Genomic DNA, 113768 nt, shown 5'->3' on the forward strand with positions numbered 1-113768 from the left:
CGTGGCCGACGCGGTCCAGCTCGTCGGTGGTCACACCGGGGACCACGTGCTCGCCGACCTCGCGCAGCGCCCGGGCCGCGATGCGCCCGGCCTCGCGCATGGCCTCGATCGTCTCGGGCGTCTGCACGTCGCCGAGCACGCCCTCCTCGGGGCGCTTCTTGCCGACGTACTCCGGACGCGCGATGGCGGAGGGGACCGAACGGGGCGGCGAGATACGCCCGGGAACCAGCGGAGTAGTCATGTCAGCGCATTCTAGTTCTTAGGGGACCCGCGGCGATCCGCGTCGGGACACCGACACGCGGGTAAGAGCCGGGGAACAGGCAACGAGAAGCCGGACGAATCAGCAGGAGCCGACCATGAGCGACCGGGACCACACCACCCCGGATGAGGACCGGCAGTGGTGGTATTGCCTCAGGCACAGCAAGCCCGAGCAGGGGCCCGGGTGCCCGGGCAAGTACCGCCTCGGCCCCTACCCCGACGAGGCCACCGCCGCGGCCGCGCTGAACATCGTCGCCGAGCGCAACGAGTCCTGGGACGAACAGGACCGCGACTGATCCGGGTCCCTCCCCCGACCGGGCCGGCCTCTCCGGCGCCGTGGCGGCCGGCACCGGGCCGTGCGCCCGCCCGTGCCCGCGCGCAGAGCGGCGGCGGGCGGGTCAGTCGAGGATACGCGGACCGCTGACCACGTCGAGGAACCGCGACAGCCGTTCGCGCAGCCCCGGTTTGCGGTCGGCGCCGGGCTGCCCGGCAGCAGTGCTGACCAGGTGCTGCAGCCCTTCGAACGTCAGCGGCTCGCGCTCGGGGCGCAGGCTGATGGACTCGTGGGCCAGCGATGCGAGCTCGCGGTCGCCCTGGTCCAGCGAGAGGACGGTCGCCCCGGTGCGGCGGGCGTCGTCGACGCGCTCCAGCAGCGGGACGGGCGCCTCCTCCTCGGAGTTCACCACGAACAGGGTCTCGCCTCGCCGGGCGTCGGCCAGCCGCTCCAGCCCGATCCGCAGGTGCGGCGGGGCGTCCGGCGGCGGCTGCCAGCGCACCAGGCTGGGCGCGAGCTGGGGCAGGCCGCTGTAGCGGGCCTCGTCGTCCAGATGGGCGGCCAGGTGCCAGGGCTCGTCCTCGGCGGTGCCGACGAGCATGAGGCCGCCGGGGTTGCGGGTGCGGCGGAGCGCTTTGGCGAAGTCCTCGGTCCGCTCCAGCCACGGTGTCGGGGCCAGGAGCTCGCGCAGGAGCGCTACGTGTTGGGCGTCCACGCACCCATGGTGCCTCATCCCGCGCCCGCGCGCCGGTGTTTCCGCCGACGGCGGCCGAACGCGGCGCCGCGCGCCGCCCCATTCGGCCGGGCGCGCGTCGATCGCCCGCTTCGGGGTAGTCGCGGCGGCGGACCCCGAGCGGGGCGGCGAGAGCGCTCGCCGCTCGGCGGGCGGCACGCGTGCCGGGCGGACCCGGTGGCCCGGGCCCACCGCGGCGGAGGGAGGAGCATGGCTGCCGGCGCAGAGAGGGCGGTGTGGGACCGGACCCCGGCCCTGCTGCTCGACCCCTACCGGTTCATCTCGCGCCGCTGCCGGCGGCGGGGCACCGACGCGTTCACGACCCGGCTCATGCTGGAGCCGGCCGTGTGCGTCACCGGCCCGGAGGCGGCGGCGGTCTTCACCGACACGGGCCACTTCACCCGCAGCGGTGCAGTGCCCCCGCGCATCACCAAGACGATCTTCGGCCGCGGCGGCGTCCAGGGCCTGGACGGCGAAGCCCACCGCCACCGCAAGCGCCTGTTCGTCTCGCTCATGTCGCCGCAGCGGGTCGCCGAACTGGCGGCGCTGGTCGAGCGGGGGTTCGACCGCGCGGCGGCCGACTGGCCGGGGCGCGGCCGCGTCGTCCTCTACGACGAGTTCCGCGCGGTGCTCACGCGCGCGGTGTGCACCTGGGCGGGGGTGCCGCTGGAGCCGGCCGACGCGCCGAAGCGCACCGCCCAGCTCACCGCCCTCTACGACGGCGCGGGCCGGATCGGGCCGCGCCATTTGCGCTCCCGGCGAGCGCGGCGCGCGGCCGACCGGTGGGCCGGCGACGTCGTCCGCCGCATCCGCGCGGGCCGCATCGCGCCGCCGGAGGACACCGCGGCCCATGCCGCGGCCTGGCACCGCGATCCCGACGGCGCCCTGCTGGACGAGCACACCGCGGCGGTCGAGCTGCTCAATGTGCTGCGGCCGGTCGTGGCGGTGGCGGTCTACCTCGCCTTCGCCGCGCACGCGCTGCACCGCGACCCCCGCTGCGCCGAGGAGATCGCCGCGGAGGACGACGGCGGCGGCGCGGGCGGCTCCGGCGATCCGGCGCCCTCGCGGCTGTTCGCCCAGGAGGTGCGGCGCTACTACCCGTTCTTCCCGTTCGTGGCGGCCCGCGCCCGCCACGACATGGTGCTGCGGGGCCGGCGCATCCCGCGCGGCCGGCGCGTGCTGCTCGACCTCTACGGCACGGACCACGACCCCCGGGTGTGGCGCGAGCCCGAAGCGTTCTGGCCCGAGCGCTTCCGCGACCGGATGCCGACGCCCTACGACCTCGTACCCCAGGGCGCCGGCGACCCGAACACCCACCACCGCTGCCCCGGCGAGCCGGTGACGGTGGCGCTCATCGCCGCGGTCGCCCGCCGCCTGGCCCGCCTGGACTACGAGGTTCCCGAACAGGACGCCGAGGTGGACATGCGGCGGCTGCCGGCCCTGCCCAGGAGCGGGTTCGTCGTCCGGGTGCCCGGCTTCTGACCCGGCCCACTCCCGCGGCGGACTCAGCCGGCCGGCTCGGCCTCGTGCGCGTGCGCCCAGTGGCAGGCGACCTGCGCGGCGGCGCCGGAGCCGCCCAGCATGCCGGGGTCCTCGCTGCGGCAGCGCTCGGCGACTCCCGCCGCCTGCGCGGCGCCCGAGGCCAGGACCGGGCAGCGCACGTGGAAGCGGCAGCCGCCGGGGATGCGGGTCGGGTCGGGCGGCTCGCCCGCGAGGATCTGCGGCTCTGCGGCGCCCGACTCGGGCAGCACCGACAGCAGCGCCTGCGTGTAGGGGTGGCGCGGCGCGGCGAGCACCTCCTCGACGGTGCCGGTCTCGACCACCCGCCCCAGGTACATCACGGCGGCGCGGTCGGCGATGTTCCAGGCCAGTCCCAGGTCGTGGGTGACGACCAGCGCCGCCAGGCCGTGGTCGTCGCGCAGGCGCAGCAGCAGCTGCAGGATCTCGCCGCGCACCGACGCGTCCAGCGAGGCCACGGGCTCGTCGGCGACGATGACCTCGGGCTGCAGGACCAGCGCGCCGGCGATGGCGACACGCTGGCGCTGCCCGCCGGACAGCTCGTGCGGGTAGCGCAGGAAGAAGCGCTCCGGCGGACGCAGCCCGGCGCGCGCGAGCGCCTTCGCGACGTGCTCCTCCTCGTCGGCGGTGCTGCCGCTGTGGATGCGCCGGCCTTCGGCGACCGCCTCGTAGACGGTGTGCCGCGGGTTCAGCGCGCCGGTGGGGTCCTGCAGCACGAGCTGCACGCGCCTGCGGACCTCCTTCAGCTCGCGCGGCCGGTACCCCAGCCCCAGGCCGTGGAAGGCCACGCGGCCGGCCGAGGGCCGCACCAGCCCGAGCAGGGCGCGGGCCAGCGTGGACTTGCCGCACCCGGACTCGCCCACCAGAGCGACGATCTCGCCGGCGCCGATCTCCAGGTCGACACCGTCGACGGCGCGCGCCGTGCTGCGGCCCGTGCGCCCGGTGAAGGCGACCTCCAGCCCTTCGGCCGCCAGCACCGGGACGGCGGCCTCGGTGCCGCCGGGGGCGTCGGCTTCAGAACTCATCCCGTCTCCTCACTCACCCGTCGTCTCCGAGGCGCGGTCGCGGCCGGGCGGCGGCCGAGTGTCCTGCTCGGGTGGGAGCACCTGCACGCAGGCGGCGGTGCGGCCCGGGCCGGCCGGCCAGAGCACGGGGTCGACCTCGGAGCAGCGCTCCTGGACCTCGGGGCAGCGGGGGCGGAACGAGCAGCCCGAGGGCAGCTCCGCGGGGTCGGGCGGGTCGCCGGGCAGCCCCCGCGGTGCGCGGCGCGACGCCGGGTCGCCCACGCGGGGGAAGGCGGCGCTCAGCGCGGCGCCGTAGGGGTGGCGCGCCGCGGCGAAGACCGCGTCCGCGGGCCCCTCCTCGACGATGCGCCCGGCGTACATGACGGCGAGCCGGTCGCAGGTCTCGGCGAGCACCGAGAGGTCGTGGCTGATCATCAGCATGCTGATGTCCCGGCCGGTGACCAGCTCGTCGATGAGCCGCAGGATCTGCGCCTGGATCATGACGTCCAGGGCGGTGGTGGGCTCGTCGGCGATGATCAGCCGCGGCCGGCAGGCCAGCGCCATCGCGATCATGGCGCGCTGGCGCTGGCCGCCGGAGAGCTCGTGCGGATACGAGCGCTCGCGCCAGGCGGGCAGGCCGACCTGCTCCAGCAGCTCGACGACCTGCGAGCGCGCCTGGGCGGGTGCGGCGCCGCCGTGCACCAGCAGCGGTTCGGCGATCTGGTCGCCGACGCGCTGGACGGGGTTGAGCGAGTGCATCGCGCCCTGGAACACGATCGAGGCTCCGGCCCAGCGCACGGCGCGCAGCCGGCCCCAGCGCATGTCCAGCACGTCCTCGCCGTCCAGCAGCACCCGCCCGCTGATGCGCGCCGAGCGGGGCAGCAGCCGCAGCAGCGCCAGCGCCACAGTGGACTTGCCGCAGCCCGACTCCCCGGCGACGCCGAGCTTGCTGCCCGGTTCCAGGTCGAAGGAGACGCCGCGCACGGCGGGGATCTCGCCGCCGCCGGCGCGGTAGGACACGGAGAGGCCGTCGACCTCCAGGCAGCGGTCGGGGCCGGGGCGGGCCGCCGCGTCCGCGGGTTCGGGCGCCGGGGTGTCCGGGGGATGCTCGGTCGGGTTCATCGGCGCTCCCGCAGCCGGGGGTTGAGCACGCCCTCCAGGGCGCGCCCGCACATGGTGAACGACAGTGCGACGGCGGCGATGGCCACTCCCGGCGGGATCATGTACCACCAGATGCCCGAGCTGATGGCGCCGGCGGTGCGCGCCTCCTGGATGATGCCGCCCCAGGAGACGGTGCCCGGGTCGCCCAGCCCGAGGAAGGCCAGCGTCGCCTCCATCAGGATCGCCTCGGCCACCAGCAGCGTGGTCTGGGCCAGCACGACCGGAAGGACGTTGGGCAGCACGTGGCGCAGCATGACATGGGCGTGGCCGCCGCCCAGGGCGCGCGCCCGCTCGATGAAGGGCCGCGCCTCGACGGCGAGGGTCTGGGCCCGCACGACGCGAGCGGTGGTGGGCCAGGCGGTGACCCCGATGGCGATGATGATGGTCAGCGTGCTGCGGGTCATCACGGCCGCCAGCGCCACCGCCATGACGAGAGCGGGCAGCACGGCGAACCAGTCGGTGACGCGCATCAGCACGTTGCCCGGCCATCCGCCGAAGTGGCCGGCGACGACCCCGATGAGGGTGCCCAGGGCCACCGACACGAACGCGGCCAGAAACCCCACGGTCAGCGAGATCCGCGCGCCCCACACCACCAGGTCCAGCACGGAGCGGCCGAACGCGTCGGTGCCAAGCGGATACCCGGGGCCGGGCGGCTGGAACCGGCCGCCCTCGGCCTCGGTGAGGCTGAGCGCGTCCGCGTCGATGAACAGCGGGGCGGCGAGCGCGGCCAGCCCGATCAGCGCCAGCACGGCGAGGCCGGCCATGCCGCCGCGGTTTCCGGCGAAGGCGCGGGCGTAGCCGGCCAGGGCACGGCGCCGGCGGGTCCAGGCCAGCGCGGCGCGGCTCATGTCCGCACCCGGGGGTCCAGCAGCGGGTAGACCAGGTCGGCCAGCAGGTTCATCACGATCACCGAGCCCGCGAAGACGACGAACAGCGCTTGGACGATGGGCAGGTCGGGCACCCGGAGTCCGGAGTAGAACAGCGAGCCCAGACCCGGCCAGGCGAACACGGTCTCGATCAGGATCACGCCGGAGACCACGCGGCCCAGGTTCAGGAAGATGAGGGTGACCGTGGGCAGCAGCGCGTTGGGCACGGCGTGGCGCCGCAGCACCACGGAGTCGCGCAGCCCCTTGGCGCGGGCGGTCGTCAGGTAGTCCGATCCCATCTCGTCCAGGACCGACGAGCGCATGATCATCATGTACTGGGCGTAGACGACGGCGACCATGGTGGCCACGGGCAGCACCATGTGGTGGCCCACGTCCAGCGCGACGGCGAACGCGCCCTCGACACCGGGGCTGGACATCCCGCTGGTGGGGAACAGGCCGGCGCCCGAGGCCAGCAGCACGATCAGCAGCAGTCCCAGCCAGAAGGAGGGCACCGACCACAGGGTCAGCGCGACGCCGGTGTCGACGCGGTCCATCAGCGAGCCGCGCCGCCACCCCGCTCGGGTGCCCAGCACGAGCCCCAGGATCGCGGCGATGACGGTGCCGGTGCCCGCCAGCAGCAGGGTGGGACCGATCCGTTCGGCGATCAGGTCGGCGACGGGCACGCGGTACTGGTAGGACATGCCGAAGTCCAGGGTGAGCATGCCCAGGCAGTAGTCGGCGAACTGCTGCGGCAGCGGCTGGTCGAGGCCGAAGTCGCGGCGCATCGCCTCCAGCTGATCGACGCTGACCGAGCGCCCCTGGGTCAGGGCGGCCACGGGGTCGCCGGGCAGCACCCGGAACAGGAAGAAGCTGGTGACCATGACCGCCAGCAGCGAGACCAGTGCGGTCAGCACGCGCCCGCCCAGGTAGCGCACCGCCGGGTGCAGGCCCGGGCGGCCGCGGCGGGGCCGGGTACCCGCCGCGGGCCGTCCGGTTCCGGCCTTCTCGGTGGCTGCCACGGCTACTCGCGGTCCCCGGCGGTGGCGGCGCGGCGGCGGAGGAGGTAGACGCCCCCGCCCAGGGCCACCAGGACCACGGCGCCCAGGCCCGCCAGCGCCCAGGGGGAGACGGCGGCGCCGGCCCGGGAGTCGGCTGCGGGCACCGCCGAGCTCCACGACCAGTGGCCGTCCTGGCCCCAGATGTTGCCGCCGGGGTCGGGCTGGACCTGGATGGAGGCGATCTGGTCGGACCGGTAGGCCTCCAGGGTGTCGGCGTAGGTCAGCACGTTGACCACGGCCTCCTCGTACAGGATCTCCTGCATCTTCTTGACCGTGGCGGCGCGGCCCTCGGGGTCGTCGTAGGCGGCCAACTGCTGCTCGTAGAGGCGGTCGTAGTCCTTGTCGCAGAAGTAGGCGTCGCTGCGCATGGTCCCGGGCTCGGTCGGCAGCGCCCCGCAGGTGTGGATGCCCAGCACGTAGTCGGGGTCGGGGTTGACCGTCCACCCGGTGAAGATCAGGTCGTACTCGCCGCTGTAGAGGGCGTCGCTGAGCACGCCGGGGTCGACGGTGCGGTTGTCGACCTCGATGCCGATGTCGGCCAGCCGCTCCACCAGCAGCTTGCCCATGGCGACGTAGTCGGGCCGGTCGTTGTGGACGTGCATGCGCAGCTTGAGCGGGTCGCCGCCGGGCGAGACGCGCACGCCGTTGCCGCCCCGCTCGTAGCCGGCCTCGTCCAGCATCTCGTTGGCCGCGTCGGGGTCGAAGTCCAGGCGCTGGGAGGCGTCGGGCGTCCAGTGGTAGGTGTCGTAGCGGGCCGGGACGTAGCCGCCGGCGGCCTCGGCGTAGCCGCCGTAGACGGACTCGACGATCTCGTCCTTGTCGATCGCGCGCATGATGGCGCGGCGCAGCACCCGGTCCTCAAGGGCGGGGTGGCCGTCGCCGAACTCCTCGCCGTCCTGGGTGCGCGCGCCCGGGTTGATGGTGAAGCCCTGGAACCGCTTGCCGCTGGCGGTGTTGACCGTGATGTTCTCGGTGCCCTTGAGCGCGTCGGCCTGGGCGGGGGTGAGCCCGCTGACGAAGGACACCTCGCCCGCACGCAGCGCCTCGACCTGGGCGTCGCGCTCGGGCATGTAGCGGAAGACCAGCCGGTCGAACTTCGGCGGGTCGCGCCAGTAGTCCTCGTTGGCCTCCAGGGTGATCGACTGGTTGGGCTTGTGGCCGGTGATGACGAAGGGGCCGCTGCCGACGACCGGGAACTCGTCGTTGTCGAACGAGGAGTAGTCGCCGACGTCCTTCCAGATGTGCTTGGGCACGATCGGGACGTCCAGGGCCAGCATGGTGGCCTGGGGCTCCTTCAGCGTGATCTTCAGGGTGGTGGCGTCGACGGCCTCCACGCTTTCGAAGTTGGCCACGAAGTTGCCGTTGGCGGTGGCGGCGCCCTCGTCCTCCATCATCGTGGTGAAGGTCCAGGCGGCGTCCTCGGCGGTCAGCGGCTCGCCGTCGCTCCAGGTGGCGCCGTCGCGGATGGTGTAGGTCCAGGTCAGGCCGTCGTCGGAGGTCGTCCAGGACTCGGCCAGCCCGGGGATGGGCTCGTTGGTCCGGGGGTCGTAGTTGGTGAGGTAATCGTAGGCGAGCCGGTGGATGCTGGTGCTGATGAGCCGCTGGGCCAGGAAGGGGCTGAACGAGTCGACCGGCTGGGACGCCGCGATGGTGAGGGTGTCGGCGCCCTCCGCCTCGGCGGCGGCGGGCGGGGCCGCGGTCAGGGCGGGAGCGGTGGCGACGAGCGCCGCGGTCAGGACTGCGGCGGTGCGCCGCGCCGCGCGGCTCTTCGGCGCCCGGGCCGGCGGCCGGGCGGGTTCCTGCTGTCGGGCCATGTGCTGCTCAACCCCTCGGGTTCGCGGTGCGGGGGAAAAGACGGGGTGTACAGGGATCGTGACGCAGGGATCAGTTGGTTGTTTACCAGCATGTACAGAATTGCGTCAACGATTTACCTCGCGAGTGTCACGCGCCGTTCACAATCGTCGGCCCGCGGATCGGCCCCGGTCGCGCACGGTCGCCCGAAGCGGACTCCGGACCCAGGGGCACCCGTTCCGCGCACTCCCCCGGGCCCGTTCCCCCGCCCCGAAACCACCCTCGGATTCGCCTGGAATTCCGGCAACCGCTACGGTTTTCGCCCATGATGGGGCACTCGCACGCGCTGAGCGGCATAGTCGGCTGGATGGCGGTCGTTCCTTTTCTGGACGGCCGGGAGGTGCTCGGGGTCAGCTTCGACCTGGGCCCCGGTGAGATCGTCGCCGGCTCGCTGGTCTGCGCGGGTGCCGCGCTGATCCCCGACCTGGACGCCAAGAGCTCCACGATCACCAACACCTACGGCGCCTTCACCCGGGCGCTCAGCGGCATCTTCAACTGGATGTTCGGCGGGCACCGCAACGGCACCCACTCCCTGCTGTTCGCGGTGCTGATGGGCTCGGTGACCCAGGGCCTGGCACTGTGGTCGGAGTTCGCCGTGCAGATCTTCGTGTTCCTGCTGCTGGGCATCGCCTTCAACGGACTGGGCCTGGGCAGCGAGAAGAACAGCATCGCCTCAGCGGTCATCAACGCGATGGCCACGGGCGCCGTCACGCTCGCCCTCTTCACCTCGGGCGTGGACTACTCCTGGATCGGCCTGGCGGTGGCGTTCGGCTGCTTCCTGCACTTCCTCGGCGACATGGCCACCGAGCTCGGCGTGCCGCTGCTGTGGCCTGCCACCAAGTACCGCTTCGGCGAGAAGATCGGCTTCACGACCGACAGCAAGGTCGAGCGCAACCTCGTCACCCCGTCGCTGACCATCGCCATAGTGCTGCTGACGTTCTACCTCTTCCCGTGGCCGGAACTGCTGCCCGAGGTGTGACGGCCGCGGCGGCGGGACAGCCGGGGGCGGCGCGGCTAGAGTGGCGCGCGTGACACGCGCTTCGGAATCCCTGCCCCCTGAACTGCACGCCTACCTGGTGGACCACAGCGCGCCGGTCGACCCCGTGCTCGCCGACCTCGCCGAAGAGACCGCCCGGCTCTACCCCGACCTGACGACCATGCAGATCGGCGCCGAACAGGGCACGTTCATGACACTGCTCGCCCGGATCAGCGGCGCCCGCGACGTGGTGGAGGTCGGCACGTTCACCGGCTACTCCTCCATCTGCATGGCGCGCGGCATCCCCGACGACGGCACGCTGCTCGCACTGGACGTCAGCGAGGAGTGGACCGCGATCGCGCGCCGCTACTGGGCGCGCGACGGCGTCGCGCACAAGGTGGACCTGCGCATCGGGCCGGCGCTGGAGAGCCTGCGCGCGCTGCCCGAGCAGCGGCGCTTCGACCTGGCCTTCATCGACGCCGACAAGGACGGCTACATCGGCTACTGGGAGGAGCTGGTGCCGCGGATGCGCCCGGGCGGCGTGCTCCTGGTCGACAACACCCTCTCCCACGGGCGGGTCATCGACCCGGCCGAGGACTCCGCGCAGGTGCAGGGCATCCGCGACTTCAACGACCGCGCCCTGGCCGACGACCGCGTCGAGCTGGTGCTGCTGCCGATCGGCGACGGCCTGACCCTGGCGCGCAAGCGCGCCTGAGCGGTCCCGAAGAGCCGCGGGACGGGCGGTGCGCCGCCCGTCCACAGGTCATCGCGATCCACTGCGGAAACACGCCCGCCTCCAGTACTCTGCCGGAACATGCGCCTCTTGCACACCTCCGACTGGCATCTGGGACGCTCCTTCCACCGCGAGAACCTCCTCGACTCCCAGGCGGCGTTCGTCGACCACCTCATCGACACCGTCCGCCGGGAGCGCATCGACGTCGTCGCGGTCGCGGGCGACCTCTACGACCGCGCCCTGCCCCCGGTCGAGGCCGTGCGCCTGCTCGACGAGGCGCTGGGACGCATCCGCGACACCGGCGCGCGGGCCGTGCTCATCAGCGGCAACCACGACTCCATGGTCCGGCTGAGCTACGCGACCGGCCTCATCGACGCTGCGGGCATCCACCTGCGCGCCTCGCTGGAGGACGTCGGCTCGCCGGTGCTGATCGACGACGAGCACGGTCCGGTCGCCTTCTACGGCATCCCCTACCTGGAGCCCGAGATCGCCCGGCCGCACTGGGGCCTGCAGCGGCGCGGCCACCCCGCGGTGCTCGGCCACGCCATGGACCTGGTGCGCGCCGACCTCGCGTCGCGGCCCGCCGGCACCCGCTCGGTGGTGCTCTCCCACGCCTTCGTCAGCGGCGGCGCGCCCTCCGACAGCGAGCGCGACATCTCCGTCGGCGGCGCCTCCCACGTGCCGCTGACGGTGTTCGACGGCGTCGACTACACCGCGCTGGGCCACCTGCACGGCCGCCAGACCATGGCCGGGTCGGTGCGCTACTCCGGTTCGCCGCTGGCCTACTCGTTCTCCGAGGAGCACCAGGTCAAAGGGTGCTGGATCCTCGACATCGGGCCCTCGGGCGCCGTCGCCGCGGAGTTCGCCCCCGCACCGGTGCCGCGCCCGGTCGCCCGCATCAGCGGCCGCATCGACGACCTGCTCACCGCCGACCGCTGGGAGCACTACACCGGCCACTGGCTGCAGGTCACCCTCACCGACCCGCTGCGCCCGGCCTTTCCCATGGACCGGCTGCGCGAGCGGTTCCCGCACGCCCTGGTGCTGGACTTCGCCCCCGACGACCGGCCGCCTGCGGACGACCGCAGCTGGTCGCGGCGGACCGCCGACCGCTCCGACTCCGAGCTGGTGCTGGACTTCGTCGACTGGGCGCGGGGCGCGCCCGCCACCGGCGAGGAGCACGACCTCGTCGCCGCCGCGCTGGAGGACGTCCGCATCGGGGAGGCCGCCCGCTGATGCGCCTGCACAAGCTCACCGTCTGCGCCTTCGGCCCTTTCGCCGGGACCGAGACCGTCGAATTCGACCGCCTCGGCGATGGCGGCCTCTTCCTCATCCACGGGCCCACCGGCGCCGGCAAGACCTCGGTGCTGGACGCCGTGTGCTTCGCGCTCTACGGCCGCGTGCCGGGGGTGCGCGAGGCCGCGCGCTCGCCCCGCAGCAACCACGCCTCCCCCGGCGCGGCGCCCGAGGTCACCTTGGAGCTCACCGTGCGCGGGCGCCGCCTGCACTTCCTGCGCCGGCCCGCCTGGCAGCGGCCGAAGAAGCGCGGCAGCGGCACCACCGAGGAGAAGGCCAAGGCCGTCGTCACCGAACTGGACGAGGGCACCTGGCGCGGGCTGACCAACCGGCCCGACGAGGCCGGCCAGATCGCCCGCGACGTGCTGGGGTTGTCGCTCGACCAGTTCTGCCAGATCGCGCTGCTGCCCCAGGGCGACTTCGCGCGGTTCCTGCGCGCCAAGGCGCACGAACGGCAGGCGAGCCTCGAACGCATCTTCGCCACCGACGTGTTCACCAAGGTCGAGAAATGGCTGAGCGAGCACGCGCGCGGCCTGGGCCAGGAGGCCGGGCGCGCCGAGGCCGCCGTCGGGCAGGCCGCCGACCTGGTCGCCGAGGTCGGCCGCTCCGCCCGTCCCGAGGGCGACCTGGAGGCGCTGGCGCCGTGGGCGGCCGAGCTGGCGGCCGTGGCCGCGGGCACGGCAGACGACACCGCCCGGGCGGCAGCGGCCGCCCTGCACGACCGCGACGCCGCGCGCCGCCGCCTGGAGGAGGCCCGCGAGCTGGAGCTCCGGCAGGGGCGCCGCGCCGACGCGCTGCGCCGCCGCGAGGAGCTGGCCGGGCGCGAACCCGAGCGCGAGGAGTGGGCCGCCGAACTGGACGCCGCCGAGCGCGCGGCCGGGGTGATGCCCCTGCTGCGCACCGAGGACCACCGGCGCAGCCAGGTGGAGAAGGCCGAACTGGCCGCGGCCGAGCGGCTCGGCCTCGTTCGTGAGCTGGCGCCCGGAACCGCCGGCGGTGGGGACCGGTCCGGCGCCGACGCCTCGGGCCCCTCCGCCGCCATCGCCGCCGACTCCTCCGACGCCTCCGACTCCGCGGACCCTGCGGGCTCCGCTCGGCGCGAGCCGCTGTCGGCGGCCGAGCGCGCGCGCCGCGACGAGGTCGCCAAGCTGGAGCACCTCCGCGGCGACGCGGAGCGGCTGCGGACCGTGCGCTCGGAGATCGCGGCCGCCGATACCGAGACCGCCGAGGCGCGGCGCCGCCTTGGGGAGTGCCGCGAGCGGGCCGCCGAACTGCCCGAACGGCGCACCCGGGCGGCCGCCGAGCTGGACGCGGCCCGGGGGCGGACCGGATCGCGCGAAAGCGCCGAGGAGGCGCTCGAGCTCGCCCGCACCCGGCAGGACTCGGCCCAGGCTGCGCAGCGGCTCACCGACGAACTGGCACAAGCCGAGGAGCGGCGCCGTTCCCGGGTCGACGCCGCGCAGGCGGCCCGCGACCGGCTGCAGGAGATCCGCCGGTCGCGCATCGAGGGCATGGCCGCCGAACTCGCCGAGGGGCTGGAGGCGGACCAGGCGTGCCCGGTGTGCGGCTCGGCCGAGCACCCGGCCCCCGCCGCGGGGGCCGCCGACCGGCCCTCGCCGGCGGACGAGGAGGCGGCCACCGCGGCCGCCGATGCGGCCGCCGCGGAGCGCAGCACCGCCGAGAACACGGTCGCCGAGCTGACCGCGAAGCTGGACGCCGCCCGGGACACCGCCGGCGGCATGGAGGCCGACGCGGCCGCCGAGCTGCTGGAGCGGCGCCGCGCCGATCTGGAGCGCATCGGCGCAGCGGAGGCCGAGGCCGAGCGGCTCGCCGCGGAGCTGCAGCGGATCGACACCGAGGTCGAGAAGGCGCGCACCGACGAGGCCGAGCTGGTCCGCGGCATCGCCGAGCTGGAGAAGGTCCGCGAAACCAAGGCCGCGGAGGCCGACCGGCTCACCCGCACGCTCGACGACGCCCGGGGCGAGGACGCCGACCTCGCCGCGCGGATCAGCCGGCTGGCCGATGAGGCCGACCTGCTCAAGGAGGCGGTGCAGGCTCTGGACGACCGGTCGGCCGCCGCCGGGGAGCTTCGCGCCGCCGAACGCGAGGCGCGCGCCGCCACAGCCGAGGCCGGGTTCACCGGTGCCCACCGGGTGCGGGCCGCCGAGCGCGGCGACGATGAGCGCCGCCGGCTGCGCGAGCGCATTCGGGCCCACGACGACGAGGCGGCCGCGGTGCGCGCGGTTCTGGACGACGCCGACCTCGCGGCGGCCGGCGCTCTTCCCGCACCGGACGTCGCGGGGCTGTCGGCGGCGGCCGAGAGCGCCGAGGGCGCCGCCGACCACGCGGTGCGCTGGCGCGACCGCTTCGCCGAGCGGGCGGAGCGGCTCACCGAGCTGCGCGCCCGGCTGGAGCACCGGTTGGCGGAGTCCCGCCCCGCCCGCCGCCGGCACAGCGTCGCCGACGGCCTGGCGCGCCTGGCCGCCGGTACCTCCGCCGACAACCGCGAGAGCGTCCGGCTGTCGGCCTACGTGCTCGCCGCCCGGCTGGAGCAGGTGGTGGCCGCGGCCAACGACCGGCTGACGACCATGGCCGGCGCCCGCTACGAGCTGCGCCACACCGTCGACAAGTCCGCGGGCGACCGCTCCCACTCGGGCGGCGGGCTGGGCCTGCGCGTGCTGGACGCCTGGACCGGCCAGGAGCGCGACCCCGCCACCCTCTCGGGCGGCGAGACCTTCGTGGCGTCGCTCGCCCTGGCCCTGGGCCTGGGCGACGTCGCCGCCCAGGAGGCGGGCGGCCACGACATGCACACCCTCTTCATCGACGAGGGCTTCGGCACCTTGGACGAGGAGACCCTGGAGGAGGTGCTCGAGGTCCTCGACTCGCTGCGGGACGGCGGCCGGGCCGTGGGCGTGGTCAGCCACGTGGCCGACCTCCGCACCCGGATCACCACCCGCCTCACGGTGGTCAAGACCCCCACCGGCTCCCGCCTGCAGCAGACGGCCTGACCCCCACCGGTCGGGCAACCGCCGTACCCCGCCCCACCACCGATGCACCGGGGAACCATCGGACCCTCCGCATGCCCCCGCCACCCCGGCCCTCGACTGGAGCGAACACCGCACACTGTTGCGTTTGCTTCACTTGTTTCGGATGATGCGGATACAGGCCAGCTCTACCTCACCCCGAGGCGAGGAGGAACCGTGGCAGTCCTGTCTTCGCACCCTGATTCCACACAGATCGAGGCGGCCGCAGACGCACTCCCCCGGATTCGCCGATACCTGGACGAGCATCCCGAGACCCTGACGACTGTCCCTGTACTCGTCGAGGACAACCAGCAGGAACTTCTCCTACCCCGCTCAGCTGTCGAGCTCCTGGCGGCCGTACTGCACCACATGGCTGCAGGGCGCGGGGTTTCGATCGTGCCGGAACACGCAGAACTGACGACCCAGCAGGCCGCGGACATGCTCAACGTCTCACGACCGCATTTGATCGGGCTTCTCCAGGCTGGAGAGATTGCTTACCGCAAGGTGGGCTCACATCGCAGGGTGCGCGCGGACTCCCTGGTGGAGTACATGCGGAGGGACGACCAGCGCCGCCGCGAAGCCGCCGACGAACTGTCGGCGATGGCTCGGGAGCTGGGCCTGGATTGAAATGCCCTTTGTTGTCTTGTATGACGCCAATGTCCTGTATCCGAGCACTCTGAGGGACTTGCTCCTCAGATTGGCTCAGGCAGGTCTCGTCCAGGCCAAGTGGACCCATCGCATCCTGGACGAGACCTTCAGCAACCTCAAATCGAACCGACCCGAGTTGTCCGAGGAGGCACTCGACCGCACTCGGAAACTGATGATCTGCGCCGTCCGGGACTGCCTCGTCACGGGGTATGAACCCGTGATCGAATCGCTGGATCTTCCAGACCCGGATGATCGGCATGTCCCGGCAGCGGCGATCCGCGCACGTGCTCAGGTCATCGTCACGGAGAACCTGCCGGACTTCCCCGCCTCGGCCCTGTCGCAATGGGACATCGAGGCCAAGAGCGCGGACGACTTCGTCCTCGATCAGATTCATCCGGATCGGAAAGTGGTCTGGGCGTGCGCCCAGCAGATCGCCGACTCATGGCGCAGACCACCGGGAACCGTGGCTGACGTGCTCTCGAGCCTTCAGCGAAACGGGCTGCACGGCTCGGTGGCGGAGTTGCAGTCCGATTGACCTTGCGCGGGTTCAGGGCCGGGCCGGCGGCTTGGGGCTCACAGGATCTCCAGCGGGGTGCGGCGGGTCGGCGGCGGGAAGGCCTTGTCGAGGGCGGCGAGCTCGTCGGAGGTGAGCCGGATGTCCAGCGCCTCGGCGTTCTGGCGGGCGTGTGCGGGATCGGCGGCCTTGGGGATCGCCACGACGTCCCCCTCGCGCACCGTCCAGGCCAGGGCGATCTGGGCGGGCTGCACGCCGCGCCCGGCGGCGATCTCGCCCAGCACCGGATCCTGCAGAATCCTGCGGCGCGCGGCGCCGCCCTGGGCCAGCGGCGAGTAGGCCATCACCGGCAGCCCGGGGGCGGTCCCGCGGCACCACGGGAGCAGGTCGTACTCGATGCCGCGCGAGGCCAGGTGGTACAGGACCTGGTCGGTGACGCAGGCCTGGCCCGCGGGGACGCGCCACAGGCGCTCCATCGCCTCGGTGTCGAAGTTGGACACGCCCCAGTGGCGGATCTTGCCCTCGTCGCGGAGCTCCTCCATCACCGCGGCGGTCTCCGACAGGGGTACGGGCCCCTGCCAGTGCAGCAGGTAGACGTCGATGATGTCGGTACCCAGCCGGCTGAGGCTCCGCTCACACGCGGTCTTGGCCCTGCGTCGACCGGCGTTGCTCGGGTAGACCTTGGAGACGAGGACGACCTCCTCGCGACGGCCGGCGACCGCTTCGCCGACCACGCGTTCGGCTCCGCCCTCGCCGTACATTTCCGCAGTGTCGACCAGGGTCATCCCCGCATCGATGCCCGCACGCAGTGCCCGGACCTCGTCGGCGCGCCGGTCCGCCCTTTCACCCATGTGCCAGGTGCCCTGCCCGATCGGCGGCACCCGCTGCGAGGGCCCCAGCGCGATTCCGCGGTCGCCACGTCCCATTTCCGCACTCCCCGCACTCATTCCGCCATCCACCACCGACCGGCCCGCCGCACCGACCGCTCACCGCGCCGACCGCGGCGCCTCCGACCGCTCCGACCGAAGTTCCGGCCGCCTCTTAACGATGGCTTATCCGAAAGGCGCATAACCACCGACATGTTCCCTTCGACGGGCCCTGCCCCTGTCCCCTCCCCCGCTCGCGCACTGCGCGCGGAAGAGGCACCGCGGGTACTGCGATATCCGACCGACTCGCTGCTGCTGGTGGGCGGCATTCCCGGCGCCGGCAAGAGCACGCTGCTCAACCGGCTGTTCGCGCTGGAAGGCACCGAGACCGTGCCGGTTGCGACCCCCGACGGCGCGCGGGTGATCGACTCCCAGCAGGCGCGCAACCGGCTCGCCCGCCGACTGCGCGCACTTCCCTACCCCGTTTGGCGCTGGGCGACGCACCTCCTGCACTACCTGCGCGTGCTGCGGGTCCTGCGCAAGGGCGGCGGGCCGGTCGCGGTGCACGTGACCGCCACGCACCGCGCGGTGCTGCGCCTGCTCGGCCGCTACTGCCGCCACCGCGGGCGGGAGGTCCACCTGCTGCTCATCGACGTCGACCCGGGGGCCGCGCTGGAGGCCCAGATCCGGCGCGGGAGGGCGGTCACCCCGCGCGCCCACCGGCGGCACGTGCGGCGGTGGCACCGCGTGCTCGTCGACTGCGCGGCGGGCGCGGAGGCGGTCGTGCCGGGTGCGCGCTCGCTGCTCCTGCTCGACCGTTCGGCGGCCGCCGAGCTGGCCGAGATCCGCTTCACACCGGGCGCCGCCGGGCCGGGGGACGGCGGGGCGGCACCGCGCACGGTGCCATAATGTGCGGGTGAGCTCCCTGGTCGACATCGCTGTGTTCGGGATCGCGGGTGCCGTCATGCTGGCGGCCCTCGTCGGGCTGCTGCTGGTCGCGGGGCGGTCCGCCGCCGCTCCCGCCAAGGGCGCGCTCGGCGCCGTCTGCGCCGCGCTGCTCCTCGCGGTCCCCGCGCTCGCGGCGGCCCGGACGCTGGGCGGCGATCCTGCGGCGGGCGCGGGACAGGCGTTCCTGGTCGCCTCGGCGGCGGTGGTCGTGGTCTACGCAGCCGGGATGGCGCTGCTGCCCCTGGTGGCGCGGCAGGCCGCGGCCGGACTGGGCGTCGCCGAACCGCGCGGGCTGCGGCTCACGCCGGCCGTGGCGGGCGGCGGCCTGCTGGTGTGCGCCGCGCTGGGCGCCGCCGGCACCGGGATCGCCCTGCTGCTGGCCTGATACGGCTTCGGTCGGAACCGGTCCGACCGGAATCCGCTCCTTCGGGACGGGTGGGGTCGGGCCGGACCCGCGGGCATCGGGTCCCGGGCGCGCGTCCGTGCCGGGACCGCGCCCGGCGCCGACCGGCCGGCGCGCTCAGCCCGTCGGCCCGGCCTGCTGCTCGCCGACGTTCTCGCGCACCACCGGGATTACCCTGCCGAGCGCCTCGCGGAACGGCCCGTGCGTGGTGATGTAGGAGAACCCCAGCTCCTCGCGGTTGCCGACGAGCTTGGCCGCGATCTCCTCGGCGGTGCCCACGAGCACGTACGGGCAGTCCAGCACCTTGCGGACGGTGTCGAGGCCGGTCTCGGAGTACCCCTCGACGAGCTCGGCCGCGCTCTTCTCGGCGTCGTCGGTCACCACGACCGCCTGCGCCAGCATGTTGAACTCCAGGGCGTCCGCCCGCTGGCCCGCCTTGGCGCGGACGAAGTCCACCCGGCGCCGCGCCTCGTCCAGGTCGTCCACGCGGAAGGTGCCCATGCGGCGGCCCTTGATCTGGGTGAGGCCGGCGAAGCCCACGATGTCGGCGTGGCGGGCGGCCAGTGCGAGTCCGGCGTCGCCGTTGGCGCCGATCAGCAGCGGAGGACGCGGCACCTGGTGCGGCAGCGGCTCCTGTCCGTCCTCGGCGAACAGCCGGTCCAGCTCGCCGATGCTGCGCTCCAGACGCTCCAGCCGCTCGGCATGGGAGCGCCAGGGGATCCCGGCCGCCTCGAACTCCGATTTCATGTGCCCGGCGCCCAGGCCGAGCTCCAACCGCCCCCCGGAGATCCGGTCCACCGTCGCGGCCTCGCGCGCCAGCAGGGCGGGGTTCCAGAACTCGTTGTTGAGTACGAGGGTGCCGAGCCGGACCCGCGAGGTCGCGGCGGCCGCGGCGGCCAGCAGTGCGAAGGGCGAGGCGGCTCCCAGGTGGTCGGGGACCTGGACGGCGTCGTAGCCCGCCTCCTCGGCGGACCGGCACACCTGCATCCAGCGGTCGATCTCCTGTTGGCGGCTGTTGAAACCGAACCGGAATTTCCTCATGGCTCCGACCCAACCGGAATCGGGCGCTCGGCGCCACCCCGTTGCAGAGGAGGGCGCCGTTTTCCGCTCTGGGCGGAGGAGGCGGCGTCAGGCCCCGCCCTTCGAGCGCCGGTCGAGTTCGGCCAGGTAGGCGTTGTAGGCGTCCATGTCGGCGTCGTCGGAGCCGCCGCGCTTGCTGTGGCGCTCCCGGCGCCGCTCGGCGCGCTCGTCGTCGACCCACCACTGGCGGACCATGGCGAGCATCACCAGGCCCGTGGGGACCTCGCCGACCGCCCAGGCGATGCCGCCGCCCGCGTACTGGTCGGCGCCCTGGGCGTCCAGCCAGGGCACGTCGAACTGGCCGTAGTACTCCATCGCGAGCGGGGCCGACTGCATCATGATCGTGATGCCGAAGAACGCGTGCACACCCATGGCCACCAGCAGGAGCACCAGCCGCAGCAGGTAGGGCAGGTTGCGCGGCCCCGGGTCCACACCCACGATGATCCAGTAGTAGAGGAACCCCGTGAGCAGGAAGTGCACGTTCATCAGCAGGTGCCCGGTGTGGTCGTTCATCAGCGCCGGGAACAGCGGTGTGAAGTACAGCACGTAGGGGCTGAGGACGAACACCGGGGCCGCCACCGCCGGATGGGTGACGGTCGTGGAGAACCCGCTGTTGATGAACGCGGCGAGCCACTCGCGCGGCCCGCGGTCGCCGCGGATGCGGGCCGGGTGCAGCGCCCGCAGCGCCAGGGTGACCGGGGCGCCGAGCACCAGCAGGATCGGCACGAGCATGGACAGCACCATGTGCTGCACCATGTGCATGCTGAACGTCACCATCGAGTAGGTCGCCACGCCGCTGAGCAGCATGGCCACCAGCACCGCCAGGCCCGCCGCCCAGGAGAGGGTGCGGCCCCAGGGCCAGCTGTCGCCGCGGCGCAGCAGGCGCACCACGCCCGCCGCGTAGGCGCCGCCCAGCACCACGACCACCAGGGCGAAGAACAGGTCGGGCCGCCACAGGGTGAGCAGGGTCTGCACACTGACCGGCGGCGGGACGGCAAAGCCCAGGACCGCCTCGGCCTCGGTCACCGTGCCCGGCTGCTCCGGGGGCGCGGTGCGGCTCAGCGCGGCCGCGATGCCCATCGTGGCCGACATCACCGCGATCTCGACCCCGGCCAGGCGCGCGAACAGCCGGCGGCCGCCTGCCTCGGTGATGCGCGGGATCGTCCGGCGGCGGTGCGCCCAGCCGAGCGCGCCGAGCGCGCAGAACAGCACGGCCTTGACCAGGATGAGCAGGCCGTAGGAGGTGGTGACCAGGTCGGACACCGCGTAGAGGCGGCTGGCGGCGCTGGCGACGCCGCCCACGCCCACGCCGATGTAAGCCCACAGGGCCATCCGGCTGAAGCGCTCGGCGGCCACGGCGGGGGCCGCGGGCTTGGCGCGCAGTCCGTGGAAGGTCACCGCGGCCAGCCCGCCCACCCACAGCGAGATCGCGAGGACGTGCAGCGCCAGGCCGGTGACGGCGAGTTCGTGGCTGCCCGCGGAGGCGGAGTGGCCGGTCAGCGCGGGCGGCATCAGGCCGGCGACGGCCAGGGCGAGCGGGGCCAGGGTGCCTGCGGCGGTCTCCGCGGTGCGGCTCAGCAGCGCGGTGCCGCAGGCGAGCAGGATCACCGCCAGCAGGCCGATCCCCTGGGCGACCGAGACGGCGTAGCTGGTCAGCTGGTCGCCGACGACCTGGCCGGGCGGGAGCCCGGAGACGTCGGAGAGCTGGAAGACCAGGACGGCCCCGGCGGCCGCCGCCCAGACCAGCGCCGGCCAGGCCGCGACGCGCACGTAGCCCAGTGCCTGCGCTCCCGGCGCGCCCTTGCGCAGCGGCAGCAGGAAGGCCCCCAGCACGAGCAGGCCCACGGTCAGCGCGGCGGCGACGTCGCGCACCGCGGTGGCGGTGGGAAGCCCCCAGCGGGTGAGGGGCCCGGCGTCGGGCAGGCCGGGGATCACGCGGACGGTGACCGCGCCGCCCGCGACGAGGGCGACGATGAGGGCGATCAGGCCCGACGCGACGGCGGCCACGGCGATGATCCCGGCGGTGTCGGCGCCGGGGGCGCGGACGGCCGCTCCCGGGGCTCGGCTCTCGGCGGGCTCCTCGCGCGGGAGGTCGCCCTCGCGGACTCCGGGGGAACTCACGCGGGTCGCTCCGTGGGTCAGGGGTCGCTACTGGCGGTCGCGGTGGCGGATCACCGCTGCGGCGGCGGCCGCGCCGACCAGCATCCCGGCCGCGCCCCACATCCAGGGGCCGATCCAGCCGGTCATATCGGAGACGAGCAGGACAGGAACGTCCACGCGAACACCACCACGGACCACGATAAATCTACTACATCTACTACAACGTGTCGGAGACGCCGGCCGGGGCAGGCGGCCCGCTCCGAGGGCCGCTCCCGCGGAGGCGGGACTCCGGGGTGGCCGGACTCCAGGGCCGGACACAGGGACGGGCGGATCCATAGGCCGCTCCCGCAGCGGCGTGGCGGGGACGCCTTTCGCCCCCCGACCCCGAGTCTCCTCCCGCGCGGCGACCCGCGCCACCCCTGTCATGCCCCCAACGGGCAGGGATCCGCGGCGAGGCCCGCGGCCATCGGTTCGGGTACCCGCCGGTTGCGGTCGCGACGTGGACGGCGACGGCGGCGTGCGGTCGGGCGCGCAGGTATCGGACCCGGTACCCGCCAGTGGCCCGTGAAAAAGGGGCAGCTAGGGCGGCGGGTGGTCGGGCCCACGACCACCGCACCCGGTACCCGCCGGTTGCGCAGGCAACGGAGCGACGACGGCAGCGGACGGCCGGGCCCGCGGCCATCGGTTCGGGTGCCCGCCGGTTGCGGTCGCGACGTGGGCGGCGACGAGGGCGGACGGCCCAGCCCGCAGGCATCGGACCCGGTACCCGCCGGTTGCGGTGACGACGTGGGCCCCGACGACGGCAGCGGACGGCCGGACCCGCGACCATCGGTTCGGGTGCCCGCCGGTTGCGGTCGCGACGTGGGCGGCGACGGCGGCGTGCGGTCGGGTGGGAGCGGAGGTCATCGCTGGGCCGGTGGCGGTTCCGGCGGGCCCCGGGGGCGGGAGGTTTTCCCTGCCGTGCTGAGCAGGGCCGGACCGCGCCCGATAGCACGAAAAACCGCGGAGCAGCCCCAGCACCCCACCATCATTCCGCGATACGGAATAAACCCGGCTGACTTATCCTGATTCGACCGCTTTCCCGCGGGGCACGGAAGCCCGCGCTTCGACGATCCCACCGAAAACGTCGCCCGAAGGCCCCTCTGGGCTGCTTAGCGCTCGCTGGAGCCCCCGCGCCTCCTTGCCCGGGCGCACGAACCGGTCATAGCGGGACGGATTTCCTCGCGGATCGGGGATGCGCGGCCACCGGCGACCGATTCCGCGGATTTCGCGCGACAGGCCTTCCTTTTTACTCCAGTTTGCCCGTTTCCTTCGTCGCGGGAGTCCCGCCAGGGCCCGTACGGACGTAAACCAAGTCGGACACCCGCCTTCCGGTCGGCCGACCGAAGCGAAAGGACACGCCGAAACCCGCCCCGCGCCCCAGCCGTCGTCACCGCCCCCGTTACACGGGCCACCGGCGGGCACCGCACCGATCACCGCAGGCCCAGCCATCGAGGGGCGTTATCGCGCGGCCGTGCTCACGTCCGAGGCGACGAGGTGAGAAGGAACCGTCCGAGGACCGTCCACGGCGGGCCGCCACCGGAGCTACGGCACTGGGGCGCACTACACCCCGCGCGTGAGCCGCGCTTGCCGCCGGACGCACGCCGCACACACCGGACAGGGCCCTACCACCAAGGCCCCCGGACCTCCGAACACGTACAACGTGCGCTCGGCGGCAAGCTGCTCCCGCTCGCAGAGCGAGCTGCGACCCATTGCCGCATCCCCCGCAGCGACGGCCGGCGGGGGGCCTCCCGGAGGGTTCCTTGCGCCCCCAGCACACGCGCATCCGGCGGGCATCCGGACCGACTCACTCACCACCCGGCGCCCGGCCGCGGGCCCCGCCCCGGCCACGACCGCGGCACCACACCCACCGCTCCATCTCCGCCCCCGCCCGAAACAGGCGTGGTCTCCGATACGGGCCGTTCGCGGCGGAACCGCCGGAGAACGGTCGGCGGCCGCGGGGAAGCGGAGCGATCCGCCGGTCTCCACGCGCGAGCGAGGCGCGAGGCGTTCCCTCCCCCGGCGCGTTCTCGCAGTTCGCCACCTGCGCGGCGCCGATCGCGATACGGTCGGGCGACCACTCCGAAGGGCGCCTGGGCCGCCGTTCCCGTTGTGCGCGCGAGTACCGCCGTCGAGCCATGAAGGGGATTTCCGAGATGCCCCAGATCGACACCGTCATCCGCTCGCGGCGGGTCGCCACCCCCGACGGCGTCGCGCCGGCGTCGGTCGGGGTGGGCGCCGGAAGGATCGTCGCCGTCGACCGGTACAGGGCGCCCGGTACCGCGCCGGAGGACGTCGACCTGGGCGAGACCGCGCTGCTGCCGGGCGGTGTCGACGTCGACGCGGCCGTGCAGGCGCCGGGCCGGGGGCTGCGCGAAGCGTACGCGGAGACCACCGCCGCCGCGGTCCGCGGCGGCGTCACGACCCTGGTCGCCTCGGGGCCGGCCGACCCGCCGATCACCGGCGAGCGGGGCCTGCTCGCCCACCTGGCCGCGGCCGCCGGGACCGCGCCCGGAGTCGCGTTCCTGGGCGCGATCACCGCCTCCAGCACGCCCGCCGACCTCGCCGAACTGCGCGCGGCCGGTGCGGTGGGGTTCCACTGCTCGCTCTCCGACGGCACCGGCTCCGCCGACCACCGGATCGGCGACACCCCGCTGCGCAAGGCGATGGCCGAACTGGCCGCCATGGACGCGCCGCTGGTGGTGCACGCCGAGGACGCCGGCGAGCTGTCGGCGCCGCAGGGGCCCGGTCTTTCGGCGCTGCTGGACGCGCGCCCGGCGCGCGCGGAGCGGCGCGGGGTGGAGCGCCTGGTCGCGGCAGCCCGCATAGCCGGCACCCGCGTGCTGGTGTCGCCCTTCAGCGCGGCCGAGTGCGCGGCGGTGCTGGCCGCGGCCCGCGCCATGGGCGCCGGGATCAGCGCCCAGACCTGCCCGCACTACCTGTGCCTGCCGGTCGAGCAGGTTCCCGAGGACTCCGCCGCGCACTTCTGCCGGCCCCCGCTGCGCAGCGGACCCAACCGCGACGCGCTGTGGAGCGCGCTGCTGGACCGCGGCGACCCGGTGATCACCCAGGTGGGCTCGGGCCACCGCCCCGGGACCGGCGTCGCCGGGATCGGCTGGACGCTGCCGGCGCTGTGGACGGCCGCCCGCCGGCGCGGATGCGGCGTGGCCGACCTCGCGCGCTGGACGGCCCAGGCGCCGGCCGAGTTCGTCGGGCTGCACCGCAAGGGGCGCATCGAGCCGGGGTACGACGCCGACCTGGTCGCCTTCGACACCGCGGCCGAGCAGACCGTGCCCGAGTCCGATCCCGGTCCCTACTGCGGTCGCAGACTCGTCGGGCGGGTAGCGGGCACCTGGGTCGAGGGCCGCGGCGCTTACGGGTGCGCGCTTGCGGCCGCGCCGCGCCGGTTCACCGAGCCGGACGGTCACGCGCCGCACACGGTGCCGGACGAGCCCGCGTCCCGACCGCGCTGACCTGGCCGCCGAGCCGTTACACCATGTAAACATGCTGCGAAAACGGCAGCCATTGTGGAGATGGCGGCTCGCGCCCGGGCACGCGAGAGTGAAGACGTATCAAAGACGATGCGAGGAGGAGCCCCGTGCGCGTCGGCGTGCCCAGCGAAGTGAAGAACCACGAGTACCGGGTGGCCATCACCCCCGCAGGCGTCCACGAACTGGTCACCCGCGGCCATTCGGTCGCCGTCCAGAGCGGCGCAGGGCGGGGGTCCTCCATCTCCGACGAGGAGTTCGCCGCGGCGGGCGCTCGCGTCCTCGACTCCGCCGACGACGTGTGGGCCGAGGGCGATCTCGTGCTGAAGGTCAAGGAACCGGTGGCCGAGGAGTACCACCGCATGCGGCCCGGCCAGACCCTGTTCACCTACCTGCACCTGGCGGCCTCGCGCGAGTGCACCGACGCCCTGCTGGAGCGCGGCGTCACCGGCATCGCCTACGAGACGGTGCAGCTGGCAGACGGCTCGCTGCCGCTGCTGGCCCCGATGTCGGAGGTCGCCGGCCGGCTCGCACCCCAGGTGGGCGCGTACACCCTGCAGCGGCCCAGCGGCGGCCGCGGCCGGCTGATGGGCGGGGTGCCCGGAGTGAGTCCGGCGCGCGTCACCGTCGTCGGCGCGGGGGTCGCCGGTCTGAACGCCACCCGCATCGCCGCGGGCATGGGCGCCGACGTCACGCTGCTCGACCTCAACGTGGCCAAACTGCGCCACGCCGACGACATCTACCAGGGGCGGGTGCGCACCGTGGTCTCCAACGCCTTCGAGCTGGAGAGCGCCGTGCTGGAGTCGGACATGGTCGTCGGTGCGGTACTGATCCCCGGCGCCAAGGCCCCCAAGCTGGTCTCCAACGACCTGGTCGCCCGGATGCGCCCGGGCGCGGTGCTCGTCGACATCGCCATCGACCAGGGCGGCTGCTTCGCCGACTCCCGCCCCACCACCCACGACGAGCCCACCTTCGCGGTGCACGACACGGTGTTCTACTGCGTGGCCAACATGCCCGGCGCGGTCCCCAACACCTCCACCCACGCGCTGACCAAGGACACGCTGCGCTACGTGGTTGAGCTGGCCGGCAAGGGCTGGCGGCGTGCGCTGTCGGAGGACCCGGCGCTGGCCCAGGGGCTGAACACGCACGACGGCGTCGTCACCAACGAGGGCGTGGCCGAGGCGCACGGCGTCAAGTCGCGCACCGTGACCGAGGTCCTGGCCGAATAGGACGCCGGCCCGGCCTCCGGCGGAGGCCGGGCTGAGCGCCTTCCCGCCGGGCGGCCGCAGACGCCGATGCGGAAGCCGGGCGGATGCGAGCGGGCGCCGGCTGCCGGCGGGGCGCCGAGGCGATGCCCGACACCCGGATACCGTGACCGGCCGTCCGGATACCCTGACCGGCCGTGTTGCGTTCCGCTCCCCGCTGGGCACGATCCGGTTAGCCCCGCCCGCGGCGGGGCCGGCGCGGAGGCGGAGCCGAAGGGGGCGGCGATGGGCCGGCGGCGGTTGTGGAACGGCGAACCCGTGGGCGCCAACCCCTTCGCGCTGCCGCGCGGGCCGCTGGGTGTCGCGGCGGGCTGGATGCTCGCCGTCACCAACCGGCGCCAGCAGGCCGACGTCCTCGCGGCGCTGGCGCCCGGCGCGTACCGGAGCGTCCTGGAGGTCGGCTGCGGACCGGGGGTGCTGCTGGGCCTGCTCGCGTCGGCGCCCGGTGTGGAGGAGGTGGCCGGCATCGACCCCTCCCAGCGGATGGTGTCCATGTCCCGGCGCCGCAACGCCGCCGCACTGCGCGCGGGCCGCCTGCGGGTCCACCCGGGCAGCGCCGGCGCCACCGGCGAGCCCGACGCCGCCTTCGACCTGGTGGTCACGGTGAACACGGTGGCGATGTGGCCGTCGCTCGACGAGGGCGCGGCCGAGTTGCACCGCGTACTGCGCCCCGGCGGGCGCGCCGCCGTCAGCTGGCACGGCGCCTCCTCGCGCTTCGCGCTGACCGGCGAGGAGGACGCCACCGTGCTCGCGGCCCTGCGGCGGCGCTTCGGCGCGGCCGAGCGCCGGGACCTCGGATCGGCGGTGCTGTTCGAGGCGCGCCGGTAGCGCGCGGCGCCGCAGGCCCGTATTCCCGGCCGCGGTGCCTGCGACGATCCGCACAGCGCCGGGCGGGCCCGCACGGCGCGGGCGGCGGCCGCATCGAGGCGGGCCGCGCCTGATCCGCCCCCTACGCTGCACCAGCGCAGCGGCCCCGAGTGCCGCGCCCGCAGGGACCCGCATCCTCCCCCGCCGGCCGCCCGCGGGGGGGCGGACACGCCCCCGCCGCTGGCAGCGTCCTCGGTGAGCGGATACGTTCGGTTGTGGGCGGTGATCGAGCCCGGACCGGGCTCCGCCCTTCCCATATCCCGGCCGCATCGAGACGGAGCCCGCGTGTCACCCACCGAACCGGCGACCCTCGCCCGCGTCACCGGCGTCGACGCCACCCTGGCCCGCCTGCCGCTGGTCCACCCCCGCTCCCGCGGGTCCGCCGAGGCCCGCCCGCAGTTCGCCCGCCACGCGCTGGTACGGGTGCGCGACGAACGCGGCAACACCGGGTGGGGCGAGGTTCCCGGGGCCGACGACGAACGCTGGCGGCTGCTCGTCGACGACTTCGCGCCAGCCCTGCTGCGGCACAGCTGGCACCGGCCCACCGAGGCCGGCGACGCGTGGGCCGACCTGCCCCGGGCACCGCAGGTGGCGGCCGGGCTGGACGCCGCCTGCTGGGACCTGTGGAGCCGGCAGCGCGGCACGCCGCTCTCGCACGCCCTGGGCGGCGACCGCACCGCCTTCACCGCCGGCGCCACGGTCGGCCGGCAGCCCTCCGACGAGTCGCTGGTCCGCGAGGTCAACCGGCAGGTCGGCAGCGGTTTCCGCCGGGTGCGGCTGGAGGTCGGACCCGGATGGGACGCCGACGTGGTGCACACCGTCCAGGAGAGCTTCCCCTTCCTGGTGCTCCAGGTCGACGCGGGCGGGCGCTACAGCGAGGACCCCGCCGACCTGCGGGCGCTGCGTGCGCTGGACGAGTACGGCCTGGTCGCGATCGAGGAGCCGTTCCCCCGCGGCGATCTGGAGGCCTGCGCGCGGCTCCAGCGCGAGCTGCGCACCCCCGTCGCCCTGAGCACCTCGATCGACTCCCCCGAGACCCTCGGCCGCGCCATCGCCGCCGAGGCCGCCCGCGCGCTGAGCCTGCGGACGAGCCTGCTGGGCGGGCTGACCCCGGCGCGGCGCGCGCACGACCGCGCGGTCGACGCCGGATGGGACGTCTGGTGCGGATGGGACGCCGAGTCCGGCGTGGGCCGTGCGGCCATCGCCGCCCTGGCGTCGCTGCCCGGTGTCTCCCTGCCCAGCGAGATGCCCGGTGCAGGCGGCCACCTCACCCGCGACACGGTGCGGCCACCGGTTCGCGCGCACGAGGGCATCACCCCCATCCCGCTGACCGAGCCGGGCCTGGGCTATGAGGTCGACACCCGCGAGCTGCGCAGCCTGGCCGTCGACTCGGTGGTCCTGGGCGACGAGGGCTGACGCCCCACCCCCGGCCTCCCCGACCGGGGCCGGCCCCTGCACGCCGCCCTTCGCGGGGCCGGGCAGCGGCGCTTCGCGCATGCGGTCCTCGCGGCCCCGGCCGCCGAGCACGCCCGGCGCTCCCCACCCGCTGCGGCGTGCGCCGGTGACCACGCGCACGTGCGGGTGTGCGCTCGGCGGCCGCCGAGAATGTCGGCGAGGCCCCGCGGCCGGCGGGTGAGGGGCCCGCGGGCGGGCCGGCTCGCGGAGCGGACCGCGCCTGCGCAGGGGACGGCTATCGCCCGGCGCGCTGCGCCGGTGGTTGGCGAACACCCCGAGCAGCGACATCATTACGCCGGGAAACCGCTCCGTCCGCCTTGCGGCCGCTCACCTGCCCGGAGGTCCCCGCCGTGTTCCACCGCGCCGCAGCAGCGGCCCTGGTTCTGGCCCTCCTGCTGTGGCCGGCGGTGCCCGCCGCGGCCGCCGCGCCCGCGGCTCCGCGGGAGGTTCCCATCGCCCCCGGTGTGGTGTTGGCGCCGGCCGGTGCCGGGGACGGCTTCGGCATGCTCAGCGTGGATCTGAGCGGACCGGCGGAGGTCGCCTACGCGGGCGGCGGCCCGGTCACCGACTCCGCGCCGCTGGCGGAGCTCGCCGCGTCCCGGGGCACCGTCGCGGCCGTCAACGGCGACTTCTTCGACTCCGGCGCCTCGAACGCGCCGCTGGGCGCGGCCGTCCGCGACGGCGCGGTCCTCAAGTCGCCCACCCCCGGCCACCGGCACGTCGTCGCGATCGGCGCCGCGGGGCGCGGCGGTATCCACCGCGCGGAGTTCTCCGGCACCGCCGACCTCCCGGGCGAGGACCTGGACATCGACCGGCTCAACAGCCACCAGGTCCCGGCCGAGGGGACCGGCGTGTTCACCGGCGCCTGGGGCGGCCATCCGCGCTCGCGCGCCGCGGGATCCGGCCCGGTCACTGAACTGGTGGTGGCCCAAGGCGAGGTGCGCGAGGTCCGCCGGTCCGCCGGAGAGGGGCCCGTCGAGCCCGGCACCCGCGTGCTGCTCGGCCGCGGCGCCGCCGCGGAGCGCCTGGCCGAGGTGGAGCCGGGCGCCCCGGTCGGGCTCGACTACACGCTGCGCGCCGGAGGCTCCACGCCGCACACCGCCGTCGGCGGGCGCAATGTGCTGCTGCGCGACGGGCGCGTCACCGCCGCCGACGACGGCGCCCGCCACCCGCGCACGGCCGTCGGGTTCTCCCGCGACGGGCGGCGGATGTTCGCGCTGGTCGCCGACGGACGCGTCCCCGAAACCGCGGGGGCGACACTGCGCGAGGCCGCCGAGCGGCTGCGCGCGGCCGGCGCCCACGAGGCGCTGGAGCTGGACGGCGGCGGCTCGGCGACGCTGCTCGCCCGCGAGCCCGGCACCACCGATCCGGTTCCGCACAACCGCCCGGGCGAGGCCCTGCGTGCGGTGTCCAACGGGCTGGCGGTGCACGCGCCCGCAGGCGACGGGCGGGCGCGCGGCGTGTGGGTGCGCCCGGTGCTGCGCGCACGGCCGGAGCCGGGGTCGGCACTGCCCGTGCGGCCCGATCCCCGCCGTGTGTTCTCCGGGCTCAGCCGCCAGCTGAGCGCCCGCCCCTACGACTCCGCCTACGGGCCCGCGCCCGCGGCCGCGCCGAGCTGGACGTCCGTCAGCGGCGAAGTGGCGAACGGGCTGTTCCGCGCCGGAGAGCCCGGCCGTGTGCGGGTGAGCGCGCGCGCCGGCGGGGCGCGGGGCGCGATCGGCGTGCGGGTCCTGCCGGGCCCCGAGCGCCTGGAGACCGCGCCCTCCACGCTCGCCTTCGCGGACGCGTCCGCGCCGGGCCGGTCCCTGGTCGTCGACGGCGTCGCGCCCGACGGCACCCGCGCGCCCGTCGAGCCGGCCGAGGCCGAGATCACCGTCGAGCCGCGCCGGCTGGCCGCCGTCACCCGGCGCGACGACGGCAGCGTGCTGGTCGAGCCCGAGGCCGACGAGGGGACGGGCACCGTCACGGTCGCGGCGGGCGGGCGCAGCGCCGAGGTCCCGCTGCTGATCGGTTCGCGCAGTGTGCGGCTCGCCGACTTCGAGGACGCCCGATCCTGGACGGCCGAGTCCTACCGCGCCGCATCGGCCGAGGTCGCTCCGGCGAAGGGGCACGGCGGCCGCGGCCTCGCCCTCGACTACGACTTCACCGGCGAGCGGCGCGACCGGGCCGCCTACGCCGCCGCACCCGCGCCGCTGCCGGCGGGCGGCACCGCCTTCGCATTCCGGCTGCGGGTGCGGGGCGACGGCAACGGCGCTCTGCTGGCGCTGACCGTGTCCGACGCCGAGGGCGGCCGCCATTCGGTCTACGGCCCCCGGGTGGACTGGAAGGGCTGGCGCGAGGCGCGGCTCGGCGTGGCGGAGGGGATCGCGCAGCCGGTCGCGGTCGAGCGCGTGTACCTGGTCGAGACCCGTTCCGCCGAGCAGTACCGCGGCCGGGTGGTCTTCGACGACCTGCGCGCCTCGGTCGCCCCGGACGGCTGAGGTCCGCGGGGGCGGCCTGCGATACCGCCCCGCCCTCTGCCATACCGAACGGTCGGTTCGCTAGAGTCTCCCAAGAGCCGTCCGTCCGGGCCTAAGGAGTGCACACGAACATGCGGACCTTCACCGACCTCGCCGACCTCGTCGCCGCCAAAGGCGAGCACCTGGGCTACAGCGACTGGCACACCGTCACCCAGGAGTCCATCGACACGTTCGCCGACGCCACCGGCGACCACCAGTGGATCCACGTCGACCCGGAGAAGGCCGCCGCGGGCCCCTTCGGCGGGACCATCGCGCACGGCTTCCTCACCCTGTCGCTGCTGTCCGCCTTCGGCCCGCAGGTGTGGCGGCTGGAGAAGCGGCCGACGATGACGATCAACTACGGCCTCAACCGGGTGCGCTTCCTCCAGCCGGTGCGCTCGGGGGCGCGCGTACGCGACGGGATCGAGCTCACCGACACCCGTGAGACCAAGAACGGGACGCTGCTGACCTTCCAGCACACTGTGGAGATCGAGGGCGAGGAGCGCGACGCGCTCGCCGCCGAGGGCCTGTCCCTGGTCGTCCCCTGACCCGCCGGCCCGCCGACCGCGGGCGCCCCGCAGGCGGCGGCCCCCTTCGCCGCCGCGTGCGGGGCCGCGGTCACAGCGCCTTGCGGACGAAGACCCGGGCGCCCTTCTCGGCCTGCTCCTCGCGCGAGCTGAGCTCGGGGAAGTCCTGCAGCCAGCGCTTGCCGATCGCGCGCTCGTCGGGCCGGCCCGCGTCGTCGAGGACGAAGACCGCGTCCGGTTCGGAGCGGGGCAGCAGCACCGGCAGGGCCGGGAAGCGCGCCTGCTTCGCGGTTCCCGCGGGCGGGCCGTCCACGAAGACCAGGCCGATGCCGTGCAGGTCCTCCACGACCGACGTGTCGTACCACGGCTGCTGTTCCACAGCGTCGTCGGTGTCGGCGACGGGGCTCCAGTCGGTCAGGGGCGCGTAGCGGACCTCGACGATGTCCTCCAGCCGGTGCTCGCGCACCAGCTGACGCGACAGCTCGGCGTAGCGCTCGCTGTGCTCCAGCGCGACCAGGCGCCCGCGACCGGCGCGGCGCAGCGTGTAGCCCAGCCAGACGCTGGAGGCGCCGCTTCCGCACTCGACCACCAGGTCGGGCCGGTTCCTCTCGACCAGGCGCACCAGCAGCCGCATCACGTCGGGCGAGGCGGCCCAGCCGCGCAGCGGGGGCATGAACGGGCCCGCCCCGAGGTACTCGCGCAGCTCGGTCCAGGCCACCTGCTGCTCGTAGTCGTGGCGCCCCTGCAGCGTGACGGCTTCGGTCAGCTGCTTCGACATCGACGGCAGCGCCTTGGCGCGCACCCGCGTAAGCTCCTCGCGGGCGCCGGCCAGCGACGCGGCCAGCTCCGCGCGGCCCGCGCCGACGGCGGCGGCCACCTCGCGCCCCCGGGTGTCGAGGCGCCGGTCCGCGTCCCGGAGCCGCCGGTCCAGGGCGGCCACCCGGCGGGTCAGCCGCACCACCAGCAGTGCGTTCGCCGCCGCGGCGGCGCCCACGGCCGCCAGCAGCACGGCGCTCTCCCATCCGAGCACGCCCAGTCCCACCAGTACCGCGAGCCCGGCCAGGCCGACCGCTCCGAGCAGTGCGGTCGCCGCCAGATGCCGCCAGCCGGAACGCAGGGACCGCAGGAACCGCATCGAGGACCTCCACAATCGTGTGACCGCCGAACTCGGCGGACTGGGGGATCTCCCGCTCCGGTACTCGCGCGGCGTATTCGGGATCACCGCCGCGAAGCGGGTCGGCGGCCGACGATCCGGAGCAGGGGGTCGCCCGCGTTTCGGAACAGAATACAGCGGGGCGGAATTGACACTAACGCAATGCGCGGACCCGTGTGGCGGGTTGCGCGCGGCAGCGAAACACCTGAAGGACACAATTCTTCTCGCGTTCATCGGCACGACAACCCCGGTGCCGCCACCCGGCCCGCACGGTCCGGGGCTCCGGCCGACGGCGGTGTTCCGCCGTGGCCGGCGGCACGCGCCCGCCCCGGCCACGGCCATCACCGCCCGGCCGACCGGCGGCGCTTCGGAGGCTGCGGACCGGGCGCAACGGGGACTCCGGCGGGACGCCGGACCCGCGCACCCCGTGCGATCCCGCGCGGCCCGCCGGTTTCCGCCGGTCAGCGCAGGATCGTCCCGCGAAGCGCGCCCCGGGCCCATTCCGGCGGGCTCCGGAAAGTGCGCACCCGATCTCCGGCCGCACCCGAGGCAATGGCCGCCGCCGACCGGAAACGGGGCCCCGGAACCGCCCTCGGCGGCCGATTCCGCGTTCCCGCATGCCATGGGGGAAACCGATGGCCGGCAGCGAAATCGATTACCGGCCGAATGCAAACGATTCCGCGCGCTTTGCGTCGCGACCGTCCGCGCCGACTCCACGGACCGCGGCCGGACCGCGGCCGGACCGCCGGCGGTCCGGCGGCGGTCCGCGCCGGACGCCGCGACGCACTAGGTTGGGGCGGGTCATGCGCAACGACGACGCCGAACGGCCCCCGCAGAGCTCCGGAGACAGCGCCCCCGCACCGGGAACCCGACCGCCCGGCAACGCGCACGCACCCGCTGAGGCCCCTTCCGCCGCGGCGGAGGAGCCCACCGGCGACGGCGCCGACCGGCTGCGGCTCTACGGCTACCTCACCGCGCCCGAGCGCCGCACCTACCTGGCGGTCATGCGGCTGTTCACCTCCACCCTCATGGCCGACCTGGGCGCCGGGGAGGTCGCCGCGGCCCTGGCCGGGGCCGAGCGCCGCGGCGAGATCGACGCGGGCGAGTCCCGGCTGGAGGTCGTCGTCGACCGGCTGGAGCAGCTCGCCCGCTGGGGCAACCTCGTGCCGGGCCGCCGCGAGCCCGCCGCCACCATCGCCGAGTTCACCAGAAGCCGGGTGCGCTACCAGGCGGCCAAGCTCGCCGTGCGCATCCAGCGCGACGCCGAGGACGTGCTCAGCGTCGCCGAGGGCGCCCGCGAGGTCTCCCGCGAGCTGCTGCCCGCCATCGAGCGCGGCCTCGCCGACATCGAGAGCACCCTCGCCGAGATCCTCGGCGCCGAGCAGGGCCGCGGACCGCAGGCCGCGTCGGCGCGCGGCCTGCGCGAGCGCCTGGCGCAACAGGTGACCACCCTGTTCCTGCAGCACGAGGAGTTCGCCGCCGCCGTACGCGACTTCTACGCCTACCTCGGCTCGGTCATCGCCCGCTACGACCTGGCACCGGCGGAGACCGCCGGGTTCAAGCACATGCTGCTGGAGTACGTCGAGCTGATCGCCCAAGACGTGCTGCGCCACTCCGAGCCCGTGGTGCTGCGGCTGGGCGGGCTGAACCGCAGGCGCGACGAGCTGCTGGCGCGGCTGGACTCCGGGCCCGGCGGCGACCTCGCCCCGCGCCCGGCCCGCTCCGGCCAGACCGAGCTGATGGAGCGCGCCCCCGGCCGGCGCGCCGCCGACTGGGAGCAGCTGACGGGGTGGTTCGTCGGCCGCCCCGGCCGCCCCTCCGAGGTCGACGAGCTGCGCGAGGCCACCAGCCGCGCGATCACCGCCCTGTTCGCCAACGTCAAGCGGGTCACCGGCGCCGGAGGCGTGGGCCCGGGGCGGCGCCGCGACCTGGTCAAGCTGGCCGGCTGGTTCGACTCGGCCTCCCCGGAGACCGCGCACGACCTCTACGCCGCCGCCTTCGGCCTGTTCTCGGCGCGCCACCTGGCGCTGGCCGCCGACGACGACGCCCCCGACCCCGCCCGCACCTGGCCGCAGGGCAAGCGCATCGACGTCGAGGTCAACGTGCGCAGCCGCAGCGAGCGGGCGCCCGGCGGACCGGCGCCGCGCATCAGCGACGACCCGCTGGGACGCGCGGCGCTGCTGGAAGAGGAGGAGCGCCGCCGGGGCAGACGCAGCGCCGCGGTGGGCGAGCTGGCGGCGGCGCGCGGCGACCTGGCGGGCGCGCGGCTCTCCAGCGACGCGCTGGAGGTGCTGTGCGAGCTGCTGACCCTGGCCGGCGCCGACCGCGACGGGCCGGCCGACCAGGGCAGCGCCTCCGACGCGGCCACCGGGCTGACCGTCGTGCTGGAGCCGCGCCCCCGGGGCAGGGTCGCGCGCATCGGTTCCGAGCTGGGGGCGCTGGAGCTGCACGGTGTCGACGTGCGCCTCAGCGTCGAGGACCCGCTGCTGCCGGACGCGGAGGGGGCGCGATGAGCCGCCGCGACCCGCTCACCGGCGGCGAGACCGCCGCGTTCGACGGGCTGGACGAGATCGAGGCGGCGCAGGTGCGCCGGTGCGCGCGGGTGCTGCTGCGGCGCCCGCTGCTGCGGGCCGAGGGGCCCGACGGCGAGGCGCTGTCGGCGGTGCGGCGCTACGCCGACCGGCTGCAGACCCTCTTCGCGGGCTACCTGGGCTACCGGCTGGTGGTGGAGCCCGGCTTCGCGCGGCTGTACAAGACCGGGCGCGCGCCCGACGGCATGCGCGGCGCCCACAAGCCCAACGGGGCGCCGTTCACCCCGCGCACCTACGCCTACCTGGCGCTGGTGCTGGCGGTGCTCACCGGAGGCCAGGGCCAGCTGCTGCTGTCGTCGCTGGTCGGTGAGGTGCGCGCGCTGGGCTCCGAGGCGGGGCTGGAGTTGGGTGCGGGCATCGTCGACCGGCGCGCGCTGGCCGCGGCGCTGCGCCACCTGATCGACCTGGGCGTGCTGGCCGAGACCGACGGCAGCGTCTCGCCGTGGGCCGAGGACGCCGAGCGCGAGGCCCTGCTGACCGTCGACGCCGAGCTGCTGGGCCACCTGGTCGCCGCACCGCTGGGACGCGCCGACGCGCCCGAGGAACTGGCGGGCGTCGCCGACCGCGGCGCCGGCGCGGACGGCGGACGGGTGCAGCCGGGCGGCGGCGCCGAGGAGCGCCACGGCGTCCGGCGGCGGATCACCGAGGACCCGGTGGTACCGCACTCCTGCCTGTCACCGCGGGAGCGCGACTGGCTGCGCGCCAACCTGGGCGCCGAGGCGCGGCTGCTCGAAGACCTGACCGGCCTGCGGCTGGAGGTGCGCGCGGAGGGTGTGCTGGCCGTCGACCCCGAGGGCTACCTCACCGACCGGCACTTCCCCGGCACCGGGACCGTGGCCCGCATCGCGCTGCTGGCCGCCGCCGAACTGCTGGACCGGACTCCGGACGCGGACGGCGCGGACGGCGCCGGCGGCCGGCAGCGCGGCGACGGGCAGGGTGCCGGCGCCGAGGAGGGCTGGGTGCCCGTCACCGCCGAGCGGCTCGCCGCCACGGTGGCCGAGCTGGCCGAGCGCTACCCGCGCGCCTGGTCGCGCGAGGCGGTGCGCGACACCGGCCGCCTCGCCAGATCGGTGACTCAGACCCTGGCCCAGTCGGGACTGGCCCGCACCGGCGCGGACGGCGCGGTCGAGATCAGTACCGCGGCGGCCAGGTACCGGCCGGTGCCCGACGGCCCGGTGGGCCCCGAGGCCGGCGGCGCCGACGCCGAGGAGGCGCCCGCCGGCGACGACGCGGGCGGGGCGCCCCGCACCGGCGGGGCCGCCCCGCCCGGCCAGGACGCCCTCTTCGGGGTCTGAGGCCTGCCCCGCTCCGCGGCCCGGCACCGCGGCTCGCGCGCCGGGCCCGCCGGCGCCGCGCGGCGTCGGCACCGTCTTCTACCCTGCTCGGCAGGGGTTCGGTTGCATGTCCGCCTTCGGCGGAGGACTCGTGGGAGGTACACCATCGACGCCAGTGAGCCCGATCAGCGGGCGGTCGCCGCGGACGTGGCCGGCGCCGACGCCGGTGCCGGTGCCGGTGCGCCGCCGGAACGGGGCGGTGCGCGCCCGCGCGAGCGGTGGCGCCTGCACCGGGCCGGTGTGGTCAACATCTGGCAGTACCGCGACGAGGAGTTCGACCTCTCCGGCGGCCGGGTGATCTTCAAGGGCACCAACGGATCGGGCAAGTCGCGCACGCTGGAGCTGCTGCTGCCGCTGTGCCTGGACGGCGACCTGCGCAACATGGGCTGCAAGGGCTTCGACACCGTCAGCATGAGCCGGCTGATGCTCGACGACTACGCCGAGGGCAGCATGCGCCTGGGCTATGCCTGGACCGAGCTGCGCAGCACCGCGTCCGACGGCACCGAGGAGTTCGTGACCTGCGGCGTAGGCGTGAAGGCCAGCGCCTCCAGTCGCCAGGTCAGCGACTCCTGGCGGTTCATCACCCCGCTGCGGGTGAACAAGGACTTCGCGCTGACCGAGCAGGACCGGCCCGTCAGCCAGGCGCGGCTGCGCGAGCGCATCGGCGAGGACGCCGTCCTCGGCGGCCAGGAGGCCTTCCAGCAGCGGGTCGCCGCGACCGTCTACGGCATCAGCGGCGGCAGCCGCTACGCCGACCTGCTGCACCTGCAGCGCACACTGCGCAACCCCGACATCGGCCTGAAGGTGCTGCAGGGCCAGCTGGAGCAGCTGCTCTCCGACGCGCTGCCGCCGGTCGACCCCGACGTCATCTCCCGCACCGCCACCGGCCTGGACAACCTCGAAGGCGTGCGGCGCAACGTCGCCCGGCTGCGCCGCGCCGACACCGCGCTGGGCGCGTTCCTCGACGGCTACGGCGGCTACGCACTGGGGGTGCTCACCGACCGCGCCGCCAAGCTGGAGGCCGCCGAGGCCGAGGCCCGGCGGGCCGAGGGCGGGCGCGCCAAGCGCGAGGCCGAGCGCGCCTCCGCCGAGGAGGCGCTGCGCGGCGCCGAAGCCGAGCGCGACGCGGTCACCGAGCGCGCCGACGCGGTGCAGACCGAACTGGAGGCGCTGAAGGCCTCACCCGCCTATAGCGCGCTGGGCGACTTGGAGGACAAGGAGGCCACCGTGGCGTCGCAGCGGCGGCACGCCGTGGCCGCGCTGGAGAACGCCGCGGGGCTGCGCTCGGCCGAGGAGCAGTCGGTCGGCGCCGTCGAGCGCGCCGCCGGGCTGGTCGACCGCCTCGGCGCCGCTGCGTCCTCGGGCGCCGCCGAGGCCCGCGAGGCACTGGAGGGCGTCGGTCTGGCCGCGGCGCTGGGGCGGCTGCCCGAGCCGGCGCCCCAGGCGCGGCGCGGGCGCACGGCCGAGCGCGTGCTGCTCTCGCCCGAGCCCGGGGCGCGCCCCGAGGAGGTGCACCGGGAGACCGCCCCCGAGGTCTCGGCGGCCGAACTGCGGGAATCGGCCGAGCGCGCGGCCGAGCGCGTGGACGAGGCGGCCCGGGCGGCCGCCGAACGCGGCCCCGAGCTGTCGGCGCTGCGCTCGCGCGCCGAGCACCTCGACGAGGACGACCGGCGCGTCCGCGGCCTCGGTGAGCAGGCCGCGCGCGCCGCCGAGGACGCCGACGCGGCCGCCCGCAGGGCGCGCGAGGGCGAGGAGCGCCTGCACGCGCTCGGCCGGGCCTGGGCCGAGGCGGTCGCGCGCTGGCACGCCGAGGCGCTGCCGGCGGACGACCGCCCCGAGCCGGGCGAGCTGCCCGAAACACCCGACGGCGACGCGGTGGGCGCCGACCCCGAGGCCTTCCGCGGCGCCCACCGCGACGTGCGGACCGCCCTGGCGCCGCGGGTGCGCGGCGCGCAGCACGCGGTGCTGCAGGCCGAGCAGCGCCTGGCCGGGGCCCGCGACGAGCGCGCCCGCCTGGACGCGGAGCTGGTCCGGCTGCGTGCGTCGGCCGAGGTGGAGCCGCCCTCGCCGGCGCTGTCCACCGCCGAGCGCTCCGCCGACCGGGGAGCCCCCTTCCACCGGCTGGTCGACTTCGCCGACGGGGTGCCCGCCCCGGCCCGGGCGCACCTGGAGGCGGCACTGGAGGCCGCCGGACTGCTCACCGCCTGGGTGCGCGCCGACGGCCGGGTCGGCGGGCCCGACGACGGCGACGACACCCTCGCGGTTCCGGGGCCGCAGTGCCGCGGCCCGTCGCTGGCCGACGCGCTGCGCCCGGCCGCCGGCGACACGGCGGTGTCCGAGGAGGCCGTCGAGGCGCTGCTGCGCTGCGTCCCGCTGCTCGCCACCACCGAGGACGACCCCGGCGACGGCGCCACCCTCGCCTCGCTGGCGGAGCCGCGTCCCGGACTCGGCGACGCCGACCGCGCCCGCCTGGACGCCGCCTGGCACAGCGGGCTCGCCGACGCCCGGGTGGCGTCCGACGGGCGGCTGCTCGCCGCCGACGGCACCGAGCTCCCCGCCGACCCGGCCGGGCAGCCGGCGCTGGCCGACCTGCTGCGACCGGCGCCCGGAGCCGTCCGGGAGACCGTGGAGCACGCGCTGCGCGCCTACCGGCTGCCCGCGGCCGGGGCGGGCGTTCTGGGCGGCCTGGCGTTCGGGCTCGACGGGCGCTGGCGGTCCGGCCCGCTGCACGGCCGGCACCGCAAGGACGCCGCCGAGCACATCGGCGCCGGCGCCCGCGAGGAGGCGCGGCGGCGGCGCGTCGCGGAGCTGGAGGAGCACGGCGCGCGGTTGAGCGCCGACGAGGAGTCCCTGCGCGCGGAGCTGGCGGCCGCCCAGCGCCGCGAGTCGGCGTGGAACACCTGCCTGGAGGCCTTTCCCGACATCGGCGAGGTGCTGCGCGAGCACATCGAGACCCGGTCGCGCCGGTCGGCGGCCGCCCGCGCCGCCGCCGACGCCGAGGAGGCCGAGGCCGAGCACGCCCGCACGCGCGCACGGCTCGGCGCCGAGCGGGCCGAGCACCGGCGCGCCTGCGCCGAGCTGGGCGTGGTCCCGGGCGCGGCCGAGCTGCGGGAGCTGTGCGAGCAGGCGCGCCGCGCTGCCGAGGCGCTGGAGGGCGTCGGCTCGCTGCTGCGCCGCGACTACAGCGAGGCGCTGCGCTCGCTGGCGGCCGCCCAGGAGGACCACGCCCGCACCGTCGAGTCCCGGCGCAAGGCCGAGGACGACGCCGCCGAGATCCACCGCGCCTACACCGAGGCCCACGCCGTCCTGACCACCCTGCGCGAAGGGCTGGGCAGCGACGCCGAGGAGGTCGGCGCGCGCATCTTTGCTCTTCAGGAGGAACGCGGCGAGCTGCGCAACCGTGCGCCCAAGGCGCAGGGCGAGGTCGAGGCGGCCATCAAGGCGCTCGCCGACGCCGAGGGACGCCTGGACGCGGTCGAGGGGCGGGTGCGCGAGGCCCGCGCCAAGGTCGCCGACGCCGAGGACGCGCTGACCGACGCCGCCGGCGTCGGCGGCGTGTGGGAGGCCGCCACGGGCCTGGTGGAGCCGCCGTTCGACCGCGCGGAGCTGCGCGCGGCGCTGTCCGCAGCCGCGGCCGAGCGCGCCGCCGACCGCGGGGACGGGGCGGCCGAGCCGTCCGGGGCGTCCCGCGGCAAGGGCGGGCGCGGCGGGGGCAAGGGCGGAGCGGGCGACCCCGCGGCGCTGGAGCGCGACCTGATCGCGCGCCTGCAGGCGCTGCAGTCCTCCCTGGCCGGCACCCACGACGTGCAGGCCGACCGGTACCGGGCCATCCTGACCGTCACCGTCAGCGACGAGGCCGGGACCGCGCCCGTGGCCGCCACCGCCCGCGCCACCGCGGCCCGGCTCGCCCAGGCCGAGGACAACCTCACCGCGCGGGAGGAGGGCGTCTTCGAGGAGTACCTGCTCGGCGACATCGCCGAGGAGCTGCACCGCCAGATCGGCGCCGCCGAGGCGCTGACCCGGCGGATGAACACGGTGCTGGAGGCCGCCCACTCCAGCCAGGGCGTGCGGGTGGAGCTGTCCTGGGAGCCCTCGCCGCAGCTCGACCCGGCCGAGCGGTCGGCGTTCGCACTGGCGAAGAAGCCGCTGGCCCGGCGCAGCGCCGAGGAGAACGACCGGCTGCGCCGAGCGCTGATGGACCGCATCCGCGCCACCCGCGCCCAGGGGGCCGGCGCCGGCTACGCCGAGCTGCTGTCGGGGGCGCTGGACTACCGCCGGTGGTACGCCTACCGGGTGCGCATCCACGACACCGGGCCCGACGGCCGCCCGCGCGACCGCCGCATCCGCCAGCTCTCCTCGGGCGAAACCCGCCTGGTGTCCTATGTCACCCTGTTCGCCGCCAGCGCCGCATTCTACGACGCCCTGCAGAGCGACGCCGAGGGCCCCCTGCGCATGGTGCTGCTGGACGAGGCCTTCGAGCGGCTGGACGACCCCACCATCGCCCGGCTGCTCGAACTGCTGGTCGACCTGGACATGGACTGGGCGATCACCTGGCCCTCCGGCTACGGGGTCTCGCCCAGGATCGACCGGATGCACATCTACGACATCCTCAAGCGCAAGGGCGCCTGGGGTGTGGCCTGCGCCCGCACGACCTGGAACGGCGCGGGCTTCGAGCGGGCCGGGTGAGCCCGCTCGGCGGCCCGTGCGCGCGGGCCGGCCGCGCCCGGCGCGCCGGGCGCACTCGGGGGCGAAGCCGTGGGGATAGGAAGCGGGCGGCCTGGGTAGAGCGCGGGGGTGAAGGGCCCGGATTATTCCCGCCGCACCCTGTCAGAAGGGCTATACCGGCGGGCCGGGGCGGCTGCTGATAGCTTCTTTACCGGCGATCGCGTTCGCCCCGAATCCTTTTTAACCGCGTCAGAGGAAGGTGCGTAGAAACATGCCTGCGCCTTACGAGCTTCCGGAGCTGCCCTACGACTACTCGGCGCTGGAGCCGTGGATCTCCGGTCAGATCATGGAGCTGCACCACGACAAGCACCACGCCACCTACGTCTCGGGCGCCAACACCGCGCTGGAGAAGCTGGCCGAGGCTCGGGACAAGAACGACCTGAGCACGGTCAACCTCCTGGAGAAGAACCTGGCGTTCAATCTGGCGGGGCACATCAACCACACCGTCTTCTGGCCGAACATGTCGCCGGACGGCGGCGACAAGCCCGAGGGCGAGCTCGGTGCCGCCATCGACGACCAGTTCGGGTCCTTCGACGCGTTCCGCGCCCACTTCGGCGCCGTGGCCACCGGTGTGCAGGGCTCCGGGTGGGCGATCCTCGCCTGGGACATCCTCGGCCAGCGCCTGATCATCGAGCAGCTCTACGACCACCAGGGCAACCTGGCGGCCGGCTCCTACCCGCTGCTCATGCTGGACATGTGGGAGCACGCGTTCTACCTGCAGTACAAGAACGTCAAGGCGGACTACGTCAAGGCATTCTGGAACGTCGTCAACTGGGCGGACGTGCAGCGCCGCTTCGACGACGCCCGCAAGGTCCAGCTCGGCTGAGGTCCCCTCGGACCCCGGGCGCAGCGAGTGAACGAGGGGCGGCACCGCCGGTGCCGCCCCTCGTCCCGTCCGACGGCCCGCCGAGCGGCGGCGCCGCGCCGGCTCAGGCGCACAGGGCGGCGACGGCCTCCCTGGGGGTGTCGACCACGGGGTGGCCGGTGGCCTCCAGCCGCTCGCGGCTCATCATGCCGGCGGCCACCAGGACCGCGTGCGCCCCGGCCTCGGTGGCGGCGCGGCCGTCGTCGTCGATGTCGCCGACGAGCACCACCGTGGAGGGGTCGACGTCCAGCTCGGCGAGGTGGGCGGCCAGGTGGTGGGACTTGGAGCCGTCGCGGGTGTCGAAGCGCCGCCCGTCCACCCGCGCGAAGTGGCGCTCCAGCGCGCGCTGGGCGACCAGCGTGGTGACGCTGTCGTGGGAGGCCATCGACAGCAGCGACTGCGACCCGCCGTAGGCGCGCCAGTCGAGCAGGATGTCGGGCACACCGTCGGCCAGGCCGCAGGAGGGCAGCAGCTCGGTGTAGTGGTCGTCGTAGACGCGGTTCAGGCGCGCCCACTCCTCCTCGGCCAGGGAGCGGCCCAGCAGCTCCTCGTAGCAGTCGAGCAGCGGGCGGCGGAAGAAGGTGCGCCAGAAGTCCAGTTCGACGGGGTCCCGGCCGAACTCGGAGCAGACCCGGTTGAGGGCGGCCATGTTGGCGTGGTTGTCGTCGAGCAGCGTGCCGTTCCAGTCCCAGACGATGTGCGTGACGCCGTTGAGGCGAGCGAACCCGTTATCTACCACGCTGAGCACTCTAAGACACGGCGGCGGCCGAACCGACGCCGACCTGGGCACCAACGGGGCGGGAGCCGGGAGCCGTACCCGGGCACCCGGGCACCCGGGGGCTGCGAACCGGGTACCGCCAGCGGGTGTCAGGGGATGCGCGGAGCCGCCGAGCTCCGCGGCTCGCGCCGCCTGCGCCTGCGGCGGCGCCACGCCCAGACGCCGACCGCCGCCAGCAGCACGGCGGCGACCGCGGCCAGGACCGGGGCGAGGACGGCCGCGACCGAGGTCAGGACGCTGGCGGCGTCCTCGACGACGCTGACCACGGGGCCGCCGGCACCGAACGTCACGGCGTTGAGGACGGGGCGCGCGCTCGCCTTGAGCAGGTGGAAGGCCAGCGCGATCAGTACGCCGGCGGCGATCTGCCACCAGGCCGCTCCCCCGCCGCTCCCGTCGCCGCCCGCCCACGAGGCGATCTCCGTGGCGGTGGTGGAGGAGGCGCCGGCGCCGAAGGTGATGCCGCCCGATGTGGGACGCACGACGGTCTGCACCGCGTCGTTGAGGCTGTCGACGGCGGGGATCTTGTCGGCCGCGACCTCCAATGCCAGCAGCACGCCGAGGATGACGAGCACGGCCGGGTTCTCCAGCCACTGCCATCCCGGGCCCAGCGGCAGCAGTTCCGTGTAGCGCGCGATGATTCCGACGGTCAGCAGGGGGACGTAGGCGTTGAGCCCGGCGGCCGAGGCGAGCCCGGTCCCGGTCAGGATCTCCAGCATCGAGGGGCGGCCCGATCCGTCTCAGCAGCTCTGGGCACCGGAGGCGGCGCCGTCCGCGGGGGCGCGCCGACCGGCCGGTGCGCGGTCACCCGGTGAGACGCCGGAATCGGGCCTCGGGTTCCCCGCACGGCGCCCGTTCACCGCCGGCGCCGGCTCCGGCCCCGTGCCCTGCTGCTCCCTCGGAACCTACTGCCGGTAGCCCTCGACCTCGTCGGCGGGGCGCACATGCACGGCGTCGGGGTCGTCGCCGAACTCCTCGCGTGCACGGCGCTGGCGCAGGAGGTCCCAGCACTGGTCGAGCTCGCGCTCCAGGCGGCGCATCCGCCGGCGCTCCTCCGGCGTCAGCCGGTGCTCGTTCTGCTCCCGCAGGTCGCGCTCCTCGGTCACCAGTTCGCTGATGCGCCCGAGGAGGCTGCTCTCCTGGTTTCCGGCCTCGCTCATACCCCCATGGTCGGTCGGCCCCCGTGCGCTTGGCAAGCGCCGGAGTGCTCCTCCGGCGGCCGCGGCGAGCTGCGGATTCGCCCGCCGGCGGGTGCGGTCGGGCCCCGGCGAGTACCCGGCAGGTCTGAGAACCGCCTCCTGAGGGGACTGTTCCCGACACGGGCGCCGGCGGCCGCCTCTCCGGCGGTGCCGCCGGCGCACCCCTGCCCCCACCCCCTCTCACCCTTCGGAGACATCGATGCGGATCTACGCCGACCGCCCCCTGCGCTTCCTCGTCCAGTCCGGGGCCGACCTGCTGACCGCGGGCTGGATCGCGGCGTGGGTGTGGGCGGGCCTGACACTGCACGAGGCGCTCGCCGCCCTGGCCGAACCCGGCGAGCTGATGGAGTCGGCGGGCGACGGCGTGGCCGAGAGCATGGCCGACGCCGCCGAGCAGGCCGAGCGGGTGCCGTGGGCCGGCGAGGGCCTCGCCGCGCCGTTCGGCCGCGTCGGCGAAGCGGGCGCCTCGCTGAGCGAGGCCGGCCGCGGGTTCCAGGAGACCATGGGCACGGTGGCGCTGTCGCTGTCGCTGATGACGGCGGTGGTACCGGTGCTTTTCGCACTGGTCGCCTGGCTGCCCACGCGGGGCCGGTGGATCCGCCGGGCCTCGAGCGCCGCGGCGCTGCGGTCGATGCCCGCCGACAGCGGTGCGCCTCTACTGGCGCTGCGCGCGCTGGCGACGGCGCGGCCCCGGCGGCTGCTGAAGGTCTCCCCCGATCCGGCCGGGGCGTGGCGCGCGGGCGACGCGGAGGCCGTCGCGGGCCTGGCGGAGGTGGAGCTGCGCCGACTGGGACTGCGGCCGCGCCGGAGCTGAGGCGGGCGTCCGCCGCCCGGCACGGAGCACACCGCTTTCGGGCGCTGCGGGCCGGGCGCCCCATGTGTGCCGGTTCGCGCCGATCGCCCCGCGGCGGCGGCGATACTGGGGCCACCGCGCCGCCGTCGGTATCGTGCCGAGGCGGCGAGCCGCGGCGCGGGAATGCCGCACGCACATAGGGCGCTGCTATACCCGAAGGGGGTATATTGATGGCTGAAGAGCGGGACACCGGGGAGAGCACCCAGATGGCCACCTACGGCTACCACGACAACAAGAAGAGCCACCTCGACCGGCTCAGCCGGATCGAGGGGCAGGTGCGTGGCCTGAGGCGGATGGTCGAGAGCGACTCCTACTGCATCGACGTCCTCACGCAGACGGCCGCGGTGAACAAGGCGCTGCGCTCGTTCGCGCTGTCGATGCTCGACGAGCACCTCAAGCACTGCGTCGGGCACGCCGTCGCCAACGGCGGCGAGGAGGCCGACGAGAAGGTGCGCGAGGCCTCCGAGGCCATCGCCCGGCTGGTGCGCTCCTGACCCGCCCTCTCGGAACCGACACATCCGTTTACGAGGAAGGGACCGCCGTGGCCGCCACCACCATCACCGTCAAGGGCATGACCTGCGAGCACTGCGTCAAGGCGGTGACCGAGGAGGTCTCGGCGCTGCCGGGGGTGACCTCGGTCGAGGTCGACCTGGGCAGCGGCCGTGTCGACGTGAGCAGTGAGAGCCCGCTCAGCGGCGAGCAGCTCGACGCCGCCGTCGACGAGGCGGGCTACGAGATCGTGCGCTGACAGCGCCCGCCGGCGCCGGACGCCGGCGCCCGGGAGCATGCGTGCGGGCGGCGGCCGCAGGCCGGCGACCGGGAGGCCGCCGCCCGTGGGGCTGTGCGGCTGACCGCGAACGGGTCGGCCGGTCCCTCCGACCGGTCCGGCGCCGCCGGACCGGGAACCGTCAGCCGCCCTCGGGCTGCGGAGCCGACTCCAGCAGGCGCGCGCTCTCCCGGCGGGCGCCCTGCGGGTCGAGGTAGTGGGCGGCCTCCAGGTCCACGAAGGTCGAGGGCTTGCCGCGGTGGAAGCCCAGCCGCGCCACCTCGCCGCCGGTTACCGCCCGGATCATCCAGTTGGCCGCGACCCGCGCGCGGGCGGGGTTGGAGGGCAGCGACCACAGGTGGTATCCGCGGGTGACCGCGAACGCCGGGAACCCCGAGAGGTCGTAGCCCAGCGGCCGCGCCACGGCGTCGCGCCCGCTCAGGTCGACGACCAGTCCCAGATCCTTGTGCAGGAACGTGCGCTTGGGCCGACCGGTCAGCGAGGCGATCACGTTGTCGGCGGCCACCGTGCCCTGGCGCTCGGCGTACTGGGCGGTGGGCGGGCACACCGCGCCCTGGTCGTCCTTGCTGAGGTCGGGCACTGCCGCGGCGTCGCCAAGGGCGAACACGTCGGGCAGGTCGGGCACCGCGAGGTCGGAGTCCACCACGAGCTTGCCGCGGCTGGTCTCGGCGCCCAGGGAGTCCATCAGCGGGCTGGGCGAGGTGCCGGCCGTCCAGATGAGGGTGCGGCACGGCAGCATCCGGCCGTCGGTCAGCGCGACCTTGTGCTCGGTGACCTCCCTGACCGTCACCTCCAGCTTGACCTCGACGCCCATGGAGCGCAGCAGGTCCAGCGCCTCCTCGCCCAGCCTGGTGCCCAGCTCGGGCAGCAGCCGCGGTGCGATGTCGACCAGGTGCCAGTTGATGGCCGAGCGCAGCGACGGATAGAGGCGCGCCGCCTCCTCCGTCAGCCGGCGCAGGGACGCCGCGGTCTCCACACCGGTGTAGCCGCCGCCGACCACGACGAACCGGCAGCGCTCCTCGCGCTCCACGGGGTCGGTGGTGGCGTTGGCCAGTTCCAGCTGGGCGAGCACGTGGTCGCGCAGCACGGTCGCCTCGGCGAGGTTCTTGTTGCCGAACGCGTGCTCGGTCAGGCCCGGGATGTCGAAGACGCGGGTGAGGCTGCCCGGCGCGAGGACGAGCCGGTCGTAGCGCTCGACGGCCGGCTCGTCGGAGATCTTGCGGATGAGCACCGCCTTGGCGTCGGTGTCCACACCGATGGCCGACCCGGGCACGATGCGGGTGCGGTGCAGCGAGCGGTGCAGCGAGACCGCCAGGGACTGGGGCGTCAGCAGTCCCGAGGCCACCTGCGGCAGCAGCGGGCTGTAGAGCATGTAGTCGTTGGGCGCGACCAGCACGATGTCGGCGGCGGACCTGGGTATGCGGCGTTCGAGGCGCTTGAGGGCCTGCAGCCCTGCGAATCCCGCGCCAACCACCACGATGCGAGGCCGTGCCATGGTCGATCCACTCCCCCTTAAGCCGCCGTGCGGTGCGGGCCGGCCCGGCGCCGCCTGCCGCCGGCACCCGCCGGGCGCACGAGTCCGTCTGCTGCTCGGGCTGCCCGAGCGCCTCGCGGTCAAACGTCGGCCCGGTGGCGCGGGCCCCGGCCGCGACACGCCGGCGAGTGCCCGCGGGCGGGCGGCGGCCCCGTCCGCCGAGGCCACCGGCCCTTCGGTCGAGGAGACCACCGAACGCCGCGGCCTGGGAGGCGGGCTGCGCCGACGGTTCCACGGAGAGCCGGGCACGAGCCCGGCCGCCTGCCGCCGTGTCGTCGCGGCCGGAGCGGCCGAGGCGGCCGCCGCAGGTGCGGCCGGGACCGCTACGGGACGGCGCGCGGGCGGACCGCCGCCGTTCGGCCGGGCGCGGGCACGGCGCGGTTCTCTCGCGCCCGCTGGAGGGCCCCTGGGCGGCGCGGCGCGGGTGTCAGGACTCCGCCAGCAGGGCGGCCCGGCCCATGGACAGCAGCAGCTCCGCCATGGGCTCGGGATCCAGCTGCTGGGCGCTGTGCGGAGTGGAGTTGAGCAGGCCGAATGCCGCGTGCACGGCGGCGCGCAGGGTGGGCGGGTCGGCGTCGGGGCGCAGGCGGGCCAGCACGCCCACCCACTGCTCGACGTAGCCGCGCTGCAGGCGGCGGATGCGGCGCCGGTCGGGTTCGGCGACGTTGCCGAGCTCGCGGTCGTGCACCGTGATCAGCGCCGGCTCGGTGAGCGCGAAGCGGATGTGGCCGCGCAGCAGCTCGTCCAGCGCCCGGTGCGGGTCGCCGCAGGCCTCGGCGCGCTGCCTTCCGTCGGCGGCGAGGCGCTCGCTGACCTCCAGCAGCATCGCCCCCAGCAGCGCGTCCTTGCCGGGGAAGTGCCGGTAGAGCGCAGGGCCGCTGGTGCCGACCGCCTTGCCCAGGTCGTCGATGCTGACGCCGTGGAAACCGCGCGCGGCGAACAGGCCCGCCGCGGCCCGCAGGATCTCGGCGCGGCGGGCGCCGGCGGTGCGGCCGGCCATCGGCGCCTCCTTCCCTCGACCCGGCAGCGCCCGGACGGAGCGCGCGCTCAGCACTGGACACCGACGTTAACGCACACTAACATCACCGATGTTAGCGTTCATTAACAGCGGAGGCGAACCCATGCCAACGGCACCGGTGCTCAGCTCGGCCGTCGACACCGAGGGCGCCGAGTTCGCGGCCAACGCCGCGGCGAACCGCGCCCTCGCGGCCCAACTTCGCGAGCGCCTTGCCGCCACCGCGCTGGGCGGACCGGAGAAGACCCGCATCCGCCACACCGAGCGCGGCAAGCTGCTGCCGCGCGAGCGCGTCGACCGGCTGCTCGACCCCGGGTCGCCGTTCCTGGAGCTGGCACCCCTGGCCGGCTGGGGGCTCTACGGCGCCGACGGCCACGACGCCCCCGCCGCCGGGATCATCACCGGCATCGGGCGCGTATGCGGGCGCGAGGCGGTGATCGTCGCCAACGACGCCACGGTCAAGGGCGGCAGCTACTACCCGATGACCGTCAAGAAGCACCTGCGCGCCCAGGAGGTCGCGCTGCACAACCGGCTGCCGTGCGTGTACCTGGCCGACTCCGGCGGCGCCTTCCTGCCGATGCAGGACGAGGTCTTCCCCGACCGCGAGCACTTCGGGCGCATCTTCTACAACCAGGCGACCATGTCGCAGCTGGGAATCCCGCAGATCGCCGCCGTGCTGGGCTCCTGCACGGCCGGCGGCGCCTACGTCCCGGCGATGAGCGACGAGGCCGTGATCGTCCGCGACCAGGGGACGATCTTCCTGGGCGGCCCGCCCCTGGTGAAGGCGGCCACCGGCGAGGTCGTCACCGCCGAGGAGCTGGGCGGCGGCGACGTGCACGCGCGCGTCTCCGGTGTCGTCGACCACCTGGCCGAGGACGACGCCCACGCACTGGCCGTCGTCCGCCAGATCGCCGACACGCTCGGCCCGCGCGGCGAGCCCGCCTGGGAGCGGGCGGAGCCGCGGCCGCCCGAGCTGGACCCCGCCGAGATCCACGGCGTGGTGCCCACCGACACCCGCACCCCCTACGACGTGCGCGAGATCATCGGGCGGGTGGTCGACGGCAGCGAGTTCACCGAGTTCAAGGCCGAGTACGGCAGCACCCTGGTATGCGGGTTCGCCCGCATCCACGGCCATCCCGTGGGGATCGTGGCCAACAACGGCATCCTGTTCGCCGAGTCGGCGCTCAAGGGCGCGCACTTCATCGAGTTGTGCGACCGGCGCAGCACGCCGCTGGTGTTCCTGCAGAACATCTCGGGGTTCATGGTCGGACGCGACTACGAGGCCGGCGGGATCGCCAAGCACGGCGCGAAGATGGTCACGGCGGTGGCCTGCGCGCGGGTGCCCAAGCTCACCGTGGTCGTGGGCGGGTCCTTCGGCGCGGGCAACTACAGCATGTGCGGCCGGGCGTACTCGCCGCGGTTCGTGTGGATGTGGCCCAACGCGCGGATCTCGGTGATGGGCGGCGAGCAGGCCGCCTCCGTGCTGGCCACGGTCCGGCGCGACCAGCTGGAGGCGCAGGGCCGGGAGTGGCCGGGCCAGGAGGAAGAGGAGTTCAAGGCGCCGATCCGCGAGCAGTACGAACGGCAGGGCGACCCCTACTACTCGACCGCGCGGCTGTGGGACGACGGCGTCATCGACCCGGCCGACACCCGCACCGTGCTGGCGCTGGGTCTGGAGGCCGCCCGCTACGCCCCGCTGGAGCCGGTGGGCTACGGCGTGTTCCGGATGTGAGGTGGACGACGATGTCCGAGGGTGAGCAGCGCGCGGACCGCGTGCCGGAGGCGCCGCGGGACGGGACCGCCGCGGCCCCCGCACCGGCCGGCGCGGGAAGCGGTGGGAGCGTCCCGGGCGGGCAGGCCCCGGGCGGGCCCGCCGGCGGTCCAGGCGAGCGCGCCGCGGGGGTGTCCGCCTCCGGCCGCGCGACCACCGTGCTGGTGGCCAACCGCGGCGAGATCGCCGTACGCATCATGCGGACCGTCCGGCGGATGGGCCTGCGCTCGGTCGCCGTGCACAGCACCGCCGACCCCGGAGCCCGGCACGTGCGCGCGGCCGACGCCGCGGTCTGCGTCGGCGGCCCGTCCCTGGCCGAGAGCTACCTCGACGCCGAGGCGATCGTGGCGGCGGCGGTGCAGTCCGGCGCGCGGATGGTGCACCCCGGCTACGGCTTCCTCGCCGAGAACGCCGACTTCGCGCGGCGCTGCGCCGAGGCGGGCCTGGTGTTCATCGGACCGCCGCCCGAGGCGATCGAGGCGATGGGCGACAAGATCAGCGCCAAGGAGCGCGTGGCCGCGGCCGGCGTGCCGCTGCTGCCCGGATTCGCCGAAGAGCCCGGTCGGCCCATGGACGACGGCGAACTGGCACGCGCGGCGGAGCGCACCGGCTACCCGCTGCTGATCAAGCCCTCGGCGGGCGGCGGCGGCAAGGGGATGCGCGTGGTGCACGGGCCGGGTGAGCTCGCCGCGGCGGCCGCGGCGGCGCGGCGCGAGGCCGAGGCGGCCTTCGGCGACCGGACGCTGCTGGTCGAGCGGCTGGTGCGGCGGCCTCGCCACATCGAGGTGCAGGTGATGGCCGACCGCTACGGCAACGTGCTGCACCTGGGCGAGCGCGAGTGCAGTCTGCAGCGACGCCACCAGAAGATCGTCGAGGAGTCGCCGTCGCCGCTGCTGAACGCGGAGCAGCGCGCCGCGATGGGCGAGGCGGCGGTGGCCGCGGCCAAGGCGTGCGGGTATGTCGGCGCCGGAACCGTCGAGTTCATCGTCGAGCCGCCGGAGGGCGCGGCGGTGGAGGCGGAGGAAGCTGCGCAGCAGGCCGCCGACGGGGCGCAGGCCGCGGGATCGGTCGGCTCGGCTGCGGAGGCGAGGCCGGAGAGGCCGGAGAGGCCGCAGAGCGGCGGGCCCGCCGGCGGCGGCTCGGGGCAGCACGGTGCGGAGGCTCCGGGGGAACCCCTTATCTCAAGTCAAGCCCACCGCGTCCCCGGTTCGCCAACCCGATCCGGTGGGCTGTGGACGGCGAGCGCCGCTCCGCACGGCTCCGGGCACGGCGACGCAGGGGCTCCGGGGAAGTTCCCTTCCTCAGGTCAACCCGCTGCCGAGCGTCCCGCACCACCCCGGCCGTCCGACCCGTCGACGACCGAGGCCCTCGACTACTCGTTCCTGGAGATGAACACCCGCCTGCAGGTGGAGCACCCCGTCACCGAGGCCGTGGCCGCGGTCGGCGGCCGGCGCGGCATCGACCTCGTCGAACTGCAGATCCGCGTCGCCCGCGGCGAGCCGCTGCCCTTCGCCCAAGCCGACGTCTCCCTGTCCGGCCACGCCGTCGAGGCCCGCGTCTACGCCGAGGACCCCGCCCACGGCTTCCTGCCCACCGGCGGCCGCGTCCTGCTGCTGGACGAGCCCGCGGGCGCGGACCTGCGGGTGGACTCCGGGCTGGACGAGGGCACCGAGATCACCTCCGCCTACGACCCCATGCTGGCCAAGGTGGTCTCCTGGGCCCCCGACCGCGCCGGCGCCCTGGACCGGATGGACTCCGCCCTGGCCGCCTACACGCTGCTCGGCTGCGACACCAACGTGTCCTTCCTGCGCTCCCTGCTGCGCACGCCCCAGGTGCGCGCCGGAGCGCTGAGCACCGACCTCACCGAGCGGCTCGCACCCGAGCTCACCGCCCCGGCCGACGGCCCCGCTCCCACAGCAGCGGAGCACGCCACCGCGGACCGGACGAGCGCCGCCGGACCCGCTCCCACCGCGGGCTCCTCCGCCGCTCCCCCGCCCGACGAGCTGATCGCCGCGGCGGCCGACCACCAGCTCGGCCTGGAGCCGGACCCGCGCACCGCCGACCGCTTCGCCGTCCCCGACGGCTGGCGCGTCGGCGAGCCCGGCTGGACGGCATGGCGGCTGCGCTCGCCCCGGCACAGCGCGGCGGCGGTCCGCGTGCGCCGCCGCCCCTCCCCCGCGACCGCCGCGGCCGCCGCGGCCGCCGCGGCCGCCGACCCGCAGAGTTTCGGCGCCCCGCCGCTGGTACCCGGAGCCGGCGCACACGGCCCCCGCACCGTCGCCTACGAGGTCAGCGTCGACGGCGGCCCGCCCGTCGCCGTCGACGCCGCACGCTCGCCCGACGGCCGCACCCTGACGGTGGCGCTGCGCTCGCGCACTCTGCGCTACGCCCGCGCCGCCGAGCCCGCCGGGCTGTGGCTGGGCCGCGAGGGCGCGGCCTGGCGCTTCCAGGACGACCCCGTCCTCGCGCCGTCCCGCACCGCCGGGGCCGCCGGCGACGGCACGGTGCGCAGCCCCATGCCCGGCACCGTCCTCTCGCTCGCCGTCGCCGAGGGCGAAGGGGTCGCCGCCGGAGCTCCCGTGGCCGTCGTCGAGGCGATGAAGATGGAGCACACCGTCACCGCGCCCGTCGGCGGCACCGTCGGCGAGCTGCCCGTGCGCCCCGGCCGCCCCGTGGCCATGGACGCCGTGCTGGCCCGCATCACCCCGGAGCCCGCGGAGACCCCGCCGGGCTCCGGCGGCCCCGACTCCGCACCCACCACGCTTGAGGAGTGACCATGGCCCACGGGCTGTCCGAGGAGTACGAGGAGCTGCGCCGCACCGTCGAGGAGTTCGCCCGCACCGAGGTGGCCCCGGTCATCGGCGACTACTACGAGCGCGGCGCGTTCCCCTACGACATCGTCGCCAAGATGGGCCGCATGGGCCTGTTCGGCCTGCCGTTCCCCGAAGCGTACGGGGGCATGGGCGGCGACTACTTCGCGCTGTGCCTGGCACTGGAGGAGCTCGCCCGCGCCGACTCGTCGGTGGCGATCACCCTTGAGGCGGGGGTGTCGCTGGGCGCGATGCCGATCTTCCGCTTCGGCACCGACGAGCAGCGCAGCACGTGGCTGCCGCGACTGTGCTCCGGCCGGGCACTGGGCGCGTTCGGCCTGACCGAGCCGGGCGGCGGCTCCGACGCCGGCGCCACCCGCACCACCGCGCGCCTGGAGGGCGGCGAGTGGGTGGTCGACGGCACCAAGGCGTTCATCACCAACTCCGGTACCGACATCACCGCGCTGGTCACGGTCACCGCGGTCACCGGGCACCAGGACGGCGGCCGCCCGGAGATCTCGGCGATCCTGGTTCCGACGGGCACCCCGGGCATGGCGGTGGGCCAGCACTACTCCAAGGTCGGCTGGAACGCCTCCGACACCAACGAGCTGGTGTTCGACGACTGCCGGGTGCCCGAGGCCAACCTGGTGGGCGAGCGCGGCCGCGGCTACGCGCAGTTCCTGCGCATCCTGGACGAGGGCCGGATCGCCATCGCGGCGCTGGGCGTGGGGCTGGCCCAGGGGTGCGTCGACGAGAGTCTGCGCTACGCCGCCGAGCGCGAGGCGTTCGGCAACGCCATCGGGCGCTACCAGGCGATCCAGTTCACCATCGCCGACATGGAGGCGCGCGTGCACACCGCCCGCCTCGCCTACTACGACGCCGCCTCGCGCATGCTGGCGGGCGAGCCGTTCAAGAAGCAGGCGGCGATCGCGAAGCTGGCGTCCTCCAACGCCGCCATGGACAACGCGCGCGACGCGACGCAGGTCTTCGGCGGCTACGGGTTCATGAACGAGTACCCGGTGGGCCGGTTCTACCGCGACGCCAAGATCCTGGAGGTCGGCGAGGGGACCTCGGAGATCCAGCGCATGCTCATCGCCCGCGAGCTGGGGCTCCCGGCCTGACGCGTCCGGAACGGCGGCCGCCGCCCCGGCGGTGCGGTCCGGGCGGTGCGGTCCCTAGGCGCCGCCGGCCGCCCTGCCCCGCGCCGCTTCGCCCTCCACCAGCGCCACGGCGGCGGCCGTCCCGTCCTCGGCGCGCACCAGCGCCCCGGTCTCGCGGGCGCGGCGGGCCGCCGCACCGTCGTCCGCGGCCCGCCGGATCCGCTCGGCGAGGCCGCCGGCGGTGATCTTGGCGGCGGACAGCGGCTCGGGGCCGAGTCCAGCGGCGTGCACCCGGTCGGCCCAGAAGCGCTGCTCCCGGTGGAAGGGGCAGACGATTTGCGGGCGCCCGGCGGCCAGCGCGGCGCCGACGGCCCCGGCTCCGCCGGCGTGCACGACCGCCGAGACGCGCGGGAAGACCCAGTCGTGCGGGACCTCCCCGACGACGAGGACGTCGTCGGCCTCCGCGACGTCGGCGAGCCCGCCCCATCCGGTCGCGAGAACCGCGCGTGCGCCCGTGCGCCGCACGGCCGCGACGACCTCCCGGCCCAGCCGGGCGGGGTCGCTCCCGGGCATGGAGCCGAACCCGGCGAACAGGGGCGGCTCACCGGCCTCGAGGAACGCCGTGAGCCGTTCCGGCGGGGTCCAGTCGGCGGCCGCGGGCAGAAACCAGTAGCCGGTGGTGTGCACCCAGCCGGGGTAGTCGGCCGGGTCGGGCACGAGGTGGCGGCTGAAGGCCTGCAGCAGCGGCGCCGGCGTCCCGTCGGGTCGGCGCAGGGCGTCGTGCCTGCCGCGGCGCCGGGGCAGGCCCAGCCGCCCCGCGCGCCAGGCGTCCACGGTCCCGTTGTAAGCGCTCAGCACGAGCGCGTTGGTCCGGTGGCTCGCCCGGTTCAGGGCGCGCGGCACGGGCACCGGCAGCATGGGGTTGGGGAAGGCCGCCGTGGGCACCCAGAACGGCTGCAGGGCCACCGGGACGGAGGGCACCTGCAGGTACTCGGCGATGTGGTGGCCCGGGTAGCCCATGCCGTGCACCACGACGTCGGCGCCGCGGAACCCGTCCGCAGCGGCGGCCATGTCGTCCAGCACCCGGACCATGTCGGCCTTGGCCCGGCGCACGATGCGCACCATCGCCCTGGCCTCGCGCAGCCGACCGCCCCGCCTTCCCGAGTCGCCGGTGTCCGCGACCAGCTCCTTGTCCTCCAGCATGCGGACGGGCCCGTCGTCGAGGGGCGCGAACGCCAGCCCGTGGTCGGCCGCCAGGGCGGCCGACGACTCCGCGGCGGCCAGCAGCGGCTCGTGCCCGGCGTCGCGCAGGGCCCGTGCGAGCGCAGCGAACGGCTGCACGTCGCCGCGGGTTCCGTGGTTGACGATGAGGACCCGCATGAGGGACTCCTTCTGAGGTCGCGGGTCGGACCGGTGCCGAGAGCGGTCGCGGCGTGCCGGCGGCGGCACGGGAGGCGTGCCGGGGACCTCTCACTGTACTCGGATTTCAGAAATTTCTGAACACTCAGATCATACGAAGGATTCGCTATGATGGACACCCACCGCAGACCCCGAGGAGGAACCGGCTTGCCCGCAGCCGATGAGCGCCGGGAGACGGCCGAGCAGCTCGCGCTGACCCTGAGCGAGCACGGGATGCAGCGCATGGCGGCGCGCGTGCTGGCGGCCGCCATCTTCGCCGAGCAGCCGACCCTGACCCAGGGCGAGCTGACCGAGGAGCTCGCGGTCAGCACGGGGGCCGTCTCGGGCGCGATCACCATGCTGACGTCCGTCGGCCTGCTGGAGCGCGTCCCCGCCGCCGGCAGCCGGCGCGACCACTACCGCCTGCGCGACGACGCCTGGGCCCGCCTGTTCAGCAGGCAGAACGAGGTCGTGGAGGCGATGCTGCGCATGGCCCGGCACGGCGTCGAGATCACCTCGGACGAGGGCCATGCGCGGCCCCGCCTCGAGGAGATGCGCGACTTCTACGAGTTCATGATCGGCGAGTTCCCGGCCCTGATCGAGCGCTGGCAGCAGCAGCGGGCGGCGAAGGGGCGGTAGCCGCCGCCCGCGGCGGCTCCTGCGGAGCCCGGGCCTGCCACGCCGCCCGCCCCCTCCGCCGCCGGGCGGGCCGCCCCTCGGACGCGCGCCCGCGGACTCTCCGGCGTTCCGGCGGCACAGCGCACGAAACGACCCCATACAGTGACGCACTGTAGTTGAATGACTCCGAACCGCCCGCGGCCGCGCACCCGGCGCTCGCCGCCCGCACAGAACGGAGTCATCTCCCATGCCCCGACCACTGCCGCACAAGCACCGGTTCCGGCGAGCCGTCGCCCTGACGGCCGCCCTGGCGCTCGCCACGGCCGCGTCTCCCGCCACCGCCTGGGGCGCGCCCGCCGCGGCGCCGGCCAAAGCGAGTACGCAACACGTCTGCCCGGCGCTCGTTCCGCCGCCCAGCCAGGCCGACCGGGAGCGCTACATGTGCGGCGACCGCCGCCTGGGACCGGCCGAACTGCCCGACGAGGGGGTCGTCGGCGAGCTCGTCGAGGGCTACGAGCGCCTCGGCGGCGCAGAGCCCGTCGCCTTCCTGGCCGAGCACCGGGAGACCGGTGTCGACACCGCGACCGGCGAGCTGTGGGAGCGCTGGCGCTATCCCGCGCACGACGGGTTCGCGATGCGCGGGGGCCGGCCGCAGAGCGAGAAGGAGACGGTCCCCGCCGGCGCTATGGTGGACCGCTTCGGGTCGCCGCGCGGCTCCTTCCTCGCCCCCGCCGGCACGCCGTTCCCCGAGCGGGCGCTGCCTCCGGACGCGCTCAACACCTGGCCGGACGGCCCGGAGCACAACTACCGCTGCTACCGGGTGACCGAGGACTTCACCGCCCGGACCGGCCCGATCGCGCCGGCGTTCGAGCAGCCCGGCGGCGGCGAGCAGATCCTGCTCGCGCCCGGGCTCGTCGAGGAGGCCGGCGACCGCGACAGCCTCGGCGCCGAGGCGATGGTCGAGTGGGGCTACCTCGACACGCGCCCGGCCCACGAGTGCGACGCGGAGCCGGATGCAGCTCTGGAGGCCTGAGCGCCTCCGCCGCCCGGGGCGCCCGCCCCACACCGGCACCCCGGGCGGCACCGCGCCTTCCGGACGGCGGCCCGGCCGACTCGGCTGCGCCGGGCGCCGGGCGCCGGGCGCCGGGCGCCGGGCGCCGGGCGCCGGACGGGAGAATGCCACCCGCCTTCCGGACGGGACCGCCGGGCCCCGCCGCTGGCACGCCCGTCTCACGCCCGTATCAACGCGCCCGGTATGCCCCCGCCCGGCGGCCGCCGCGCACTCTCCGGCTCGCCGGCACCCGCCCCGCCCGCGCATGGACCACAGCCGGCTCGGCGGCCGGCCACACGCCTCGCGCGCTCCGGCGACCGCTCCCGCGCCACCCGCCCGCTCACGGCCCGGAGGAATCCGGCTCCCCCCCCCGGATCCCATACTCACCGATCGAATCGGGTACACCTAGAGTTCATGGAGCCGTCGCGCATCGTCTACGACCGCTGGGGCACCGGCGAACCCGTCCTGCTGCTGCACGGCCTGGGGCACAACCGCCGCGCCTGGCAGCCGCTCGTCGCCGACCTGGCGCCCCACCACCAGGTCCTCGCCCCGGACCTGCCCGGCTTCGGCGACTCTCCCGCACCCGCCGCCGAGGACCCCTACGACGTGGCGTTCCTCGTCGACGCGGTGCTGGGGCTGTGCGCCGAACTCGGTATCGACCGCCCGCACGTGGTGGGCAACTCCCTGGGCGGAGCCGTGGCGCTGGAGATGGCCGTCCGCGGCGAGGCGGCCTCGGTGACGGCGCTCTCCCCCATCGGCTTCGGCTCGGCCGCGCGCAGCGCCGGTGCGCGCCTGCTCGCCGCGAGCGCGCGCTGGGCGGCCCGCGTGCCCCAGCGGATCATCCGGGCCGCCGCGCACACACCGCCGGCGCGGGCCCTGGCGCGGCGGGTGCTGCGGGCCGACCCGACCTCGGCGGCCGCGAGCGGCGTCGCCTTCGACACCGCGGTGCTGGCGCCGGGCTCACCGTTCGTCAGGATGGCCCCGCACGTGGCCGCCTACCGCTTCGCGGGCGCGATCGCCTGCCCGGTCACCATCGCCTGGGGCGACCGCGACCGCCTGCTGCCGCCCGCGGGGGCGCGGCGCGCCCTGCGCCGCATCCCGCACGCCCGCAGGATCGCGCTGCAGGGCTGCGGGCACATCCCCATGGCCGACGATCCGCGCTCGGTGGCCGCCGCCGTTCTGCACACCTGCCGCGGCGCGCGGCAGGCGCTGGAGGCGGCCGGCGGCTGAGCCCGCGGGGAGGAACCGCGGAGCCGCCGCGGCACACCCGCTCGGTGCACGGCGGCGGCCCGTCCCGTCCTGCGTCCGCCGGCGCCGCCCGAGGCGCTCGGCGGCTCCACTCGGCCCTACCTGCGTTCGCGCACCGCCCGGACGATCTCGTCCGCGGCCTCGTCCAGCGGCACGCCGTTGTTCTGCGAGCCGTCGCGGTAGCGGAACGACACCGCGCCCTTGGCGATGTCGTCGTCGCCGGCCAGCAGCATGAAGGGGACCTTCTGCTTCTGGGCGTTGCGGATCTTCTTCTGCATCCGGTCGTCGCCGGAGTCGATCTCGGCCCTGATCCCCTCGGCGCGCAGCCGCTCGACGAAGCCCGCCAGGTAGGGGGCGTGCTCGTCGGCGATGGGGATGCCCACCGCCTGGACCGGCGCCAGCCAGGCCGGGAACGCGCCCGCGTAGTGCTCCAGCAGCACGCCGAAGAACCGCTCGATCGACCCGAACAGCGCGCGGTGGATCATGATCGGGCGCCGGCGGGAGCCGTCGGAGGCGGTGTACTCCAGCTCGAAGCGCTTGGGCTGCTGCAGGTCGACCTGGAGGGTGGACATCTGCCAGGTGCGGCCGATGGCGTCCTTGGCCTGCACCGAGACCTTGGGCCCGTAGTAGGCGGCGCCGCCGGGGTCCATGACCAGGTCCAGGCCCTGCTTCTGGGCGGCCTGGCGCAGGAGCTCGGTGGCCTCCTCCCACTCCTGGGGCTCGCCGATGAACTTCTCGGACTCGCCGCGGGTGGACAGCTCCAGGTAGAAGTCGCTCAGCCCGTAGTCGCGCAGCAGGTCCAGCACGAACGTGAGCAGGCTGTCCAGCTCGTCGGGGGCCTGTTCGAACGTGCAGTAGATGTGCGAGTCGTCCTGGGTGAACCCGCGGGCGCGGGTGAGGCCGTGCACGACGCCGGACTTCTCGTAGCGGTAGACGGTGCCGAACTCGAACAGCCGCAGCGGCAGCTCCCGGTAGGACCTGCCGCGCGAGCGGAAGATCAGATTGTGCATGGGGCAGTTCATGGCCTTGAGGTAGTAGTCCTGCCCCTCGAACTCCATGGGGGGGAACATGCCCTCGCTGTAGTTCGGCAGGTGCCCCGAGGTCTCGAACAGCTGCGCCTTGGAGATGTGCGGGGTGTTGACGAACTCGTAGCCGGCCTCCTCGTGGCGCCGGCGGGAGTACTCCTCCATCTCCTTGCGGATCACGCCGCCCTTGGGGTGGAACACCGGCAGGCCCGAGCCGAGCTCCTCGGGGAAGGAGAACAGGTCCAGCTCGGCGCCCAGCCTGCGGTGGTCGCGCTTCTCGGCCTCCTCCAGGAAGGCGAGGTAGTCCTTGAGCGCGTCGCGGTTCTCCCACGCGGTGCCGTAGATGCGCTGGAGCTGCGGGTTGGTCTCGTTGCCGCGCCAGTAGGCGGCGGCCGAGCGCATCAGCTTGAAGGCGGGGATGGACCGGGTGGTGGGCAGGTGCGGGCCCCGGCACAGGTCCTTCCAGCACAGCTCACCGGTCTTGGGGTGGATGTTGTCGTAGACGGTCAGCCCTCCGGCGCCGACCTCGACGCCGGCGCCCTCGGCGGAGTCGCCGGCGTCGCCCTTGAGACCGATCAGCTCCAGCTTGTAGGGCTCGGTGGAGAGCTCGGCGCGCGCGTCGTCGTCGGAGACCGGGCGGCGGTCGAAGCGCTGGCCCTGCTTGACGATCTCCTGCATGCGCTTCTCGATGCGCTTGAGGTCCTCGGGGGTGAACGGCTCGGCCACGTCGAAGTCGTAGTAGAAGCCGTTGTCGACGGGCGGGCCGATGCCCAGCTTGGCCTCGGGGAACAGCTCCTGGACCGCCTGGGCCAGGACGTGGGCGGTCGAGTGGCGCAGGATGGCGCGACCGTCGTCGGAGTCGATGGCGACCGGCTCGACGGCGTCGCCTTCGGAGAGCTCGTGGGCGAGGTCGCGCAGCTCGCCGTTGACGCGGGCGGCGACCACGGTCCGCCCGTCGGCTCCGAGCGCCTGGCCGGCCGTAGTCTGAGCCGCCACCGCACGCTCGACTCCGGCGAGGGTGATATGCAGCTCAGGCACGACGGACACAGTGGCTCCTCATACGTTGGTCGGCGCTTGCACGCGCGGATCTGAGACGGGCGCGGGGAGGCTGGAGCGGCCCGCACCGCTCCAGTCGATGCTATCGGCTCCGCCACGCCCCATCACCCGCCTTTCGCCGCCCGCGGCCCGCCCCACCTCAGCCGCGGCCTGCGCCCTCCGCTCCCGGGCCCGGTTCGCCGCGCTCGCGGACCGGCGACCGCGCCGCGCCGACCGCGGGCGCCGTGCGGCTTAGATCGGCACCCCTCGACAGCCTGTCCGAACTGCCCGATTTCGGACCGCGTGCGGCGCCCTTGATCGCCGCCAGGGCGGGGGATGGCCACCGAAAGCGACCGCGCGGGATCGGAGCCGACCATGTTCGGATCAAGTCGGATCGTTTAGGATCCATTGGGTGCCGTAAGGCTTCCGGACGGGCATGTAACCCGCTGGAGCAGATAGGCCAGAAGCGAGCCAGGTCCGGAGGATCCCGTGCGAGTTGTGGTGGTAGGGGCGGGCATCGCCGGGATGACGCTGGCCGCTGCGCTGGTCCGCGACGGCATCAGCGTCACGATCCTGGAGCAGGCTCCCGACCCGGCTCCCGCCGGCGCCGGAGTGGAGCTGACCCCCAACGCCCTGCGGCCCCTGCGCAATCTCGACCTCGGACCCGCCCTGGAGCGCGTCGGCGTGTACCCCGAGTCCCGCGAACTGCTCCGCTGGGACGACGAGCGACTGCTGGCCCGCTCCCCTCTCGGCGGCGAACTCTCCGCGCGCTACGGCGCCCCGACCCTGGCCCTGCTGCGGACCGACCTGCACCGGGCCCTGCACGACGCCCTCCCCGCCGACACGGTGCGCACCGGCCACTACGTGACCGACCTGCTGGAGAACAGCGACGGGGTCGTCGTGCGCTGCGCCGACGGCCGCCAGGTGCACGGCGACGTCGCCGTCGGCGCCGACGGCGCCAACTCGCTGATCCGCAGCCTGCTCAACACCGAGCGCTACCGCCCGGCCCGGCGGCTGCTCTACCGCGGCCTCGCCCCGGCCTCCCGCGCTCCCGAGGAGTGCGGCCAGGCCCGCGTACGCGTGTGGACGGGCGGCGACCGCTACATCTCCTGCTTCCCCGTCGCAGGCGGGCAGAAGGTGAGCTTCAGCGCGACGGTTCCCGCAGGCACCGGCGAACCCGACTCCTGGACCTCGCGGGACCGCATCGGCGACCTCACCGCGGCGTTCGGCGGCTGGAGCACGGCGGCGCTGGGCCTGGTCTCGGCAGCCGAGTGGGTGGGCGTCTGGGGCGTGCACGACCACTCCCCCGTGCCGGTGTGGCAGAGCGGCAGGATCGCGCTGATGGGCGACGCGGCCCACCCCACACTCCCCTTCTTCGCCCAGGCGACCAACCAGGCCGTCGAGGACGCCGTGGCACTGGCGGCGTGCCTGCGTGACGCGACCTCGCTGACCGCCGGAGACGCGCTGGAGCGCTACGCCCGGCTGCGCCGGCGACGCACGGACCGGCTGGACGCGGTCTCCCGTGACATACTTGGCGCGCTGCGGGCGGACGGCGACCGTTCGCCCGAGGCCTGGGCGCGGGAGGTGAGCCGGGCCGAGGCGGCCAACGCGGACTGGATCTACGGCCTCGACCCGGTCGAGGCGTGCGCGCAGCCGGTCGGCGCCGACCCCGCGGCGGGCTGAATGCGGCGCGGGATCGGCGGCCTCGGCCGCGCCGGGCGGCGCCGGAGCGCTGAGTCGTGTGACGGCGGCATTGCCCGCCTGGCAGGCGACTTCGGATTTGTTCCGGCGGGACCGTTACCCGCCCTTGATCCGGCGGATATCGTAGGCGCATGTCTCCGAGCCCCATGAGCGGCGCTGGCCACCCGGACCCGGCGGCATCCCCCATGTCCCAGGCGCGTCGGCCCTCACGCCGGTGGCGCAGGCTCCGCACCCGGTTGCGCATCTGGCGCATGCGCATGCACGCCCATCCGGTCCTCAGCCTGACCTGGCGTACGGTCGTCGCGACCGTGGGCCTGATCGTGCTCCTCGCCGGGCTCGTCATGTGCGTCGCCCCGGGGCCGGGCGTGGCCGGGATCATCCTCGGACTCGCCATCCTGGCCACCGAGTTCGCCTGGGCCCGAGGACTGCTGCGGTACGCGCGCTCATGGGGGCACCGGGCCAAGGAGCGCGCCGTCCAGAAGGCGCGGCAGCACCGCCGGGAGCACGACCACTCCGCCTCGGCGCTGCGCCCCGCTCCCGACTCCGACTGACCGGAACGGCCGCATCCGCCCGTCCCGGGCTCCTGGATTCGGACATCCGGTGGCCGGGATTGCGGACACGCCGACCGATTATGGCGTCGGCCACGTACGGCCGGCGTCCCAGAGCCCGCCTGTCCGGAGCCTGCGAACCCCGCACCGCCTGCGGCGACGGGGGCGCGGGCGAGCCCGCCCGCAGCGGCGGCGGTGCGCCGCGCGGAACCCGCCGCGAACCGACGCACGGGTGAATGGGGCAGCAGCCGTGTGAGCGCGCCCGGTTTCCGGCACGCGCTGGATAGCATTCAGACGCCGGGGCGAAGGCTGTTGTCCGGAGCCCTGGGGCGATCGGGGGCCGGGGCCTCCGGCCACGGCAGGGCGCACCAGGATTGCCGGCGTTCCGGAAGCAGCACCGGCCTGCGGGAGGGCGGCCGAAGACCGCCGACCACAGCAGGCCGCCTCGGGGGTCCGGGGGTCGCCCCCCGAAAAAACAAGGCCCGCGGGGAAGGCGGCCGAAGGCCACCGACCACAGCAGGCCGTCCCGGGGGTCCGGGGGTCGCCCCCCGAAAAAACAAGGCCCGCAGGGAAGGCGGCCGAAGACCGCCGACCACAGCAGGCCGCCTCGGGGGTCCGGGGGTCGCCCCCCGAAAAAACAAGGCCCGCAGGGAAGGTGGCCGAAGGCCACCGACCACAGCAGGCCGTGTGGGCGATACTGGACTCGAACCAGTGACCTCGTCGGTGTGAACGACGCGCTCTAGCCAACTGAGCTAATCGCCCGAAGGTGTCCCGCTCCCTGCGGGGCGAACACTGAAGACTCTAGCGCATCCGACAGGGTGGATGGTGCAGTCCTCCCCAGGAGGCCCATACGACTGTGACCGACGTCTCATCAAGCGGAGCCATGGCTGCATTCAATCAGGGGCAAAGCGACGAAAGCCCGGCGAAGACGGGCATCCGGCGACCGGGTGCCCCACGGGGTGCCCCCGACCTGGGCGTCCGCGTGATGTGCCGCACAGATCATCGGGAAATTCCTGGTTTCCGCAGCTCATTACAGTGACGGAGGATCTGGTGGCGGCACATGGACCGTCAACCGCACTCCAAGTCACCCGGCCGGCGAGAAAATCCGCCGGTTGTCCGTCATAGACCGCCCGCGGCCGCGTTGGAGCGGTCGAGACGGCAACGAACCCGCTCCCGCACACGGGGCCGGACGAGAAAAAGGTTTGGCGAACATGAACAGTAGCGGCACCACTGCCAGCGCCGAGCTTGGGCTTCGGCTCGTGGTCCCCGACCGCACAGCCGTTCCTCTGGTCGCACGGCTGGACTACACGGCCGACGACCCGTACGCGATCAAGGTCGCCTTCCACACCGGCGAGGACGAGCCCGTCGAGTGGATCTTCGCGCGCGAACTGCTGACCGTGGGCATCGTGCGGCCCGCGGGTGACGGCGACGTGCGGGTGTGGCCCGAGAAGGGCGTCGGCGAGCGCACCGTCAACATCGCTCTGTCCTCTCCGTTCGGACAGGCGCAGTTCGACGCCGAGGTGTCGCCGCTGGCGGAGTTCCTGCACCGCACCTACGAGATCGTGCCCGCCGGCCAGGAGGGCGACTACGTCGACCTCGACTCTGAGATCGAGCGCCACCTGCAGTCCTGAGGCCGCGCACGGTCCAGCGACCGCACGCCGCGGCACCGCACTGCACGCCCGCTGAGCCCCGGGGAGCCGGACAGGCCCTCGAAACAGGCCAGGCGGGCGGCCGTCCCCGGCCGAAGGCGACGCGCCGTCCGCGCCTCCGCCCCGCGAGCGGTCCCATCATTGGAGATCGGGGCGACTGCGCCCCGGCGCCGCGCGCCGGCCGTTCAGGGGTCGATGTCGGAGGCACCGCGATCCACGAACACGTCCATGGTTTTGCGTGTCACCGGACCCGGTGCGGCGGGCAGCTCCCGGCCGTCGATGGCCCTGATGGGCTGCACGTCGCGGCCCGAGGACGTCAAGAACGCCTCCGACACCCGTTCGAGGTCGGCCATCGCGACGTCGGCCTCGGTCCCCCCGGCCCACTCCAGGACCAGTTCGCGGGTGATGCCCGCCAGCGGTCCCGCCGACAGCGGCGGGGTGAGCAGGTGGCCGTCCAGGACGACGAAGACGTTGCTCCCGGTGCATTCGCAGAGGTTGCCGGCGGTGTTGGCGAAGAGCGCCTCCCCGGCGCCGCGTGCGTGCGCGTACTCCAGGGCCAGCACGTTCTCGGCGTAGGAGGTCGTCTTCAGCCCGGTCAGCGCACCGTTCTCGTTGCGCGTCCAGGGCACTACGGCCACGTCCACGGTGGGGGTGACCGGACTCAGCGGCGCGACCGCCACCATGCACGTCAGCTCTCCCGGCGTGCGGTCCGACCCCAGCGGGCCGGGGCCGCCGGTCACCGTGATGCGTATACGCGAACGCTCGATCCCGGGGTTGGCGTCGACCGCTTTCCGCACGCCGTCGGCGATGAGGCCGAGGTCGGGCGCGGGCAGACCCAGCCCGGCGGCGGAGCGGGCCAGCCGCCTCAGGTGCCGCGACAGCGCGAACGGCTGCCCGGCGACGCCCTTGACGGTCTCGAATACCCCGTCTCCCACCGTGATCCCGTGGTCCAGGACAGGGATCAGGGCTTCGCTCTCGTCGACGACCCGGCCCCTGCCGAATCCCGCGCCGGCGATCCACACCCGCATGCTCGATTCCTCCTTCGTGCTGGTCGCCGCGGCGGCGCTGCGCGACCCGCAGTCCCCGCCGGACGCGGCGGCACCGGTGCGACCGCGGTCCGCGCCGCTGCTCCCTCGCCCGCGCGCTTGCCCGCGCGCACCGCACCGGTCCGTGTGCCTCCAGATCCTGCCACCTCGCTCGGCGCAAGGGCGGGCGCGCCGCGTCGGTGCGGCCGACGTCACGCGGGCCCGGGCCCGGCGGCACGAAGAAACAAGTGCCGTGACCAACTTTGGCCGCACCCCTATGCGTACCGGCCACCACGGGTAACGTAGCGAATCGCACCGGTACCCGTCCTATCGCACTAAGTGGTCACCCGTCCGACACGCCGCAGCAAAGCAACTGGGTGGGTTACGAATGGCTATCATCTGGGCAACGCTTATGAGGACCCTCACCCCGGGGGGTTCCGCGGACGCATGCGCGCCCCTTCACCGGGGGTCGGCGCGGTCCGGCCGAGACGACGACGGATCAAGAGAGCTATGACCCCACAGAGCACCGCCCCAGGCGAGTTGAGCTGGCTGCTCGACGACCTCCTCACCCGCGCGCAGGGAGCCCGGCACGCCATAGTCCTGTCCACCGACGGACTGCTCATGGCCTCGTCCAGCCGGTTGGACCGCGCCAGCGCCGAGCACCTGGCCGCGATCACCTCCGGTCTGCACAGCCTGGCGGCGGGGGCCGGCAAGCAGTTCAGCGCGGGCGGGATCCGCCAGACCATCATCGAGATGGACGACGCCTTCCTGTTCGTCGCCGCCGCCGGGGAGGGCGCGTGCATGGCGCTGCTCTCCGACACCGAGTGCGACGTCGGTCTCGTCGCCTACGAGATGAACAAGGTGATCGAGCGCGTCGGCCAGTACCTGTCCGCTCCGCCCCGCCCCGACATGCCCACCACTCCCGCCCACGTCGAGCGCTGAGCCCCCTCCCCCGACTCTCCCCGGGCGGTGCCGCGAGCCCGCACCGCCTGCCCTCCCGCCCCTCCCGCGTGCGTATTCGATTTCGTGTGCACGCCGGTTATCCGATAGAGTCCTAACCACAGCGAAGGAGGCGCCCCGCCCTCAACGGGAAGCCTTCCTCCGCGCGGACGTGGCTCAGCTGGTAGAGCATCACCTTGCCAAGGTGAGGGTCGCGGGTTCGAATCCCGTCGTCCGCTCGGCGTGCGAAATGTGCACGGATAACCATGGGTCCGCCCATGGCCACGCGGACGTGGCTCAGCTGGTAGAGCATCACCTTGCCAAGGTGAGGGTCGCGGGTTCGAATCCCGTCGTCCGCTCGGAGTAGCCGTAAGGGGACGACCAAGCGCCTCGGTCACGGCTCGCGGCGGAGTGGCCGAGTGGCTTAGGCAAGGGACTGCAAATCCCTGTACACGGGTTCGATTCCCGTCTCCGCCTCCACCCGCTTCGCACTCCAGTGCGAACCAGGGCGGTTAGCTCAGTTGGTTAGAGCGCTACCTTGACACGGTAGAGGTCACAGGTTCGAATCCTGTATCGCCCACCAGCAACACCGCAGGTCAGGATGGGTCTCTCAGATCTGTCCACGGAAGGCGTCAGCCGCCGTGGGAGACATCTGGGAGATCATCTTTTTTTCGGGGGGTCGTCGAGCCCCTCACGCGGCATCGTCCCGGTAGTGCACATCGGCCAACTCCGGCACGATTAGAGCCAATTTTCGTCGCTCTGCGTGATCGAGCCTGGTGAGGCTGTTCTCCCACCGGCGGGTGAGCGCCTCCAGGATGCGGGTCTTGGTCTCGGGTGTGACGTGCTCGTAGACGTCGGCCATGCCCGGCATCCGATGCCCCAGCCGCGCCGCCCGGCCGACTTCGGGGATCCCGTCGTCGGCCAGCCAGGTCCGGTGGGTGTGGCGTCCCTCGTTGAAGGTGAACCCCGGCAGGATCGGCGAACGCAGCCACACCTCTTCGCTGCCGGGGCGCCCGTCGAAAGCCGGGCGCCAGTACCGGGCGCGAAACGCGCCGCGGCGCAACTGTCCACCCTGGGCCCCGGTGAAGACGTACTCCCGCGCGCTGTGGGCCAGCAGCCCCCGGTAGAGCTGATCGAGGAACGGCGGCAACTGCACCCACCGCTTGCCGGCCGGGGTCTTGGTGCGTGGGGCCTTGACGAGCTTCCCCCCGGTCTCGCGCAGCGGCCGGTGCACGGCGATGGCGCCGTTGACCTCGTCGTACTCGTGGGGTTGCAGCCCGACCAACTCCGACCACCGGGCGCCGGTGTAGGCGTCCATCAGGCACAGCACGAACCCGGACCGCCCGAGGCTGTGGTGCAGCCGCAGCGCCGCCCGCAGCACCTGGGCAGGGGTGGCCACGTGGCGCTCGGCGGCATACTCGCCGGAGGAGACCCGGATGCCGTTGCACGGGTTGGCCGGGATGCGGCGCGCTCGCACCGCGGTGTGGCAGATGGTGGAGAACAGGGCGAAGACCGAGGAGACCGTGGATTCGGCCAGCTCCTCATGCAGGCGGTTTGCCCAGCCCTGGATCTCCAGGTGGTGGTTGAAGACGGCGATCAGCGGCCAGTGGCGCCACTGCGGCAGGATGTGGGCGTCCAGGTAGGAGCGGTACTTGGCCCGGGTGTTGTCGGCCAGGCGCGCCTGGGCCCACCATAGGTCGGTGAAGGCGCCGAAGGTGATCTCCTGGTCCTTGGGATCGATCCAGGTGCCGGCGCGGACCTGGGCCTCCTGTTCCTGGCCCCAGGCCAGTGCGGCGGCCTTGGTCTCGAACCCGCCGCGGGATCCCCAGGTGCCGTCCAGGCGCTGGTAGCGCACGCGCCATCCGCGTCCGCGTTGTTCGGCGTGAGCCATACGAACTCCGTCCTTTACATCGTAGATTTATTCTGTTCGGTCGGGCCGCCGGGCGCCCCGGTCGGTGGCCGGATCCCGTTCGGCCTGGTGCACGATCCGGTGCAGGTCCGCGGCGCTGAAGCGCAGGTGCTTGCCGAGGAAGGTGCAGGGCACCGCCCGCTGGGCGGCCTTCTTGCGCAGCCAGGACTCGGGGACCTTCAGCACCTCGGCCGCCTCGGCGGGGGTGTAGACCTCCGGCGGGCCCGGCACCGCACCGGTGTCCCGCTCCCCCGCATGAGAGGAGGCGGGAGCTGCAGGGTAGGCGCCACTGCGCCCGTTGTCATCACGTTTCAGCTGGTCAGAAGCATTTTCTTTCCGACGGGTCACCGCGGCATCACCCCAAGGCGACCCCGCTTGCGGCACGATGCGGCACTGCCGGGCGCGCCTCGTCGGCCGCTACCGAGGGGGTATCGCACACCCCGCGGTGCCGCATCGGCGACCCGAACAGGGCTCCGCGGCACCGCGGGCTCTCCCGCGGTGCCGTGCGGCAACGGGCGGCAATGCCGCACGGCATCCGCCAGTCTCAGTCCACTACCGCCCGGCAGGAACAGAAGCGAGGGCCGGTGGCGCAGGACGAAGCTCACGGCGCCTCCCAACGCGTGCGGGCTGGGCCGCGGGCGCCATCCCGGCGGGGCGGATGCCAGTCGCCGCGCGGCGGCAACCCGGCCACCGGGCGCCATCCGGCCGCGCGCAGCGAGGTGCCGGGCTCATCGGCGCGGGTGTAGGTCACCAGGCGCTCATAGGCCAGGGCCCGGGCGGCGCGCCGGCAGGCGGCATACAGCAGTGAGCAGGCGTTTGGGGTGCCGTCACTCGCCAGGCGGGTGACCTCCAGGCTCCGGCCGTCATCGAGCCCGCGCGCCACGGGGCGTCCGACGACGGCGACCGCGACCAGGACACCGGCCTGGTCTGCGGCGCCGAGGCTGAACTTGTGTCCGCGCGGCGGGCCCAGGTGGCGGTGGAAGACCTCGATGAACGCTTTTGCTTCGGCCAGGCTGACGGGGCTCAGGTGCAGGCTCACCGGTCACCTCCGTGGGTGCCGGTGTCCTGGTCGTCCTCCTCGTCGTTGCCGCGGCAACTCCAGGGGGAGCACCCGTCGGGTTCGGGGCCGGTGTCGATGCCGAGGTCGACCTGGTCCAGGGGGATGCGGTCGCGATGGAGGTAGGCCGTGCCCTGAAGCGACATGCCGCGCTCGGTGGCGCCCGCAGGGCCGTGGCGGATCGCGGCATCGAAGGCAACGGCGTCCTCGAAGCTGGCCGGATCGGTGGCTCGCATCTCGGCCCAGGACTCATTGGAGCGGAACGGGCACCCTACGCAGGCGGATTTCGGGGTGTCGCCGAGGCCGTGGAGCGTGAGGAACGCAGCGCAGTCGCGGCGACTCCAGCCGATGTCCAGCAGCGGGAACACGTTGCGCAGATGGCCGACGTCGGCGTCCTTGGCGCGGTGGACCTCGTCGACGCTGATGCCGATCGCCTGGGTGGCATAGACGCCCTTCGGAACCCGGGCCGGATGCGGATATCCGAGCAGGCGCCGCGCCTCCCGCTTCAGCGGCCGAACCTTGTATTCGGCGGTGCACTGGCGCCGGCCCATCTTCCGTTCGCCGTTGGGTCCTTTGATGAACAGCGGCATGGAGGCGAACCGGTGCCGGGGATCGAGGGCGTCGTCGCGGATGTTGCCGACGGCAACACGCAGCAGCGGGATCCCGGCATCAGCCGCGACGGCCTCCAACCGCTCCAGGTGGGCGTAGACGGCCGGGGGCTCCCAGCCGGTGTCGGCGAACAGGGCGTAGTCGAACCTCGGGATCGCGCCGCGGGCGGAGAGCAGCAGCAGGGTGCTGGACTGCACGCCCGCCCCCAGCGACAGCAGCTTCAGCGCAGGTGCGGGCCGGTACACATCGCGTGGGCTCATGAGTGGGTGTCGGCGGCGGCCAACGAACGTCCTACCTATATATGCAGAACGAGAAGCCGCTCGGCGCTCACCCCTGACGGCCTTGATTTCGGACGTGTGCGTACGCACGGCGTACGCACACCCGCTGACACCGCGCCTTCGTCCGGCTGACCTGCCGATGAGGTCAAGCGTTTCTTCATTCGCCAGATCTTCGCCAATTCTTCGCACAGCCGACTGCGAAGATCCTGCTCATTTTTGGCTAACGGACGTGTGTATCACTGGTGACTCCCGACAACGCGAGGGAGTTTTCGTCATGTCGAACTCGGTGAGTTCCACGCCGTTTTATGTACTGCGCCGCTCTTTCGAAACGCTCGCCCACACACCCGGCGGCCCGCTGCTGGACCTCAGCGATATCGCCGAGGCGCCCGCTGCCGCGTTGGGGCCCGGTGCGTTGGCGGCCTGGCTTCCGCGGGCCGGCGCCGACGCCACCGACGAGGTGTGGCGGTGCCTGATCACTCGGGCCCGCAGCGGCGAGTCCGTCTGGTCGGTGGTCGCCGCCGGGTTGGCCCTGCCCGGCCTCTATGGCGCCCGTCGCCGCCTGTGTGGCGGTCTCGCCGATGAGGTGGCTGATTTGGAGGCCGAGATGCTCAGCGGACTGCTGGCGCAGATGCAGTCCATGGACCTGGGGCCCGGCGCGGTGTGCGGGCGGCTGGTCTATGCCGCCCGCAAGGCGGGGCAACGCTACCGCTATGCCCGCGAACAGGCGCGCCACCACCAGCTTCCGCGCGAGGTCGCCCGCCCGGATGCGGTGGTGAGCGCGGGTGCGCGCGGCCCGGTCACCGTGCTGGCCGAGGCGATCGCCCGCGGGATCCTCACCCGCCAGGAAGCCGAGCTGCTCGCCCGCACCCATCTGGAAGGCCGTCGGCTCGCGGCGGTCGCCCAGGAGTTGGGGTTGTCGTATGCCACCGCGCGGCGCCGCCGCAAGCGCGCCCGCGCCCATCTGGTCGAAACGGTGACGACAGGAAAATTCCCTGCCTGAGTGAGCGCAATCGGGCATCGAATTCTGCATATACGGGTGAGGGCGTTTCACCGTCCTCAGCGGAAGGGGCGGAATGCGGTCGGCGAGCGTCCCCGATACATCCGCAGCGAGAAAGGAGGAGTCGGCGCACCCGCCCCTTCCCATACCCGTTTCCGACGTCTCTCTTTGAGGTGAGGGCTATGCCGCTCCCACGTATCAGCCGGCGCCGCGTGGCTGTGTGCGGCGCTGTTGTCGGCCTCGTGATGGTATTCGGCGCCACGCCGGTGCTGGCCGATGGCGCCCAGCAGCCCGGGGTCTCCGATCTGGGCGAGGTCATCACCAACATCCGCAACTGGCTGGTCGGGTTGCTGGTGGCGCTGGCGACGCTGCTGTTGACCGTTGGCGGGCTGCGCTACCTGCTGGCCGGCGGCGACCCCGGCGAGGTCGGCAAGGCCAAGGACACGCTGAAGTACTCCGCGCTGGGCTATGGGGTGGCGATCCTCGCGCCGATCCTGGTGGAGATCCTGCGCGGCTTCGTCGGGCTGAGTTGACGATGCGCGCCCGCTACCGCGTCGGACTCGCCGTTGCCGCTGCGGTGCTGCTGGTGCTGGCCCTCGTTGCCGCGGCAACGGGTGAGGCACCGGCAACCGCCGCCGTTGCCGCTGTGGCAGCTCCGGCACCACCCCAGCCGTCTCCCGGCGCCGAGCCCGAACCGCCGCAGCAGCCTGAGGAGCCCTCCCCCGAAGCCGAACCCTCGCCGGAGCCCTCGCCCGCCCCGGGGCCCGAACCCACCCCGCCGGAAGACGACGGCGACGGCGACGGCGACGGCGAGAACGGGGACGGCTCGCAGACCGGCACGCCCCAGGGGCAGGAGTGCGGGTCCTTCGACTACGCCTGCCGCATGCAAGCCGCCGTCAACGGGTGGCTGGCCGGCATCGTCGCCGACCTCGTCAACGCCGGCCTGGCCCAGGCCGCCATCGCCATGCTGTGGACTCCCGAGCCCACCCCCGGCGTCGAGCAGGGTCGCACCGCCGCCCTGGTGGTGGCCAATACCGCCTACGTGCTGCTGGTGACCTTGGCCGGGATCCTGGTGATGGCCAACCCGACCGTGCAGACCTCCACCAGCCTCAAAGAGGTCCTCCCGCGGCTGGTGCTGGGGTTCGTCGCCGCCAACGCCTCCGCCCTGCTCGTGGGATTCCTCGCCGACGTGTCCAACGCGCTCGTGCGCGCCCTGCTGGGCGATGCCGCCCGGCGCGAGAGTGTGGCCAACGCGATCGACCGGACCCTGCAGGATCCGATGGGCGAAATGCTGGTGCTGGTGCTGCTGGCGGTCATCGCCGGTGTGCTGGTGCTGTTCTTCCAGGCCGCGGTGATCGCCCGCACCATGCTGTGGCTGCTGCTGAGCGCGGCGGCCCCGCTGGCGCTGGCCTGTCACGCCCTGCCCCCGTTGGAGGGGACGGCGCGGTTGTGGTGGCGGGCGATGGGCGCCCTGCTGGCGATCCCGATCGCCCAGGCGCTGGCGCTGCGCGTGCTCGTCGAAGTCTTCCTCATGCGCGAGGAGGTCGACCTGGTCGAGGTGGGCGGTGCCGCGGGCTCGATCATCGACGTGCTCGTGCTGATCACCGCGCTGTATGTGCTGGTGCGCATCCCCTTTTGGGCGTTCAAGCAGGTGTTCGGCTACCAGTCCTCGCCGTTGGCCAAGGCGGCGCGGATCGCCGTCAGCGTGCTGGTGCTGCGCAATCTCGGCCGAGCCTTTGCCGGGCCTCGGGGCGGCTCTGGCACGTTGGCCGGCGCCGGTCCCCGGGGAGGCGGCCCCCGGGCAGGACGCCCTGGTGGGGGCCGCGGACCGACCGGCGGCCCCCGGGGCAACGGCGCCGGCGGAGGCACACCGGCTGCCGGCCGAAGCGGGGGCGGCCGCAGGGGTGGAGCCCGCCGGCCCTCCGGCGGCGGCGGTGCCGGCAGGCAAGGTGGCGGCTCCGCAGGCGGGACCGGGCCCTCCGGCGGCACACCCGGCGGCGGGTCGGGAGGTAGCCGCGGCCCCACCGGCGGCGCAGGTGTGCCCAACGGCGGTGGGCGAGCCGGCGGTTCCGGATCGGGCACGAGTGGTGGTCGCGGCGGTTCCCCAGGCCCGCTGCGCGGCACGGTCCACCCGCCCCGCGGCAACCGGCACCCAAACGGCAACACCGGCTACGGCGGCCCGGGGGCCACGTCGGGCCCCGGTGGTCGTAGCGGCAATCCCGGCGCGAGCCGGGCTGGTGCGCCCACCGGCTCCTCCGCCGCGGGCGAACCTCGCCGCTACCCCGGCGGGATCCGCGCGCACCGGCCGCGCCCAACCGGATCGACTCCCCCACCGCCTGATCCCAGCCGCTTCCGGCCGATCCGCCCCGACATGCGGTTCAACCCGCCTCCCAACCCGCGGGGTGGCTGGTCGCGCCCGGTGCGGCCGCGGCCCCGCCATCCCCGCCGCAGGAGAGGAGAGGACTGATGGCGCGTGTGCGCATGCCCGCCGACATCGAACGCGACGACAAACTCCTGGCCGGGCTTTCCGCCCGCCAACTGCTGATCATCGGGGTGCCCGGCCTCGGCCTGTGGGTCCTGTGGAGCGGTCTGGGCGGGGCGGTGCCGCTGCCGGTGTTCGGGGCGGTAGCCATCCCGGTGATGGGGGCGGCGATAGCCACTGCCCTGGTGCGCCGCGACGGACTCAGCTTGGATCGGCTGCTGGCGGCCGCGTGGCGGTTCGCGCGCTCGCCCAAGCGCCGCGCCACCCGCACCGGCACTCCCGCCCCCGAGGTGCCGTCCTGGATCACCGCCCACCCCGACCCCTTTCCGGCGCCGTTGGACCTTCCGGTGGAGGCGATCGGTGACGACGGTGTCATCGACCTCGGCAACCAGGGCGCGGCAGTGATCCTGTCCTGCTCGACGGTGAACTTCTCACTGCGCACCGAACAGGAGCAGGACGCCCTTGTGTCCGGGTTCGCCTCCTACCTCAACTCGCTCTCCACGCCGGTGCAGATCCTCGTGCGGGCCGAGTCGGTGCGCCTGGACCCCCTGGTTGCCGCCCTGGATGAGGCGGCACCCGCGCTGCCGCACCCGGCACTGGAACAGGCCGCGCGCGAGCACGCCGACTACCTCGCCGACCTCGCCGAGAGCCGCGACCTGCTGTACCGGCACGTGCTGCTGGTGCTGCGCGAGCCCTCCGGCAATGGGCGGCAAGCCGCGGCAACGCTCCAACGCCGCGCTGAGGATGCCGCCCGGGCTCTGGCTGCCGCCGGCAGCAACGCCACCGTGCTCGACGGCCCGCAGGCGGCCGCGGTTCTGGCCTCGTCCACCAACCCGGCGGGCTCAGCCCCACCGGAAGGGCTGGCCGCCCCCGACGCCGTGATCACCGGCCCCCACACCACCCAGAACCAAGAACAGGAGGGGTGAACCATGCGCTCCCTGTTCGGGCCCCGAGCGAAACCACCCTCCGGCGGCGCTCCCGTCCCCGCCGAGGTCGACATCGCCCCGCGCCGCATCCACGTGGGCGAGGGGGCAGCGGCCTCCTTCGTGGTCACCGGCTACCCCGCCGAGGTCGGCCACGCCTGGCTGGAACCCTTGCTCACCTACCCCGGCCGCCTCGACGTGTCCGTGCATGTGGAACCGGTCCCGCCCAAGGTGGCCGCCGACAAGCTGCGCCGCCAGACCGCCCGGCTGGAATCGACCAACCGGGCCGACGCGGAGAAGGGCCGGTTGGAGGATTTCGAGTCCGAGGTCGCCGCCGAGGACGCCCGCGACATGGCCGCCTCCCTGGCCCGCGGGGACGGCAAGCTGTTCCGCGTCGGGCTGTCGGTCACGGTCCACGCGGCCTCGCCCCAGGAGTTGGATGAGGAGGTCGGCCACGTCCAGTCGCTGGCCGCCTCCCTGCTGCTGGACGTGCGCCCGGCCTCCTACCGCCAACTCCAAGGCTGGGTCACGGCCCTGCCGCTCGGGGTGGACCTGCTGGGCCAGGCCCGCAGCATGGACACCGCCGCCCTGGCCGCCGCCTACCCCTTCGCCTCCCCCGACCTGGCGGTTGAAACCTCGCCCACCTCGGTCCTCTACGGCCTCAACGCCGACTCCTCCGGGGTCGTGGTCTGGGACCGGTGGGCCCTGGACTCCTACAACACCGTCGTCCTAGCCCGCTCGGGCGCCGGCAAGTCCTACTTCTGCAAACTCGACCTGCTGCGGTCGATGTATGCCGGAGTGACGGCCGCCGTCATCGACCCCGAGAACGAATACACGCGGCTGACCGAGGCGGTCGGCGGCACCACCATCCGGCTGGGCGAGGCCGGGGTCCACCTCAACCCGCTCGATCTGGCGCTGGATGTCAACGCCCAGCGCGATGCGCTGTCGCGGCGGGCGTTGTTCTTGCACACCTTGCTGTCGGTCATGCTCGGCGGCCCGTTGGAGCCGCGCCGGCGCGCCGTACTGGATCGGGCGCTGATCGCCACCTACCGGCACGCGGGCATCACCGCCGATGAGCGCACCTGGGATCGGCCCGCTCCGCTGCTGGGCGACCTGGTCGCCACCCTGGAGAACGAGGGGGACGAGCACGGCCGGGATCTGGCCGTCCAGCTCCAGCCGTTCACCACCGGCTCCTATGGCGAACTGTTCCGCGCCCCCACCACCAAACGGCCATCAGGTCATCTCGTGTCGTGGTCGCTGCGCGCGCTACCCGACGAACTCAAAGCCACCGGGACGCTGCTGGCGCTGGATGCGATCTGGCGGACCGTCGCCGACGCCACCCCCGACCACCCGCGCATGGTGCTGGTGGATGAGGGCTGGCTGCTCATGAGTGAGCCCGAGGGTGCGAAGTTCCTGTTCCGCCTGGCCAAAGCCGCCCGCAAGCGGTGGGTGGGGCTCACGGTGGCCACGCAGGACGCGGCCGACGTGCTCGGCTCCGAGCTGGGCCAGGCCGTCGTCGCCAACGCGGCGACCCAGATCCTGATGCGCCAGGCGCCCCAGGCCATCGACCGGATCGCCGAGGCCTTCGCGCTGTCGGAGGGCGAACGCCAGCACCTGCTCACCGCGAGCCCCGGGGATGCGCTGTTGTGCAGCGGTCAGCGCCGGGTCGCCTTCCGGGTGGTGGCTAGCGACACCGAACACGCCCTGGTCACGACTAACCCAGCGGAGTTCACCGATCCCGACGTTTCCGCCCGAAATCCCGACGACTCCACCGGTCTGGACACCGACGCTCCCGACGAAGAGGACGACCTGCTGTGACCCCCAACCTCACCGAGCTGGGCCGCCTACCCACCGTGCTGGCCGACCTGCTGTTTTTCCTGATCACCGCCTACGGCTGGCACCTGCTGGCCGCCGCCTGCGCCTCCGTGGTCGCGCTACTGGCCACCCGCACCGCCGCCTCCTGGCTGCGGCACCGCCAGTGGGCCCGTGATGCCCGCCTGGTCGAGATCCTGCCCCCGCCCGAAAGCGACCTGTCCGGCGCCATCCACCTGTGGCGCCAGATGCTGGGCACCCTGCGCCCCGCCTGGAAACGCCTGCTGCTGGGCCAGCCCCATCTGGTGTGGGAATACGCCATAACCACCACCGGTCTGACCGTCCGCGTGTGGGTGCCCGGGCCCACCGCCCCCGGCCTGGTCGAACGCGCGATCACCGCCGCCTGGCCCGGCGCCGCCGTCACCACCCGCCCTGTCCCCGAGCCCGAGCCTGATCGGCGGGTGCGGGGAGGTCGGCTGCGGCTGGCCCGTCCCGACCACTACCCCATCGAAACCGACTACGACGAGGACCCCGTGCGCGCTCTGATCGGCGCGGCCGGCGACCTCATCGCGGGCGAGGAGGTGCTGGTGCAGGTTGCGGTGCGCCCCATCACCGGAGGTCGGCTGCGCCGCGCCGCCCGCGAAGCCAGCCGGCTGCGCCAGAGCGCCCCGGAAACCCCCGACCCCCTCAACCCTGGGCACCGGCCGCGCCGGCACGGGCCCGAACCGGAGGCCGCCAGCGAGATCCGCGCGATCGTGCGCAAATCCACCCAACCCCGGCTGGAGACCCACATCCGCTACCTCATCACCTCACCGGGCGAGGGGGAGGAGGCCCGCCAGCGGCGCCGCGGCCGCGCCCACGCTGTCGCGGCCTCGTTCGCGGTCTTCAGCGGCCACAACCACTACCAGCGCCACCGCATGTGGGTACTTCCGCGGTGGCGCACCCGCATCCGGTTCATGGGCGCCGGCGACCTGCTCACCGCCGCCGAACTGGCCGCCGTGGCGCACCTGCCGCTCGATGAGACCGTGCCCGGCCTGCAGCGCGCCCCCGCCCGCACGGTCCCCCCACCACCCCAGGTCGCCGGCGACAACCCGCAGACCCGGGTGCTCGGCACGGCCGAGCAATCCGAACACCGCACCATCGCCCAACACACCGCGGACGCCCGCCAGCACACCCACATCATCGGCGGGACCGGCACCGGAAAAACCACCCTGCTCATGGGCATGGCGCTGGACGACATCGCCAAAGGCCGCGGGCTCGTCGTGATCGAACCCAAGGGCGAATCCGACCTGCTCCTGCCCCGCATCCCCGACCACGCCGTGGACCGCGTCGTGCTCATCGACCCCGACGACGACGCGCCCCCGCCCGCCCTCAACGTGCTCGCCGGCACCGATCCGGTGCGCACCGCCGACACCATCACCGGCGTGTTCCAGCGCATCTTCGCCGACTCCTGGGGACCCAGGACCGACGACATCCTGCGCTCGGCCGTGCTCACCCTGGCCGCAACCCCGCAGGCGAGCCTGGCCAACATCCCCAAACTCCTCGACCAGCCCAGCTTCCGCCGCCGCGCCACCGCCCACCTGCACCCCACCTCAGTGCTGGCGGGGTTCTGGTCCTGGTACGACGGCCTGTCCGAACCCGCCCGCGCCCACGCCACCGCACCCCTGATGAACAAGCTGCGCGCCGTACTGCTGCGCGACTTCGCCCGCAACCTGCTGGCCGCCCGCCCCCACCGCAGCCTGAACCTGGCCCACCTCCTGGACGAGGAAGCGATCATCATCGCCCGGCTGCCCAAAGGAGTCCTCGGCGAAGACACCTCATCCATGCTGGGATCGCTCGTGCTCGCCCAGGTGTGGCAGGGGGTGCTGGCTCGGGCCGCCCAGAAGGAGTCCGACCGGCGCGACATGGCAATCTACCTGGACGAGGCCCACAACTTCCTCACCCTGCCCTACGGGTTGGGCGACATGTTGGCCGAGGCCCGCGCGTATCGCGCCGGACTCACCATCGCCCACCAGGATCTGGCCCAACTCCCTCGGGAGCTGCGCGAGGCCACCTCGACCAACGCCCGCTCCAAGATCTTCTTCGACGTGAGCCCCGAGGACGCCCGCGCCCTGTCCCGCCACGTCCACCCCGAACTCACCGAACACGACCTGTCCCACCTGGCCCGGTTCCAAGCCGCCACCCGGCTCGTCGCCCACGGCGCACTCACCCCCGCCTTCACCCTGCGCACCCGACCCTTGCCCCCGCCGATCCGCGGGCGGGCCACCGCCGTGCGCAAGGCCGCCCGCGCCCACCACACCCAGCCCGCCCGTCCCTAAAAGGAGGCGACCTCCGGTGTCTGTTGTGCTGCTGCCCGACCACCACGACCCCATCCGCCCGATCAGCTCCCCCGAGGTCATCAAAACCCTCGCCCGCCGCCTCACCGACCGCGACCGGCGCCTGCTGCGGCTCATCTGGCGCCACCGCGTGCTGACCACCGACCAGCTCACCGCCCTGGGCTGGACCTCCTACAACACCGCCAAACAGCGCCTGGCGCTGCTGTATCGGCTGCGGGCGCTGGACCGCCTGCGCCCGTGGAAGCCCCGCGGCGGCTCCCCCTGGCACTACGTCCTGGATGCCCCCGGCGCCGAAATCCTCGCCGCCGAGCACGGCCAGAGTCTGCGCGAGTTCGGCTACCGGCGCGACCGCGCCCTGGCCCCCATCACCTCAACCGCACTGGCCCACCTGCGCGGGGCCAACCAGGTCTTCGTCGACCTCTACGCCCACACCCGCAACCAAACCAACGACGCCCACCTGGACTGGTGGACCGAATCGGAGTGCGCCGACCTCTACGGCGACATCGTCCGCCCCGACGGCGGCGGCACCTGGACCATCGCCAACACCCGTGTGGGCTTCTACCTGGAATACGACATGGGCACCGAACGCCTGCGCCGCCTGGTCGAGAAGGTGCAGGCCTACGGCGAACTCGCCCAGACCACCGCCGCCCCGTTTGTCGTGCTGTTCGTGCTGCCCGGCGAGCGCCGCGAGGCCCACCTGCGCCGCGCCCTCGGATCCCGCCCCACGATTCCGGTGGCCACCGCCGTCCACGGCGCCCACCCGGCCGAAGCGGTGTGGGTGCGCACCGACGATGCCCACCTGCACCCGCGCCGCCTCATCGACCTCGCCCCCAACAACCCCACCCCCCACCAGCCGACGCTGTTCGACCCCGGCGAGGAGGACGACGTTGGCTAGCCCGGGCTGCGGCGCCACTTTGGGTGCCGCAGCCCTGCTCGTCCCCGCCCTGGCCTTCTCCGCCCTCACCGCCGTCACCGGCCCCGACACCACTCCGGGGGCGCCCGCCAACGTCGACGGAGTGCCCGACCGGCTGCTGGAGGCCTACGTGCGCGCCGCGGCCACGCTGACCGAGACCCACCCGCAGTGCTCGGGGATGCGGTGGCAGATCCTCGCCGGCATCGGCAAGATCGAATCGTCCCTGCTCGCCGGCCACGACATCGCCCCCAACGGCGCCGTGTCCCCGCCGATGATCGGGCCCCGCCTCGACGGGTCCGGCGTCGGCGGCAACACCACACCGCACTACGACACCGACAACGGCCGATGGGACCGCGACACCACCTACGACCGCGCGGTGGGGCCCAACCAGCACTTGCCCTCGGGCTGGGATACCTACGGCGCCGACGGTAACGGAGACGGGACGAAGGACCCGCACAACGTCTACGACAGCGCGTTGGCCAGCGCACGGGAACTGTGCTTGAGCGCCGAGGGTGGCGGGGTGGACTTCGCCGACCGCGCCCAGCTCGCCGACGCGCTGTTTCGCTACAACCGCAGCGACGCCTACGTGGCCGACGTGCTGGAGGCCATCGACGACTTCGACGCGATCCCTGCAGCGGTGGGAGGCGGTGTCGGCAGCCAGGCCGGGCAGAAGGCCGTGCAGTGGGCGCTGCGCCAGGTCGGCAAACCCTACATTTGGGGCGGTGTGGGCCCCGCCGGATTCGACTGCTCCGGGCTGACCATGAAGGCCTGGCAGAACGCCGGCGTGGACCTCCCCCGGGTCACCACCGACCAATACCAGGCCGGACAGCGTGTCTCCCTGGGCCAGCTTCAGCCGGGCGATCTGCTGTTCTACGACACCACCGACGTCGGCTCCCCCGGCCCGCCGCCCAGCCACGTCACGATGTACATCGGCGACGGACAGATGATCAACGCCCCCTCCACCGGCAGCGACGTACGGGTCGAACCGGTCCAAGACGACTTCTATACCCCGCGGTTCATGGGCGCTGTCCGACCGCATAATTGAGCACTATTGCATCAGATGCAACATCGTCCTCGCGCAGAGCGGTGGGCCGCGCCGGATGCAGAGGCGTCGTTGCCACAGTCGCGGGGCAGCGTGAGTATGCGAGGCCCGCACGAACGAACTCGTCCCGCCGATCCCAGAGAGGGTCACAGCACGCTACGGCGGCACTGTGACCCTATGCTGAACATTTGCCCCCGGTACCACTAGTTGAAGGTTGTCGCACCAACTACCAGGGCCGTGGCTCCTCCGATCACCAGGATGAGGGCAGCTAGGCGGGTGGTTTTAGACCAACTGTCCAGCGCATCCCCGACCACCCGCACCCCTTCCTGAAGCACAGGGCCGAGCCAGCTCATTTGCGATCCACCTCCCCGCCGCAACTCGACGGTCCCCCGCGGATACAAAAAATGGAGGCGTATTCAGCAGCAGTCCAGAACCTGCAAAGCTCCCTGCGGTTTGGGGAACTTGCTGAGTACGTCTCCAGCGTGGTGAGCGTTGCTCACCGTTATCCGTAGCGGACAAGCCAGTATCAGTTGCTGCTGCGTGTCGGATACAGCATGGGCGTTCTGGCACCCGCGCAACCGGCTTCGACGGTGGTGGATCGCCGTAGCTGTGGCTAGTTTAATGACACCGCCGCGAAAGTGCCACTCCGCTGCCTCCGCGCCCACCCGGCGAGTCCAGACCTCGCGTTGAGGGACGCGCCCGGACGCCTACTGGCGACGGCCAGATGATCAGCCCCCGAAACCAGTAAGACGGTGCGAACCCAGCCCGTCCAAGTCGACTCCTACACGAGCGGACGACCGACGGCGGTCTCGGCGGCCCGCTGCGGGGAAGCGGGCGTGGAAGGAGTGGGCCGCGGAGGGCTTCGGCCGTGAGGGGATGCGCATGCTCGCCTCCGGGTGTGCCGCGGTGGGTCAGCCCGAATCCGCCTCGTCGCCCTCGCTTGCCGCGGCGAACCTGCTGGGCCAGGTCGAGGGTTTCGCGGCGTTCGGCCTCGGCGCGGTGCATCCAGTCGTCGGTGAGCACGCTGCCGACGCCCAACAGCACCCGGGGCCCCAACCCCCACAGCACGACGTTGACCGCCAGGCAGGCGATCGCCAACTCATCGAGATCGACTGCGGCCCAGGTCACGGTGGCCGGGTCGCGGCCCGCGCTGCGCATGTTCTGTGCGGCGGCGCGCAGCATGCCGCCGGTGCCGGCAGTGGGTTCGTGGACGGAGTCGCCCTCCTCGGGCGTGCCCAGGCTGCATGCCATCATCTCGGTGACGGGTGCGGGGGTGTAGAAGACGGCGTGGGCCTCGGCGGCCTTGCGTCCCCGCAGCAGGGTCAGGACCTTGCCCAACAGGTCGGTGGCGCACCGCAGCTCGCTGTCGCCGGTCAGGTGAAGCTGCCCCTTGGTGAGAGCGGCATCGGCGACGCGCTTGGCGGCGTGCAGCGCCGTACCGTGCGCGGCCTGTTCGCCGTGCCAGAGTCGCATCAAGGGCCAGACGCGGTTGGCCAGGTCGGGGCGGGCATTGAGGTAGATCGCCCACTGCGTGCGCATCACGTCGGCGAACTCCTCGACGTCGAGCGCGATCACGCGCCTGGCGATGTCGTCGCGTTTGGGAGGTGGCGGCGCCAGCATGGCAAGCACCGCCACGACGGAGACGGGCACGTCCAGGTCGTCGTGACCGTAGGCGCGGTGCCAGACGTCGTCGACCGTTTCGGCGATCGCGGTGGCGTGCTGGTCGGGCCTGCCGTAGGGGCGTGCAATGGCGGGTACTCCGGCGCGCTTGGTGGACTTGATGGAACCGCGAGCGCTGTTCTTCTTCGGTCCAGCCATTTCCATCACCTCGATAATCCGAGCTATGAGTGGATGGAGCGAAGCAATTGACGCCACTGAATTGATCAGGAAGAGGACGCGACAGCAAGGCGATCTAGCGCCCTACCAGCACAGGTGGGCATGCGCTACACTGTGCCTGCCTGCGCCTCCGGGCGTCAGGTATCGACGCTCCGATGGAGTTTCGGTGTTGGGGCCCGGCGGGTGAGTTGCTGGCACCCTTCCGGGGGTGTTTCACCCGTCGGGCCTTTTGATCCTTTTCTGATTCTGATTCTCTGATCTATTCCTTTCGCCGCATTCGGCGGCTTCGCACACAACACCGGCCAAGACAGTTTCCGGTTACCGGCTTGGCTCGGACTCGTGAAGGAAGTCGGCGGCGTCGGCAGAGCGTTCGAGCATCCGCGCCCACCTGCGAGCGGTCTCCGCAGGAAGCGGCACAAGGTGAGCCGTGTGCCCGGGTGTGCTGATCCAGGCCATGACCTCGTGAGTGGTGGGGTCGACGACGGCGCCGACGCACACCGCGCCCTCGGTATCGGCGGGCGACATGGGCAACCTCCATCTGTGCCGGGCGGTCATCGGTTCATCGGGGCGGGCGCTGGAGCGAGTCGGGGGGTGGGCACGGCGCGCGTCGGGTCGGTTTCACGCCAGGCGCGCATGTGGGCCGCGAAGGTGTTCACCAGTTCGGGGGGCGGCGGCAATCCAGCGGTGGCCGACGACGGTGCGCGAGTCGCCCGCGCAGAGTTCGTGTATGGCCACGCGGGAGATCTCGGGATCGGACCGCCTGCCGGGGTGGGTCTCCTCCAGGGCGCACAGCAGACGCCGCTGGTTGGGGGTGAGTTGCTGCCAGGTGACGACGCCGTGTTCGTCGCCGGCCACTGCGGCGCGGCCGGTCGGGGGTGATGCGGTGCGGGTTGCCGGTCCGCTGGGGATGCATGTAGTCCGCATCGATCAGCTCGGCGACCGTGGTCGGGGCTGTGTCGGCGGGGACGGTGCCGCCTGGAGCCGCCGCGGCGCGGCGCAGCGTCTGGCGTTGCTCGGGAGTGAGGGGGATCGGCATGGCGGTGTTCTCCCTCTGTGATCGCCGGCACCAGGGGCGGGGACGTCTGGGCGTGGTGCCGCGCGGGTCAACTGTCGGCGTGCTCGACGCGTGTGCGTCCGGCATGCAGGCTCCAATCGCGAAACACCTCGGGCGCATCGCTCATGGCGGCTTCCAGACGCGCGCCGAGGATGTCGACGGCGTCCAGGCCGGAGTCGGCCAGGCACAGCGCCTCGATCAGCGCGGCGCCGGCGTAGGGGGTGACCTCGTAGCCCAGCAATGGCAGGGAACCCGTGGTGTGCACGCACAGCGGCGCCAGCGCGCACCGCAATGCGGCACGGATTCCGGCTCGCTGGGTCTCGCTCAGGGGGTCGGCGTCGTGGGGTGCGTGGGCGAAGATCTCGACGGTGAGCACAGCCATCGGGTGACTCCTCTCCCGTGGTCGGTGCGGGGTTGGGTTGCGCGACTCCGGGGCCTCGCGGGCCGACGGCACGAGAAGTCCGGAGACGGGCGTAGTCGGTGCGAGCCGCGGTCCCGGACTGCCTCGGTGGCGGAAGGCCAGCGGCGGCGCGGGCTGTCTCTCCCGCTCTGAGCGGAGAGCGGGAGAGACAGCGCGGGCTAACGCACGTGGATGGGTTTGAGCAGGTGCCGGAAGGCCAGCGGATCGCTCAGATCGGCGTAGTCCTCGGTGAACAGCACCGCTCCGGTCTCGGTGTCGGGCAGGTGCAGCCGCACGCCCGGGCCGGCAACCGTCTCCAGAGCATCCGTCAGGAACTCGGGTTTGAAATGCATCCGGGGGGCCCACCCGTGCCGGTGATCTCGGCGGGAACTGGCGGTGTGGCCACCTGCTCGCCGTGCCCCGACAGCGCCGGCGAGAGCCGGACCGCGCCGTCGTCGACGTCCAGGGTCACGGGCTGGTGTTTGTCGCCTTTGGCGGCCAGCACCGCGGCGGCGCGCTGAACCTGGGTGAGTGCGTCGTTCTGGTCGAGGACGGACGCGGTGGTAGTCGGGAAACTCGGCGTCGATGCAGTGCACGACCATGCTGATGTCGCCGCAGTCCAGCGAGACCAGCCGAGGCGAGCTGTCGCGGGGACCGATGCCGATGGCCACCGTCGCTGCGCGCAGCCGTCGCAGGATCCGCGCCAGCGGGTAGCCGGGGACCAGCGCGCCGCCCGTTGTGGTGCACGCGGCTGCGGGGATCTCGGTGTGGGTGGGTACGTGGGCGACGCCCAGCCGGTAGCGGTCGGTGGCGGACAGGACGAGTCCGACCGGTAGGGCCTCGAACTGGACGCCGGCCGCCTGCGGCCACACGTCGTTGTCCTCGATGGTGTACAGAACACGCCCGGCCTCGGCGCTGAAGCGGGACAGGTCCATGTGGGCCACGGGTGCCGGGGACTCGGGCAGGGCCGGGTACTCCTGCACGGCATGCGACTGGAGCGGCATGGTGGCCCCGGCCAGCTCCACCGTCGGCGCGCCCGTGCTGTCGGCGGTGATCGTGGCCGTCATGCGGTCGGCCTCGCGTTTGGGCGTTCCCTTGACCAGCGCGTTGACAGTCTTGGTGCAGTCGTCGTGGTTGAGCAGGATCGAGCCGGGCCCGCTGGCGGCATCGGGGATGCGCACCGCAACGGCGGTGCGTCCGTCGAAGGCGCGCACGTGCAGGCAGCCCTCGGCGTCGCCGTCCAGCATGATCCCGCCCGGGACGGGCTCGGGATGGGTTGGGACGGCCAGCGCGACTGTGGTCAGTGCCTCCGTCAGCGCTGCGCGGGGCAGTTCGAAGCGGACGGTGTCCGGCTCGGTCGTGGTGGAAGTGGAGGTAACGGCGGTCATCGCGGTGTCTCCTCTCGCGAATCGCGGCAGTTCGGATCGCAACGTGGTGGTGGCCGCGGGCCGGCCGGTTCCCGGCCGGCCCGCGGGTGTGGAGGGGCCGGTCAGTCGCGGCGCAGTGCGGCCGAGCGTCCGGCCTCCAGCACGTAGGTACCGGGGTGCAGCCCGCGCAGCGGCACGTGCGGGCCGGGTTCGCCCGGATAGGGAACGTGCATCACCAGGCATCCGGCGAGTTCGCCGGGCGCGTCCGCGGGCACGCGCCGAATGGTCAGCTCGAACTGGCCGCGGGGATCGCCCACCGAGACCGCAAGGGTGATCGCATCAGCGTCGGCGTCGGCGGTGATGCCGGCGTGGTTGCACCAGCCCAGCGGGATGGTTTCGGGATCGTGGGGCCCGTCGCCGTCGTCAGGATCGTCGTCGGTGGCCGGTTCGAAGGCGCGGCAGCGGGATTCGCCCCTCTCGTCTTCCCAACCGTCGGCACCCGCGGCCAACTCGCTTCCGCACGCGCGGCAGCGGTACTGCGCCCCGCAGCCGTCGGGGTCGAATTCCCATTGCACGGATTCGGCGTCGTCCTCAGTCAGCGCGGCCGGCTGGCCGTCGATGGTCACAGCAGCAAGCATGATCACACCTCCCGTTACGCGGGATGGGGGCAGGAATCCGGAAACGCAAGGGGCCCGGGCGGGTGCGGACAGCGCGGCGCCGACCGCACCCGCCCGGGCGGGTGCTCAGACGACCAGGAACCCCACGCGGCCCGTGGCGCAGCACGGGCAGGCGACGGTGTCGCCGTCGTGATCCTCGGTGTCGTCGAAGTCGAAAGCGTCGGCGTCGCTGGCGTACTCGGGCTGGAAGTGCCAGGAACCGCCGTCGGCTTCCCAGCGGCCGCCGCAGGCGTCGCAGCCGGCCAGGCAGGTCGACGCGAGGAATCCCTCTTGCTCGACCAGCCACATGAACAGCAGATCGTCACTCATGCCCGGTTCGTCGCCCGTGGCGTCGAGCCCGGTAGCGCCGACGTAGGTCATGGCGAAATCGCCGACCATGCCCACCAGGTAGGTGCCGGTGCCCACGACGGGCGTGCGGTCGGTGATGGTCCAGCGGTCGGCATAGCCCAACCGGGCACCGGTCCAGCGGTAGGCGACGGTGACGACGGCGAACGGGCGCAGCACCCGAACGGCGGTCAGAACGCGTCCCTCGTTCAGGTAGGACGTGCCGACGCCTTCACTGAACACGTCGAAGGTCTCGACCAGCCCCGCGCGCTCCATAGCGGCCAAAACCCCGGATTCGTCCCGGTCGGCGACGTCGGGCCAGTCGTCGCCGGCGTCGGGTCCCGGGCGGAAGTCGTCGTCATCGACGCGCACGAACGGGGCGACGGCGAACGCCGCATCCGCAGTGCCGACGCCGCAGAGGGACGCTTGCAGGATGCGGTCAAGCTTGGCGCCGCGCCGCGCGTTACCCGACGCGAGAACGGCGCTCAGAGTTTCGCGCGCGTCGACGGTAAGCGAGTACCGCGCGACATCAACATCCATGATTGTCATGGAAGACATCTCCTAAGAGATTCGGTGTTGGGTGCGGCCAGCTTCCGGGGTTGCTGTCCCTTTCACTGACACCTACAATTCTAGTTGCCCAACCGGAGAATTGAAAGGATCCACAGGCATCGATTCCGGGCACACCGACCCCGGAAATTAGGGAGGCCAGGCCGACACCAACCGAGAAGACATCAAAAAGAGGAACTGGAAACCCAAGCAAGAAGAACTTGAAAACGAAAACCGGATGTTCTTACGGATCATAAAATCCGACGCAGCAGAATGATCCCCACACGCCTCCCAACAAACACCAGGGAGCCATACAACCAGCCATCACAACAACCGCCCGACACCATCAATTTGCAGCCGCGCCAGCGGCACTAGTCCGGGGGTGCGCTGGTGGGGGCGGCACAGCTCGTGACCTGGCCTTTTGCTGCTTGTTCCCCCCGCCAGCCAGGACGGCGGGGGGTGTGGCGGGGGGTGTGGCTCCCCCAAAAAATTCGTACAAACGCCGGGCGCCCTCGACCTCTGCGGATGGGAATCTAAAGGGCGGGGACACTGATGCAGCTCCCCACAACACACCGATGATGCGAAGCGGCCAGCGACGGCGAATTCCCTACGAGGGCGTCACGTCGACCGCTACAGGGGACACACAAACTCCCAGGAGGCGAATCTGAAACAGCACTCCACCCTGAGTGCATATACGTCCTATGAGGAATGGCGCGCGGATGCGCTATTTCTGGCCACTCTACTTCGAGGCTCGTTGATGCGCCTGGTGGATTTTCAGGCGCGGTTTCCGATGTTTTTCACCAGTTCCCGGATCGTGGCGTCGGGTTGGGCATCGATCTCGGCCATAGCTGTTTTGTAGGTGCGAAACGCCTGAAGGGCGGCCGTGCTGTCGTCGTGGTCCAGGTGGGCGCGGATGAGGACGCGCTGCGCCTCGGTGTGGCGCGGGTCGATGGCGGCGGCTCGGGCCAGGAGCGGGCGCGGGTCATCGGCCGCGCCCGAGGCGGCACACGACAGCAGTGCGCCGATCAGGCGCCGGCGCAACTCCAGACGCAGGGGTTCAACCCAGGTGTAGTCGGCCTCGGCCGCCAGGTCGGTGAAGTCGGCGGCGGCCCGGTCAAGTCGCGCGCGGGCGCGGGCGTCGCCCGGGTCGGTTTCGGTTGCCGCGAGCAGCCCTTGCAGGTCCCACAGGTCCACGCGCACCGCCGCCGGGTTGAGCCGGTAGCGGCCGTTCTCGTGGAGGATGAGCTGGTCGCCGCCGACGGCGCTGCGCAGGGCGCTGATGGCGTCGTGGAAGCGGCGGTTGGCGCGATGGGTGGCCTCGCCGTGCCACATGTCCTCCACGGCGCGCTCCAACCGAGGGCCGTCGGGGTGGGCGGCGAGGTAGGCGGCGACCTCGAAGGCGGCGCGGCGCCGCAGCGCCACCGGGCCCGTGGCGGTGGTGAGGGTGATGGGGCCGAGCACCCGCAGGTCGGTGCGGTGGCGTCCGCGGGCGGGAAGGGCGGCGATCATTCCGGCGAGGGTGTCGGTGTCGGTGGCCGGCCAGTGGGCGCCGGTGAGGTGGTCCAGGTCGGTGTCGGTGGTGGTGAGGGTGTGATCGGCGTTCACCGTCACCGTCGCGCGCGGCCACCCGCCCAGCAGCAGGGCCGCGATACCGATCGTTCGCCCTTGGGCCAGGAGTGCGCGGAGTTCGGCCGTGTGGTCCGCATCAGGGCTGGCGATGAGGAGAACGGGGGTGGACGGGTGTGCGTCGGCGGTGGGCGGCGCCTCGTCGTCGCTGTCGGGGCGGGCCAGCAGTTCGGTGTGCAGCAGGGTGAGGGCGTGGCTCAGATCCGGTGTAAGGGTCAGTGCGGGGGTGTGGCGCTCCGCCAGTCGCGCGGTGGTCTGCGCTCCGAGCAGGTCGTCGGCGTCGCTGCGGGGGATGATCAGGCGCAGCGGTGCATCCTCGTTCGTGGTCAATGCGGGAGCGATCAGGCTGCGGGCGGCACCGGGGGCGCCGGGGCCGGTGATGCCCAGCCCGCCGGCGCTGAGGTCCACCACCGTGGCGGTTCCGAGTTCGGCAGCCGCCTGCTCGTCTGCCGTCTCGGGGCTGGTTTCCCGGTGTGGCTGGTTGGGGTGCGGGCGGCGCGGTGCTGCTGTGTGCGCGTGGCGGGCGGGTGTCGGGGGCGGGCCGGCGCGGCGGCGCCCCAGTGCGAATCCGGCGGCGACTCCACCTGCGGCCATGGAGGTCAGCAGGACCCCTCCGGGCAGCTTGACCACGATGACGGCCTGGTCGTCGCCGGTGAGCGCTGAGTTGTCGGCCTCTTGCTGGGGTGCCTCCTCCGCCGGTTTTGGCGAGGGTGTGTTCTGCGGCTCGTGTTCGGGGCCGGAGGCGCCCGGGGGCTGGGGCGGTCGCGGCTGGGGTTGCGGGGTGACGGTGTAGGTGATCTCGGCGCGGCGCTGGCTCGCCGCACCGGCCTCGTCCAAGGGCTGGGTTTCGCCTTCACCACGGGGCTCGATCGCGGGTGCGTCCTGGCCGAGCCGGTCGCGCAGGTACTCCGCGACGGCCTCGGCCCGCTCCTGGGAGAGCTGCTGGTTGTAAGCGGCATCGCCCGCCGCGTCGGTGTGGCCGGTGACGCGGACGGGCTGGTCGGGGACGGCGTGGGTGCGAATCATCGACACCGTCGGCGCCAACTCGGTCTTCATTTGCTCGGACAGGGCGGCGGAGTCGTAGCCGAAGCCGTCCACGACGCGTGCGCGCTCGATTGCCTGTTCCCCGCTTACCGGCAGGTCGCCGGGCTCCGCAGGAGTGGGCTGGGGCGAAGGTTCCGGGTCGGTGGTCGGGGCCTCGGTGACGGCGGCCGGAGCCGGTGTTGCGGCGTGGGCGGCGGCCGGAGTGGTCAGGCTCGCGCCGATCGCGGTAGCGGCGACCACCTGCAGCGGGCCCAGCGGGCGCAGCCGCGGGGCACGCCCCCGCACCCAGGCAGCAACTTCCGCGACGACTGCCACCAGGTAGAGAACCCATACCGCCCATAGCGCGAGGATGATCACGGCGGTGCCCAGCCCGGGCGGCAGATTGCCACCGCGCAGACGCGCCACTACCTCCGTCAGCGATGGGTCGAGAGCGGGCCACTCCAGGACGGCGAGGGCGACGTAGGGAAGACCGACCAGCAGGGCGAGGCTGAGGACCAGGGCGGTCACGCGACGGATGATCACGGCTACCTCGTATCCGGTTTCAGGGGGCGGTATGGGGCGCGGCGTTCGCGGTGGCCTTTAGTGGGCGCGTGCCGAATGGCAGCAGGTGGAAGGTGTAGTCCAGACGAGCGGTGACGGTGACCGTCGCCCCGTCGATGTGAACGCTGCCGTCGGCACCGGATTGGGCCAGGAATCTCTGGGCGGATTGCCGGGCGGCCGATGCGTTGAGGGTGGTGGGCTGCCCGGCGCGGTAGGAGGCCAGGTCGAGTTCCTGGGCGCCGGCGCGGGCCGCTTCCTGGGCCAGCGACAGGGCGCGGCTGCGTGTGGACAGCGCTGCCCCGCCTTCGGCCACCAACGCGAACAGCAGGATGAGGGCGAGGGTGATGATGACGACGAAGGCCGTCACCTGACCGCGGTCGTCCCGGGCGGGTGGGTGCTTCATGGCCGGCTCCGGTAGACGTCGACGACCGCGCTCGCCTGCCCGGTCACTTCCGAAGTAGCGGACAGCATGCCCAGCCCCGACAGGTCGCTAAGGTCGGCGTGGCAGGTCAGCCGCGCTTGGACCGTCGCTCCGGGCTGCAGCCCGGCGATGTCGAGATCCAGATGGTGCGAAGCACAGCTCAGCTCGTGCGTACGCAATGCGTTCTCAACCGCCCGATGGGCCGCAGTCTCCGCGGCGGCCGGGGTGCGTTGCAGGGTGGCCGCCCGCGCCGCCGTATGGGCCACCGCGTTGGCGGTGGTCTCCGCCGCGACGGTGCGGTAGGCCAGCACGGTCAGCAAGGCCAAGAGGATGAGCAGCGGGGTGAGCAGCGCCAGCTCCACCGTCGCGCTCCCCCGCTCGGCCCACCTCACCGCTGCTCACCTTCCAGGGGAACGATCCGTTCGACCGGCGCCTGTTGCTCCTGGGTGATGGGCCAGGAGAGGCCGGGGATCAGCGAGGGCACCTCGGCGCGAACCGTGACCCGCGCCGTCGCCGTGCCGCGTTCCACCTGGACGCGCACGTCGGTCAGAATCGCGCCGCCGAGCTGGTCGGCGGCCTGGCGCGCGGCGGCCTCTCCGTCGGCTTCGGTCGCGCCCGCCGCCCGTGTGGCGGCCAGAGCGTGGTGGGCGACGGTCTGGCTGATGTGGCCGGCGTGGGCCCACAGCGCGGTCTGGACGAACAGCATCACCAGCAGCAGAAGCAGCGGGGTGGCGATCGCCAGCTCCGCGCTGCCCCGATCACTGCGACGTCGCGGCAGGAGTCGGCGCACGGCTACTCCAACGTGATGGACTCGGCCTTACTCAGCACTGCGCCGCTGATCAGCGCCAGCGCCCCCAGAGCGAGGGTGGCCAGCAGCGCGATGACGAGGACGGCTTCAGTGGAATAGCCCGCATCCGAGCGCGAGGGGCCCGGGGTGAGGCGGCTTGCGAGGTAGGCGGTGAGACGGTTCAGGCGGCGCATCGGCGGCCTCCTCGGGGATCGAAATCCGCGAACTCGCGGGGCTTTCACAGGCTGGTGAGGATGAGGCTCAGCGCCGGGAACCCGATGAGAATCAGGAACCCGGCGAAAAGCACGACGACGGGCAGGCTCATGCGTTCGGTGGCCGCCTGAGCATCGGCGTCCATCGCGGCCAGGTGCTGGGTGCGCAGGCTCGTGGCTTTGGCGGCCAGGGAAGCGCGCACGCGGGCGCCGTCGGCCCCGGCCAGTTGCAGGCTGGCGGCCAGTTCGGCGAACTCGTCCAGGTCGTAGCGCTGTCCCAGCTCGCGCAATGCCTCCCACGGTGGGCGGTGCTGCACCGCGGCGGCCCGCAAGGCGGTGCGGATGCGGCGCAGGTCGGGGGCCGGGCTGGCGTGGGCGGCCTCGTCCAAGGCGCCGGTGACCCCGGCGCCGCCGGCCAACGCGACCACGACCAGGTCGGCGAAGGCGGCCACGGTGTGGCGCATCCTCGTGCGGCGCTTGGTGGCCTCGTCGCGCAGGGAGAGGTCGGGCGCCAGCCACAGCACCACCGCCAGCAGAGCCCACACCGCCACGCCGTACAGGCCCGCGACATCGACACCGAGCGCCAGCAAAACGGCGCCCAGAAGCGGCGGCAGACCGATCCCCAACACGGCGGCGGTGGACTTCTCCGCCAGGTAGCCAGCGGCGTCGCGCTCGCAGATCGCCAGGCGGGTGCGGGCGCGGTCGGTGGGCAACCCGAGTGCGGACAACACGGGAACACCGGCCGCACCCAGACGGGCGCTCCACCCGCCAGGGCGGACGGACTGGTCGCGTGGGGCGGGTGGTGGCGGGTCGGCCAGCAGTTCGACCAGTCGCGGGCCGGCGAAGCGCACCGCGAACACGATCCACACACCCGCGGCGAAAGCGGCGCCTCCGGCGACGCCGACAACCAGAGGGCTCATGAAGCGACCGCCCCCTTCTCGTTCGCGTGGGGGTCGAGGACACGCGGACCCAGGTCGCTGCGCGCCAGCCGCGCCAGCCACACCAGCGCCAGCGCCCACAACCCGCCGATCAGGACGAGGACGAGTTGGCCGAACGCACTGTCGTAGGGCTCCAGGTAGACCGGGTTGAACACCACCAGTCCGGCAGCTAGGGCCATCGTGACGGCGATGATGATGCGCATCGCGGTGCGCACCCGCGCCCGCCCGGCGGCCACCCGCACCAGCATCCCGGCCTGCTCGCGGGTCGCCTCCGCCAGGCGCGACAGCAGCGCCCCCAGATCGGCCGCGTGACTGCCGACCGCACTCGACAACGCGGCGGCCACCAGGTCCGCCGTCGGGGTATCCACCGCGTGTGCGAACGCGGCCAGCGCCCCGTGGGGATCGCGGCCGGTGCGCAGGTCGTCGGCCAGGCGCCCTACCGGTTCACGGATGGGTGCGGGGGCGATGGGGGCGGTAGCGGTGATGGCCTGCTGCAGCCCCGAGGCCCCGGCCATCAGGTCGCGCACCTGCTCACTCCAGGAGGCCACCGCCTCGATGCGCGCCACCCGCGCGGTGTGAGCCCGGTCGGGCCCCAGCAGGGCGGGCAGCCACCACACCCCGACCGCGAACAGCGCCACCGCGACCGGCCACCCGGTGAGTATCCATCCCGCGAGACCGGCGCCCCCGGCCGCACCCAGGCGCACAAGCCGGTTCCGCGAGCCCACCAGGCGACGCACACCGCCCCGGGCGCTGGCTGCGCGGGCGCCGACGGCCAGCAGGACCATCCATGCCCCGGCGCCCACCGCCAGCCCGCCGACGACGCCGGTGACGATCACGGTGGTGGTCACGTGGCCCACCCCCGTGCGTCGGTGGCGAGCAGGCGGGAGACGTCGAAGCCGTGCTCGGCCAACTCGTCGATGGTGTCGGGGCTGGGCGGCGCCGCCGGCAGCACCTCGCCGGTGCGGCTGCGGCGGTAGATCTCGTTGGAGGCCACCCGCTGGCCTTCGGCGCCGACCACCTCGCGCACGCTGGTCACCACCCGCTCACCCGTGGGGGTGGCCGAGATGTGCACGACCAGGTGCACCGCCGCCGCGACCAGCAGCGCGGTGGCCTCCAGGGGTAGTCGTTCGGCCGACTGTGCGGCGTAGGCGCCCAGCTTGGTGAAGGCGCCCGCTGAGGAGGCGGCGTGCAGGGTGGTCAGACTGCCGTCGTTGCCCTGACTCATGGCGTTGAGCAGCGGCACGGTTTCGGCGCCGCGGGTCTCGCCCACGATGACCCGGTCCGGCGACATACGCAGCGCCGAGCGCACCAGGTCGGCCACGGTGATCTCGCCGGCGCCCTCCACGTTGGGCGGGCGGGCATACAGTCCCACCGCGTCCGGGTGGGCCTCGCGGTCGCGGTGCAGGCCGAGTTCGGCTACGTCCTCGACGGTGACCAGGCGTTCCGATGATCCGACCTCGCTGGCCAAAGCACGCAACAAGGTGGTTTTGCCGGCGTTCGTCCCGCCGGAGACGACGATGTTGAACCGGGCCCGCACCGCCGCCGCCAACAGTTTCGTCAGCATGTCGTCGACAGTGCCTAGGCCACGCAGTTCGGCCAGGGTGGTGGTGCGGTAGCGGTGGCGCCGGATCGACACCGCCGGGGCGTGGGCCACGTCCATGACGGCGTTGAGGCGCGACCCGTCGGGCAGGGGCATGTCCAGGATCGGGGCGGCCGGGTCGAAGCGGCGTTCCCCGGCCGGGGACTCGGCGGCGATGCGCCGCACCAGCGCCACCAACTCCTCACCACCGGAAACCACGGGGGGCCGGTGTTCGCGGCTGCCGTCGGCGTAGCGCACCCACACCTCGGCCCCGGTGAGGTTGATGTTCTCGATCCGGGGGTCTTCCAGCAGTTCCTGCAGCGGCCCCAGCCCGCACACCCGGGCCACCGCCCGATGGGCCACCACCTGCTCGGCGGCACCGTCCAGGACCGGGCGGGCCTGGGAGAGCAGCCGTTGGGCGGCTTCGTCCAGCACCTGGCGCACCGTCTGCTGCGCGCGGCGCCGGTACTCCTCGCCTTCCAGCGGCGCGTCCTGATCGGCGATCGCGGCGCTGAGCCGGCGGGTGGCCTCACCGGCGACGAACCGCACCCACTCCGCCAGGACGGCATCGGCCGCGGCGTTGACGGTGACGGGCTCCTGATGACTCATCGGGCGCCCGCCTTCTCCGCCGGGGTCAGTGGTGTGGTGTGGGCGAGGCGTTCGGCCAGATGGCGGGCCGAGCGCATGAGCGGGCGGCGATACGGGCGCGGAGGCTGGGCGTGTCCGCGCAGGAACGCCGCCGACCGGGCATCGGCGGGCACCCGCTGCAGCACCGGCACCCCGAGCGCCTCGTGCACCTGGCCTGCGGCCGTTGCAGTGCCGGTGATGACTAGTCCCAAATGCGCCACCGCCTCACGCAGTGCGGGCAAGCTGCCCTGGGCGCGTTTGAGCTGGGCCAGGTCATCGCCCACCACCAGCAGTGCGGTATCGGCCGATGCCACCAAACTCGCCGCAGGCGTGCGGGGCGCCACCCGGCCCGCATCCACCACCGTCACCACACCATCAGCCCGCAGAACCGCCGGATGGCCCGCCAGCAGGCGCACGGCCCCCGCCGCACTATCAGTCAGCAGCGGAGCCACACACACCCGCTGCCCGCCCGCCAGCACCTGGCTGCAGCCCAGCACCACCGGCGCAGCGGCGCCGTCGGCGAAGGGTGCGTCTGTGCGAGCGGCGGCGGCCAACTCCACGAGCCCTGGCGAGACGGGCAGGCGCCGCCAGGCGGCGATATCGCCTCCGGCGGCGTCGGCCTCCACCATCACGGTGGGCACCGGCTTGGGCCACGCGGCGGCCACCGCCAGCGCCAGGGTGGTCACCCCGGGGGCGCCGCCCAGCGAGAACAGCACGACGGTGGCCATCACCTTTCACCTCCGGCGACCTCGACCACGGTCAGCGCATCGGCCGAGGCCGCCCGCGCCACCACCTCCGCATCGGAGGCGTCCACCACCAACTCCACGCGCGTGGCCTGCCGACCGCTGCCTTCGCCGGGCGGGGTCACCGTCTGCACCCGCGCCGAGATCGGCTCCGCCGGTGGCGGTGGGGCAGGCGTGCCCTGAGCGCCTGCGGAAGCGTCCTCACCGGAGGGGGTCTGATCGTCGATGGTCGCGGAAACCGTGATGACCAGGGCCACCTGCGCGCCGGCCTGCAAGGAGGAGGGGACCTGATTGCCGGCGAGACTCGCACCGACGACCGCTTCATCCGCATTCGGGTGCTCCGCCCCGGTGCCCACATCCCCCGGAGCGATCAGAGCGTTCTTACCGATGGGCGTCTGAACGGTCTGCCCGACAAGGCTCCCGAGGCGGCCCGCCGGAATCGCAGCCACCTCTTCGCCGCCCGCGATTTCGACTACTTGCAGATCGTCTTGGGCCAGTACGTGCCCGGCCGGAAGGTCCTGGGCCGCGGCCACCATGCCGCTGCGCTGGTCGACCTGGCCCAGTGCGGCGGCTACCGCTGCGGCGCCCAGTGCCATCAGCGCCGCGCCCAGGGCCAGCCATCGCCACCGGCGCGGTCCGGCCCCCAGCAGCCGCTGCGGCGCGGCTGCTTCGTTCTTCTTGTGCTCGGTCCTTTCCGCTGTTGCTGCCATCCGGCCCCCTTGCCGGTGTGTCGTTGCCTATCCGGTCGGTTCCACCAATCCGTGGGACTCCACAACATCCACCTCGGCGGCGGCGCTGGTCACCAGCGGGTCCAGTTCCCCGCCGCCGTCGGTCGATTCCCAGGTCACCTCCCAGGTGACCTCCACACCCAGGTCGTAAGTACCGTCGGGCTCGCCCATCGATGCGCGGGTGTAGGTGTGGCCGCACTCGGGCGAGGCCGCCGCCGGATCGTGGCGCCCGGCCACGTAGGGCACTCCGGGGCCCTCGCAGGTGACCGTGGTCCCGTCGCCCATCGACCAGCGCGCGCTGGTGGGGGTGGCGGTCACCGACACCGACCCGCCCGGAACCTCGGCCTGCGCCGATTCCGGGCTCCAGGTCTCCTCGTCGATCCACAGCCACACCGGAACCTGCACCAGCACCGGCTGACCCAGCGCCGGCGAAGCCGCGATCCCCGGCTGCGGCAGCTCAAGCGCGTCGCGGGCGTCATCCGCCACATCGATCGGAGCTTCCGCCACGACCGCCTCGTCACCCAGATCGGCCTCGGTCAGGGTCGTCTCGCACTCCTGCTGGCCGAGTGCGACCTCTTCGCAGTTGGGCTCAGCCTCGACGGGAGCCGTCGAACCACCGCCTGCGCCGCCGGAAGCGCTCCCACCACCGCTTTCCTCACCTGCCTGCGGTGCAGCGCCCGGGGCCTCCTGGCCCGACTCGGCGTCGGCTTCGCAACCGAAGGCATCACAATGGGCGTTGCCCTCGAAGTAGTCGGGATCGGCCCACGCGGTAGAGGTGCCGGCGAGTAGCGCCGTTGCTGTCAAGCACCCCACAGCTACAGCACGCACCGGGCTTAACATGAGCCGATCTGCCCAAGGAGGAGTTCGGAGACTTTCCAGGTAATCCCGTCTTTCTGGACGACGGCTTCAGCCTGGCGGCGGAGCGGTTCTTCCTTCTTTTCATCGATCAATTCGCCGGTTTCGGCATCCTCCTGCAGCCATGCGGTGGTGTCCACGCAGTCGCTGATCTCGGCCGTGCCGTCCTCGACGTCGACTGCGGTGACTTCGGGAGAATGCGAGGGCTGACCGCGCGCGATGACCCCGTCCGCGGCCCGCTCTTCGAGGTTGCTCTGGGCGAACTCCAGTGCCTGACCGGTCGCGTAGGGCTCCAATGCCGTGACGTCGGGATCACTGCTGTGGGACTGCTCAGCGATGACGTCCCACATGCTGTTGTAGGCATCGAGAGCTTGATCGTCGGCGGATGCAGACGGCGACGATTGAGTCGCCGATGGCGGGGCGGACGGTGTCGCGGGCGCGTTCCCCGACGGTGTGCAGCCTGCCAGCACAAGAGCTGTCAGCATCCCGCCGCACGCAGCGGCCACTTCCCGAGCAAGAGCCATCGGTCACCCCGTGAATGGAGCTTGTTCCCGTCCGAATCGGACTCCCGAGAGTAATACGCCCGTCACGCACACCTAAAGCGATTTTCTGGCCGCCAGTGAGGGATAAGCCGACACTCACCGAAAGGTAAGCCTGATTCGCGCGTGAATCAGCGCCTACGTCCGCCTTTGGTGATCATTTTCTCTAGTGAGCCCGCCTTATCGGCGCAGCAATCGGACACAGCCAACGATCACGATCCCGTGTCACGATGGTGTGGACGCTCCGCCTTGGCGGTGGAGCGGTGGCGACGCGCTCCCAACAGCCCGGTCTCCCCCAACACCTGCTCGACCGTGGCCGCCAGGGTGCTCTCCTCGCCGATCACCACCTCATCCAATCCGGGCACCAGGTCGTGGGCGACGTACCACGCACGCATCTCGTCTTCACCGAACTCGGCGGCCTGCGGGCGCGTGGCGTGTCGTCGCATGCTCCCGGCGAAACTCACATCGAGGTAGAAGCAGTCGCTGAGCCCGCGGTGATCGTCGCGCAGCGTACGCAGCATGTCGCCGTAGCGGGCGGCATGGAGGATGCCTTCGACGATGACGTGATAACCGTGGTCGAGCGCGTAGCGCGCCGTGACGTCGATCAGCCCGATGTTGGCCCCACCGGGCACGTCCTTCTCGCGCAAGACGACGCGGCGCAGGTTGTCCTGCGCGACGACAGCGATCCCGCGCCCGTAGCGTCGGCGCAGTTCGGCCGCGACCGTGCTCTTGCCCGCGGCGGAGTTGCCGCGCAAGACGATCAGCCGTGTCACGGTCGCACCGGTGGCGGTACGCACGGAGACCAACGTAGCGAACGCAGGACCTCGGCCTGTCGTATATCAGGCAAGGGCGCTGGTGGCCTGGGCTCCACTTGCTGCGGTACCTGTGCCCGGCTGCGGTTGGGGCGCCGGATGGCAGGCTGGTGCGCGTGCAGCATGCCCAGCCCGCCTCCCCCGATCCGCGGGATCACGACTGGCGTATCGCGCCCGCGGAATACGCAAGCCACGAGGCCCGGCGCGGACGCCGGTATGCCTACGAGGAACTGGATCCGCGGAGGACCGCGCTGGTCGTGGTCGAGATGGTCGCGTTCTTCGTCGCCGACGACGGCTACTGCCGCGGCATCGTACGCCGGATCGAACAGCTCGCCCAGGGCCTACGGGCTATCGGCGGAACGGTGGTGTGGGTGCTGCCTGAGGCTGGGGCGCGACCGTCGCAATGGGCGGTGGGCTTCTACGGTGCGCAGATGGCCGCGGCCTATGCCCGCGCGGGCGGCGACGGCCCCGTTGAAGCGCGGCTGTGGTCCGGGCTGCGGCCGCGGCCCGGCGACCTGTGGGCCGAGAAGTCCGCGCCCAGCGCCTTCTTCCCCGGCCGCTCGCCGGTTCCCGACCTGCTGGCCGCACGCGGAGTGGACACGGTGCTGATCGCCGGGACGGTGACCGGGGTGTGCTGCGAATCCTCGGCGCGCGACGCGAGCACGCTGGGCTACCGGGTGGTTCTGGTCGCCGACGCCACAGCGGGCGGAACCGATGAGGCCCACAACGCATCCTTGCGCTCGGTCTACCGCTCCTTCGGCGACGTCCGGCCCACCGCCGACATACTCCGCCTGCTGAAAACCCGACCACCGATAACGTGACGAACGCCGGCTCGGCGGCAGCCATCACCGAGTGCAGATGTCCTCGATGACAGCGGGTTCTGCCTCGCCTCCTTACGCCGCGTCCGCCTGGGCTTGCTCACCAGCGTGGACGAGCAGGGCCCACACCGACCGTCCTCCGCAGGGACAAGCTGTGTCGCCCCAGGCATAGGCGGTGGCGTCGATCAGAAGCAGTCCGCGCCCCTCGGCTTCATCGCCGTCAGGGACACGCACGCGCGGAGAGGTCGGCGCACTTGACCGTGGTCCGGCGTCGGCGACCTCGATGAAGCATCCGCACACCAGGGGCGCGACGGTGAAGCCGATTGTGCCGTCCGGCAGGCCACTGCGCGAGTGGAGATAGGCGTTGGTGACCAACTCCGAGGCGATGAGCTGGGCCTCGGAAAGGAGCGGGTTGTTCGGCCCCAGGGCCGAAGTCACGTACTCACGCGCTTCGCGGGCGGCTTCTGGGGTGCCGGGCAGGCGGTACTGCGGAGGTCGGTCGTCGGTATAGGGGGGACGCAATGCGCCGATGCGGGTCCTCATCGCTCTCACCTCAGAGCAGTCGCAGGACAGAGATACAACTCGGGGGTTCCCGTAGAGTTGAGTCTGGCGTGAGAACAAGCACAACGCAACACTCATAATGAGAATCTCATACAGTGATTTGCATTAAGTTGTCGCGCAGATGCCGTATACGCAAGACTGAGAGGAGCGTCCGATCCCCAGTTGGAGGAGGCTCTGTGTCCGCAGGCAGCCCCATGGTTGCCCGTCTCGGTCTCGCGAACTTCCTGCGCGAGAGCCGCGGCAGCAGCTCGGCGGTGCAAGCCGCCGCCGTGGCCGGCTTCTCCAAGGCCACACTCAGCCGCGTCGAACGCGGTGAGACGACGATCTCACCAGGTGATGCGAAAGTGCTCATGGAGCACTACGGCGTTGCCGCCGACACCATCGAGTCGATCCTCCCGCTGGCTTACGCTGCCAAAGAAGCCGGCTGGTGGCAGCGATACAAGGGCGCTGTTCCCGACTGGTTCAGCCTGTTCATCGGCGTGGAGACCGCTGCTCATCGCATCCGCACCTACGAGCCCGAGTGGGTGCCCGGCATCCTGCAGACGCCGGACTACGCGCAAAGCCTGATCGAGAAGGACGTCAGCGCGCCAAGTCCCGACGACGTGCAGGAAGGCGTGAATCTGCGCCAGCGCCGCCAGGAGAAGCTCACCGGCACCGCACCAGCCGATCTGGGAGCCGTCGTAAGCGAAGCCGCGCTATATCGCGTCGTCGGCGGTTCCCGCGTACACCGCGAGCAACTCCAGCACTTGCTGTCGCTCAGCGAACGGACGAACGTAGACCTGCGCGTCCTACCGTTCACCGCCGGCAGCCACGCCGCCAGCTACGGCTCATTCGTGATCCTGGACTACACCGTCGTACAGACGGAGTACGCGCTGGTCTATGTCGAATATTGCGGTGGAGCGATCTACCTCGAACACGAGAAGGAAGTCGACCTCCACACCCACACGTTCGCCAGCCTGCAGGCGGACGCGGCATCCACCGAAACGACAAGGGAGCTGATCACCCGTGCGCTGCGATCGGCCGCATGACGCCCCGGAGCACCACCCTGGAAACCCCGAGTTCCCGGCTGCGACTTCAGCGGACGGCTATAGTCCGGCTGGTCAGGCCCACCTGACGTGGTACGTCTCCACCTATACGGGCGGACAGGGCAATTGCGTCCAGGTCGCCGACCTTCCCGCAGGCGCCCGCGCCGTGCGCGACAGCAAACACACGGGGGAAGGGGCGCTGGACTTCCCGTCCGCTGAGTGGACAGCCTTCCTTGCATCCGCACGCCGCCACGGCATGTAGCCCGATTGGCTGTTTCCGCTGCGCAGAGCCGATCCCATCGGTGAAGTGAGGCGTCACTCCCGGCACCGGCGACCTCGTCGATGCTCCCTCGCTTCGACTCGACAACAAGAAGCGGTGGATCGACGGCCCTCTACTGCCGGGCATTCACTTCCAGGATCGCTCCGCGTGCGGAGTGAGCGAGAGCGCTCTGAGTTCGGCTGGGCAGTCCGATCCGGTTCCAGTGAAAGATCACGTGGTAGGCCAATACCTCGCGCAGACCGCGGTGCAAACGCCCGTGACGGGACGCTTGCCCCAGGGTCGTGCCCAGCTCTCGAAATGCTGAAGTCCACATGGTCGCGTGCTGCGCGGCATCGCCCGTGGTGAACAACGAATCGATCTTTTCCGCTTGCGTACGCAGGATTGCTTCCAACTGCGCCGTCATCGGCTGTAGTCGGGCCGGAGACACATCGTCCGGGAGAGGGCGCTCCGCGCAGACGCGGTGCCATACGTCCCCTTGTTCGAACCATTCCAGTCCGGCAGCTCGCAGCATGACCGTGCACAGCAGTGTCGACAACTCTCGGGGACCGAGGGCGTAGTCGACCGTGCCACGGGAGTGGTGGAGTATCGATCGGCTGTCGACGTGGAAGAGCCGGTGCGCCGCGCACATGGCGTCGGCCCCTCCGAACGCGGTGGTTTCCGGCTCGTAAAGGCCATGCCACCAGTCCGCGATGTGTCCGGCGGCGGCCAACTCGTCCAGGCCCGCCGCAAGAGTCGACTCCACCCGCTGTCTCGGGCGGATCCGCAGCCGCCACTCCGGATACTTCCGGATGAACCACCATTGTGCTCCGGCGGCCTCGGCATCGGAAAGCAGCGGCAGCAAATGAGCGGCTGCTGCGGTCTCGGCGTCGTGCCAATCGGAGAAGCTGAGGTAGATCTGCCACCAGTCGGTGTCGGCGTCTTGGCGCAGAGCGGCGCGACCGGCCCGGTCGTAGAGTTCGACGGCGGCGGCCAGTTCCCGCGGGGCTATCGAGACCAAGGAAGCGGCCTCCTCCAGCGACGCGCCGCTGAGAACCTGCACTACAGCATCGGCGAGGCGCTCCGCCCCTTGTACGTCAGCCGAATCGCGCGCGAGCAGGCCGGCGTTCAGTCGATCAGCAGGCATGAGTCCCATCCGGTCGTCGGTGCGGTGTCGGTTGCCGCGGTCATCAGCGCCAGCGCGGTTCCGGCGCGACCTTCGAGGAATCCCGATGCGGGGGTAGCGCGATCGGCGCGGCTGGTGAGTTGGTGGGCCATCGTCGGCAACAGGGCACGCAGCCGGGGATCGGAGGCGTCCCGGGCGGCGCGCCACGCTGTCTGATAGGCGCCACCCCAGCCGTGGCAGAGTCCGGCATCAGTGAGTCGAGCGGTCTGCGCGGAATCGGCCAGGCAGTCGGCCAGAGCGTTTTCGGCCATGCGTTGTCGGGAGGGATCGTCGGTGGCGATCGCGGCGACTTGTTGGGCGCGGGCGATGCCAGGAGTCCCGTAGCACCAGCTCGGTCGTGCGGGTACGGCTTGTTGGCAGAGACCGGAGCGAAGCTCCGCAAGCGAGAGCTGTTCGGGCCACCAGGCGCCGGTGCGGTGATCGCGCTGCCAGGTGTCGAGGTGGTGACAGATGGTCTCGACGGCTTCACGGTGGCCTTCGACGCTGTGGCCGCGGCGCAGTGCTTGGCTCAGCAGCAGGAGTGGGCCCGCGATGCCGTGTGCGGCACCGTGGTTGGCGTGTCCGTGAGCGAAGAGCGAAGAGTAGCTGCGGTGCGGGTCGTGGTGTACCCACCAGCCCGGCACCTCGGTACCGTCGACGCGCAGCGGGCGCGTCAACCGGACGAGATAGTCCAGGATGCGGCCGAGCGCGCTGTTGCCGGGGTCGCAGCGAAGGAGTTGGGCGGCGATGCCGGTGAGGCCGTAGAACACGTCGTACTCCGCGAACCCGCATGTCTTCCCCCGGTCGATGCGGTCCATGGCGGCGCTCACGCGCCGGTGGGCCGATGCGGCGACTGCTTGGTCGAGGCGCCGCCAGGCGCGTGCGTATCGGGGTGCCGGTCCGGTAGCGGCCAAGGCGGCGGCCAGCGCCGGGGCGCCGAGAAAGAGGCCAGTGTTGTCGGCGGCGCTGATCTCTCCGGATGCGGCGGCCGTGATCCAGGCGTGGGCGGTCTCCCAGTCGCCGTCGCCGGTGCGGGCGCGTTCGATGTGCAGGAGTGCACCACCGACGTGTCCCTCGGCGAGGGAATGGGCCCGCCAAGGTTCGGCCGGGTCCAGCGGCGGCGGGTGGTGCAGTGCGGCGGCGATGCGTGCCGCCGTGTGGGGCGCACCGGCCGCCGCGTCGCTGCGGATCGGCGCGCTCATGATCCGCTCACTTCAGCCGTGTAGCGAAGCGCGCAGGCGCGGGCGAGACGGAGGACGACGGCTTCATGTTCGGGGTACGGATTCACGGCGCGCCGGTGGTGCAGGTGCAGCAGCGAAGGCAGGAGCCGCAGCGGCTCCCGCTCTGGGACGAGCTGGGCACGATAGGCGGCCAGCGTTTCAGCGCGCTGACGCCAGGCCTGGGCGACTTCGGTGCCGGCGCGCCGTTTCGTGAGACCGGAGTACGTCCCGTACGGATCGGCCAGTTCCAAGGTCTGGTCGCGTTGATGCCGTTCCACTGAACCGGGCGTGTAGGGAAGATCGCTCACCAGCCAGCGCAGTCCGGCCTCGGGGGTGGATGCGAGGTCGCAGACAAGGGCGACCATGCTCGCCGCCGCCAACGCCGCGGGGTCGCTGCCGGCGATCGCGGCCATGGGGATCTGCGCGAGGGCGGCCCTGGTGTCGGCGGCGAACACCTGCTCGGCTGCTTCTCTCGCCGCCCCCGCCCCATAGCGGCCGTTGTGAGGACGGTAGGTCTCCAACGTCAGGTCTGAGGCCAGGCGGTCCCGGTTCAGCGAGTCCGCCCAGGCCTGTAGGCGTGCCGCTGACGTGCCGTACTCCGCCGCGCATGGCAAGCGGACGTGGATCGACAGATCAGGCCCGAATTCGGGGTGCATTGGGTCGCGATCGCGTGTGAACCACCAGCAGCGGGGATCACCGAGGTCGCCGAGCAGGTCAGGAAGGCGGTCGGTGAGGATCTCGTCGAATCGGTCGGGGTGGGCCTGTAGGCGGGCCCGCAGTGTTGGGGAGGCGCCGGGAAGCTCTGGGGCTTCCGCCATAGTGGGCGGTCCTCCGAGCACGGTCCGGGGGTGCTTCCCGGGGGGCTGCTCCAGGTTGAGGGGCAGCAGGATCTCGTGCGGCCGACCGATCCAGGAGAGATCGCTGCCGGTCGGTGCCTCACGCAGTTCCAGGCGGCCGGTCGCGGTAAGGCGGCGCCGCAGCAGCAGACGGTGGAAGGGATGGGACAGGTCGAGTGGCAGGTGCTGCTCGTGCTCGACCACCGTGACGCGCTCGGGCGCCCGCCAACGCTGCATCCAGTCCCGCAGCCCCGCCTCCCACTCGGCTGTGCTGGCGTCGTGGCGGGACAGGTCGCTATCCGACAGCAGCCACCGCGCGGGTGACAGGATCGTTCGCCGGCAACGGATACGTGGAAGGTAGGGAAGTTTCGCGGCCGCACCGAGGTCAAGCGGTCCGTACACGGCGCAACGGGCCGTCGGTATCTCCGCGAGGAAGCGCGCCAGGGGCGGCGTCTGGTTTCCCGCTTCCAGCGCGTGTGTGGTCCGGGTTTCGATGGGCGCCCCGGTGGAGCGCTGAATGAGCCAGAACCGGCGGGCATCCGCCGTGACGGCCAGATCGGCCACACCGATCGCGGTCTCGGATGATGACCTGTGCTCGGCCAGGGAAGTCACGACGGGAAGGAGCTGCGGCGTGCGGGCGACGTTGGCGTTGCGGCATCGGCGTGGGGTGAACGACAACTGCGCGGCCACGGCGTCGGTGGTTTCGTAGGTGGCTGCCAGGTCGGCGGCGTCCTTGTCGCTGAGCAGGTGGGCGAAGCGCCCGGCCATGCTGCTGGCTGGGCGGGGCGTCCCGGTGACGACCAAGCGGAAGTCGCCGCGGTTCACGGCCGCCGTGCTGGAAGCGTGGACTTGCGCGCAGATCTCGATGCGCGAGGCGAAGCGGAGATCGGCAGTATCGGCACCGGACAGCTTTTCCAGGTCATCATCAGCAAGGGCGATCTCGTCGCGTTGGTCGACCATGGCCGTCTGAATGAGCGCGAGGAGGGTGGCGTCGCGCTCGTGGCGTTCGGCAGGGCTGGGTTCCCGGGCCGAAGCCAAGTAGGTGGTCGGAAAGCCGAGCCCGCTGTCCGCGACCAGTTCGGTGACCGGGACCAGGGCTCCGGGTCCGTAGCGCTGTCGGAAGCGGTGGTGGTATTCGCGCCAGTGCGGCGCGCCGAAGGGATAGACCGACAGGCGGGAAAGGACCGCGGCCGCCTGCTGAGCCTCCTCCACGACTGGCGCGGGTAGCCGCAGGTCGCAGTCAAGGGCCGTGTCGACCATGAGTGGTGTGGAGGAGGCGTCGTTGAGCGTCGTCATTCGGCGCTGCACGCGGCTCGGTGACGTAGCCGGTGCGGTGGAGGGTTCCGCTAGCAGGGCGTCGAGGTCGTAGAGCTCGCGCACCTCCTCGGCGATCTCGCCGAGATGGTGCGCCCGGGCGTGCTGCAACTCCTCACACAGGTAGCCGAGCGCGTCTGTACAGGTCATCGGCGCCCACAGGCTGGAGATGAGCAGGTTCTGCGCCAACAGGCCCTGAAGCAGGCCGTCAAGCTGATGAGTGGAAGCGTCGGGGAACGAGGCACTCAGGTGCGCGTGCAGGCGCTCATAGGAGATCGGTGACCGCGCGGCCTCCAACGCCGTCACCGTGGGACGAGTCGCCCGCACCGAGACCTCAATGGGCGCGGCCAACTCGTCGGTAGGTCCCGCCGGCGCCCCTTGAACGACCAAGCGGACCCCGCGAGCATGCACAGTGTCATTGGAGACGACCGACAGACGCTGCCGCAGCGGTTCGCACTCTTCCAGACGGGTGATGACACCCGACAGCCATGCGCCATCGGCACGCATCGACCGCCGATGGTGGTCGCCCCAGCGCAACTCCGCGGTCTCCCCCACACTCACCGCAGCGATGCCCGCGAACTCCCCGAACGGAGTCGAGCGTTGCTGCCAGCGAAGCAGGTAGGACGCGACCGATACCGCGGTCTTGACGATCTGGCGCGGCTTCCGTCGACGCCCGGAAACGACTGCCTCGACCTGTCGGCACAGCACCGGGCTCGCCGTTTCCAGGCCCACACGCACGTCCTCGCGGCCCCAGACTTCGCCTAACCACGCGCCGAGACCTTCGGGATCGTCGGCCGGGTCGCCCAGGCGGGGCAACTCCAGGCCACCTGGATCGGTAGAGGCGCGGAGCTGAGCGCCGCCCCGCGACCGGTAGTCCGGCACGTCGAAGACCATGCTGCACTCTCCCTTCACGAGACGGGGCAGCCGCCCCGGTTCGGAAACCGGGCGCGCTGCCCCTGAGCCGTTGTCGACCTCCCGGAGTGTCAGAAGGGGTCGCCCGTGAAGGACACGCAGGCCGACGCATTGGTCTGGCAGGTCTGGCCGCAGCCGTCGCCGGTGTTGCACTGCAGCTTGCCGTTGGGGTGGGCGGCCAGTACCACCCGGACGTCGAGTTCGAACTCGTCGTCGTTCAGAGGGGGCTCGGCCAATGCCGTCGCGGTTGCGGATCCGTCCATGGTGATCACGCTCCTTGCGTCTCTACTGGGTGGGTGAGTCGGCGGATGTGCCCGCGGGTGGCCAGGTGAGGACTACGCGGGAGTGGCGCTTGTCGATGACCTGGGGGCCGGGAAGGTCCGCGTCGGGAGTGTCGGCCGGCACGACCTCGATGCGCGGTCCGGGGCCGCCGCGCTGCTGGGTGTTCCAGGCGTGTACGAGATCGACCAGTTCCGCGGCGAGGTGGCTGCGGCGAGGCCCGAGCGCGTGCACACCGAATTCGGCTGTGGCGCCGTCGACGTTGCGGCGGGTGGTGACGTAGCCGAAGGTGTCGCCGGTCGCGGTATCGACGGCAGCCATCGCGAACGAACGGTTGGCAGGCGCCACCAGACCGGTGTCCAAGTCCGGGTCGACAGCCATGATGCAGAAGCCCGGCAAGTAGGTGGCGAGGTACATGGGCAGGGATTCGATCAGCTCGTGTCGACCGACGCTGACACCGGTCCAGGCCTCTTCGCGCGGGCTACGCACCGCGTTGTCGAGGCGGCTCGGCTCGATCGGCAAGCCGTCGTCGAAGCGCAGCCCGATCTCGTCAGTGCCGTTGACCAGCAGGAGCTGCTCACGGTGGGCACCCGACCCCTGCATCGGCACGAATCCGCACACCAGTGCGGAATCGCTGACGAGGCGGTCTCCGCGGTTCTCGAATCCGATCGAGCGGGTGAGTCCGCGCATCCGAAGCGGGACGATCAGGCGGCCCTTCTCCGTCAACTGCTCCCGCCACGCGGGTGGGATGTCCCAGGCGCCGGCGGTGACGAGGATGCGGTCGAAGAGGGCTCGGCTCGGCACGCCGCTTTCACCGTCAGCGGTGAGCACCCGGACCTGGGAGTATCCGGCCTCGGCCAAGAGCTGTGCGGCGCGGGCGGTCACCTGCGAGTCGATGTCGATGGTGGTGACGTCGCCTTCGGGGCCGACGAGTTCGGCGATGAGGGCTGCGTTGTAACCACCGGACCCGATTTCCAGGACCCGCATGCCCGGTTCCAGGCGCGCCTGCTCCAGCATCATCGCCTGGATCTGCGGAGCCGAGACCGAACTCATGGGGATCCCGTGCTCATCGCTCTTGGTGATGACCGCCGCGTAAGTGCTGTAGATCTCCTCCAGGTTGTTGTCGGGGGCGAATGCGTGCCGCTCGACGCGGCGCATTACGTCCTCGATCTGGGGCGTAGTGATCGTGCCGCCTTCAACGAGTTCGTCGACAACCTGGGCACGTAGCTGCTTCGCCCACTCGGAATCGGTCATACTTCTCTTTCTTGCGCACTTGTCGCAGTTGGGAACTGATCGTGACGGGAGCTTCTCCATCGCACGGCCTTCGCGCCCGAGTTTTCCTGTTCAGGCACACATCGCCCGAGAAGGTGTTCGAGACGGCCTGTCCCGCCTCCGCTTCCAGAGATACCGTCAGAGCGCGCGTCTGCGACAGGGCGTGAACGAAAGGGGATGTGGAATCCCTTTCACACGGGGTGTGAAGCGAGGGACACCGAGATGAGCGAACCGAACGTCCTGCTGACTGCCCTGATTGCCGAGGCGGGCGTGTCCAACGCCGGGCTCGCATCCCGCGTCAACCAGGTCTTGGGCACTCGCTACGACCACACCGCGGTGGCGCGCTGGATCCGTGACCGTGCCGTGCCTCGGGGCCGTGCGCCCCAGGTCATCTGTGACGTGCTGTCGCACCGCGTCGGCAGACCGCTCACGATGAGCGACATCGGTATGGAGCGCGCCGACTCAGCTCCCCCGCCCGGGGATCTGGAGGCGACCGTCAGCCGCACCACTGCCACGTGGCGGCAGGACGCGAGGGACGAAGGGTTTCTGCAAGGTGCCCGGCCGACCGTCGGCGCAGGCGCCATCCTCCCTCTGTTCGAGTGGGAGAACCCGCCGGGCGATGTCGACGTTTCACGCCGAGGCCAGGTCGCCATCGGGGAACCCGAGGTGCAACGCCTCCAGGTGGCACGCCGACGGTACGAGGAGATGTACCGGCGAGCCGGCGGGATTCCAGTGCGCCCCCGCCTGGCCCGCTTCCTGTCCGAGCAGGTGACCCCGCTGTTGTCCGCGTCCTACACCGATGCCACCGGGCGCCGGCTGCACCGAACGGTCGGCTCGCTCACCGCACTCGCCGGTATCTGCGCCTACGACGCCTCCCGGCAAGCGCTGGCCCAGCGCTACTTCCTGGCCGCGCTGCGCATGGCCAAAGCGAGCGGCGATCGGGCGTTCGGCGCCTATATCGTCGCCCTGCTCTCCAATCAGGCCATGGCCGCAGCGGAATACCGGCTGGTCATCCAGTACTGCGACACTGCGCTGCGCGCGGCGGGCGGCGGGCGGCGACGTCTCGCCGGCGCTCGCCAGCGACCTGGGCACCATGCAGGCGCGCGCCTACGCGCGGATGGGCGATCGCCTCTCGTGCCACACCCATATGACCCGCTCGGAATCGATGGCCGACCGCATCCGCATCGGGGAGGAACCAGCCGAGACCTCCTATGTCCAGCCGGGGCTGGTTCAGACCCAGCACGCTGAGGCGCTACGGCACCTCGGGGACCTCGCTGCGGCCGAGGAATACGCGACAGAGGCCGTTCTCACCGCCGACCACGCCCACCTGCGCGGCCAAGTCCACCGCTACGCCGGGCTCGCCACCATCCGCGCGCAGCGGGGCAGCGTCGACGAAGCGCTAGACCCCGCCAACCACATGCTGGACCGGGTCCGGGGCATGGAATCGGGGCGCCTTCACGACCGTGTGCGCTCTGTCCGCACGGCCCTGCTTTCTCGAAGCAGCGAGTCGGAGGTGCGCGAGTTCGCCGAACGTGCCGATGCGGAACTGGGCCTCGGGCTGTGATCTCCTGGGATCGACGCCGACGATGCTGCAGGGAGCTGCCGAACGCGCTGGACCGTCCATTCCGAGAAACCGCTGTACAGCGATCCCTGGCTGGACATCCGGATAGCCGACGTGGAGATCACCGGCGGTCGGCACCTCCAGCACCGGCTGATCCGGTCGGCTGCCGGTGCGGGCGCCGTCGTCATGGACGACCAGCAGCGCGTACTTCTGGAATGGAGACACCGCTTCATCACCGACACCTGGGCCTATGAGATCCCGATCGGCGGGATCCACGACGGCGAGGACGCCGCGGCGGCAGCTGCCCGCGAAGTCGAAGAGGAGACGGGATGGCGCCCGGGCGAACTGCGGCCGCTGCTCTACGCCCAGCCGAGCCCGGGCATCAGCGACTCCGAGCACCACATCTTCATCACCGACACCGCTGAACACGTCGGTCAGCCGACGGAAGATTGGGAGGCGGAGCGGATCGACTGGGTACCTCTTGCGTCGGTCCCCGAACTGGTGGCCCGCCGCGACATCGTCTCAGGCACTTCGCTGAATGCCTTGCTGTACGCGTTCGCCATACGCCATGCCGCCAACTCGTAGGAGGCCGCGTCTGACGTATCCGTCCACCCCTGCCCGGCCGCAGGGAAGGCATGCGCCGCGACGGGTAGCGCCGACTATCGACGGCGATCGTCCCCAGACCCGTTGGCTCGTTCGGCAATAACCTGGGCGAGATGGCGACGCATATCGGCGTTCTCCAGCGTTTGCAGGACGAGATCAGCCCCCGCATCGACCAAGTCGCGCAGCCCACTCGCTCCGGAGGCGACCGCGATTACCGCTACACCGGCTGCTTTCCCCGCCGCGATGTCATTGGGGGTGTCGCCGATCAGGACGGTCCTGCCGCGGCCGATGAGGGTTCCGTACCGCTCTGCTGCGCGGGTGCGCGCGAACTCGACCAGGTTCGGCCGGTGGGCATCGTCGTCTCCGTAAGCACCGATCCGCAAGTCAAGGTAGTCGTCCAAGCCGAACGCGCTGAGTTTGATCTGCGCGGCAGTTCGCGTATTTCCGGTCAGGACGCTTTGGACTACCGCGGGGTCCTCAGCGACGGCGCGGAGAGCGGACTCGACACCGGGCAGTGCCCGGCCGCGGGAACGCAGTTCCCCTAGACGTGCGCGGTATGCCTCGGCCTGTGCCGTTGCAAAACGGCCAAACAGTTCGTCGTCGCGATCGCTGATTCCATTGAGGCTCAGGGTCTTCTCCAGCAGTACCGGCTCGGTCTCTCCGTGTGCCCTGGCCATACCGGCACTCATCGGGCGTCCGGTCGCCTTCTCGAACGCGTCGCCGAAGACGGCACTGCCGACACCGCGCGTCTCGATCAGTGTGTGGTCGACGTCCCAGAGCACGAGCGAGCGCGTCGGCATGTGCGTCTCCATCGGAATCCAGATCAGTGGGGTGGCCCTTTACCATGTACCCCACGGACAAGGTTCCAGCCAGAGAGGCGATGCCATGTCGTTGGGGAGGGTCTTCGCGCAGCGGTTGCGATGGCACCGCCGCCACCAAGGCAAGTCGCAAGCCGTCGTCGCTGGGCTGGCAGGCATCAACGCCGAATACCTCGGACAGATCGAGCGGGGGCACCGGAACCCTTCACTCGACCTTGTTGAAGCCATCGCGGGCGCGCTCGGCATTCCTGTAACAGATCTAGTGACCGAGACTCCCGAACCTCCTTCCGTGGCCGCCGACGTGCTTTTGGCATCCGAACTGCACCGGTCGCTTCTCCTCAGAGGTTCGGAAGCGCTGTCTCCGCGCGGGAGGATCGCGGACCTGAAAGCAAGGGTCGAAGACGCCTGGGACCTCTGGCAGGGAGCCGCGGATCGCTATAGCCGGCTCGCCGAACTGATACCCGGGCTCATCGGTGATGTGGTAGCGACATGTGACGCACCCGCCTCGAATGATCCTGCTGAGCAGCATGTAGCTGCCGACGCCTATGCGCTTCTGCGGACCGTGGCCCGACGGATCAATCGCCCCGACTTGGCGCTTGTGGCCGCCGATCGTGAACGACGAGCCGCCGACCGCACCGACGATGCCATCCGCCTGGCCAGCGCCGACTGGAATCTGGCGCACGCCCTGCTTGGGCAAGGGGAGCCGCATACAGCTGAAGAAGTCGCCTTGGCTGCCGCTTCGGGACTGGAGCGCTGTACCACCCGCGATGGCATGGCCATGAGCGGAGCGCTCTGGCTTACGGCGGCCGTCGCCGCGGCGCGTCGCCGGGACAAGTTCACTGCGGTGGAACGGATCGAGTCACACGCCGACCCTCGCGCGGCGAAGACCGGAGAAACCAATGTCGGTCGGACGGCGTTCGGCCCCACCAACGTCGCCATGCACGTCTTAAGCATCGAACTGGAGGACGGCCAGGCCGGCAACGCGCTCGCCGTCGCTGACGGGATCGACCCCGCTCCTCTGGCCTCCCGGGAACGCCGAACCACGTTGTTCCTCGACCTCGCGCGTGCCCATGCGCTGCGTTTCGATCCTGGGGCGGCACTGCTGCACCTGCTCCAAGCCGAGCGAAGCAGCGCAGAGGAGTTGCGCTACAACCCGGCCGCTCACGAAACCGTTCGCCGGGTGTTTCAGCGGGCCCGGCCGTCGATGCGCACGCAAGTGAGGGAACTTGCGCAGCGCGTCGGTATCGAACAGCACATTATTACTGGTCAAACAGTTTCCTAGCAGTGAGCTAGGTCCGCCCGAGTTTACTCTTTCCCAGCTCGTTTCGTCTTAGCGTCTTCCTCGCTGAACATGCCCAGAGTCATCGCGAGGAGGCACGTCGTGATCTTCAGGCTTTCCTTAAGAGCTGACGCGAGCGCTGGACTCTGATGGAACAGGGCGAATGCCAGCGGCGCAATGCGTATCGAAAGGCCGTGCAGGCCCACGCCGCCTTGGATGCGCCCGCGCTCTGTCCGCCCGATTTCTTGCGTGACCCGGAGCGGGCCCACCCGTGTTCTCGCTTTCCACCCGCTTGGCGGCCATCGCCCCAGGAGTCTGCTATGCCTTCGCTTCCACCTTCCGACACCAGAACTCTTACAACAACCGGTGATTTCGTCTGGCTGCTGCGCCGCTTCACCGAGGACACCCCAGGCATCGAGCACGTCGTACTGGTCTCCTCCGACGGCGTCTGTCTGGCCGCCTCCACCGAACTCGACCGGGAACGCGCCGACCAACTCAGCGCGATCGTCAGCGGCCTGCAGAGCCTGGCCGAGGGGGTCGGCCGCCACTTCGACCGCGGGACGATCGAGCAGCTCCTGCTGCGCATGGCCCGCGGCCACCTGGTGGTCATGGCCGTTGGCGACGGATCCCGCATCGCCGCCCTCACCGCCGCGGAGACCGACCTTAGAGTGCTCGCTTACCAGATGACCCGGCTGACCGAAAGCGTCGGCCACGCCCTCACCCCGCACCTGCGCGCGCAACTGCAACCCACGGCGCCTACGACTGCAGACAAGGACTGACATGACCGCGCCCCTGCCGCTCGCGCGCCCGGCCGTCGAGCCCTATCGCTACACCCGGCCCGGGCCGCACCGCGCCCGCACCCCCGTCGCGCCCACCGACCGTGTGACCGTTCACGATGGGGCCGCCGCCCGCGGGCTCGATGCGCCGACGCGCGAGGTTCTCGACCTCTGCCGGCCCAGCCCGATCATCGTGGCCGACCTCGCCGCGGCCACCGGCCTGCCGCCGGGTGTGGTGCTGGTCGTGCTCACCGACCTGGAGAACACAGGGGCGGTCACCATCACCGCGGCGCTTGCCTCCTGCGACGACCACGGCGGGGGTGTGCGGTGAGCCGCAAGATCCTCATCGTCGGCGCCGGCCAGTCCGGGCTGCACCTGGCTCACGGGCTGCAGGCCGCCGGATACGACGTCACGGTCATGACGGCCCAGCGCCCCGAGGAGATCCGTTCGGCGCCCCCGAGCATCACCCAGTTCTCCCTGCCGGCGGTGCGCGAGGCCGAACAGCGGCTCGGGTTGGACTTCTACGTCGACCTGGCGCCGCGCATCATGGGCGCGCACCTGGAGCTGTACCCGCCTCAAGCCTCCGGCCCGGTGGTGGTATCCGGCCGGTTCAATGATCACGCGGTCGCGGTCGACGCCCGCCACAAGCAGGCCGACTGGCTCGAATTCCTCCAGGACCAAGGCGGCAACGTCGTCTTCAACGGCTGCACGGTCAGCGATCTGGGCTACTTCCCCCGGATGTATGACCTGGTCGTGGTGGCCACCGGCGGGGCGATGCTGGGCCAACTGTTCCCGGACACCGCCCCCGGGGCCGGGGTCGGTGCCCACGCCCGCGTCGTCACCCAGGTGCTGTGCGAGGGCATCG

The 113768-nt window shown here is 72.8% G+C and carries 101 protein-coding genes, 5 tRNA genes and 1 pseudogene (2 of these 107 cut by a window edge); 55 read left to right on the forward strand and 52 right to left on the reverse strand.

Annotated features, from left to right (window positions below; translation table 11 throughout):
• Window positions 1-241, reverse strand: the 5' portion of a protein-coding gene (gene map, locus ABD284_RS00500) for a type I methionyl aminopeptidase (protein WP_344139585.1). It extends 611 nt beyond the left edge of the window; only the first 241 of its 852 coding nucleotides appear in the window; it begins with the start codon at window positions 239-241; its stop codon lies beyond the left edge, outside the window.
• Between the two features lie 115 nt (window positions 242-356).
• Here map and ABD284_RS00505 point away from each other — a divergent pair, with 115 nt between their 5' ends.
• On the forward strand, window positions 357-554 hold the full coding sequence (locus ABD284_RS00505) for a hypothetical protein (RefSeq protein ID WP_344139588.1): 198 nt from the start codon (window positions 357-359) through the stop codon (window positions 552-554).
• A gap of 102 nt (window positions 555-656) precedes the next feature.
• Here ABD284_RS00505 and ABD284_RS00510 read toward each other — a convergent pair whose 3' ends face one another.
• Window positions 657-1265 carry a hypothetical protein gene (locus ABD284_RS00510; RefSeq protein ID WP_386699110.1) on the reverse strand — a complete coding sequence of 203 codons (609 nt, stop codon included), beginning with the start codon at window positions 1263-1265 and terminating at the stop codon, window positions 657-659.
• A gap of 210 nt (window positions 1266-1475) precedes the next feature.
• On the opposite strand from ABD284_RS00510, the gene ABD284_RS00515 reads away from it, so the two are divergent.
• Window positions 1476-2747, forward strand: a complete 1272-nt coding sequence (locus ABD284_RS00515; protein ID WP_344139594.1) for a cytochrome P450 — start codon at window positions 1476-1478, stop codon at window positions 2745-2747.
• Window positions 2748-2770: 23 nt separating this feature from the next.
• On the opposite strand, the gene ABD284_RS00520 is transcribed toward ABD284_RS00515, so the two are convergent.
• From ABD284_RS00520 to ABD284_RS00540, 5 genes are read right to left on the reverse strand one after another with little or no spacing between them, the layout of a single operon-like run.
• Window positions 2771-3808 (reverse strand): ABC transporter ATP-binding protein, encoded by a 1038-nt coding sequence (locus tag ABD284_RS00520; RefSeq protein ID WP_344139597.1) that lies wholly within the window; start codon window positions 3806-3808, stop codon window positions 2771-2773.
• Between the two features lie 9 nt (window positions 3809-3817).
• Window positions 3818-4909, reverse strand: coding sequence for an ABC transporter ATP-binding protein (locus ABD284_RS00525; protein ID WP_344139600.1), 1092 nt, complete (start codon window positions 4907-4909; stop codon window positions 3818-3820).
• Window positions 4906-5796: an ABC transporter permease gene (locus ABD284_RS00530; protein ID WP_344139603.1), complete on the reverse strand. Its 891-nt coding sequence runs from the start codon at window positions 5794-5796 to the stop codon at window positions 4906-4908. Before ABD284_RS00530 ends, ABD284_RS00525 begins: the two co-directional genes overlap by 4 nt.
• Complete coding sequence (locus ABD284_RS00535; RefSeq protein ID WP_344139606.1) at window positions 5793-6833, reverse strand: ABC transporter permease; 1041 nt, start codon at window positions 6831-6833, stop codon at window positions 5793-5795. Before ABD284_RS00535 ends, ABD284_RS00530 begins: the two co-directional genes overlap by 4 nt.
• 2 nt (window positions 6834-6835) lie before the next feature.
• On the reverse strand, window positions 6836-8686 hold the full coding sequence (locus ABD284_RS00540; protein WP_344139609.1) for an ABC transporter substrate-binding protein: 1851 nt from the start codon (window positions 8684-8686) through the stop codon (window positions 6836-6838).
• A 302-nt stretch (window positions 8687-8988) separates the two neighbouring features.
• Between ABD284_RS00540 and ABD284_RS00545 the strand changes: the two genes are divergently transcribed.
• From ABD284_RS00545 to ABD284_RS00570, 6 genes are all read left to right on the forward strand, one after another.
• A complete protein-coding gene (locus ABD284_RS00545) occupies window positions 8989-9702 on the forward strand; it encodes a metal-dependent hydrolase (RefSeq protein WP_344139612.1) in 714 nt (237 codons plus the stop codon).
• A 49-nt stretch (window positions 9703-9751) separates the two neighbouring features.
• Window positions 9752-10414 carry an O-methyltransferase gene (locus ABD284_RS00550; RefSeq protein WP_344139614.1) on the forward strand — a complete coding sequence of 221 codons (663 nt, stop codon included), beginning with the start codon at window positions 9752-9754 and terminating at the stop codon, window positions 10412-10414.
• Between the two features lie 99 nt (window positions 10415-10513).
• Complete coding sequence (locus ABD284_RS00555; protein WP_344139616.1) at window positions 10514-11665, forward strand: exonuclease SbcCD subunit D; 1152 nt, start codon at window positions 10514-10516, stop codon at window positions 11663-11665.
• Window positions 11665-14733, forward strand: a complete 3069-nt coding sequence (locus ABD284_RS00560) for an AAA family ATPase (protein ID WP_344139619.1) — start codon at window positions 11665-11667, stop codon at window positions 14731-14733. The genes ABD284_RS00555 and ABD284_RS00560 overlap by 1 nt, the downstream gene beginning before the upstream one ends.
• Before the next feature lie 192 nt (window positions 14734-14925).
• Window positions 14926-15375, forward strand: a complete 450-nt coding sequence (locus ABD284_RS00565; RefSeq protein ID WP_344139622.1) for a helix-turn-helix domain-containing protein — start codon at window positions 14926-14928, stop codon at window positions 15373-15375.
• Window position 15376: 1 nt separating this feature from the next.
• Complete coding sequence (locus tag ABD284_RS00570; protein ID WP_344139625.1) at window positions 15377-15931, forward strand: PIN domain-containing protein; 555 nt, start codon at window positions 15377-15379, stop codon at window positions 15929-15931.
• A 38-nt stretch (window positions 15932-15969) separates the two neighbouring features.
• Here ABD284_RS00570 and ABD284_RS00575 read toward each other — a convergent pair whose 3' ends face one another.
• Complete coding sequence (locus tag ABD284_RS00575) at window positions 15970-16836, reverse strand: aldo/keto reductase (RefSeq protein ID WP_344139628.1); 867 nt, start codon at window positions 16834-16836, stop codon at window positions 15970-15972.
• Window positions 16837-16989: 153 nt separating this feature from the next.
• Here ABD284_RS00575 and ABD284_RS00580 point away from each other — a divergent pair, with 153 nt between their 5' ends.
• Together ABD284_RS00580 and ABD284_RS00585 are read left to right on the forward strand one after the other, a co-directional pair.
• Window positions 16990-17685, forward strand: coding sequence for an AAA family ATPase (locus ABD284_RS00580; RefSeq protein ID WP_344139631.1), 696 nt, complete (start codon window positions 16990-16992; stop codon window positions 17683-17685).
• 7 nt (window positions 17686-17692) lie between these two features.
• Window positions 17693-18109: a hypothetical protein gene (locus ABD284_RS00585; RefSeq protein WP_344139634.1), complete on the forward strand. Its 417-nt coding sequence runs from the start codon at window positions 17693-17695 to the stop codon at window positions 18107-18109.
• Window positions 18110-18244: 135 nt separating this feature from the next.
• Here the strand turns inward: ABD284_RS00585 and ABD284_RS00590 are convergent, their stop codons facing one another.
• The 3 genes from ABD284_RS00590 to ABD284_RS00600 form a co-directional block, all read right to left on the reverse strand.
• Window positions 18245-19168, reverse strand: coding sequence for a TIGR03621 family F420-dependent LLM class oxidoreductase (locus ABD284_RS00590; RefSeq protein WP_344139637.1), 924 nt, complete (start codon window positions 19166-19168; stop codon window positions 18245-18247).
• A gap of 87 nt (window positions 19169-19255) precedes the next feature.
• A complete protein-coding gene (locus tag ABD284_RS00595; protein ID WP_386699115.1) occupies window positions 19256-21328 on the reverse strand; it encodes a bifunctional copper resistance protein CopD/cytochrome c oxidase assembly protein in 2073 nt (690 codons plus the stop codon).
• Window positions 21329-21355: 27 nt separating this feature from the next.
• On the reverse strand, window positions 21356-21484 hold the full coding sequence (locus ABD284_RS00600) for a hypothetical protein (protein WP_344139640.1): 129 nt from the start codon (window positions 21482-21484) through the stop codon (window positions 21356-21358).
• Window positions 21485-23502: 2018 nt separating this feature from the next.
• On the opposite strand from ABD284_RS00600, the gene ABD284_RS00605 reads away from it, so the two are divergent.
• From ABD284_RS00605 to ABD284_RS00630, 6 genes are all read left to right on the forward strand, one after another.
• Window positions 23503-24819 carry an amidohydrolase family protein gene (locus tag ABD284_RS00605; protein WP_344139643.1) on the forward strand — a complete coding sequence of 439 codons (1317 nt, stop codon included), beginning with the start codon at window positions 23503-23505 and terminating at the stop codon, window positions 24817-24819.
• 125 nt (window positions 24820-24944) lie between these two features.
• A complete protein-coding gene (gene ald / locus ABD284_RS00610) occupies window positions 24945-26063 on the forward strand; it encodes an alanine dehydrogenase (protein ID WP_344139646.1) in 1119 nt (372 codons plus the stop codon).
• Window positions 26064-26324: 261 nt separating this feature from the next.
• Window positions 26325-26927, forward strand: coding sequence for a class I SAM-dependent methyltransferase (locus tag ABD284_RS00615; protein ID WP_344139649.1), 603 nt, complete (start codon window positions 26325-26327; stop codon window positions 26925-26927).
• A gap of 324 nt (window positions 26928-27251) precedes the next feature.
• On the forward strand, window positions 27252-28382 hold the full coding sequence (locus ABD284_RS00620) for an enolase C-terminal domain-like protein (RefSeq protein ID WP_344139652.1): 1131 nt from the start codon (window positions 27252-27254) through the stop codon (window positions 28380-28382).
• Between the two features lie 389 nt (window positions 28383-28771).
• Entirely contained in the window at window positions 28772-30901 is a 2130-nt protein-coding gene (locus ABD284_RS00625; protein ID WP_344139655.1) for a phosphodiester glycosidase family protein, read from the forward strand.
• Window positions 30902-31011: 110 nt separating this feature from the next.
• Window positions 31012-31467 carry a MaoC family dehydratase gene (locus ABD284_RS00630; RefSeq protein ID WP_344139658.1) on the forward strand — a complete coding sequence of 152 codons (456 nt, stop codon included), beginning with the start codon at window positions 31012-31014 and terminating at the stop codon, window positions 31465-31467.
• A gap of 70 nt (window positions 31468-31537) precedes the next feature.
• Here ABD284_RS00630 and ABD284_RS00635 read toward each other — a convergent pair whose 3' ends face one another.
• Entirely contained in the window at window positions 31538-32581 is a 1044-nt protein-coding gene (locus tag ABD284_RS00635) for a class I SAM-dependent methyltransferase (protein WP_344139661.1), read from the reverse strand.
• Between the two features lie 821 nt (window positions 32582-33402).
• On the opposite strand from ABD284_RS00635, the gene ABD284_RS00640 reads away from it, so the two are divergent.
• From ABD284_RS00640 to ABD284_RS00655, 4 genes are all read left to right on the forward strand, one after another.
• The gene (locus ABD284_RS00640; RefSeq protein ID WP_344139664.1) at window positions 33403-35112 is read left to right on the forward strand and encodes a DUF2397 domain-containing protein; all 1710 of its coding nucleotides are present in this window, start codon (window positions 33403-33405) and stop codon (window positions 35110-35112) included.
• Complete coding sequence (locus ABD284_RS00645) at window positions 35109-36485, forward strand: TIGR02678 family protein (protein WP_344139667.1); 1377 nt, start codon at window positions 35109-35111, stop codon at window positions 36483-36485. Before ABD284_RS00640 ends, ABD284_RS00645 begins: the two co-directional genes overlap by 4 nt.
• 279 nt (window positions 36486-36764) lie before the next feature.
• A complete protein-coding gene (locus ABD284_RS00650) occupies window positions 36765-41210 on the forward strand; it encodes an SbcC/MukB-like Walker B domain-containing protein (protein ID WP_344139670.1) in 4446 nt (1481 codons plus the stop codon).
• A gap of 250 nt (window positions 41211-41460) precedes the next feature.
• Window positions 41461-42075 carry a superoxide dismutase gene (locus ABD284_RS00655; RefSeq protein ID WP_311543403.1) on the forward strand — a complete coding sequence of 205 codons (615 nt, stop codon included), beginning with the start codon at window positions 41461-41463 and terminating at the stop codon, window positions 42073-42075.
• Between the two features lie 103 nt (window positions 42076-42178).
• Here the strand turns inward: ABD284_RS00655 and ABD284_RS00660 are convergent, their stop codons facing one another.
• From ABD284_RS00660 to ABD284_RS00670, 3 genes are all read right to left on the reverse strand, one after another.
• Window positions 42179-42853 carry an HAD family hydrolase gene (locus ABD284_RS00660; RefSeq protein ID WP_344139674.1) on the reverse strand — a complete coding sequence of 225 codons (675 nt, stop codon included), beginning with the start codon at window positions 42851-42853 and terminating at the stop codon, window positions 42179-42181.
• Window positions 42854-42981: 128 nt separating this feature from the next.
• Window positions 42982-43608 carry a DUF4126 domain-containing protein gene (locus tag ABD284_RS00665; protein ID WP_344139677.1) on the reverse strand — a complete coding sequence of 209 codons (627 nt, stop codon included), beginning with the start codon at window positions 43606-43608 and terminating at the stop codon, window positions 42982-42984.
• Window positions 43609-43794: 186 nt separating this feature from the next.
• Window positions 43795-44049, reverse strand: coding sequence for a DUF2630 family protein (locus ABD284_RS00670; protein ID WP_344139680.1), 255 nt, complete (start codon window positions 44047-44049; stop codon window positions 43795-43797).
• Between the two features lie 238 nt (window positions 44050-44287).
• On the opposite strand from ABD284_RS00670, the gene ABD284_RS00675 reads away from it, so the two are divergent.
• The 3 genes from ABD284_RS00675 (at window position 44288) to ABD284_RS00685 (ending at window position 45689) form a co-directional block, all read left to right on the forward strand.
• Window positions 44288-44902: a hypothetical protein gene (locus ABD284_RS00675; RefSeq protein WP_344139683.1), complete on the forward strand. Its 615-nt coding sequence runs from the start codon at window positions 44288-44290 to the stop codon at window positions 44900-44902.
• Between the two features lie 245 nt (window positions 44903-45147).
• Window positions 45148-45435, forward strand: a complete 288-nt coding sequence (locus ABD284_RS00680) for a metal-sensitive transcriptional regulator (protein WP_311543607.1) — start codon at window positions 45148-45150, stop codon at window positions 45433-45435.
• A 47-nt stretch (window positions 45436-45482) separates the two neighbouring features.
• Window positions 45483-45689, forward strand: a complete 207-nt coding sequence (locus ABD284_RS00685) for a heavy-metal-associated domain-containing protein (RefSeq protein WP_344139686.1) — start codon at window positions 45483-45485, stop codon at window positions 45687-45689.
• A gap of 160 nt (window positions 45690-45849) precedes the next feature.
• Here the strand turns inward: ABD284_RS00685 and ABD284_RS00690 are convergent, their stop codons facing one another.
• Both ABD284_RS00690 and ABD284_RS00695 read right to left on the reverse strand, forming a co-directional pair.
• Window positions 45850-47223 carry an NAD(P)/FAD-dependent oxidoreductase gene (locus ABD284_RS00690; protein ID WP_344139689.1) on the reverse strand — a complete coding sequence of 458 codons (1374 nt, stop codon included), beginning with the start codon at window positions 47221-47223 and terminating at the stop codon, window positions 45850-45852.
• A 466-nt stretch (window positions 47224-47689) separates the two neighbouring features.
• Window positions 47690-48262 (reverse strand): SACE_7040 family transcriptional regulator, encoded by a 573-nt coding sequence (locus tag ABD284_RS00695; RefSeq protein ID WP_344139692.1) that lies wholly within the window; start codon window positions 48260-48262, stop codon window positions 47690-47692.
• 136 nt (window positions 48263-48398) lie between these two features.
• On the opposite strand from ABD284_RS00695, the gene ABD284_RS00700 reads away from it, so the two are divergent.
• From ABD284_RS00700 to ABD284_RS00710, 3 genes are read left to right on the forward strand one after another with little or no spacing between them, the layout of a single operon-like run.
• A complete protein-coding gene (locus tag ABD284_RS00700; protein ID WP_425573271.1) occupies window positions 48399-50009 on the forward strand; it encodes a carboxyl transferase domain-containing protein in 1611 nt (536 codons plus the stop codon).
• An 11-nt stretch (window positions 50010-50020) separates the two neighbouring features.
• Window positions 50021-52822, forward strand: coding sequence for an ATP-binding protein (locus tag ABD284_RS00705; protein ID WP_386699123.1), 2802 nt, complete (start codon window positions 50021-50023; stop codon window positions 52820-52822).
• A 2-nt stretch (window positions 52823-52824) separates the two neighbouring features.
• On the forward strand, window positions 52825-53979 hold the full coding sequence (locus ABD284_RS00710) for an acyl-CoA dehydrogenase family protein (protein WP_344139698.1): 1155 nt from the start codon (window positions 52825-52827) through the stop codon (window positions 53977-53979).
• A 54-nt stretch (window positions 53980-54033) separates the two neighbouring features.
• On the opposite strand, the gene ABD284_RS00715 is transcribed toward ABD284_RS00710, so the two are convergent.
• Entirely contained in the window at window positions 54034-55338 is a 1305-nt protein-coding gene (locus tag ABD284_RS00715; protein ID WP_344139701.1) for a nucleotide disphospho-sugar-binding domain-containing protein, read from the reverse strand.
• A 186-nt stretch (window positions 55339-55524) separates the two neighbouring features.
• On the opposite strand from ABD284_RS00715, the gene ABD284_RS00720 reads away from it, so the two are divergent.
• The 3 genes from ABD284_RS00720 to ABD284_RS00730 all read left to right on the forward strand — a co-directional run bounded on the left by ABD284_RS00720 (window position 55525) and on the right by ABD284_RS00730 (window position 58255).
• Window positions 55525-55995 (forward strand): GbsR/MarR family transcriptional regulator, encoded by a 471-nt coding sequence (locus ABD284_RS00720; protein WP_344139704.1) that lies wholly within the window; start codon window positions 55525-55527, stop codon window positions 55993-55995.
• Window positions 55996-56221: 226 nt separating this feature from the next.
• Window positions 56222-57007 (forward strand): TNT domain-containing protein, encoded by a 786-nt coding sequence (locus tag ABD284_RS00725; protein WP_344139707.1) that lies wholly within the window; start codon window positions 56222-56224, stop codon window positions 57005-57007.
• 432 nt (window positions 57008-57439) lie between these two features.
• Entirely contained in the window at window positions 57440-58255 is an 816-nt protein-coding gene (locus ABD284_RS00730; protein WP_344139711.1) for an alpha/beta fold hydrolase, read from the forward strand.
• A 116-nt stretch (window positions 58256-58371) separates the two neighbouring features.
• Here the strand turns inward: ABD284_RS00730 and thrS are convergent, their stop codons facing one another.
• Window positions 58372-60345, reverse strand: a complete 1974-nt coding sequence (thrS, locus tag ABD284_RS00735; protein ID WP_344139714.1) for a threonine--tRNA ligase — start codon at window positions 60343-60345, stop codon at window positions 58372-58374.
• A gap of 477 nt (window positions 60346-60822) precedes the next feature.
• Between thrS and ABD284_RS00740 the strand changes: the two genes are divergently transcribed.
• Both ABD284_RS00740 and ABD284_RS00745 read left to right on the forward strand, forming a co-directional pair.
• Window positions 60823-62016, forward strand: a complete 1194-nt coding sequence (locus ABD284_RS00740; RefSeq protein ID WP_344139717.1) for an FAD-dependent oxidoreductase — start codon at window positions 60823-60825, stop codon at window positions 62014-62016.
• A 149-nt stretch (window positions 62017-62165) separates the two neighbouring features.
• Window positions 62166-62585, forward strand: coding sequence for a PGPGW domain-containing protein (locus ABD284_RS00745; RefSeq protein WP_344139720.1), 420 nt, complete (start codon window positions 62166-62168; stop codon window positions 62583-62585).
• Window positions 62586-63270: 685 nt separating this feature from the next.
• Here the strand turns inward: ABD284_RS00745 and ABD284_RS00750 are convergent.
• Window positions 63271-63344: transfer RNA gene (locus ABD284_RS00750), tRNA-Val, on the reverse strand.
• Between the two features lie 449 nt (window positions 63345-63793).
• Between ABD284_RS00750 and ABD284_RS00755 the strand changes: the two genes are divergently transcribed.
• Entirely contained in the window at window positions 63794-64213 is a 420-nt protein-coding gene (locus ABD284_RS00755; protein ID WP_344139723.1) for an SsgA family sporulation/cell division regulator, read from the forward strand.
• A 203-nt stretch (window positions 64214-64416) separates the two neighbouring features.
• Here the strand turns inward: ABD284_RS00755 and ABD284_RS00760 are convergent, their stop codons facing one another.
• Complete coding sequence (locus tag ABD284_RS00760; protein ID WP_344139726.1) at window positions 64417-65259, reverse strand: aminotransferase class IV; 843 nt, start codon at window positions 65257-65259, stop codon at window positions 64417-64419.
• Window positions 65260-65766: 507 nt separating this feature from the next.
• Between ABD284_RS00760 and ABD284_RS00765 the strand changes: the two genes are divergently transcribed.
• From ABD284_RS00765 to ABD284_RS00785, 5 genes are all read left to right on the forward strand, one after another.
• Window positions 65767-66198 (forward strand): roadblock/LC7 domain-containing protein, encoded by a 432-nt coding sequence (locus tag ABD284_RS00765; protein ID WP_344139729.1) that lies wholly within the window; start codon window positions 65767-65769, stop codon window positions 66196-66198.
• Between the two features lie 163 nt (window positions 66199-66361).
• Window positions 66362-66434 (forward strand) — tRNA-Gly (locus ABD284_RS00770).
• Window positions 66435-66481: 47 nt separating this feature from the next.
• Window positions 66482-66554 (forward strand) — tRNA-Gly (locus ABD284_RS00775).
• A gap of 46 nt (window positions 66555-66600) precedes the next feature.
• Window positions 66601-66675: transfer RNA gene (locus ABD284_RS00780), tRNA-Cys, on the forward strand.
• Between the two features lie 26 nt (window positions 66676-66701).
• Window positions 66702-66778, forward strand: a tRNA-Val gene (locus ABD284_RS00785).
• A gap of 108 nt (window positions 66779-66886) precedes the next feature.
• Here the strand turns inward: ABD284_RS00785 and ABD284_RS00790 are convergent.
• The 4 genes from ABD284_RS00790 to ABD284_RS00805 all read right to left on the reverse strand — a co-directional run bounded on the left by ABD284_RS00790 (window position 66887) and on the right by ABD284_RS00805 (window position 70030).
• Complete coding sequence (locus ABD284_RS00790; protein ID WP_344139732.1) at window positions 66887-68086, reverse strand: tyrosine-type recombinase/integrase; 1200 nt, start codon at window positions 68084-68086, stop codon at window positions 66887-66889.
• 27 nt (window positions 68087-68113) lie between these two features.
• Complete coding sequence (locus ABD284_RS00795; protein WP_344139735.1) at window positions 68114-68335, reverse strand: helix-turn-helix domain-containing protein; 222 nt, start codon at window positions 68333-68335, stop codon at window positions 68114-68116.
• Between the two features lie 370 nt (window positions 68336-68705).
• On the reverse strand, window positions 68706-69143 hold the full coding sequence (locus ABD284_RS00800) for an XF1762 family protein (RefSeq protein WP_344139738.1): 438 nt from the start codon (window positions 69141-69143) through the stop codon (window positions 68706-68708).
• Entirely contained in the window at window positions 69140-70030 is an 891-nt protein-coding gene (locus tag ABD284_RS00805) for a hypothetical protein (protein WP_344139741.1), read from the reverse strand. Before ABD284_RS00805 ends, ABD284_RS00800 begins: the two co-directional genes overlap by 4 nt.
• A gap of 292 nt (window positions 70031-70322) precedes the next feature.
• Between ABD284_RS00805 and ABD284_RS00810 the strand changes: the two genes are divergently transcribed.
• From ABD284_RS00810 to ABD284_RS00845, 8 genes are all read left to right on the forward strand, one after another.
• The gene (locus ABD284_RS00810) at window positions 70323-71048 is read left to right on the forward strand and encodes a hypothetical protein (RefSeq protein WP_344139745.1); all 726 of its coding nucleotides are present in this window, start codon (window positions 70323-70325) and stop codon (window positions 71046-71048) included.
• A 179-nt stretch (window positions 71049-71227) separates the two neighbouring features.
• Entirely contained in the window at window positions 71228-71578 is a 351-nt protein-coding gene (locus tag ABD284_RS00815) for a pilin (protein WP_344139748.1), read from the forward strand.
• A 2-nt stretch (window positions 71579-71580) separates the two neighbouring features.
• Window positions 71581-73512, forward strand: a complete 1932-nt coding sequence (locus ABD284_RS00820) for a TrbL/VirB6 family protein (RefSeq protein WP_344139751.1) — start codon at window positions 71581-71583, stop codon at window positions 73510-73512.
• Window positions 73512-74453, forward strand: a complete 942-nt coding sequence (locus ABD284_RS00825) for a PrgI family protein (protein WP_344139754.1) — start codon at window positions 73512-73514, stop codon at window positions 74451-74453. The genes ABD284_RS00820 and ABD284_RS00825 overlap by 1 nt, the downstream gene beginning before the upstream one ends.
• Window positions 74454-74456: 3 nt before the next feature.
• Complete coding sequence (locus tag ABD284_RS00830; RefSeq protein ID WP_344139757.1) at window positions 74457-76268, forward strand: VirB4 family type IV secretion system protein; 1812 nt, start codon at window positions 74457-74459, stop codon at window positions 76266-76268.
• Window positions 76265-78580 (forward strand): type IV secretory system conjugative DNA transfer family protein, encoded by a 2316-nt coding sequence (locus ABD284_RS00835; protein WP_344139760.1) that lies wholly within the window; start codon window positions 76265-76267, stop codon window positions 78578-78580. Before ABD284_RS00830 ends, ABD284_RS00835 begins: the two co-directional genes overlap by 4 nt.
• 16 nt (window positions 78581-78596) lie before the next feature.
• The gene (locus ABD284_RS00840) at window positions 78597-79493 is read left to right on the forward strand and encodes a replication-relaxation family protein (protein WP_344139763.1); all 897 of its coding nucleotides are present in this window, start codon (window positions 78597-78599) and stop codon (window positions 79491-79493) included.
• Entirely contained in the window at window positions 79486-80556 is a 1071-nt protein-coding gene (locus ABD284_RS00845) for a C40 family peptidase (protein WP_344139766.1), read from the forward strand. Before ABD284_RS00840 ends, ABD284_RS00845 begins: the two co-directional genes overlap by 8 nt.
• A 615-nt stretch (window positions 80557-81171) precedes the next feature.
• Here the strand turns inward: ABD284_RS00845 and ABD284_RS00850 are convergent.
• The 20 genes from ABD284_RS00850 to ABD284_RS00945 form a co-directional block, all read right to left on the reverse strand.
• Entirely contained in the window at window positions 81172-82371 is a 1200-nt protein-coding gene (locus ABD284_RS00850) for an N-6 DNA methylase (RefSeq protein WP_344139769.1), read from the reverse strand.
• Window positions 82372-82707: 336 nt separating this feature from the next.
• Window positions 82708-82914 carry a hypothetical protein gene (locus tag ABD284_RS00855; protein ID WP_344139772.1) on the reverse strand — a complete coding sequence of 69 codons (207 nt, stop codon included), beginning with the start codon at window positions 82912-82914 and terminating at the stop codon, window positions 82708-82710.
• A 93-nt stretch (window positions 82915-83007) separates the two neighbouring features.
• On the reverse strand, window positions 83008-83244 hold the full coding sequence (locus ABD284_RS00860; RefSeq protein ID WP_344139775.1) for a hypothetical protein: 237 nt from the start codon (window positions 83242-83244) through the stop codon (window positions 83008-83010).
• Window positions 83245-83492: 248 nt separating this feature from the next.
• A complete protein-coding gene (locus tag ABD284_RS00865; protein ID WP_344139778.1) occupies window positions 83493-83825 on the reverse strand; it encodes a hypothetical protein in 333 nt (110 codons plus the stop codon).
• Window positions 83826-84022: 197 nt separating this feature from the next.
• Window positions 84023-85231, reverse strand: coding sequence for a hypothetical protein (locus tag ABD284_RS00870; protein WP_344139781.1), 1209 nt, complete (start codon window positions 85229-85231; stop codon window positions 84023-84025).
• 101 nt (window positions 85232-85332) lie between these two features.
• On the reverse strand, window positions 85333-85848 hold the full coding sequence (locus tag ABD284_RS00875; RefSeq protein ID WP_344139784.1) for a hypothetical protein: 516 nt from the start codon (window positions 85846-85848) through the stop codon (window positions 85333-85335).
• Window positions 85849-85953: 105 nt separating this feature from the next.
• Complete coding sequence (locus tag ABD284_RS00880) at window positions 85954-86760, reverse strand: hypothetical protein (protein WP_344139786.1); 807 nt, start codon at window positions 86758-86760, stop codon at window positions 85954-85956.
• A 771-nt stretch (window positions 86761-87531) separates the two neighbouring features.
• Complete coding sequence (locus ABD284_RS00885; protein WP_344139789.1) at window positions 87532-89934, reverse strand: OmpA family protein; 2403 nt, start codon at window positions 89932-89934, stop codon at window positions 87532-87534.
• A 34-nt stretch (window positions 89935-89968) separates the two neighbouring features.
• Window positions 89969-90370 (reverse strand): TadE/TadG family type IV pilus assembly protein, encoded by a 402-nt coding sequence (locus ABD284_RS00890; protein ID WP_344139792.1) that lies wholly within the window; start codon window positions 90368-90370, stop codon window positions 89969-89971.
• The gene (locus tag ABD284_RS00895) at window positions 90367-90750 is read right to left on the reverse strand and encodes a TadE/TadG family type IV pilus assembly protein (protein ID WP_344139795.1); all 384 of its coding nucleotides are present in this window, start codon (window positions 90748-90750) and stop codon (window positions 90367-90369) included. The genes ABD284_RS00890 and ABD284_RS00895 overlap by 4 nt, the downstream gene beginning before the upstream one ends.
• 26 nt (window positions 90751-90776) lie before the next feature.
• Entirely contained in the window at window positions 90777-91178 is a 402-nt protein-coding gene (locus ABD284_RS00900) for a pilus assembly protein (RefSeq protein ID WP_344139801.1), read from the reverse strand.
• Between the two features lie 2 nt (window positions 91179-91180).
• A complete protein-coding gene (locus tag ABD284_RS00905; RefSeq protein ID WP_344139804.1) occupies window positions 91181-91369 on the reverse strand; it encodes a hypothetical protein in 189 nt (62 codons plus the stop codon).
• A 44-nt stretch (window positions 91370-91413) separates the two neighbouring features.
• A complete protein-coding gene (locus ABD284_RS00910) occupies window positions 91414-92307 on the reverse strand; it encodes a type II secretion system F family protein (protein ID WP_344139807.1) in 894 nt (297 codons plus the stop codon).
• Window positions 92304-93182 (reverse strand): type II secretion system F family protein, encoded by an 879-nt coding sequence (locus ABD284_RS00915; RefSeq protein ID WP_386699129.1) that lies wholly within the window; start codon window positions 93180-93182, stop codon window positions 92304-92306. Before ABD284_RS00915 ends, ABD284_RS00910 begins: the two co-directional genes overlap by 4 nt.
• Window positions 93170-94513 (reverse strand): TadA family conjugal transfer-associated ATPase, encoded by a 1344-nt coding sequence (locus ABD284_RS00920; RefSeq protein ID WP_344139813.1) that lies wholly within the window; start codon window positions 94511-94513, stop codon window positions 93170-93172. The genes ABD284_RS00915 and ABD284_RS00920 overlap by 13 nt, the downstream gene beginning before the upstream one ends.
• On the reverse strand, window positions 94510-95259 hold the full coding sequence (locus ABD284_RS00925) for a CpaE-like family protein (protein ID WP_344139816.1): 750 nt from the start codon (window positions 95257-95259) through the stop codon (window positions 94510-94512). Before ABD284_RS00925 ends, ABD284_RS00920 begins: the two co-directional genes overlap by 4 nt.
• Entirely contained in the window at window positions 95259-95984 is a 726-nt protein-coding gene (locus ABD284_RS00930; protein ID WP_344139819.1) for an SAF domain-containing protein, read from the reverse strand. Before ABD284_RS00930 ends, ABD284_RS00925 begins: the two co-directional genes overlap by 1 nt.
• 27 nt (window positions 95985-96011) lie before the next feature.
• Window positions 96012-96806, reverse strand: coding sequence for a hypothetical protein (locus tag ABD284_RS00935; protein ID WP_344139822.1), 795 nt, complete (start codon window positions 96804-96806; stop codon window positions 96012-96014).
• A 29-nt stretch (window positions 96807-96835) separates the two neighbouring features.
• The gene (locus ABD284_RS00940; protein ID WP_344139825.1) at window positions 96836-97342 is read right to left on the reverse strand and encodes a hypothetical protein; all 507 of its coding nucleotides are present in this window, start codon (window positions 97340-97342) and stop codon (window positions 96836-96838) included.
• Window positions 97343-97608: 266 nt separating this feature from the next.
• On the reverse strand, window positions 97609-98193 hold the full coding sequence (locus ABD284_RS00945; protein WP_344139828.1) for a kinase: 585 nt from the start codon (window positions 98191-98193) through the stop codon (window positions 97609-97611).
• 131 nt (window positions 98194-98324) lie between these two features.
• Between ABD284_RS00945 and ABD284_RS00950 the strand changes: the two genes are divergently transcribed.
• On the forward strand, window positions 98325-99029 hold the full coding sequence (locus tag ABD284_RS00950) for an isochorismatase family protein (RefSeq protein WP_344139831.1): 705 nt from the start codon (window positions 98325-98327) through the stop codon (window positions 99027-99029).
• Window positions 99030-99101: 72 nt separating this feature from the next.
• Here the strand turns inward: ABD284_RS00950 and ABD284_RS00955 are convergent, their stop codons facing one another.
• Window positions 99102-99569 (reverse strand): ATP-binding protein, encoded by a 468-nt coding sequence (locus ABD284_RS00955; protein ID WP_344139834.1) that lies wholly within the window; start codon window positions 99567-99569, stop codon window positions 99102-99104.
• Window positions 99570-99763: 194 nt separating this feature from the next.
• Between ABD284_RS00955 and ABD284_RS00960 the strand changes: the two genes are divergently transcribed.
• Both ABD284_RS00960 and ABD284_RS00965 read left to right on the forward strand, forming a co-directional pair.
• Window positions 99764-100615: a DUF5753 domain-containing protein gene (locus ABD284_RS00960; protein ID WP_344139836.1), complete on the forward strand. Its 852-nt coding sequence runs from the start codon at window positions 99764-99766 to the stop codon at window positions 100613-100615.
• Window positions 100593-100874, forward strand: a complete 282-nt coding sequence (locus ABD284_RS00965; RefSeq protein ID WP_344139839.1) for a DUF397 domain-containing protein — start codon at window positions 100593-100595, stop codon at window positions 100872-100874. The genes ABD284_RS00960 and ABD284_RS00965 overlap by 23 nt, the downstream gene beginning before the upstream one ends.
• A 130-nt stretch (window positions 100875-101004) precedes the next feature.
• Here the strand turns inward: ABD284_RS00965 and ABD284_RS00970 are convergent, their stop codons facing one another.
• From ABD284_RS00970 to fxlM, 5 genes are all read right to left on the reverse strand, one after another.
• On the reverse strand, window positions 101005-102024 hold the full coding sequence (locus tag ABD284_RS00970) for a thiopeptide-type bacteriocin biosynthesis protein (protein WP_344139842.1): 1020 nt from the start codon (window positions 102022-102024) through the stop codon (window positions 101005-101007).
• On the reverse strand, window positions 101997-103235 hold the full coding sequence (locus ABD284_RS00975; RefSeq protein WP_344139845.1) for a lanthionine synthetase C family protein: 1239 nt from the start codon (window positions 103233-103235) through the stop codon (window positions 101997-101999). Before ABD284_RS00975 ends, ABD284_RS00970 begins: the two co-directional genes overlap by 28 nt.
• On the reverse strand, window positions 103232-106297 hold the full coding sequence (locus ABD284_RS00980; RefSeq protein ID WP_344139848.1) for a lantibiotic dehydratase: 3066 nt from the start codon (window positions 106295-106297) through the stop codon (window positions 103232-103234). Before ABD284_RS00980 ends, ABD284_RS00975 begins: the two co-directional genes overlap by 4 nt.
• A gap of 89 nt (window positions 106298-106386) precedes the next feature.
• The gene (locus tag ABD284_RS00985; RefSeq protein ID WP_344139851.1) at window positions 106387-106578 is read right to left on the reverse strand and encodes an FxLD family lanthipeptide; all 192 of its coding nucleotides are present in this window, start codon (window positions 106576-106578) and stop codon (window positions 106387-106389) included.
• Between the two features lie 22 nt (window positions 106579-106600).
• Window positions 106601-107848: a methyltransferase, FxLD system gene (fxlM, locus tag ABD284_RS00990; RefSeq protein ID WP_344139854.1), complete on the reverse strand. Its 1248-nt coding sequence runs from the start codon at window positions 107846-107848 to the stop codon at window positions 106601-106603.
• 240 nt (window positions 107849-108088) lie between these two features.
• Here fxlM and ABD284_RS00995 point away from each other — a divergent pair.
• The 3 genes and pseudogenes from ABD284_RS00995 to ABD284_RS01005 all read left to right on the forward strand — a co-directional run.
• Window positions 108089-108826, forward strand: a pseudogene (locus ABD284_RS00995) (NsdA family TPR-like regulatory protein); the annotation flags it as partial.
• Window positions 108827-108950: 124 nt separating this feature from the next.
• Window positions 108951-109430: an NsdA family TPR-like regulatory protein gene (locus tag ABD284_RS01000; protein WP_486387778.1), complete on the forward strand. Its 480-nt coding sequence runs from the start codon at window positions 108951-108953 to the stop codon at window positions 109428-109430.
• A gap of 102 nt (window positions 109431-109532) precedes the next feature.
• On the forward strand, window positions 109533-110012 hold the full coding sequence (locus ABD284_RS01005) for an NUDIX domain-containing protein (protein ID WP_344140752.1): 480 nt from the start codon (window positions 109533-109535) through the stop codon (window positions 110010-110012).
• A 74-nt stretch (window positions 110013-110086) separates the two neighbouring features.
• Here ABD284_RS01005 and ABD284_RS01010 read toward each other — a convergent pair whose 3' ends face one another.
• Complete coding sequence (locus tag ABD284_RS01010; RefSeq protein WP_344139864.1) at window positions 110087-110830, reverse strand: HAD family hydrolase; 744 nt, start codon at window positions 110828-110830, stop codon at window positions 110087-110089.
• Between ABD284_RS01010 and ABD284_RS01015 the strand changes: the two genes are divergently transcribed.
• The 4 genes from ABD284_RS01015 to ABD284_RS01030 form a co-directional block, all read left to right on the forward strand.
• Window positions 110829-112130 (forward strand): helix-turn-helix domain-containing protein, encoded by a 1302-nt coding sequence (locus tag ABD284_RS01015; RefSeq protein WP_344139867.1) that lies wholly within the window; start codon window positions 110829-110831, stop codon window positions 112128-112130. The two genes, ABD284_RS01010 and ABD284_RS01015, sit on opposite strands and share 2 nt — an antisense overlap.
• 317 nt (window positions 112131-112447) lie before the next feature.
• Window positions 112448-112906 (forward strand): roadblock/LC7 domain-containing protein, encoded by a 459-nt coding sequence (locus ABD284_RS01020; RefSeq protein WP_344139870.1) that lies wholly within the window; start codon window positions 112448-112450, stop codon window positions 112904-112906.
• A 1-nt stretch (window position 112907) separates the two neighbouring features.
• The gene (locus ABD284_RS01025; protein ID WP_344139873.1) at window positions 112908-113234 is read left to right on the forward strand and encodes a DUF742 domain-containing protein; all 327 of its coding nucleotides are present in this window, start codon (window positions 112908-112910) and stop codon (window positions 113232-113234) included.
• Window positions 113231-113768 carry the beginning of a styrene monooxygenase/indole monooxygenase family protein gene (locus tag ABD284_RS01030; protein WP_344139876.1) on the forward strand. 725 nt of this gene lie beyond the right edge of the window, so 538 of the gene's 1263 nt are visible here — the first part of the coding sequence; the start codon lies at window positions 113231-113233; its stop codon lies beyond the right edge, outside the window. The genes ABD284_RS01025 and ABD284_RS01030 overlap by 4 nt, the downstream gene beginning before the upstream one ends.

Origin of the sequence: Streptomonospora arabica (assembly GCF_039531585.1) — a bacterium.
Classification (GTDB): domain Bacteria; phylum Actinomycetota; class Actinomycetes; order Streptosporangiales; family Streptosporangiaceae; genus Streptomonospora; species Streptomonospora halophila.

Excerpts from the sequence above, each read along its gene's own strand:
- ABD284_RS00505 (WP_344139588.1), top strand. The coding sequence starts at position 357 with ATGAGCGACCGGGACCACACCACCCCGGATGAGGACCGGCAGTGGTGG.
- ABD284_RS00510 (WP_386699110.1), bottom strand. The coding sequence starts at position 1,265 with ATGAGGCACCATGGGTGCGTGGACGCCCAACACGTAGCGCTCCTGCGC.
- ABD284_RS00515 (WP_344139594.1), top strand. The coding sequence starts at position 1,476 with ATGGCTGCCGGCGCAGAGAGGGCGGTGTGGGACCGGACCCCGGCCCTG.
- ABD284_RS00520 (WP_344139597.1), bottom strand. The coding sequence starts at position 3,808 with ATGAGTTCTGAAGCCGACGCCCCCGGCGGCACCGAGGCCGCCGTCCCG.
- ABD284_RS00525 (WP_344139600.1), bottom strand. The coding sequence starts at position 4,909 with ATGAACCCGACCGAGCATCCCCCGGACACCCCGGCGCCCGAACCCGCG.
- ABD284_RS00530 (WP_344139603.1), bottom strand. The coding sequence starts at position 5,796 with ATGAGCCGCGCCGCGCTGGCCTGGACCCGCCGGCGCCGTGCCCTGGCC.
- ABD284_RS00540 (WP_344139609.1), bottom strand. The coding sequence starts at position 8,686 with ATGGCCCGACAGCAGGAACCCGCCCGGCCGCCGGCCCGGGCGCCGAAG.
- ABD284_RS00545 (WP_344139612.1), top strand. The coding sequence starts at position 8,989 with ATGATGGGGCACTCGCACGCGCTGAGCGGCATAGTCGGCTGGATGGCG.
- ABD284_RS00555 (WP_344139616.1), top strand. The coding sequence starts at position 10,514 with ATGCGCCTCTTGCACACCTCCGACTGGCATCTGGGACGCTCCTTCCAC.
- ABD284_RS00560 (WP_344139619.1), top strand. The coding sequence starts at position 11,665 with ATGCGCCTGCACAAGCTCACCGTCTGCGCCTTCGGCCCTTTCGCCGGG.
- ABD284_RS00570 (WP_344139625.1), top strand. The coding sequence starts at position 15,377 with ATGCCCTTTGTTGTCTTGTATGACGCCAATGTCCTGTATCCGAGCACT.
- ABD284_RS00575 (WP_344139628.1), bottom strand. The coding sequence starts at position 16,836 with ATGGGACGTGGCGACCGCGGAATCGCGCTGGGGCCCTCGCAGCGGGTG.
- ABD284_RS00580 (WP_344139631.1), top strand. The coding sequence starts at position 16,990 with ATGTTCCCTTCGACGGGCCCTGCCCCTGTCCCCTCCCCCGCTCGCGCA.
- ABD284_RS00590 (WP_344139637.1), bottom strand. The coding sequence starts at position 19,168 with ATGAGGAAATTCCGGTTCGGTTTCAACAGCCGCCAACAGGAGATCGAC.
- ABD284_RS00605 (WP_344139643.1), top strand. The coding sequence starts at position 23,503 with ATGCCCCAGATCGACACCGTCATCCGCTCGCGGCGGGTCGCCACCCCC.
- ABD284_RS00615 (WP_344139649.1), top strand. The coding sequence starts at position 26,325 with ATGGGCCGGCGGCGGTTGTGGAACGGCGAACCCGTGGGCGCCAACCCC.
- ABD284_RS00630 (WP_344139658.1), top strand. The coding sequence starts at position 31,012 with ATGCGGACCTTCACCGACCTCGCCGACCTCGTCGCCGCCAAAGGCGAG.
- ABD284_RS00635 (WP_344139661.1), bottom strand. The coding sequence starts at position 32,581 with ATGCGGTTCCTGCGGTCCCTGCGTTCCGGCTGGCGGCATCTGGCGGCG.
- ABD284_RS00640 (WP_344139664.1), top strand. The coding sequence starts at position 33,403 with ATGCGCAACGACGACGCCGAACGGCCCCCGCAGAGCTCCGGAGACAGC.
- ABD284_RS00645 (WP_344139667.1), top strand. The coding sequence starts at position 35,109 with ATGAGCCGCCGCGACCCGCTCACCGGCGGCGAGACCGCCGCGTTCGAC.
- ABD284_RS00655 (WP_311543403.1), top strand. The coding sequence starts at position 41,461 with ATGCCTGCGCCTTACGAGCTTCCGGAGCTGCCCTACGACTACTCGGCG.
- ABD284_RS00665 (WP_344139677.1), bottom strand. The coding sequence starts at position 43,608 with ATGCTGGAGATCCTGACCGGGACCGGGCTCGCCTCGGCCGCCGGGCTC.
- ABD284_RS00670 (WP_344139680.1), bottom strand. The coding sequence starts at position 44,049 with ATGAGCGAGGCCGGAAACCAGGAGAGCAGCCTCCTCGGGCGCATCAGC.
- ABD284_RS00675 (WP_344139683.1), top strand. The coding sequence starts at position 44,288 with ATGCGGATCTACGCCGACCGCCCCCTGCGCTTCCTCGTCCAGTCCGGG.
- ABD284_RS00680 (WP_311543607.1), top strand. The coding sequence starts at position 45,148 with ATGGCCACCTACGGCTACCACGACAACAAGAAGAGCCACCTCGACCGG.
- ABD284_RS00690 (WP_344139689.1), bottom strand. The coding sequence starts at position 47,223 with ATGGCACGGCCTCGCATCGTGGTGGTTGGCGCGGGATTCGCAGGGCTG.
- ABD284_RS00695 (WP_344139692.1), bottom strand. The coding sequence starts at position 48,262 with ATGGCCGGCCGCACCGCCGGCGCCCGCCGCGCCGAGATCCTGCGGGCC.
- ABD284_RS00705 (WP_386699123.1), top strand. The coding sequence starts at position 50,021 with ATGTCCGAGGGTGAGCAGCGCGCGGACCGCGTGCCGGAGGCGCCGCGG.
- ABD284_RS00710 (WP_344139698.1), top strand. The coding sequence starts at position 52,825 with ATGGCCCACGGGCTGTCCGAGGAGTACGAGGAGCTGCGCCGCACCGTC.
- ABD284_RS00715 (WP_344139701.1), bottom strand. The coding sequence starts at position 55,338 with ATGCGGGTCCTCATCGTCAACCACGGAACCCGCGGCGACGTGCAGCCG.
- ABD284_RS00725 (WP_344139707.1), top strand. The coding sequence starts at position 56,222 with ATGCCCCGACCACTGCCGCACAAGCACCGGTTCCGGCGAGCCGTCGCC.
- ABD284_RS00730 (WP_344139711.1), top strand. The coding sequence starts at position 57,440 with ATGGAGCCGTCGCGCATCGTCTACGACCGCTGGGGCACCGGCGAACCC.
- ABD284_RS00745 (WP_344139720.1), top strand. The coding sequence starts at position 62,166 with ATGTCTCCGAGCCCCATGAGCGGCGCTGGCCACCCGGACCCGGCGGCA.
- ABD284_RS00755 (WP_344139723.1), top strand. The coding sequence starts at position 63,794 with ATGAACAGTAGCGGCACCACTGCCAGCGCCGAGCTTGGGCTTCGGCTC.
- ABD284_RS00760 (WP_344139726.1), bottom strand. The coding sequence starts at position 65,259 with ATGCGGGTGTGGATCGCCGGCGCGGGATTCGGCAGGGGCCGGGTCGTC.
- ABD284_RS00765 (WP_344139729.1), top strand. The coding sequence starts at position 65,767 with ATGACCCCACAGAGCACCGCCCCAGGCGAGTTGAGCTGGCTGCTCGAC.
- ABD284_RS00790 (WP_344139732.1), bottom strand. The coding sequence starts at position 68,086 with ATGGCTCACGCCGAACAACGCGGACGCGGATGGCGCGTGCGCTACCAG.
- ABD284_RS00805 (WP_344139741.1), bottom strand. The coding sequence starts at position 70,030 with ATGAGCCCACGCGATGTGTACCGGCCCGCACCTGCGCTGAAGCTGCTG.
- ABD284_RS00810 (WP_344139745.1), top strand. The coding sequence starts at position 70,323 with ATGTCGAACTCGGTGAGTTCCACGCCGTTTTATGTACTGCGCCGCTCT.
- ABD284_RS00815 (WP_344139748.1), top strand. The coding sequence starts at position 71,228 with ATGCCGCTCCCACGTATCAGCCGGCGCCGCGTGGCTGTGTGCGGCGCT.
- ABD284_RS00820 (WP_344139751.1), top strand. The coding sequence starts at position 71,581 with ATGCGCGCCCGCTACCGCGTCGGACTCGCCGTTGCCGCTGCGGTGCTG.
- ABD284_RS00825 (WP_344139754.1), top strand. The coding sequence starts at position 73,512 with ATGGCGCGTGTGCGCATGCCCGCCGACATCGAACGCGACGACAAACTC.
- ABD284_RS00830 (WP_344139757.1), top strand. The coding sequence starts at position 74,457 with ATGCGCTCCCTGTTCGGGCCCCGAGCGAAACCACCCTCCGGCGGCGCT.
- ABD284_RS00850 (WP_344139769.1), bottom strand. The coding sequence starts at position 82,371 with ATGGCTGGACCGAAGAAGAACAGCGCTCGCGGTTCCATCAAGTCCACC.
- ABD284_RS00855 (WP_344139772.1), bottom strand. The coding sequence starts at position 82,914 with ATGTCGCCCGCCGATACCGAGGGCGCGGTGTGCGTCGGCGCCGTCGTC.
- ABD284_RS00865 (WP_344139778.1), bottom strand. The coding sequence starts at position 83,825 with ATGGCTGTGCTCACCGTCGAGATCTTCGCCCACGCACCCCACGACGCC.
- ABD284_RS00870 (WP_344139781.1), bottom strand. The coding sequence starts at position 85,231 with ATGACCGCCGTTACCTCCACTTCCACCACGACCGAGCCGGACACCGTC.
- ABD284_RS00875 (WP_344139784.1), bottom strand. The coding sequence starts at position 85,848 with ATGCTTGCTGCTGTGACCATCGACGGCCAGCCGGCCGCGCTGACTGAG.
- ABD284_RS00880 (WP_344139786.1), bottom strand. The coding sequence starts at position 86,760 with ATGACAATCATGGATGTTGATGTCGCGCGGTACTCGCTTACCGTCGAC.
- ABD284_RS00890 (WP_344139792.1), bottom strand. The coding sequence starts at position 90,370 with ATGAAGCACCCACCCGCCCGGGACGACCGCGGTCAGGTGACGGCCTTC.
- ABD284_RS00905 (WP_344139804.1), bottom strand. The coding sequence starts at position 91,369 with ATGCGCCGCCTGAACCGTCTCACCGCCTACCTCGCAAGCCGCCTCACC.
- ABD284_RS00910 (WP_344139807.1), bottom strand. The coding sequence starts at position 92,307 with ATGAGCCCTCTGGTTGTCGGCGTCGCCGGAGGCGCCGCTTTCGCCGCG.
- ABD284_RS00920 (WP_344139813.1), bottom strand. The coding sequence starts at position 94,513 with ATGAGTCATCAGGAGCCCGTCACCGTCAACGCCGCGGCCGATGCCGTC.
- ABD284_RS00925 (WP_344139816.1), bottom strand. The coding sequence starts at position 95,259 with ATGGCCACCGTCGTGCTGTTCTCGCTGGGCGGCGCCCCCGGGGTGACC.
- ABD284_RS00930 (WP_344139819.1), bottom strand. The coding sequence starts at position 95,984 with ATGGCAGCAACAGCGGAAAGGACCGAGCACAAGAAGAACGAAGCAGCC.
- ABD284_RS00940 (WP_344139825.1), bottom strand. The coding sequence starts at position 97,342 with ATGCTGACAGCTCTTGTGCTGGCAGGCTGCACACCGTCGGGGAACGCG.
- ABD284_RS00955 (WP_344139834.1), bottom strand. The coding sequence starts at position 99,569 with ATGAGGACCCGCATCGGCGCATTGCGTCCCCCCTATACCGACGACCGA.
- ABD284_RS00970 (WP_344139842.1), bottom strand. The coding sequence starts at position 102,024 with ATGGGACTCATGCCTGCTGATCGACTGAACGCCGGCCTGCTCGCGCGC.
- ABD284_RS00975 (WP_344139845.1), bottom strand. The coding sequence starts at position 103,235 with ATGAGCGCGCCGATCCGCAGCGACGCGGCGGCCGGTGCGCCCCACACG.
- ABD284_RS00980 (WP_344139848.1), bottom strand. The coding sequence starts at position 106,297 with ATGGTCTTCGACGTGCCGGACTACCGGTCGCGGGGCGGCGCTCAGCTC.
- ABD284_RS00985 (WP_344139851.1), bottom strand. The coding sequence starts at position 106,578 with ATGGACGGATCCGCAACCGCGACGGCATTGGCCGAGCCCCCTCTGAAC.
- fxlM (WP_344139854.1), bottom strand. The coding sequence starts at position 107,848 with ATGACCGATTCCGAGTGGGCGAAGCAGCTACGTGCCCAGGTTGTCGAC.
- ABD284_RS01015 (WP_344139867.1), top strand. The coding sequence starts at position 110,829 with ATGTGCGTCTCCATCGGAATCCAGATCAGTGGGGTGGCCCTTTACCAT.
- ABD284_RS01010 (WP_344139864.1), bottom strand. The coding sequence starts at position 110,830 with ATGCCGACGCGCTCGCTCGTGCTCTGGGACGTCGACCACACACTGATC.
- ABD284_RS01020 (WP_344139870.1), top strand. The coding sequence starts at position 112,448 with ATGCCTTCGCTTCCACCTTCCGACACCAGAACTCTTACAACAACCGGT.
- ABD284_RS01025 (WP_344139873.1), top strand. The coding sequence starts at position 112,908 with ATGACCGCGCCCCTGCCGCTCGCGCGCCCGGCCGTCGAGCCCTATCGC.